Annotated in this window: 108 protein-coding genes, 1 tRNA gene and 1 pseudogene (2 of these 110 cut by a window edge); 74 read left to right on the top strand and 36 right to left on the bottom strand. The window is 61.7% G+C overall.

Annotated features, from left to right (window positions below):
• The 5 genes from ON753_RS17020 to ON753_RS17000 form a co-directional block, all read right to left on the bottom strand.
• A protein-coding gene (locus ON753_RS17020; protein WP_265963801.1) for an RNA polymerase sigma factor crosses the window boundary here: on the bottom strand, positions 1-983 show its 5' portion. It extends 256 nt beyond the left edge of the window; 983 of the gene's 1,239 nt are visible here — the first part of the coding sequence; its start codon is at positions 981-983; its stop codon lies beyond the left edge, outside the window.
• Entirely contained in the window at positions 952-1,344 is a 393-nt protein-coding gene (locus ON753_RS17015) for a YciI family protein (protein ID WP_265963800.1), read from the bottom strand. The genes ON753_RS17020 and ON753_RS17015 overlap by 32 nt, the downstream gene beginning before the upstream one ends.
• A gap of 132 nt (positions 1,345-1,476) precedes the next feature.
• Positions 1,477-2,871 carry an aspartate aminotransferase family protein gene (locus ON753_RS17010; protein ID WP_265963799.1) on the bottom strand — a complete coding sequence of 465 codons (1,395 nt, stop codon included), beginning with the start codon at positions 2,869-2,871 and terminating at the stop codon, positions 1,477-1,479.
• A gap of 33 nt (positions 2,872-2,904) precedes the next feature.
• Entirely contained in the window at positions 2,905-4,311 is a 1,407-nt protein-coding gene (locus ON753_RS17005; protein ID WP_377047359.1) for a glutamine synthetase family protein, read from the bottom strand.
• 144 nt (positions 4,312-4,455) lie between these two features.
• Positions 4,456-5,172, bottom strand: a complete 717-nt coding sequence (locus ON753_RS17000) for a GntR family transcriptional regulator (RefSeq protein WP_265963798.1) — start codon at positions 5,170-5,172, stop codon at positions 4,456-4,458.
• Positions 5,173-5,317: 145 nt separating this feature from the next.
• On the opposite strand from ON753_RS17000, the gene ON753_RS16995 reads away from it, so the two are divergent.
• The 5 genes and pseudogenes from ON753_RS16995 (at position 5,318) to ON753_RS16975 (ending at position 10,956) form a co-directional block, all read left to right on the top strand.
• Complete coding sequence (locus ON753_RS16995; protein WP_265963797.1) at positions 5,318-6,706, top strand: glutamine synthetase family protein; 1,389 nt, start codon at positions 5,318-5,320, stop codon at positions 6,704-6,706.
• Between the two features lie 166 nt (positions 6,707-6,872).
• Positions 6,873-7,952 carry a polyamine ABC transporter substrate-binding protein gene (locus tag ON753_RS16990; RefSeq protein ID WP_265967188.1) on the top strand — a complete coding sequence of 360 codons (1,080 nt, stop codon included), beginning with the start codon at positions 6,873-6,875 and terminating at the stop codon, positions 7,950-7,952.
• A 79-nt stretch (positions 7,953-8,031) separates the two neighbouring features.
• Positions 8,032-9,189, top strand: coding sequence for an ABC transporter ATP-binding protein (locus ON753_RS16985; protein WP_265963796.1), 1,158 nt, complete (start codon positions 8,032-8,034; stop codon positions 9,187-9,189).
• A gap of 20 nt (positions 9,190-9,209) precedes the next feature.
• Positions 9,210-10,136 carry an ABC transporter permease subunit gene (locus ON753_RS16980; protein ID WP_265963795.1) on the top strand — a complete coding sequence of 309 codons (927 nt, stop codon included), beginning with the start codon at positions 9,210-9,212 and terminating at the stop codon, positions 10,134-10,136.
• Positions 10,133-10,956: pseudogene (locus tag ON753_RS16975) on the top strand (ABC transporter permease). The gene ON753_RS16980 and the pseudogene ON753_RS16975 overlap by 4 nt, the downstream one beginning before the upstream one ends.
• A 9-nt stretch (positions 10,957-10,965) precedes the next feature.
• On the opposite strand, the gene ON753_RS16970 reads toward ON753_RS16975, so the two are convergent.
• Positions 10,966-11,196: a DUF6460 domain-containing protein gene (locus ON753_RS16970; RefSeq protein WP_265963794.1), complete on the bottom strand. Its 231-nt coding sequence runs from the start codon at positions 11,194-11,196 to the stop codon at positions 10,966-10,968.
• Between the two features lie 313 nt (positions 11,197-11,509).
• Here ON753_RS16970 and ON753_RS16965 point away from each other — a divergent pair, with 313 nt between their 5' ends.
• Positions 11,510-12,205, top strand: coding sequence for a CoA transferase subunit A (locus tag ON753_RS16965; protein WP_265963793.1), 696 nt, complete (start codon positions 11,510-11,512; stop codon positions 12,203-12,205).
• A 13-nt stretch (positions 12,206-12,218) separates the two neighbouring features.
• Positions 12,219-12,845, top strand: coding sequence for a CoA transferase subunit B (locus ON753_RS16960; protein WP_265963792.1), 627 nt, complete (start codon positions 12,219-12,221; stop codon positions 12,843-12,845).
• Positions 12,846-12,974: 129 nt separating this feature from the next.
• On the opposite strand, the gene ftsH is transcribed toward ON753_RS16960, so the two are convergent.
• The 6 genes from ftsH to ON753_RS26830 form a co-directional block, all read right to left on the bottom strand.
• The gene (ftsH, locus tag ON753_RS16955) at positions 12,975-14,798 is read right to left on the bottom strand and encodes an ATP-dependent zinc metalloprotease FtsH (RefSeq protein ID WP_265963791.1); all 1,824 of its coding nucleotides are present in this window, start codon (positions 14,796-14,798) and stop codon (positions 12,975-12,977) included.
• A gap of 161 nt (positions 14,799-14,959) precedes the next feature.
• Positions 14,960-16,651, bottom strand: coding sequence for an ABC transporter permease (locus ON753_RS16950; protein ID WP_265963790.1), 1,692 nt, complete (start codon positions 16,649-16,651; stop codon positions 14,960-14,962).
• Positions 16,652-17,030: 379 nt separating this feature from the next.
• On the bottom strand, positions 17,031-18,074 hold the full coding sequence (locus tag ON753_RS16945) for a Fe(3+) ABC transporter substrate-binding protein (RefSeq protein ID WP_265963789.1): 1,044 nt from the start codon (positions 18,072-18,074) through the stop codon (positions 17,031-17,033).
• A gap of 260 nt (positions 18,075-18,334) precedes the next feature.
• Entirely contained in the window at positions 18,335-19,039 is a 705-nt protein-coding gene (locus tag ON753_RS16940) for a DUF4336 domain-containing protein (RefSeq protein WP_265963788.1), read from the bottom strand.
• Positions 19,039-22,809: an ATP-binding protein gene (locus ON753_RS16935; RefSeq protein ID WP_418068009.1), complete on the bottom strand. Its 3,771-nt coding sequence runs from the start codon at positions 22,807-22,809 to the stop codon at positions 19,039-19,041. The genes ON753_RS16940 and ON753_RS16935 overlap by 1 nt, the downstream gene beginning before the upstream one ends.
• A 254-nt stretch (positions 22,810-23,063) precedes the next feature.
• The gene (locus ON753_RS26830) at positions 23,064-23,663 is read right to left on the bottom strand and encodes a hypothetical protein (RefSeq protein WP_418067970.1); all 600 of its coding nucleotides are present in this window, start codon (positions 23,661-23,663) and stop codon (positions 23,064-23,066) included.
• A gap of 377 nt (positions 23,664-24,040) precedes the next feature.
• Here ON753_RS26830 and ON753_RS16930 point away from each other — a divergent pair, with 377 nt between their 5' ends.
• The 3 genes from ON753_RS16930 to ON753_RS16920 all read left to right on the top strand — a co-directional run bounded on the left by ON753_RS16930 (position 24,041) and on the right by ON753_RS16920 (position 25,565).
• Positions 24,041-24,427: a phasin family protein gene (locus tag ON753_RS16930; protein WP_265963786.1), complete on the top strand. Its 387-nt coding sequence runs from the start codon at positions 24,041-24,043 to the stop codon at positions 24,425-24,427.
• A 357-nt stretch (positions 24,428-24,784) separates the two neighbouring features.
• A complete protein-coding gene (locus tag ON753_RS16925; protein WP_265963785.1) occupies positions 24,785-25,300 on the top strand; it encodes a phasin in 516 nt (171 codons plus the stop codon).
• A gap of 188 nt (positions 25,301-25,488) precedes the next feature.
• Positions 25,489-25,565: transfer RNA gene (locus ON753_RS16920), tRNA-His, on the top strand.
• Positions 25,566-25,941: 376 nt separating this feature from the next.
• Here ON753_RS16920 and ON753_RS16915 read toward each other — a convergent pair.
• On the bottom strand, positions 25,942-26,736 hold the full coding sequence (locus ON753_RS16915) for an IclR family transcriptional regulator (protein ID WP_265963784.1): 795 nt from the start codon (positions 26,734-26,736) through the stop codon (positions 25,942-25,944).
• Positions 26,737-26,894: 158 nt separating this feature from the next.
• Between ON753_RS16915 and ON753_RS16910 the strand changes: the two genes are divergently transcribed.
• The 7 genes from ON753_RS16910 to ON753_RS16880 all read left to right on the top strand — a co-directional run bounded on the left by ON753_RS16910 (position 26,895) and on the right by ON753_RS16880 (position 35,511).
• Positions 26,895-28,412 carry an ABC transporter substrate-binding protein gene (locus tag ON753_RS16910; protein WP_265963783.1) on the top strand — a complete coding sequence of 506 codons (1,518 nt, stop codon included), beginning with the start codon at positions 26,895-26,897 and terminating at the stop codon, positions 28,410-28,412.
• Positions 28,413-28,491: 79 nt separating this feature from the next.
• Positions 28,492-29,409, top strand: a complete 918-nt coding sequence (locus ON753_RS16905; RefSeq protein WP_265963782.1) for an ABC transporter permease — start codon at positions 28,492-28,494, stop codon at positions 29,407-29,409.
• 1 nt (position 29,410) lies between these two features.
• The gene (locus tag ON753_RS16900) at positions 29,411-30,313 is read left to right on the top strand and encodes an ABC transporter permease (RefSeq protein WP_265963781.1); all 903 of its coding nucleotides are present in this window, start codon (positions 29,411-29,413) and stop codon (positions 30,311-30,313) included.
• A gap of 3 nt (positions 30,314-30,316) precedes the next feature.
• A complete protein-coding gene (locus tag ON753_RS16895; protein WP_265963780.1) occupies positions 30,317-31,384 on the top strand; it encodes an ABC transporter ATP-binding protein in 1,068 nt (355 codons plus the stop codon).
• Between the two features lie 140 nt (positions 31,385-31,524).
• Positions 31,525-32,517, top strand: coding sequence for an ABC transporter ATP-binding protein (locus ON753_RS16890; RefSeq protein ID WP_265963779.1), 993 nt, complete (start codon positions 31,525-31,527; stop codon positions 32,515-32,517).
• Between the two features lie 17 nt (positions 32,518-32,534).
• Entirely contained in the window at positions 32,535-34,121 is a 1,587-nt protein-coding gene (locus tag ON753_RS16885) for a gamma-glutamyltransferase (RefSeq protein ID WP_265963778.1), read from the top strand.
• 4 nt (positions 34,122-34,125) lie between these two features.
• On the top strand, positions 34,126-35,511 hold the full coding sequence (locus tag ON753_RS16880; protein WP_265963777.1) for a M20 family metallopeptidase: 1,386 nt from the start codon (positions 34,126-34,128) through the stop codon (positions 35,509-35,511).
• 16 nt (positions 35,512-35,527) lie between these two features.
• Here ON753_RS16880 and ON753_RS16875 read toward each other — a convergent pair whose 3' ends face one another.
• The gene (locus ON753_RS16875; protein WP_265963776.1) at positions 35,528-36,004 is read right to left on the bottom strand and encodes an Lrp/AsnC family transcriptional regulator; all 477 of its coding nucleotides are present in this window, start codon (positions 36,002-36,004) and stop codon (positions 35,528-35,530) included.
• 139 nt (positions 36,005-36,143) lie between these two features.
• Between ON753_RS16875 and ON753_RS16870 the strand changes: the two genes are divergently transcribed.
• The 3 genes from ON753_RS16870 (at position 36,144) to ON753_RS16860 (ending at position 38,212) form a co-directional block, all read left to right on the top strand.
• Positions 36,144-37,163, top strand: coding sequence for a 1-aminocyclopropane-1-carboxylate deaminase (locus tag ON753_RS16870; protein WP_265963775.1), 1,020 nt, complete (start codon positions 36,144-36,146; stop codon positions 37,161-37,163).
• A gap of 234 nt (positions 37,164-37,397) precedes the next feature.
• A complete protein-coding gene (locus ON753_RS16865; RefSeq protein ID WP_265963774.1) occupies positions 37,398-37,853 on the top strand; it encodes a nucleotidyltransferase domain-containing protein in 456 nt (151 codons plus the stop codon).
• Positions 37,853-38,212 carry a HepT-like ribonuclease domain-containing protein gene (locus ON753_RS16860; protein WP_265963773.1) on the top strand — a complete coding sequence of 120 codons (360 nt, stop codon included), beginning with the start codon at positions 37,853-37,855 and terminating at the stop codon, positions 38,210-38,212. Before ON753_RS16865 ends, ON753_RS16860 begins: the two co-directional genes overlap by 1 nt.
• Positions 38,213-39,330: 1,118 nt before the next feature.
• On the opposite strand, the gene ON753_RS16855 is transcribed toward ON753_RS16860, so the two are convergent.
• Genes ON753_RS16855 through ON753_RS16845 form a run of 3 tightly spaced genes read right to left on the bottom strand, consistent with a single transcriptional unit; the run spans position 39,331 to position 42,985 of the window.
• The gene (locus tag ON753_RS16855) at positions 39,331-40,356 is read right to left on the bottom strand and encodes a substrate-binding domain-containing protein (RefSeq protein ID WP_265967187.1); all 1,026 of its coding nucleotides are present in this window, start codon (positions 40,354-40,356) and stop codon (positions 39,331-39,333) included.
• A 55-nt stretch (positions 40,357-40,411) separates the two neighbouring features.
• Positions 40,412-41,425 carry an ABC transporter permease gene (locus tag ON753_RS16850; protein ID WP_265963772.1) on the bottom strand — a complete coding sequence of 338 codons (1,014 nt, stop codon included), beginning with the start codon at positions 41,423-41,425 and terminating at the stop codon, positions 40,412-40,414.
• 9 nt (positions 41,426-41,434) lie between these two features.
• Positions 41,435-42,985, bottom strand: coding sequence for a sugar ABC transporter ATP-binding protein (locus ON753_RS16845; RefSeq protein WP_265963771.1), 1,551 nt, complete (start codon positions 42,983-42,985; stop codon positions 41,435-41,437).
• 138 nt (positions 42,986-43,123) lie between these two features.
• Here ON753_RS16845 and mtnK point away from each other — a divergent pair, with 138 nt between their 5' ends.
• From mtnK to ON753_RS16825, 4 genes are read left to right on the top strand one after another with little or no spacing between them, the layout of a single operon-like run.
• Complete coding sequence (mtnK, locus tag ON753_RS16840; protein ID WP_265963770.1) at positions 43,124-44,386, top strand: S-methyl-5-thioribose kinase; 1,263 nt, start codon at positions 43,124-43,126, stop codon at positions 44,384-44,386.
• Positions 44,383-45,492 carry an S-methyl-5-thioribose-1-phosphate isomerase gene (gene mtnA / locus ON753_RS16835; protein WP_265963769.1) on the top strand — a complete coding sequence of 370 codons (1,110 nt, stop codon included), beginning with the start codon at positions 44,383-44,385 and terminating at the stop codon, positions 45,490-45,492. Before mtnK ends, mtnA begins: the two co-directional genes overlap by 4 nt.
• The gene (locus ON753_RS16830) at positions 45,489-46,481 is read left to right on the top strand and encodes a sugar-binding transcriptional regulator (RefSeq protein WP_265963768.1); all 993 of its coding nucleotides are present in this window, start codon (positions 45,489-45,491) and stop codon (positions 46,479-46,481) included. Before mtnA ends, ON753_RS16830 begins: the two co-directional genes overlap by 4 nt.
• A 5-nt stretch (positions 46,482-46,486) precedes the next feature.
• Positions 46,487-47,152 carry a class II aldolase/adducin family protein gene (locus ON753_RS16825; RefSeq protein WP_377047362.1) on the top strand — a complete coding sequence of 222 codons (666 nt, stop codon included), beginning with the start codon at positions 46,487-46,489 and terminating at the stop codon, positions 47,150-47,152.
• An 84-nt stretch (positions 47,153-47,236) separates the two neighbouring features.
• Here ON753_RS16825 and ON753_RS16820 read toward each other — a convergent pair whose 3' ends face one another.
• On the bottom strand, positions 47,237-47,950 hold the full coding sequence (locus ON753_RS16820) for a GntR family transcriptional regulator (protein WP_265963766.1): 714 nt from the start codon (positions 47,948-47,950) through the stop codon (positions 47,237-47,239).
• Positions 47,951-48,057: 107 nt separating this feature from the next.
• Between ON753_RS16820 and ON753_RS16815 the strand changes: the two genes are divergently transcribed.
• The 5 genes from ON753_RS16815 to ON753_RS16795 all read left to right on the top strand — a co-directional run bounded on the left by ON753_RS16815 (position 48,058) and on the right by ON753_RS16795 (position 54,655).
• Positions 48,058-50,100, top strand: a complete 2,043-nt coding sequence (locus tag ON753_RS16815; RefSeq protein WP_265963765.1) for a hydantoinase/oxoprolinase family protein — start codon at positions 48,058-48,060, stop codon at positions 50,098-50,100.
• Positions 50,100-51,782 carry a hydantoinase B/oxoprolinase family protein gene (locus tag ON753_RS16810; protein WP_265963764.1) on the top strand — a complete coding sequence of 561 codons (1,683 nt, stop codon included), beginning with the start codon at positions 50,100-50,102 and terminating at the stop codon, positions 51,780-51,782. The genes ON753_RS16815 and ON753_RS16810 overlap by 1 nt, the downstream gene beginning before the upstream one ends.
• Before the next feature lie 97 nt (positions 51,783-51,879).
• Positions 51,880-52,821: a TRAP transporter substrate-binding protein gene (locus ON753_RS16805; protein ID WP_265963763.1), complete on the top strand. Its 942-nt coding sequence runs from the start codon at positions 51,880-51,882 to the stop codon at positions 52,819-52,821.
• Positions 52,822-52,834: 13 nt separating this feature from the next.
• Positions 52,835-53,347 carry a TRAP transporter small permease gene (locus ON753_RS16800; protein WP_265963762.1) on the top strand — a complete coding sequence of 171 codons (513 nt, stop codon included), beginning with the start codon at positions 52,835-52,837 and terminating at the stop codon, positions 53,345-53,347.
• Positions 53,348-53,350: 3 nt separating this feature from the next.
• Positions 53,351-54,655: a TRAP transporter large permease gene (locus ON753_RS16795; RefSeq protein WP_265963761.1), complete on the top strand. Its 1,305-nt coding sequence runs from the start codon at positions 53,351-53,353 to the stop codon at positions 54,653-54,655.
• Between the two features lie 164 nt (positions 54,656-54,819).
• Here ON753_RS16795 and ON753_RS16790 read toward each other — a convergent pair whose 3' ends face one another.
• On the bottom strand, positions 54,820-54,948 hold the full coding sequence (locus tag ON753_RS16790; RefSeq protein WP_265963760.1) for a hypothetical protein: 129 nt from the start codon (positions 54,946-54,948) through the stop codon (positions 54,820-54,822).
• 209 nt (positions 54,949-55,157) lie between these two features.
• Between ON753_RS16790 and ON753_RS16785 the strand changes: the two genes are divergently transcribed.
• From ON753_RS16785 to ON753_RS16775, 3 genes are all read left to right on the top strand, one after another.
• A complete protein-coding gene (locus ON753_RS16785) occupies positions 55,158-56,237 on the top strand; it encodes an NAD(P)H-dependent flavin oxidoreductase (RefSeq protein ID WP_265963759.1) in 1,080 nt (359 codons plus the stop codon).
• A gap of 343 nt (positions 56,238-56,580) precedes the next feature.
• The gene (locus ON753_RS16780) at positions 56,581-57,057 is read left to right on the top strand and encodes a hypothetical protein (protein ID WP_265963758.1); all 477 of its coding nucleotides are present in this window, start codon (positions 56,581-56,583) and stop codon (positions 57,055-57,057) included.
• A gap of 316 nt (positions 57,058-57,373) precedes the next feature.
• Complete coding sequence (locus tag ON753_RS16775) at positions 57,374-57,949, top strand: hypothetical protein (RefSeq protein ID WP_265963757.1); 576 nt, start codon at positions 57,374-57,376, stop codon at positions 57,947-57,949.
• A 1,002-nt stretch (positions 57,950-58,951) separates the two neighbouring features.
• Here the strand turns inward: ON753_RS16775 and ON753_RS16770 are convergent.
• The 6 genes from ON753_RS16770 to pqqA form a co-directional block, all read right to left on the bottom strand.
• Positions 58,952-59,341, bottom strand: coding sequence for a cupin domain-containing protein (locus tag ON753_RS16770; protein ID WP_265963756.1), 390 nt, complete (start codon positions 59,339-59,341; stop codon positions 58,952-58,954).
• A gap of 414 nt (positions 59,342-59,755) precedes the next feature.
• The gene (gene pqqE, locus ON753_RS16765; protein WP_265963755.1) at positions 59,756-60,844 is read right to left on the bottom strand and encodes a pyrroloquinoline quinone biosynthesis protein PqqE; all 1,089 of its coding nucleotides are present in this window, start codon (positions 60,842-60,844) and stop codon (positions 59,756-59,758) included.
• The gene (pqqD, locus tag ON753_RS16760) at positions 60,841-61,161 is read right to left on the bottom strand and encodes a pyrroloquinoline quinone biosynthesis peptide chaperone PqqD (protein WP_265963754.1); all 321 of its coding nucleotides are present in this window, start codon (positions 61,159-61,161) and stop codon (positions 60,841-60,843) included. Before pqqD ends, pqqE begins: the two co-directional genes overlap by 4 nt.
• Positions 61,158-62,006, bottom strand: a complete 849-nt coding sequence (gene pqqC, locus ON753_RS16755) for a pyrroloquinoline-quinone synthase PqqC (protein ID WP_265963753.1) — start codon at positions 62,004-62,006, stop codon at positions 61,158-61,160. The genes pqqD and pqqC overlap by 4 nt, the downstream gene beginning before the upstream one ends.
• Positions 62,003-62,893 (bottom strand): pyrroloquinoline quinone biosynthesis protein PqqB, encoded by an 891-nt coding sequence (gene pqqB / locus ON753_RS16750; RefSeq protein WP_323054746.1) that lies wholly within the window; start codon positions 62,891-62,893, stop codon positions 62,003-62,005. Before pqqB ends, pqqC begins: the two co-directional genes overlap by 4 nt.
• Positions 62,894-62,968: 75 nt before the next feature.
• Complete coding sequence (gene pqqA / locus ON753_RS16745) at positions 62,969-63,070, bottom strand: pyrroloquinoline quinone precursor peptide PqqA (RefSeq protein ID WP_265963752.1); 102 nt, start codon at positions 63,068-63,070, stop codon at positions 62,969-62,971.
• Positions 63,071-63,637: 567 nt separating this feature from the next.
• On the opposite strand from pqqA, the gene ON753_RS16740 reads away from it, so the two are divergent.
• The 5 genes from ON753_RS16740 (at position 63,638) to ON753_RS16720 (ending at position 68,954) form a co-directional block, all read left to right on the top strand.
• Positions 63,638-64,330: a response regulator gene (locus ON753_RS16740; RefSeq protein WP_265963751.1), complete on the top strand. Its 693-nt coding sequence runs from the start codon at positions 63,638-63,640 to the stop codon at positions 64,328-64,330.
• A gap of 248 nt (positions 64,331-64,578) precedes the next feature.
• Positions 64,579-65,607, top strand: coding sequence for an FIST N-terminal domain-containing protein (locus ON753_RS16735; protein ID WP_265963750.1), 1,029 nt, complete (start codon positions 64,579-64,581; stop codon positions 65,605-65,607).
• Positions 65,604-67,844, top strand: coding sequence for a hybrid sensor histidine kinase/response regulator (locus tag ON753_RS16730; RefSeq protein WP_265963749.1), 2,241 nt, complete (start codon positions 65,604-65,606; stop codon positions 67,842-67,844). Before ON753_RS16735 ends, ON753_RS16730 begins: the two co-directional genes overlap by 4 nt.
• Positions 67,845-67,914: 70 nt before the next feature.
• A complete protein-coding gene (locus tag ON753_RS16725; RefSeq protein WP_265963748.1) occupies positions 67,915-68,577 on the top strand; it encodes a hypothetical protein in 663 nt (220 codons plus the stop codon).
• Positions 68,574-68,954 (top strand): hypothetical protein, encoded by a 381-nt coding sequence (locus tag ON753_RS16720; RefSeq protein ID WP_377047368.1) that lies wholly within the window; start codon positions 68,574-68,576, stop codon positions 68,952-68,954. The genes ON753_RS16725 and ON753_RS16720 overlap by 4 nt, the downstream gene beginning before the upstream one ends.
• 52 nt (positions 68,955-69,006) lie before the next feature.
• Here ON753_RS16720 and ON753_RS16715 read toward each other — a convergent pair whose 3' ends face one another.
• Positions 69,007-69,828, bottom strand: a complete 822-nt coding sequence (locus ON753_RS16715; protein ID WP_265963747.1) for a quinoprotein dehydrogenase-associated SoxYZ-like carrier — start codon at positions 69,826-69,828, stop codon at positions 69,007-69,009.
• Positions 69,829-69,974: 146 nt separating this feature from the next.
• On the opposite strand from ON753_RS16715, the gene ON753_RS16710 reads away from it, so the two are divergent.
• The gene (locus ON753_RS16710) at positions 69,975-71,033 is read left to right on the top strand and encodes a quinoprotein relay system zinc metallohydrolase 2 (protein ID WP_265963746.1); all 1,059 of its coding nucleotides are present in this window, start codon (positions 69,975-69,977) and stop codon (positions 71,031-71,033) included.
• Positions 71,034-71,065: 32 nt separating this feature from the next.
• Here the strand turns inward: ON753_RS16710 and ON753_RS16705 are convergent, their stop codons facing one another.
• Complete coding sequence (locus ON753_RS16705) at positions 71,066-71,662, bottom strand: hypothetical protein (RefSeq protein ID WP_265963745.1); 597 nt, start codon at positions 71,660-71,662, stop codon at positions 71,066-71,068.
• Between the two features lie 167 nt (positions 71,663-71,829).
• On the opposite strand from ON753_RS16705, the gene ON753_RS16700 reads away from it, so the two are divergent.
• The 6 genes from ON753_RS16700 to ON753_RS16675 all read left to right on the top strand — a co-directional run bounded on the left by ON753_RS16700 (position 71,830) and on the right by ON753_RS16675 (position 77,854).
• On the top strand, positions 71,830-72,942 hold the full coding sequence (locus ON753_RS16700) for an S-(hydroxymethyl)glutathione dehydrogenase/class III alcohol dehydrogenase (RefSeq protein WP_265963744.1): 1,113 nt from the start codon (positions 71,830-71,832) through the stop codon (positions 72,940-72,942).
• A gap of 8 nt (positions 72,943-72,950) precedes the next feature.
• Entirely contained in the window at positions 72,951-73,781 is an 831-nt protein-coding gene (gene fghA, locus ON753_RS16695) for an S-formylglutathione hydrolase (protein WP_265963743.1), read from the top strand.
• A gap of 258 nt (positions 73,782-74,039) precedes the next feature.
• A complete protein-coding gene (xoxF5, locus tag ON753_RS16690; protein ID WP_265963742.1) occupies positions 74,040-75,860 on the top strand; it encodes a lanthanide-dependent methanol dehydrogenase XoxF5 in 1,821 nt (606 codons plus the stop codon).
• A gap of 116 nt (positions 75,861-75,976) precedes the next feature.
• Positions 75,977-76,483 carry a c-type cytochrome, methanol metabolism-related gene (locus ON753_RS16685; RefSeq protein ID WP_265967185.1) on the top strand — a complete coding sequence of 169 codons (507 nt, stop codon included), beginning with the start codon at positions 75,977-75,979 and terminating at the stop codon, positions 76,481-76,483.
• Entirely contained in the window at positions 76,443-77,315 is an 873-nt protein-coding gene (locus ON753_RS16680) for a substrate-binding domain-containing protein (RefSeq protein WP_265963741.1), read from the top strand. The genes ON753_RS16685 and ON753_RS16680 overlap by 41 nt, the downstream gene beginning before the upstream one ends.
• Entirely contained in the window at positions 77,312-77,854 is a 543-nt protein-coding gene (locus tag ON753_RS16675) for a PQQ-dependent catabolism-associated CXXCW motif protein (RefSeq protein ID WP_265963740.1), read from the top strand. Before ON753_RS16680 ends, ON753_RS16675 begins: the two co-directional genes overlap by 4 nt.
• 18 nt (positions 77,855-77,872) lie before the next feature.
• Here ON753_RS16675 and ON753_RS16670 read toward each other — a convergent pair whose 3' ends face one another.
• Positions 77,873-78,367, bottom strand: a complete 495-nt coding sequence (locus tag ON753_RS16670; protein WP_265963739.1) for a DUF3280 domain-containing protein — start codon at positions 78,365-78,367, stop codon at positions 77,873-77,875.
• A 171-nt stretch (positions 78,368-78,538) separates the two neighbouring features.
• On the opposite strand from ON753_RS16670, the gene ON753_RS16665 reads away from it, so the two are divergent.
• From ON753_RS16665 to gfa, 9 genes are all read left to right on the top strand, one after another.
• A complete protein-coding gene (locus tag ON753_RS16665; RefSeq protein ID WP_377046984.1) occupies positions 78,539-79,729 on the top strand; it encodes an ABC transporter substrate-binding protein in 1,191 nt (396 codons plus the stop codon).
• The gene (locus ON753_RS16660) at positions 79,729-80,700 is read left to right on the top strand and encodes a YVTN family beta-propeller repeat protein (RefSeq protein WP_265963737.1); all 972 of its coding nucleotides are present in this window, start codon (positions 79,729-79,731) and stop codon (positions 80,698-80,700) included. Before ON753_RS16665 ends, ON753_RS16660 begins: the two co-directional genes overlap by 1 nt.
• 99 nt (positions 80,701-80,799) lie before the next feature.
• Positions 80,800-81,243 (top strand): cupredoxin domain-containing protein, encoded by a 444-nt coding sequence (locus tag ON753_RS16655; protein WP_265963736.1) that lies wholly within the window; start codon positions 80,800-80,802, stop codon positions 81,241-81,243.
• A gap of 188 nt (positions 81,244-81,431) precedes the next feature.
• On the top strand, positions 81,432-82,400 hold the full coding sequence (locus tag ON753_RS16650; RefSeq protein ID WP_377046985.1) for an ABC transporter substrate-binding protein: 969 nt from the start codon (positions 81,432-81,434) through the stop codon (positions 82,398-82,400).
• Positions 82,393-83,154: an ABC transporter permease gene (locus ON753_RS16645; RefSeq protein ID WP_265963735.1), complete on the top strand. Its 762-nt coding sequence runs from the start codon at positions 82,393-82,395 to the stop codon at positions 83,152-83,154. Before ON753_RS16650 ends, ON753_RS16645 begins: the two co-directional genes overlap by 8 nt.
• On the top strand, positions 83,151-83,780 hold the full coding sequence (locus tag ON753_RS16640) for an ABC transporter ATP-binding protein (RefSeq protein WP_265963734.1): 630 nt from the start codon (positions 83,151-83,153) through the stop codon (positions 83,778-83,780). The genes ON753_RS16645 and ON753_RS16640 overlap by 4 nt, the downstream gene beginning before the upstream one ends.
• On the top strand, positions 83,777-84,511 hold the full coding sequence (locus ON753_RS16635; protein ID WP_265963733.1) for an ABC transporter ATP-binding protein: 735 nt from the start codon (positions 83,777-83,779) through the stop codon (positions 84,509-84,511). Before ON753_RS16640 ends, ON753_RS16635 begins: the two co-directional genes overlap by 4 nt.
• Positions 84,508-85,302 (top strand): ABC transporter permease, encoded by a 795-nt coding sequence (locus ON753_RS16630; protein ID WP_265963732.1) that lies wholly within the window; start codon positions 84,508-84,510, stop codon positions 85,300-85,302. Before ON753_RS16635 ends, ON753_RS16630 begins: the two co-directional genes overlap by 4 nt.
• Before the next feature lie 255 nt (positions 85,303-85,557).
• The gene (gfa, locus tag ON753_RS16625) at positions 85,558-86,127 is read left to right on the top strand and encodes an S-(hydroxymethyl)glutathione synthase (protein ID WP_265963731.1); all 570 of its coding nucleotides are present in this window, start codon (positions 85,558-85,560) and stop codon (positions 86,125-86,127) included.
• Between the two features lie 234 nt (positions 86,128-86,361).
• Here gfa and ON753_RS16620 read toward each other — a convergent pair whose 3' ends face one another.
• Together ON753_RS16620 and ON753_RS16615 are read right to left on the bottom strand one after the other, a co-directional pair.
• Positions 86,362-88,302, bottom strand: a complete 1,941-nt coding sequence (locus tag ON753_RS16620; RefSeq protein WP_265963730.1) for an alpha/beta hydrolase domain-containing protein — start codon at positions 88,300-88,302, stop codon at positions 86,362-86,364.
• A gap of 429 nt (positions 88,303-88,731) precedes the next feature.
• Entirely contained in the window at positions 88,732-89,676 is a 945-nt protein-coding gene (locus ON753_RS16615; protein WP_265963729.1) for an AraC family transcriptional regulator, read from the bottom strand.
• A 138-nt stretch (positions 89,677-89,814) separates the two neighbouring features.
• Here ON753_RS16615 and ON753_RS16610 point away from each other — a divergent pair, with 138 nt between their 5' ends.
• The 3 genes from ON753_RS16610 to ON753_RS16600 all read left to right on the top strand — a co-directional run bounded on the left by ON753_RS16610 (position 89,815) and on the right by ON753_RS16600 (position 91,085).
• On the top strand, positions 89,815-90,345 hold the full coding sequence (locus ON753_RS16610; RefSeq protein ID WP_265963728.1) for a DUF4142 domain-containing protein: 531 nt from the start codon (positions 89,815-89,817) through the stop codon (positions 90,343-90,345).
• Positions 90,329-90,685, top strand: a complete 357-nt coding sequence (locus tag ON753_RS16605; protein WP_265963727.1) for a cupredoxin domain-containing protein — start codon at positions 90,329-90,331, stop codon at positions 90,683-90,685. Before ON753_RS16610 ends, ON753_RS16605 begins: the two co-directional genes overlap by 17 nt.
• A 154-nt stretch (positions 90,686-90,839) precedes the next feature.
• A complete protein-coding gene (locus tag ON753_RS16600; protein ID WP_265963726.1) occupies positions 90,840-91,085 on the top strand; it encodes a hypothetical protein in 246 nt (81 codons plus the stop codon).
• On the opposite strand, the gene ON753_RS16595 is transcribed toward ON753_RS16600, so the two are convergent.
• Complete coding sequence (locus ON753_RS16595) at positions 91,086-91,652, bottom strand: DUF3291 domain-containing protein (protein WP_265963725.1); 567 nt, start codon at positions 91,650-91,652, stop codon at positions 91,086-91,088.
• A 529-nt stretch (positions 91,653-92,181) separates the two neighbouring features.
• Between ON753_RS16595 and ON753_RS16590 the strand changes: the two genes are divergently transcribed.
• The 12 genes from ON753_RS16590 (at position 92,182) to ON753_RS16535 (ending at position 106,890) form a co-directional block, all read left to right on the top strand.
• The gene (locus tag ON753_RS16590) at positions 92,182-93,111 is read left to right on the top strand and encodes an NADP-dependent oxidoreductase (RefSeq protein ID WP_265963724.1); all 930 of its coding nucleotides are present in this window, start codon (positions 92,182-92,184) and stop codon (positions 93,109-93,111) included.
• Entirely contained in the window at positions 93,111-93,437 is a 327-nt protein-coding gene (locus tag ON753_RS16585; RefSeq protein ID WP_265963723.1) for a hypothetical protein, read from the top strand. Before ON753_RS16590 ends, ON753_RS16585 begins: the two co-directional genes overlap by 1 nt.
• A gap of 156 nt (positions 93,438-93,593) precedes the next feature.
• A complete protein-coding gene (locus tag ON753_RS16580; protein ID WP_265963722.1) occupies positions 93,594-93,851 on the top strand; it encodes a hypothetical protein in 258 nt (85 codons plus the stop codon).
• Between the two features lie 174 nt (positions 93,852-94,025).
• The gene (locus ON753_RS16575; protein ID WP_265963721.1) at positions 94,026-96,251 is read left to right on the top strand and encodes an acyl-CoA dehydrogenase; all 2,226 of its coding nucleotides are present in this window, start codon (positions 94,026-94,028) and stop codon (positions 96,249-96,251) included.
• Positions 96,248-97,537 carry an acetyl-CoA C-acetyltransferase gene (locus ON753_RS16570; RefSeq protein ID WP_265963720.1) on the top strand — a complete coding sequence of 430 codons (1,290 nt, stop codon included), beginning with the start codon at positions 96,248-96,250 and terminating at the stop codon, positions 97,535-97,537. The genes ON753_RS16575 and ON753_RS16570 overlap by 4 nt, the downstream gene beginning before the upstream one ends.
• Entirely contained in the window at positions 97,537-99,627 is a 2,091-nt protein-coding gene (locus ON753_RS16565; protein ID WP_265963719.1) for a 3-hydroxyacyl-CoA dehydrogenase NAD-binding domain-containing protein, read from the top strand. Before ON753_RS16570 ends, ON753_RS16565 begins: the two co-directional genes overlap by 1 nt.
• Entirely contained in the window at positions 99,614-101,476 is a 1,863-nt protein-coding gene (locus ON753_RS16560; RefSeq protein WP_265963718.1) for an acetyl-CoA hydrolase/transferase C-terminal domain-containing protein, read from the top strand. The genes ON753_RS16565 and ON753_RS16560 overlap by 14 nt, the downstream gene beginning before the upstream one ends.
• A 71-nt stretch (positions 101,477-101,547) precedes the next feature.
• Complete coding sequence (gene ligD / locus ON753_RS16555; protein ID WP_265963717.1) at positions 101,548-103,101, top strand: non-homologous end-joining DNA ligase; 1,554 nt, start codon at positions 101,548-101,550, stop codon at positions 103,099-103,101.
• Positions 103,102-103,283: 182 nt separating this feature from the next.
• On the top strand, positions 103,284-103,772 hold the full coding sequence (locus ON753_RS16550) for a phospholipase D-like domain-containing protein (protein ID WP_265963716.1): 489 nt from the start codon (positions 103,284-103,286) through the stop codon (positions 103,770-103,772).
• Positions 103,708-104,802, top strand: a complete 1,095-nt coding sequence (locus ON753_RS16545) for a phospholipase D-like domain-containing protein (protein ID WP_265963715.1) — start codon at positions 103,708-103,710, stop codon at positions 104,800-104,802. The genes ON753_RS16550 and ON753_RS16545 overlap by 65 nt, the downstream gene beginning before the upstream one ends.
• A gap of 330 nt (positions 104,803-105,132) precedes the next feature.
• Positions 105,133-106,287, top strand: coding sequence for a PRC-barrel domain-containing protein (locus tag ON753_RS16540; protein ID WP_265963714.1), 1,155 nt, complete (start codon positions 105,133-105,135; stop codon positions 106,285-106,287).
• A 90-nt stretch (positions 106,288-106,377) separates the two neighbouring features.
• Complete coding sequence (locus tag ON753_RS16535; protein WP_265963713.1) at positions 106,378-106,890, top strand: Dps family protein; 513 nt, start codon at positions 106,378-106,380, stop codon at positions 106,888-106,890.
• 440 nt (positions 106,891-107,330) lie between these two features.
• On the opposite strand, the gene ON753_RS16530 is transcribed toward ON753_RS16535, so the two are convergent.
• Both ON753_RS16530 and ON753_RS16525 read right to left on the bottom strand, forming a co-directional pair.
• The gene (locus ON753_RS16530) at positions 107,331-107,912 is read right to left on the bottom strand and encodes a sigma-70 family RNA polymerase sigma factor (RefSeq protein WP_265963712.1); all 582 of its coding nucleotides are present in this window, start codon (positions 107,910-107,912) and stop codon (positions 107,331-107,333) included.
• Positions 107,881-108,069, bottom strand: coding sequence for a NepR family anti-sigma factor (locus ON753_RS16525; RefSeq protein WP_265963711.1), 189 nt, complete (start codon positions 108,067-108,069; stop codon positions 107,881-107,883). The genes ON753_RS16530 and ON753_RS16525 overlap by 32 nt, the downstream gene beginning before the upstream one ends.
• A 208-nt stretch (positions 108,070-108,277) precedes the next feature.
• On the opposite strand from ON753_RS16525, the gene ON753_RS16520 reads away from it, so the two are divergent.
• Positions 108,278-109,075 carry a response regulator gene (locus tag ON753_RS16520; RefSeq protein WP_265963710.1) on the top strand — a complete coding sequence of 266 codons (798 nt, stop codon included), beginning with the start codon at positions 108,278-108,280 and terminating at the stop codon, positions 109,073-109,075.
• A gap of 306 nt (positions 109,076-109,381) precedes the next feature.
• Entirely contained in the window at positions 109,382-110,383 is a 1,002-nt protein-coding gene (locus ON753_RS16515; RefSeq protein ID WP_265963709.1) for a sensor histidine kinase, read from the top strand.
• 6 nt (positions 110,384-110,389) lie between these two features.
• On the opposite strand, the gene ON753_RS16510 is transcribed toward ON753_RS16515, so the two are convergent.
• Positions 110,390-110,587, bottom strand: coding sequence for a CsbD family protein (locus ON753_RS16510; protein ID WP_265963708.1), 198 nt, complete (start codon positions 110,585-110,587; stop codon positions 110,390-110,392).
• Between the two features lie 396 nt (positions 110,588-110,983).
• Between ON753_RS16510 and ON753_RS16505 the strand changes: the two genes are divergently transcribed.
• The 4 genes from ON753_RS16505 (at position 110,984) to ligD (ON753_RS16490) (ending at position 114,091) form a co-directional block, all read left to right on the top strand.
• Positions 110,984-112,576, top strand: a complete 1,593-nt coding sequence (locus ON753_RS16505) for a CHASE domain-containing protein (protein WP_265963707.1) — start codon at positions 110,984-110,986, stop codon at positions 112,574-112,576.
• A gap of 145 nt (positions 112,577-112,721) precedes the next feature.
• Positions 112,722-112,880: a hypothetical protein gene (locus ON753_RS16500; protein ID WP_265963706.1), complete on the top strand. Its 159-nt coding sequence runs from the start codon at positions 112,722-112,724 to the stop codon at positions 112,878-112,880.
• Between the two features lie 124 nt (positions 112,881-113,004).
• Positions 113,005-113,169, top strand: coding sequence for a DUF1328 family protein (locus ON753_RS16495; RefSeq protein WP_265963705.1), 165 nt, complete (start codon positions 113,005-113,007; stop codon positions 113,167-113,169).
• A gap of 34 nt (positions 113,170-113,203) precedes the next feature.
• Positions 113,204-114,091, top strand: coding sequence for a non-homologous end-joining DNA ligase (ligD, locus tag ON753_RS16490; RefSeq protein WP_265963704.1), 888 nt, complete (start codon positions 113,204-113,206; stop codon positions 114,089-114,091).
• Positions 114,092-114,144: 53 nt separating this feature from the next.
• Here the strand turns inward: ligD (ON753_RS16490) and ON753_RS16485 are convergent, their stop codons facing one another.
• Together ON753_RS16485 and ON753_RS16480 are read right to left on the bottom strand one after the other, a co-directional pair.
• Positions 114,145-114,468, bottom strand: coding sequence for a rhodanese-like domain-containing protein (locus tag ON753_RS16485; protein WP_265963703.1), 324 nt, complete (start codon positions 114,466-114,468; stop codon positions 114,145-114,147).
• Between the two features lie 2 nt (positions 114,469-114,470).
• Positions 114,471-114,878, bottom strand: partial view of a complex I NDUFA9 subunit family protein gene (locus ON753_RS16480; RefSeq protein WP_265963702.1) — the 3' portion only. It continues 513 nt past the right edge of the window; 408 of the gene's 921 nt are visible here — the last part of the coding sequence; the start codon falls outside the window, past its right edge — the gene reads right to left on this strand; its stop codon occupies positions 114,471-114,473.

Here is a 114,878-nt window from a genome sequence, read left to right as displayed (position 1 = left end):
CGGATCAGTTCCAGCGCCCGGTAGAGCCGTTCGATCTCGTTCCAGTCCGTCGCTTCGAAGGAAGGGGCCTGCGTATGGGTCGCGGCAATCGCCGCCTCGATCTGCAGCGGACCGGGCCGCGCCGAACGCAGGGCGGCTTCCAGCAGGATATTGCCTTCGGCAATCAGCGTGCGGTCCCACAGAGACCGGTCCTGCTGTTCCAGCGTAACCGCCTCTCCGTCCGCGGTCAGCCGCGCGCGGTGCCGGGAATGCTGGATAAGGCAGAGCGCCAGAAGCCCGCGCAGCTCCGGCTCCTCCGGGAAAAGGCGCACGGCGAGGCGCGCGAGGCGGATTGCTTCCTCGCAGAGCGTCGCCCGGATCAGCTTCGGTCCCTGTGCGGCGGAATAGCCTTCGTTGAAGACAAGATAGATCGCGTTCGCCACAGCCGAAATGCGCCCGGCCCGGGCCGCGGCGTCCGGCTCTTCATAGGTGAGCCGGGCCGCCTGGAGCCGCTTCTTGGCGCGGGTGATGCGTTGCTCCATGGTCTTCGGCTGCACCAGAAAGGCCCGGGCGATTTCGTCGACCGAGAGGCCGGCGACGACCTTAAGCGCGAGCGCGATCTGCTGGTCGCGGCGCAAGACCGGATGGCAGCAGGTAAACAGCAGCCGCAGGACGTCGTCCCGGTAGACCGCCTGATCCAGAGAAACCGTCAGTTCGCGCTCCGGATGGGTGCCGTCGAACGCCGGTTCAAGATCCTCCGGCGCCGACAGCTTCTCGCGGCTTTTCCTGCGAATGGCATCAATTCCGGCATTCCGGCCGGCAATGATCAACCAGGCCGCCGGATCGTTCGGCACTTGATCCTGCCGCCATGCTTTCAGCGCCCTGAGCGAAGCTTCCTGAAACGCGTCCTCGGCAAGATCGAGATCGCCGAAGGCGCGGTTCAGGGCAGCCAGAACGCGGGGGCGGGCAGCCCTAAGATGCGTTGATAACCAGGCGTTCGCCATTCCTGAAATCGGACCCCTCGAAAAAGTCGACAGGACGAACCTCGATACGTCCATGGTCGAGCGGCAGCAGTTTCACCGCCTCGATGGCTTCTTCCAGCGTCGCGCAGTCGATCAGGTAAAAGCCCAGGAACTGTTCCTTGGTTTCGGTAAAGGGACCGTCCGTGACGACATAGTCGCCGCTTTCGCGGCTGATGGTGACGGAGGTTCCGGTCGACATCAGCTTGCTGGCCGCGGCGAAATTCCTGTTGGCCTTGGTGTGTTCGTGAAAGGTGCGGTGCTTTTTCAAAAGCGCCTCTCGCTCCTCGGAGCTGAGCGCGTCGATGAAATCCTCGTTGGCGTAAATCAATACAGAAAACAGCATGTCCAATCCTCCGGTGCCCTGGCGCTGACCAAGGAACGTGCGGGCGGCAGCTTAGCCGACAGTGGGCGTGAAGAAAATCGGTCCGGATGACGGAAAGGGACAAGGCCTGCCGCCATGACGGCAGGCGGGGAATCAGCCCAGCCAGCCGTCGCGCATCAGGGTCCGGTAGGTGTCGTCGAGCGTCTTTTCCACCGTCGCGACGAGGAAATCGGCTTCCTCGTGCGTCAGGACCAGCGGCGGCGAGATGATCATGCTGTCGCGCACGGCGCGCATGACCATGCCGTTGCCGAAGGATGTGTCGCGGCAGATGACGCCGGCGGCGCCGACTTCGCGGAACGGTTTGTGCGGGTTCTTCTTGTCCGGCACAAGTTCCAGCGCACCGACAAGGCCGGTCATGCGGGCTTCGCCGACCAGCGGGTGATCGCCGAGCTTCAGCCAGCGCTCCTTGAGGTAAGGTCCGATGTCGGACTTGACCCGCTCCACGAGGCCTTCGCGTTCAATGATCTCCAGATTGGCGAGCGCGGCCGCCGCGCAGGCCGGATGACCTGAATAGGTGTAGCCGTGGTAGAACTCTTCGCCGGCAAGCATCAGGCCTTCCGCCACCCGGTCGGACACCATGACGCCGCCCATGGGCAGGTAGCCGGAAGTGAGACCCTTGGCGATCGGCATCAGGTCGGCCTCCATCCCGTAATGGGTCGACCCGAACCATTCGCCGAGACGGCCGAAGCCGCAGATCACTTCGTCGGACACGAACAGGATGTCGCGTTCCTTGAGGATGCGGCGGATCTCAGGCCAGTAGGTTTCCGGCGGAATGATGACGCCGCCGGCGCCCTGGATCGGCTCGGCGATGAAAGCGGCGATCTTGTCTTCGCCGATCTCGTCGATGGCCTGTTCCAGCTTGCGTGCGGCATGGACGCCGAACTCGTCCGGGCTCATCTCATGGCCTTCGCCGAACCAGTAGGGCTGGTCGATGTGGTGGACGCCCGGGACCGGAAGGTCGCCCTGGGCGTGCATGCCCTTCATGCCGCCGAGGCTGGTGCCGGCCAGCGTGGAGCCGTGATAGCCGTTCCAGCGGCCGATGATAACCTTCTTGTCCGGCTTGCCCATCTTGTCCCAGTAGGTGCGCACCATGCGGAACACCGTGTCGTTGGCTTCCGAGCCGGAAGAGCAATAGAACACGGTGTTGATGTGATCGGGCGCGAGCTTTGCCAGCTTTTCCGACAGGGCGATGACGGGAGGATGGGTCGTCTTGAAGAAGGTGTTGTAATAGGCGAGCTCGTTCATCTGCCTGTAGACGGCGTCGGCGATTTCCTTGCGGCCGTGACCGACCTGCACGCACCACAGCCCGGCCATGCCGTCGAGGATCCTGTTGCCTTCCGAATCCGTCAGCCAGACGCCGTCGGCCCGGATAATCACCCGGCTGCCTTCCTTGTTCAGCGACTTCATATCGGAGAAGGGATGCCAGTGATGGGCGGCATCGAGGTCCTGAAGGGCCTTGGTGGGGTAGATGTTGGAATGGGCCGTCATGGCAAGAGCTCCGGAAGAGATTGAGACACGCGATCAGACGTTGAGCAGCAGGTATTCCCGCTCCCATGGACTGATCACCGACATGAAGGTTTCGAACTCCTCGTATTTGATCGCCCGGTAGGTGGCGACGAACTGTTCGCCGAAGACTTCGACCATCTCTTCGGATTTCTCGAATTTTCCGAGCGCTTCCGGCAGGCCGCGGGGCAATGATTTGGATCGGCTCGAGCAGTCGTCCGACTTCGGAGAATCCGGCTTCAGGCCGTGGACGATGCCGAGATAGCCGCAGGCCAGGCTCGCGGCGATGGCGAGATAGGGGTTTGCATCCGATCCCGGAATGCGGTTTTCCAGGCGCCGGGCCTGCGGGCTGGAATAGGGCACGCGCAGGCCGACCGTGCGGTTGTCATAACCCCAGTAGACATTGACAGGGGATGTCGAGGTTTTCGAGAAGCGCCGGTAGGAATTCACGAAAGGCGCCATGACGCAGGTCACCTTCGGCAGGTACTTCTGATGCCCGGCGATGAAGGAGAGAAAGGCGGGCGTTTCCTCGCCGTTTTCGCCGGCAAAGATGTTCCGGCCGCTCTCCTTGTCGATGACCGACTGGTGGATATGCATGGCCGAGCCGGGCTGGTTCGACATCGGCTTGGACATGAAGGTGGCGTACATCTCGTGCCGCAGGGCCGCCTCGCGGATCGTGCGCTTGAACAGAAACACCTGGTCGGCAAGGACGAGCGGATTGCCGTGACGCAGGTTGATTTCCATCTGCGCCGCGCCTTCCTCGTGGATCATGGTGTCGATTTCGAGCCCCTGCTGTTCCGACAGGTCGTAGATGTCGTCGATCAGGTCGTCGAACTCGTTGAGCGCCGAAATCGAATAGGACTGCCGGCCGACCTCCGGGCGTCCGGAGCGGCCGCGGGGCGGCTCGAGGGGATAGTCCGGGTCGGTGTTCGGCTTGACCAGGTAGAATTCGATTTCGGGAGCGACGACCGGCTCCCAGCCCTTGTCTTCATAGAGCTTCAGGACGCGTTTCAGGACGTTGCGCGGCGCTGTCTCCAGCGGCGCGCCCTGTCGCGTATAGGCGTCATGGATGAGCTGCGCCGTCGGGTCGCTTTCCCAAGGCACGGTGGTCAGCGTGCTGTAGTCCGGCCGGAAATACAGGTCGCCGTCGGTGGGATTGTGCTGAAACCACTCGTCGTCCTCCGGATAATCGCCGGAGATCGTCTGCGCGAAAATCGAGGCCGGCATCGTCATGACCGGGCCGGAAAAGAACTTTTCCGTCGGCATCATCTTGCCGCGGGCGACACCGGCAAGGTCCGGCACGATGCACTCGATGTCCTGGATGTTTCGGGTGTGCAGCCATTCCCGTGCGGCCTCGACGTCCGGGACACCGCGCAGGCTGTCGGTCGGATCAAGGTTATCCTGGGCAGGCGTTTCTGCAGTCACGGGAAGCTCCAATGGTTGAGTGCCGAAGGAAATGCGCTTCGGCCGGCTTTATACGCGGACAGGCCGGCGGACACAGGCTGGCTTGGCGCATTACGGGCAACGGGATATTTTGTGATCACAAAATGACACGGCTCGCGGCGCAGATCAACCGGCACTTTCACGGGAGAGGATTTCCCGGCCGAGGATGCCCATGCCGTCGGAGATGTCGGCGGCGATGGCGGCGTGCAGACCCACCCTGTCCTGAAGTTCGATCGCCCGGATCGCCTCCTTGTGCCGGTCCTTCAGGATCCCCGTGCCGACCCGGCCGTAGACGGTCCGCATGAACGGTGCGAATTGCAGCCACAGACTGTCGATCAGCGGCAGCAGAACCCGGGATAAGGACGCCCGGTAGATGCGGAAATGGAACGCATGGTTCAGCCGCATATAGGCCTCCGCGTCGCCGCTGACCAGGCATCTGTCGATATCGTCGTCGATGGCCTCCAGATCCCTCGCATCGCGGCCGGTCAGATGCGGCAGGGCCAGTTCCGCCAGTTCGGGTTCCAGCAGAAGCCGGGCTTTCAGGATCTCGTCGAAGCGGTCCGGTGTCATGTCCGGCACCTGGACCCGGCCGTTGGACTTGACCTCCAGCGCATTCTCCGCTCCGAGCCGTTGCAGAACCTCGCGCACGGGCATCGGGCTGACGCCCAGTTCGGCGGCCAGCCCGCGGATCGTCACCGACTTTCCGGGTATGAACCGTCCCGTCAGCAGGCCGGAGCGGACGGCAACATCCACCTGGTGGCGCGTCGCGCCGCGCGATGAGGGAAGAGAGGCTGCGGCGCCTTTGGCCGGGCCCGATTGCAAAGCGGATCGCCGTTGGGGCAATGGCGTATTCCTTATGCGGTCAAAAAGCCAATTTCAGGATCAACCTTGACAGGCTTTCGGGAAAGTGATCACATTTTTGAAAATGAAGCAAACAAAAGCTGGCCGCCGGAGGGGATCTGATGCGCCAGTCGAAAGCAGGGCGTAAATGAACGAGCTTCCCCACCAGATTCTCGAACATCCGGCCGAACCCGGATGGAAGACGGACTTCGAGGCCTTTCTGGCCGCCCACCCGGATCTGGACACGCTGGAAGTCATCCTTCCGGACACGAATGGCGTCCTGCGCGGCAAGTGGCTGCCCGGCAAGGCCCTCCAGAAGGTCTTCGAGCAGGGCGTCGCCTTGCCCTTTTCCCTGTTCGGACTGGACGTGTGGGGCCGCGAGGTCGAATCGACCGGCATGCATCTGGAAACCGGCGACAAGGACGGCGTCTGCTGGCCGATCCCCGAAACGCTGAAGTTCGTTCCCTGGGCGGAGCGCAAGACGGCCCAGGTGCTCCTCTCAATGTATGAAAGGGACGGCCAGCCTTTCCTGGCCGACCCGCGCCATGTCCTGGAGAACATGGTGGACCGCCTGGCCGACGAGTACGGCCTGACGGCGACCTGTGCCTTCGAGCTGGAATTCTATCTCTTCGAGGAGAGCGAGGGCGACTGGACCGAGCAGCCCAAGCCGCTGTTTTCAACCCATCTCGGCCCCGCCCGCCAGAACATGTATGCGCTCTCGGATCTCGAGGCGCTGCTGCCGGTGGTCGACGATCTGCGCACGGCCTGCGAGGCGCAGGGCATTCCCGCCGATGCCGCCGTTTCGGAAGCCGCTCCCGGCCAGTTCGAGCTGAACCTCCATCACCGCCGCAATCCGCTGCTGGCGGCCGACGATGTGGTCATGCTGCGCCGGCTGGTCGCCGGGGTTGCGCGCAAGCACCAGCTCAAGGCCTCGTTCATGGCCAAGCCCTTCGTGGAATGGCCGGGCAACGGCATGCATGTCCATGTTTCGATGGAAGACGAGAAGGGCAATTTCTTCGCCGATCCGGACAAGGGCGGCGAACGGCTGCATTTTGCCATCAACGGCCTTTTGAAAACCATGCCGGAGGCGTTGCTCCTCTTCATCTCCACCTTCAACGGCTTCCGCCGCATGCAGCCGGGCTCCTATGCGCCTGCCTCGATCTGCTGGGGCTTCGACAACCGCTCCGTTGCGCTGCGCGTTCCGGCATCCAGCCCGGAAGCCGCCCGCGTGGAGCACCGGATCGCGGGGGCGGATGCCAATCCGTATCTGGTCCTGACCGGCATTCTGGCCGGCATGATGGAAGGCCTCAGGCTGAAGAAGGACCCGCCCGCTCCGGTGACGGGCAACGCCTATGAGAAACGCAAGAAGCGCCTCACCCCGTGGATGGATGAAGCAATCGATGCCTTCGAGGCATCCAGGCTGATGAAGCAGGCTGTCGGAAAAGAGATGCACAAGGTCCTGACCGAGATCAAGCGGGAGGAGCTTAACGAATTCGGGCGGGAGATCTCATCTCTGGAACGCCAGACATATTTGTGACGTGGCAAGTGCCCAAAATCGACGCTGGACAAAAACCGGCGCCATCGCCAATGTGCGGGACAGATAAGACGCGAACAGCGCGAATGTCCGTTTGCAATCAGGGACAAGGCCCGTTTGGGGCTGTCGACAAAACTCTGAGGGGAGTTCAAAAATGACGTTGAAAACCATGTTGACCGGTGTCGCCGCTCTCGGCCTGATGAGCGGCATGGCGCTCGCTCAGGAGCGCGTGGTGAATGTCTACAACTGGTCCGACTATATCGATGAGTCGATCCTGGAGGATTTCACCAAGGAAACCGGCATCAAAGTCGTCTACGACGTCTTTGACAGCAACGAAGTGCTGGAAACCAAGCTGCTGGCCGGTGGGACGGGCTATGACGTCGTTGTGCCGACCGGAACCTTCCTCGCCCGTCAGATCCAGGCCGGCGTCTTCATGGAGCTCGACAAATCCAAGCTGCCGAACCTTTCCAACATGTGGAAGGAGATCGAGGAACGTGTCGAGAAATACGATCCGGGCAACAAGCATTCCATCAACTACATGTGGGGCACCACCGGGCTCGGCTACAATGTCGAGAAGGTGAAGGCCGCGCTTGGCGAAGACGCGCCGGTCGACAGCTGGGACCTGTTCTTCAAGCCGGAGAACATGGAAAAGCTGAAGGATTGCGGTGTGCATGTTCTGGATGCTCCGACGGAGCTGATCCCGGCAGCCATGAAATATCTGGGCCTTGATCCGGACAGCAAGGATCCGGCGGATATCGAGAAGGCGGGCGAACTTCTGATGACTATCCGCCCCTATATCCAGAAGTTCCATTCCTCCGAATACATCAACGCACTGGCTAACGGCGACATCTGCCTGGCGATCGGCTGGTCCGGCGACGTGCTGCAGGCCCGCGACCGCGCGGCGGAAGCCGACAACGGCGTCACCGTCGAGTATTCGATCCCGAAGGAAGGCGCCCTGATGTGGTTCGACCAGATGGCCATTCCGGCCGACGCGCCGCACAAGGATGAAGCGCATGAATTCCTGAACTACATCATGCGCCCCGAAGTCATGGCCAAGGCATCCAACTATGTCTACTACGCCAACGGCAACAAGGCCTCCCAGGAGCACCTGAACGAGGACGTGATCGGTGACCCGGCGATCTATCCGCCGGAAGAGGCGGTAAAGAACCTCTACACGATCAGCCCTTATCCGCCGAAGGTGAACCGCGTGCTCACGCGCACCTGGACGACTGTCAAAAGCGGCCAGTAAGCCGCACCAGGCTGCCGGGCCTTACCATGGCCCGGCCAGTCCGTGTTTCGGATGGGTCTCTTAGGGGCGGGGGATTGTTTTGGCGAAGAAATCAATAGGACCTGTGCGCCGGGAATTCAGTCCCTGGGAGCACCCGGACCACCCGCCCTTCATCGAATTCCGCAACGTGACCAAGAAGTTCGGTGACTTCGTCGCCGTCAACAACCTGTCCCTGGAAATCTATGAGCGCGAATTCTTCGCGCTGCTCGGCGGTTCGGGATGCGGCAAGACCACGCTCATGCGCATGCTGGCAGGGTTCGAGACGCCGACCTCCGGCCAGATCTTCCTGGACGGGCAGGACATGGCCGGCATTCCGCCTTACCGGCGTCCTTCCAACATGATGTTCCAGTCCTATGCCCTTTTCCCGCATATGAGCGTGGAGAAGAACATTGCCTTCGGCCTGAAGCAGGACAAGCTGCCTGCCTCGGAAATCGATGCCAGGGTGGCGGAAATGCTGCGGCTGACCAAACTGGAGCAATTTGCCAAGCGCAAACCGCACCAGCTGTCCGGTGGCCAGCGCCAGCGTGTCGCGCTCGCCCGGTCCCTCGCCAAGCGGCCCAAGGTACTGCTGCTCGACGAACCGCTCGGGGCGCTGGACCGCAAGCTGCGCGAGGAAACCCAGTTCGAGCTGATGAACCTGCAGACGGAGCTCAAGGTGACCTTCCTGATCGTCACCCACGACCAGGAGGAAGCCATGACCGTCGCCGACCGGATCGCCGTGATGGACAAGGGCGAGCTGGTCCAGGTGGCGACCCCGGCCGAGATCTACGAGGCGCCCAGCTCCAAGTTCGTGGCCGATTTCATCGGCGACATCAATCTGATCGAAGCGAAGATCACCGAGAAATCCGCGGACGGGGTCCGGCTGCAGCCGGTAAAGGGCGGTTTCACGATCGACAGCGACCAGACCAGCGATGCCGATGTCGGCGACACCGTCTGGTATGCCATCCGACCGGAAAAGGTCCGCATCGCCCAGGGCCGTACGGAAGAGGGCGCGGTCAACCAGGTGGGCGGTGTCGTCTGGGACATCGGCTATCTCGGCGACGTGTCGATCATTCATGCCAAGGTGGGAGCGGACCATCACGACACGCTGCGTGCGACCTTCGCCAATGTCTCCCGCATGGTTGAAAACCCCATCACCTGGGATGACGAAGTCGTCCTATCGTTCGGCCGGGACGCGGGCGTCATCCTGAAAGGCTAGGAAAGGGACGGGAAACAGCAATGGAAGAAAAGGCTGTAGCTCCTGCAAGGCGGACCCTGGGTGGCTGGCTTCTCATTGCGATGCCCTATCTCTGGCTGCTGATCTTCTTCCTGGCGCCGTTCCTGATCGTCTTCAAGATCTCCCTGTCCCAGGTGGCGATCGCCATCCCGCCCTATGTTCCCACCTTCGATCTTGCCGGGGGCTGGCAGGTTTTCACGGACAATCTCACCGAGTTTTCGTTTGAAAACTACGTCTGGCTGACCGAAGACGATCTCTACTGGAAATCCTATATTTCCTCGGTGATCATCGCCGGCATTTCGACGATGCTCACCCTGTTGATCGGCTACCCGATCGCCTATGGCATGGCGCGTGCGCCGCACCGGCTGCGGCCGACCCTGCTGATGCTGGTAATCCTGCCCTTCTGGACCAGTTTCCTCATCCGCGTCTATGCCTGGATCGGTATCCTCAAGAACGAAGGGCTGCTCAACCAGCTTCTCCTGACGCTCGGCCTGATCGACGAGCCGCTGGTGATCCTGAACACCAACATGGCCGTCTTCATCGGCATCATCTATTCCTACCTGCCGTTCCTTGTCCTGCCGCTCTATGCGAGCCTGGAGCGCCTGGACGTCAGTCTGCTGGAGGCCGCGGAGGATCTTGGCTGTCCGCCCTGGAAGGCGTTCTGGAAGATCACCGTGCCGCTGTCGCTTCCCGGCGTGATCGCCGGCTGCTTCCTGGTGTTCATTCCGGCGGTCGGTGAATTCGTCATTCCGGATCTTCTTGGCGGCTCCAACACGCTGATGATCGGCAAGACCCTGTGGGTCGAGTTCTTCAACAACCGCGACTGGCCGGTGTCCTCGGCGGTTGCCGTTATCCTGCTGATGATCCTGGTGATCCCGATCGTGCTCTTCCAGAACCAGCAGCAGAAAATTGCGGAGAGAGACGGATGAGGCGCGGCCCGACCTGGTTCAACATCACCTCTCTCGTCCTGGGCTTTTCGTTCCTCTATCTGCCCATCGTGCTCCTGGTGATCTATTCGTTCAACGAAAGTCGTCTGGTCACGGTCTGGGGCGGGTTCTCGACCAAGTGGTATGCGTCGCTCCTGCACAACGACCAGCTTCTGGATGCGGCCTGGGTGACGCTGCGTGTGGCCTTCGCGTCCGCGAGCATCGCCACCGTACTCGGCACCCTGGCCGCGCTCGTGCTGGTGCGCTCCGGACGTTTCGTGGGACGCTCGCTTTTTCGGGCATGATTTTCGCGCCGCTCGTGATGCCGGAGGTGATCCTCGGTCTCTCCCTGCTGCTTCTGTTCGTGGCCATGGACCAGTCGCGCGGTTTCTGGACCGTGATGCTGGCGCACACCACTTTCGCCATGTGCTATGTGGCGGTCGTCGTCCAGTCGCGGCTGGTGGGTTTCGACCGGTCCATCGAGGAAGCGGCGGAGGATCTCGGCTGCCCGCCCGTCAAGACCTTCTTCCTGATCACCCTGCCGATCATTCTGCCCGGTGTCGTCGCCGGCTGGATGCTGGCCTTCACCCTGTCGCTGGACGATCTTGTGATCGCCAGCTTCACCACCGGGCCGGGCGCAACCACGTTGCCGATGAAGATCTACTCCCAGGTGCGGCTCGGGGTAACGCCGGAAATCAATGCCGTCTGCACCATTCTCGTCGCACTGGTGACCGTCGCGGTGATCGTCGCCTCGATCGTCACCAAGCGCCAGCAGGTGCAAAGGGAGCGGGATGAACGGGCGGCGTTTGGCGCGGAGGGCTGAACCGGCCGCTCATCCGGAGCGTGGCGGGCGGAACAGGTAGATGACCAGCCAGACCGGCACGACGATGACGGCGCCCAGGATCATGTTCGGGATTGCCCAGTCCCGGAATTCGATCATGTAGATCCAAAGCTCCAACGGGCTGAGGCCGACCGATCCGAGAATGTCCTGCGCCGTAATATTGACAAACGAAAGCCCCGCACCGACCAGAAGGGAGATGACCGCGATCTTGAAAACTGTCACCAGGAAGGGATACACAGCTGTGTGTTTCTTTCGTTCGTCCCATTGAACAAGGTCCGCGTCCGTCAGGCGGTAACCTGCCGACGCAGCGCGCCAATTCTTTGCCTTAACAATTTAAAAACCATAAACAACCTGGCAAAAACGATGCAGCACAGCAGGGACGTTGACCCTTTGGAAGAGCCGGAATTGCTCAAATCGATTAAGTGACGGTTCAGTCATGTTTTTCGCTGCATTGCATCAAAGATAACTTGACCGAAGTGGAACTAGCGGTGAATGTGCCGCCCATGCGCCTAACGAGACTGAGTGGGAGTGAAAGATGAACAAAATCTACCCGGATGCAAAGACAGCCTTGGAGGGGCTGACTTTCGACGGCATGATGGTGATGGCCGGAGGGTTCGGTCTGTGCGGTATTCCGGAAAACCTGATCGTCGCCCTTCGGGAGTCCGGAACCAGAGACATCACGGCCATTTCCAACAATGCCGGCGTCGACGACTTCGGTCTCGGTCTCCTGCTGCAGACGCGCCAGATCAGGAAGATGGTCTCGTCCTATGTGGGCGAAAACGCCACGTTCGAGAAGCAGTACCTGAACGGCGAGCTGGAACTTGAATTCAATCCGCAAGGCACGCTGGCCGAGCGCATCCGCGCAGGCGGAGCGGGCATCCCGGGCTTCTATACCAAGACCGGCGTCGGCACGCTGATTGCCGAGGGCAAGGAACACAAGGACTTCAACGGCGAGACCTACATCATGGAGACCGGCCTGGTCGCGGACCTGTCGCTGATCAAGGCATGGAAGGCCGACAAGGAAGGCAACCTGATCTACCGGAAGACCGCGCGCAACTTCAACCCGATGATGGCGACCGCCGGCAAGGTCTGCGTGGTGGAAGTGGAGCAGCTGGCGGAGGTCGGTGAACTCGATCCGGACCACATCCACACCCCCGGCATCTTTGTCGACCGTATCGTCGTCGGCACTCACGAAAAACGCATCGAAAAGCGCACCACGCGCGCAGCCTGAGGAGGATCACATCATGGCCTGGACTCGCGATGATATGGCAAAGCGCGCTGCGCAAGAGCTTGAAGACGGTTTCTACGTGAACCTGGGGATCGGTATCCCGACCCTGGTGTCGAACTACATCCCGGAAGGCGTTCATGTGACGCTGCAGTCCGAAAACGGCATGCTCGGCATGGGCCCGTTTCCCACCGATGAGGAGGTTGATGCCGACCTGATCAATGCCGGCAAGCAGACGATCACCGAGCTGCCCAAGACGAGCTATTTCTCGTCTGCCGACAGTTTCGCCATGATCCGCGGCGGTCACATCGACCTGTCGATCCTCGGCGCCATGGAAGTCTCCGAGAAGGGCGACCTCGCCAACTGGATGATCCCGGGCAAGATGGTCAAGGGCATGGGCGGCGCCATGGATCTGGTGGCCGGTGTCAAACGGGTGGTGGTCATCATGGACCATACGTCCAAGGCCGGCGATCCGAAGCTCCTGAAGGAGTGCTCGCTTCCCCTGACCGGCGTGCACTGCGTCAACCGGATCATCACCAATCTCGGTGTTTTCGACGTCACTGAAGACGGCCTGAAAGTCGTCGAGCTCGCACCGGAGGTGACGCTTGACGAAGTGAAGGAAAAAACCGAAGCGGCGATCGCTTGACATAGGACGCGGCCCGAGCCGATCGCCATCCTTGATGGTATGAGGGCGTCCGCCTAGCGCGCGGGCGCCCTTTTCGTTTCAATCTTACGGGGCCGTACTCAGACGCGTATCGAGATCCAACATCCGGCGCTACTCCGCTGCGTGTTTCTCGCGCAGGGAAACCGGCTTGAGGGCAGGATAGTCCTGATCAGTCAGCGTTTCCTTTGACAGAAGCAGGGCGGCGCCTTCATCGAGCTCCTTGCGGTGAGCATTCAGCAGCTCCTTGGCGCGCATGAAGGCGGCTTCCACCCTCGTCTTGATGGCGAGATCAATTTCACGCTGCGTCTGCTCCGACACTTCGCTCACGTCGCCGGAGGGCTGACCCAGGAAGTTCTGACGCTGGGTGGAATAGGCGCGGTTGCCGAGGGACTTTTCCATGCCGTAGCGCATGACCATGTCGCGGGCGACTTCCGTTACCTTTTGCAGGTCGTCCGACGCTCCCGTGGAGATTTCCGCGAAGACGATTTCCTCCGCCGCCCGTCCGCCCATCAGCACCGCCATGCGGTTCTCCAGATCCCTGGTCGACAGAAGGAAGCGGTCTTCCGTGGGCCGCTGCATCGTATAGCCGAGGGCGCCGATGCCGCGCGGAATGATCGAGATCTTGTGCACCGGATCGCAACCCTCCAGGTTGGCGGCGACCAGCGCGTGGCCCATCTCGTGATAGGCGACCGTCTTGCGCTCCTTGTCGGACAGGATCCGGCTGCGTTTCTCAAGCCCCGCGACCACCCGTTCGACGGCTTCGTTGAAGTCCTGCTGGGACACCTTGTCGGCCTTTCGCCGTGTGGCGAGCAGGGCGGCCTCGTTGACGAGCGTCGCAAGGTCCGCGCCCGAGAAGCCGGCGGTGATCTGGGCCACCTGGCCCAGGTCCATGTCCGGATCGAGTTTGATCTTCCTGACGTGAACCTCGAGGATCGCGCGCCGCCCGATCTTGTCGGGGCGGTCCACGAGCACCTGACGGTCGAAGCGCCCGGCCCGCAGGAGGGCCGGGTCCAGGATCTCCGGCCGGTTGGTGGCCGCCAGGAGAATGATCCCGCTGGTGGGATCGAACCCGTCCAGTTCGGTCAGCAGCTGGTTGAGCGTCTGCTCCTTTTCGTCGTTTGAGCCCATGCCTCCCATGGACCGGACCCGGCCGAGCGCGTCCAGTTCGTCGATGAAGATGATGGCGGGCGCAGCCTTGCGCGCCTGTTCGAACAGATCACGCACCCGCGCCGCGCCGACGCCGACGAACATCTCGACGAATTCGGAGCCGGAGATGGAATAGAAGGGCACACCGGCTTCGCCGGCAACCGCCCGGGCCAGAAGCGTCTTGCCTGTTCCCGGAGGCCCGACCAGCAGAATGCCCTTGGGGACGTGGGCGCCCAGGCGGCCGTAGGAGCCGGGGTCCTTCAGGAAGTCGACGACTTCCACAAGCTCAAGCTTTGCCTCGTCGACGCCGGCAACATCGTCAAAGCGGACGGGAACGCCTGTTTCGACATAGACCTTCGCCTTGGATTTGCCGACGGTCATCATGCCGCCGAAGCCCTGCTTTTCGGCAAAGCGGCGGATGAAGAACGCCCACAGGCCGAACAGCAGCAGCACCGGAAGAACCCAGGAGAGAATATCGCGGATAAAGGTGCTCTGGATGACGCCGGTGAATTTCACATCATACTGGCTGAGCTCTTCGGCAAGCGGCAAGTCGACGCGCGTGGTGACGAAATACTGCCTGCCGTCCTCCAAAGGCTGCCTGAACTTGCCTTCGATGGTGTTTTCCTTGATCGCGATCTCTTCGATCTTCCGGTCCTTGAGATACTGCTCGAACTGGCTGTAGGGAATGGACTCGACGTTCTTGTAGGCCACCCACCAGCTCTGGAACAGGAACACGAGCATGAGCGCGATGACCGCGTACCAAAGATTGATCTGGTGCTTCTTTTCCATCGAAAATCCGTCCCGGCGATGTCGTGGCGATACCGCCATTGGGACAACTCGCCCCGCAAGTGTCAAGTCATTGGAAATTCTTCTGCAAATGCCTCCAGGCGGGCGCGGTCGCTCAAGCGGCGCCGCCCGTTGGATCTCATCGGTGCACTTCCGGACCTGTACTAGCTCTTAGCGGCTGCAAGCTGGCGTTTGGACAGTCTCGTGCGGAAGGAGGAAGCGCTGGAGCGGGCCAGGTAGATCACCGGGATCAGGCCGACGAGAACGATAGCCAGCGAGGGCAGGGCGGCTTCCTCGAAGGCCTCTCGGGAAGCAGCTTCGAAAACGGTGGTGGCCAGGGTCTCGAAATTGAACGGGCGCAGGAGGATCGTCGCGGGCAGCTCTTTCATGCAGTCGACGAAACTGAGCAGGGCGGCGGACAGCAGGACGGGTTTGAGGATCGGCAGGTGCACCTGACCCAGAATCTGGCTGGTGTTGCGCCCCAGGGTCCGCGCGGCCATGTCCAGATGCGGGGTTATGCGGCCAAAGCCGCCTTCCACCTGTCCGTAGGAGACGGCAAGGAAACGCACCACGTAGGCATAGACGAGCCCCGCTCCGCTCCCCAGGAACAGGAGCCCGGTGCTGATGTCGAACCAGGCCTCCATGCGGGCGTCGAGGAAATTGTCGAAGCTGGCCATCGGAACCAGGATGCCGATAGCCAGAACCGTGCCGGGAATGGCATAGCCGATCGACGCGAGGCGGACTGCGACGCTCAGCAGTCCCTTTCTGTTGAGGCGCAGGGCATAGGCCAGCGACACGGAAATGACGACGGTCAGCAAGGCCGCCACTGCGGCCAGGCTGAAGCTGTTCCACACAGAGGTCAGGAAAGCGCCGGAGGAAAGGTCGTCGAGCCGCCGGCTGGCCCTGTCCGCCAGGAGAAGCCCGGGAACGACGAAGCCGAGAATGATCGGCACAACGCAAAGGATCAGTGCCAGAGTTCCCTGCCATCGGTTCAGGTCGAACCGGGTGGGCGGGTGGTATTTGCTGCCGCCTCCGGTGTGAAAGCGCTGCTTGCGGCGTCCGAACCGCTCCACCCACAGGAGCGCAAACACCATCAGGAGCATGGCCAGGGCAAGCTGCGCCGCTCCGCCCAGGCTGGAGCGGTTCAGCCATGTGTCATAGACCGAGAAGGTCAGGGTCTTGACGCCGAAAAACGTCACCGCGCCGATATCATTGAGGCACTCCATCAGTGCCAGCGAAACTCCGATCGCGATCGCCGGACGGGCAAGCGGCAGGGCGATACGGAAGAACATTCCATAGGGCGAGGATCCGAGCGTGCGGGAGACATCCAGCATGGAGGCCGACTGGATCAGAAAACTCGCCCGGGTGGTCAGGTAGACGTACGGGTAGAGCACCACGCCCATGACGAAAATGGCGCCGCCCAGAGAGCGGATTTCCGGAAACCAGTAGTCCCGGGACGTCGTGAAGCCGAAGATGTCGCGCAGCAGGCCTTGAACCGGTCCGGTATAGTCAAGCACTTCCACATAGGCGAAGGCGACGATGTAGGTCGGAACCGCGAGCGGTACCAGCAGCGCCCAATCCAGGATCCTGCGGCCGGGAAACTCGCACATCGTCACCAGCCACGCGGTTCCCACCCCGGCGATGCCGGTAATCAGGCCGACGCCCAGCATCAGAAGCAGCGTCGTCTGGACCGCCCGCGGCAGCACCGATTGCAGCAGATGGCCCCAGACATCTCCCGTGGGCGCCAGCGCGATCGACACGATGGCGGCCATCGGCAGCAGCACCATCGCTGCAACTGCGAGTGCGGCAATGCGCCAGAAACGATCGGCAAATGTGAGGGATGGCGTGCGCAGCAACGAGGGTCTTTTCTCTATCGGTTTATAGGGTGCGGACTCATAAATGAGGACGAAATGGCATGAGATTGGCGAAACACCGTTAGGAAGGGTGCGCAGAGCGGGCTGTGTGCCCGGTCAAGCGCGCTGACGAAGCGGGGTGAAGCCATTTTCATGTCCTTCGGATTTGACCGGATTGTGCCTCCTCTACGTCGCGAAAGGCTTGAAAATGGGCCACATTTCCTACGCTTCCGCTTCTTGAGGACGCGCAATCCGCCTCAAACCATTTCATCCTCATTTATGGGTCCGCACCCTAGACTTCAGGGAAGTAAAGCCAATCGGGTCAAAATGCAAAAAAGCGCCGCGGGAGAGCGGCGCTTTCTCTTGTTTGCGTGTGGCGGGCTCAGGAAGCCGGACCGTCATCGAAGCCGACGTTGTCGACGATCTCGCTGGCCTTCTTGCGGTTTTCCGCGATCTCCGCCAGAGACAGCGAGTCCTTTTTCAGCTCGCCCCAGCTCTGAACGCGCTCGGAAACCTCGACGCCCGGCTTGACCGGATACTCGTAATTGGCTTCCGCGTAGATCTTCTGCGCTTCGTCGGAGGACAGGAACTCGATCAGTTTGAGCGCATTTTCCGCGTTCGGCGCATGCTTGGCCAGAGCGACACCGGACAGGTTGACGTGGCTGCCGCGACCTTCGGAGTTCGGGAACAGAATGCGGACGCTATCGGCCCACTCCTGCTGCTCCGGCTCTTTCTCGTTGGTCTGCATGTGGCCCATGTAATAGGTGTTGCCGATCGAGATGTCGCACTCGCCCGCATAAACGGATTTCACCTGCGAGCGGTCGTTGCCGGACGGCTTGGTGGCAAGGTTGTCACGGACGCCTGCCAGCCATTCTTCGGTTTTTTCCTCGCCATGGTGAGCGATCATCGAAGCGATGAGGCCGATGGTGTAGGAATGCTGACCGGAGCGGGTGCAGATGCGGCCCTTCCACTTCGGGTCGGCCAGCTCTTCATAGGTGATCGTGTCCTGCTCGACCCGGTCCTTGGACGCATAGATGATCCGGGCGCGGTTGGTGAGGCCGATCCAGTGGCCTTCCGGATCCCGGAACTCTGCCGGGACGTTCTCGTTGACGACGTCCGAAGTCACCGGCTGGGTAATGCCGAGCTGCTTGGCGCCGTCGAGGCGGCCGATGTCGACGGTCAGAAGTACATCCGCCGGAGAGTTTTCGCCTTCCGCGGCAATTCGCTCTCCAAGACCCTTGTCGGCAAAAACCACGTTCGTGGTGATGCCGGTTTCCGCGGTGAACGCATCCAGCAGGGGCTGGATCAGGAACGGCTGGCGGTAGGAATAGATATTCACTTCACCGTCAGCGAACGCGGGCGCCGCAGCAAAGGCCGTCGTAGCCAGCGCAACGGCGCAGGTAACGGAGCGGAGTGTGGAACGCATCTAGGTCTCCCATATTATCATGATTTCATGCTTCAGCGGGTGGCTTCAGCCTTGGCCGGGACTATGTCCCCAACAGGCGCGCAAGTCAATAAATCCAGTAAAATCAATACTTTAGAATGATTCAAAAGTAATTGGAAGTTTCCACTCCACAATCGGGCCCAAAACCGGTGAAAAAACAAGAGTTTAATTCTCACCTTTTGATCCGGTGAAGGGAAAGGCAAGGCCGATCAAGTCTGTGTTACCGGGCGCGGGCCAAAGTGTCACACCCAGGAAAGAGCCTTCTTCAGGAACGCGGTGCCGCCGTCGCGCTGCCATTCCCCATGCGCCATGATGACCCGCTCAGGCGCCCAGGCGAGGATCCTCGCCTTGCAGCTCCGGGCCTTGCGGCGGTTGAAAAAGGTGAGCCGCCATTCCAGCGGCGCGTGGCCCTTGCCTTCGACGATACCCCAGAGCCGGGCGAGCCACCGCTGCCAGGGTTTCCAGTGTTCGGCCAGGAAGCGTTCGGAAAAATGCTCGCTGAGGTCAGCAAGGATCGCGGTGCGGGAAGGGCGGTGAAAGAACACCAGTTCGTCCATCACCGGTGACCCGGCGAAGCGGACCATGTCGATCCGGTCGTCCCAGGCCGCGGGGACGGTGTCGTCCAGCGGCGCCTCGAAGGTCAGGTCCCGGCGTTTGTCGATGGTGCTCTGCGGGCCCCAAAGCCTGGCGTCCGGATAGGCCTTCTGCCAGTCCTGCAGGTAGAGGTGATGGATCTTGTTCGGGCTGACAAGGTGCGCCGGCGCGCCGAGGGTCTCGATCTGCCGCTTCACATCATCGCTCAAGGCGATCGGCGACCATACCCAAAGACCGCCTGAGGGAAGCGCGACAATGACGCAGCGGGTCGGATAAGGGTAGCCGTAGAAGGGGACGAGGTCCCCTTCCAGGATCCAGATATTCTCCGCAACCTTGATTGCGGGCCGGTCCATTATTCGGACAGGACGCGCTGGGTCGGAAAGATGATTTCGACAAGCGTGCCCTGATCCGGCGTGGAATCGATGTGGAAGCTTGCCCGGTTGGCTTCGACCAGTGCCTTGGTAAGCGGCAGGCCGAGCCCGGTTCCCCCGCCGCGGCTGGCCGTGTGGAGCTGGCGGAACGGTTCAAGCGCGGCCGCCAGCTGCTTGGTGGTCATTCCCGTCCCGGTGTCCCGGACGCGGAGCGCGACCTCGCCGTTGCTCTCCAGCGCCGTCGACAGGATCACCTGCCCGCCGGACTTGTTGTACTTGATCGCGTTGGACAGAAGATTGAGGACGATCTGGCGCAGCGAGCGCGCATCGGCCACCACATCGGGCACCGATTCCGGCAGGCTGGCACGGATGATGACCCGCTCCCGGTTCGCCTGCGGCTGCATCAGCGCGACGCATTCATTGATCACGTCATTGGTCGAGACAGCGGAGAATTTCAGGTCGAGCTTGCCCGCTTCGATCTTGGACAGGTCCAATAGATCGTTGATCAGGCTCATGATGTGTGAGCCTGACGTGCGGATGTCCTTCAGATAGTCCTTGTAGCGCTCATTGCCGATCGGCCCGAACCGCTCCTCCATCATGACTTCGGAAAAGCCGATGATGGCGTTGAGCGGCGTGCGGATCTCATGGCTGATCTTGGCCAGGAAATCGGATTTCTGCGAACTGGCGTTCTCCGCCTGGCGCTTGGCTTGGGTGAGTTCCTCTTCCGCCGTCTTCCACTGGGTGATGTCGCGCAGGACCGCGCAGTATTTCGCGTCGTCCCTGGCATTGGTTATCCGGCCGATGGTCATGAACAGCGGGATCAGCCCGCCGGTCGGGTTCTTGCCGAGCACTTCCCTGCCATCGTTCAGGATGCTCGCCACACCGTTGCGTGTCAGGCCGTCGAGATAGTCGGCGGCGGCCCGGTGGCTTTCCGGCGCGAGGAACTCGCTCAGCGGCGCGCCGATCATGTCCGACCGGCTCGCACTGAACAGCGCTTCGGCCGACCCGTTCACCTTCAGAATGCAGCCTTGCTGGTCCAGCACCAGAACACCGTCCGTCGCCGTCTCCAGGATCGTGTCCATTTCGGCGATCTGGTTGCGGGCGCTGTCCAGTTCGGAGCGGATTTCGGCAAAGAAATTCGGCGAAGCCGGTTCAGCATTGCCGGCGGCCTGTTTGCCGGTGCGCTCCGTGATGGAAATCATCAGGCCGTGGCTGCCGTTCCAGGGCACGGCATGCATATGCGCGTCGACGGAAAGCACGCCGCCATCGGACATGCGCACCTTCATGGTCTCGTCGACCTCGCCATCCATGCCGACCGCATCGGGAAGTTCTTCCGCGTCATCGATGAACAGCGCTTCCAGACCGCCGGCCTCCGACAGCTTCGCAATGGACTTGTAGCCAAGCATCCGCAGGAGCGCCTTGTTGGCGTAAAGCACTTCGCGGTCATGCACGATCGCAATGCCGATCGGCAGCCTGTCGAGCAGGCTCGGATCGATCGGCCCTGCCTCCGGCTCTTCCGGCGGCAGATCTTCAAGTTCTTCGACAGCATCCGGTGCATCAAAATCCTCAAGATCTCCTTCCAGGCGCGCCCCGAGCGCTTCGGCGATCTTGCGGAACGCCTGTCGCTCCGGACGGGACAGTCCGGACGTGTCGACCGGAACGACCCGCGGCCTCGCGGTCGCTAGCGGGATGATCTTGCCGCTCGGTTTTTCCGGAGCGGCGTCGATGGAATCGTCGTCTTGCGCTTCAGGCTCGCTGGCAAGGTTCTCTTCGGCTTCGAAAGCAGCGGTTTCTTCGAAGAACTCCCGTTCGTCGTCGTCCTGCCGGTCCAGGCCGGCAGCCACTTCTTCCAGTGCGCGGCCGTCTTCTTCCACGATGTCGAAATGGGTTTCCTCAAATGAGGGAACCGGCTCGAACTCCTCGTCCTTGACCTCGTCACCTGTCTCAGCTTCGCCAGCGTCGACGTCGACCGCCTCGGTAGCGGCAGCCTCATCAGCCTCATCAGCCTCAGCCGCGGCTTCTTCGAGCCCCGGCACAGGGGGCGCTTCGCCGGAGGCTGCCTGCTCGGCGTCAAACAGATCCCGCGGCTTTACCTCCACGGCCTTGTAGGACTTGGCGAGCGTCTTGACTGCGCTTTCGATCTCCGCGGGCTTCAGCGGCGCGGGGCCGGAGATGCCGGTGAGTTCTTCTTCGGCTTCCGCCTGCCCATCATCCTCCTGCTCATCTTCCATGGACGGTTCGTCAGGGGCCGGTCCGGTCTCTTCGAGCGGCGCGTCCGCGTCGGCCTCGAAGGTCGTTTCCTCTTCAGCGGCGGTCAGGTCTTCGGTACGCTCATCGTCCATGGGCGTCGGAGCTGTCCCGGCTTCGCGGTCCGTCTGGTTCCCGGCATCGTCCGACTGGGCCGTTTCGGCCGGCTGTTCCGGCTCCTCGGGCTGTTTCCGGATCTGGGGCGTCTTTGCCGGGGACTTGCTGGTGAATTTCGCCAGGGAACCGACCAACGCGGCGGCACTGGCGCCCAGAAAGGTTCTGCCGCTGAAAGTGTCCGGTTGCGCCGGTTTCAGATCGGCAATTGTTTCTTTCGCCTCAACCGGGGCTTCCTGCCGGACGTCTTCCGCTTCAGGCTGCTCTTCAGCCGTGGCGGCGATTTCTTCCGGAGCGGCCGTGTCCTCGGTTACGCTTTCTTCGGCGCCGACTTCTTCGGAAGCGGATTCCTCTGATACAGTTTCCTCAGCACCGGCGTCTTCTTCTGTGTCCGCCTCATCCTCGGCGACAGGGTCCGGAGCCTCTGCCGCGATATTGGTATCGTCTTGCGGGCCGGCTGTTTCCTCGGCAGGTTCATGCTCCGCGTCTTCGACCGCTGCGGCGAGATCTTCGGCGCCGCTGTCGGCTTCCTCGTCGTCAGCGACGGGCGTGGCGGCGAACGCCTCGTCGAAGGCGGCCAGCGCCGGGCTCAGAAGATTTTCCTTGTCCTCGACCGCATCGGCCGTGCGGCAGACACCGAAACCGCGATAGCCCTCGAATTTTCTGTTCCGGTCGAAGGCGGGCAAAGCGGCCATGTCGACGGGAACCCGCAGGGGCGCACCGGTCACGGGCCAGTCGACCGTCTTTCCGCTCCAGGTATCCCGCCGGTCGAGCGCCCGGGCGATCAGCCCGCGTGCGTCCAGGCCGAATCTTTCCGCAACCTCTTCCCAGGTCTGTCCTACGATATCTGTGGTTTCAGGGCCCATCACGTCGGAAAACTCGTCCGACAGAAAGGTGAAACGCTGGTCGATGTCCATTTTCCAGGCGAACCGGATCGGACGGCGGCGCGGCTGGAACACGAACCCTTCCCCGGCCTGGGTCGCTGGTTCCTCGGCGGCTGTTTCCTCGGTTGCAGTTTCCGCATCAGCGGGCGCGCCGGCGTCTTCAGGCGCAAGTGCCCCATCTGCCTCGTCTGCCACGGCTTCGACTTCGCCTTCGTCCTCGGCTTCAGCCTCGCCGTCTCCCGTGGCGTCGGTCTCGCCGGTGTCCTCGGCATCCGTTTCCGATGCAGCCTCAGCCGCGACGGGCTCCTGATCGGTTTCGCCGGTCTCCGGTTCTTCGTTTGCTGCTGCAGCCGCAGTTTCTTCGTCTTCGGGAATGTCTTCCGGCTCGGCCGTCAGGTCTTCAACCGTCTCGTCGTCTTCGACGAGGGCAGCCTCATCCGGAGTGTGTAGCTCTTCGTGCCGGCTCTCGGCACGCTCTTCATCCGGCTCGGCTTCATCCGCCCGCACCCACAACGAAGCTTCGTCCGGGGCCTCCTCGCTGTCCTGCGCATCGGGACCGGCGTCTGCCTCGGCCGCATCTTCAAGGCCGGCCTCCGGTTCTGCCTCGCCGGCGGAGCCGGCTTCCGCGTCGTACGGAACACCCGTAATCTCGCCATAGAGCGCACCGGCGGCGAAATCGTCCTCTCCGTCAGCAACGCTTTCGCGCCCGGTTTCGTTTAAAGTTTCCGTGTCTTCCGGCAGCGAGGCGTCCTCAAGGACAATCAGTTTCTGGCCGGGGCCAATCTGAAGGGCGACACCTTCATGAAAGCTGCCGCCGGCTTCCAGCGGTCCGAAGAGGGCTTTCTGGTCTTCCGGCAGGTCCGGGTTCTCGGGGGGGCCTGCAACGCGCCAAGCTGCTCCTCGACCACACCGTTCGTCGTTACGAACACGGTCGACCCGTCGCCCTGCAGGAAATGCGCAAAGCCCGATACCGGGTCCTTTGTTGTCGACAGTCCCTTGTCGCCGCACACGATCAGAGCTGCTGCCTCGCCGTTTTCCAGCTCGACCCGCTTGCACTGGCAGGTCAGCAGCATGACCCTCAGGCCGCGGTAGAACCGAAGGCGGTCGATGCTGAATTTTTCCGTCGGTCCGGATTCGGCAATGCGGGCGATATGCGGGCGGGCGGGGGAGCGTTCCAGGGCCGTCAGTGCGGCAAGGTCGGGCACATTGCGGGCGGAAAAGAACGCCGCCCCGGCGGCATTGGCCCACAGGATGCGTGCGCCGTCCGCCGACCAGAGCCAGGCAGCCCGTTTGTCGGCGACAAGCTGGACCAGATCATCCTTGGCAGTCAGTTCCAGGAATGATTGGGTTTGTTCGTCCATGGCTCAGCTCCAAACTGGTCTGCAACACCGGTCGACAGGGCGTGCGGCTGCCCGATTTGCCTGCCGTGGTAAACGCTCCGTTAATACAAGCAAACACTTGCGTCGTCCACGTAAAGCAAGGTTGCTAAAGGGCTTGCGTGAAGGCGTGGTTAATCAGATGGCGATTTAATTGCTGGATTGCCATCGCCGTGTTACGAATTTTTGGCATGGTAAATTCTAGCCCAAGGTGACAGACCGGCTGATGGTACCACCGCAAGGAAACCGGACCACGGTTTCATGCGTTTTTTCCCCTGTTCAGGAACGATCCCTGAGCCCTGCCGGTTGGTTACTGGAGCAAGGGACATTCCTGCAAACCAATTGAACCGAGGAGCGCCGACATGAGTAAAGACAAGACCGGTTTCGAGGTCCCCGAACAGATGCGCGACTTTGCCGAGCAGAGCGTCGATCAGGCCCGCAAGGCATTTGACGAGTTCATGGATGCGACCCAGAAGGCCGTATCCAAGGCGGAAGACAACGCCAGCGCCATGCAGGCCGGTGCGGCCGACGTGAACAAGAAGGCGCTTACCTACGCAGAAGAGCACGTCAACGCTGCCTTCAACTTCGCACAGCAGCTCGTCAAGACGAACAATGTGGAAGACATGATGAAGCTGCAGCAGGACTATCTGCGCAAGCAGATGGAATCCCTCGGCGAGCAGACGCGCGAATTCTCCAACACCGCGACCAAACGCGCGCAGGAAGCCGCCAAGGCTGCTCAGAAGAAATAACGCATCCGCTCGCGGAGACGTTTCGGCGCGGGGCATTGCCGTCCCGCGCCCTTGTGCGATCCCTTGGCCGCAGTCCCGGAATGTTGCATCGTCGGCCCTGGTGCCGGCGTTCCTGCCTTCGGCAATCGAGACGGCGGATGCCGGCTGACGCGACATTTGTCGCTCAATACCGGCCCGGCGCGGCCCACATGCTACGATTCCCCGACGGAATTTTTGTTGTGCAGTGCAAAATAATGTTGCAATGCAGCGCGAGGCGTACTATGTATGGTTTGCGGATGACGACAGGGACCGCCGGCACACGTATCGGCGGAATGAAAGAACACCAGTGATCGCATCCGAACTCAAGGAGATGAGATCATGACCGACACAAGCACAACGCAGGCCAAGACGTCTGCAAAAACGGCACGCGCCAAAATGAAATCTGCAACGGGCGGCGCTGCCTTCCCGGACTTTGAAGCATTCGCAGTGCCGAACATGGAAGTTCCGGCAGCTTTCCGCGAAGTGACCGAAAAGAGCATCGAGAATGCTCGCGACACTTACGCCAAGGTGAAATCCGCTGCTGAAGACGCAACCGACCTGATGGAAGACACGTTCGAAACGTCCCGCCAGGGCGCCGTTGAATTCAACCACAAGGCTGTGGATGCATTCCGGGCAAACGCAGACGCGACGTTCTCCTTCATCAAGGACATCATGTCCGCGAAGACGCTGTCTGAAGCCATCGAGCTGCAGTCGACTTTCGCCCGCAAGCAGTTCGACGCGCTGAGCACCCAGACCAGGGAGATGCAGGAACTGGCTACCAAGCTTGGTACCGATGTTTCCGCTCCGGTCAAGGAAGCTATGGAAAAGTCCTTCAAGGACCTGAAGGTCAACTGATCCGGTTCAGCCCCGCATGACTGCGGCAAACTGAATTGATGCCCGGGGTATTGCCTCGGGCATTTGCTTTTCAACAGGCGAATTTTGCGAAGATTCCCGCTTGCCGGTTGGAAAAAACGGGGTTAGAAGACGCCCTTGCAAGGGACGCCTCGGCCAAGTATGGTCCGCGCCACCTTGAAAGACCTTAAGCAGACGTAGCTCAGTAGGTTAGAGCGTCGGATTGTGGCTCCGAAGGTCGGTGGTTCGAATCCACCCGTCTGTACCATCCCGCCAAGTGCTAATACCTTGATTTCTCAATAGAAACTCCGCTTGTACCAAGCGGGGAATTTGACGTTTGCCCAAAATTACCGTTTGGTCCAGTGATTTTGAATTACTCTGACGACCGGCATCTTGATTTTGCCCGGCGTAAGTGTTCGGAGCGTGACGCCTGTCTGTCGAATTCAATTGCATCAGCATGCGACCGGCGTAGGTCCGGTGACGATCAACAGCACGGTTGCTGCGCTACGGTTTCTGTTCACGGTGACGCTGAACCGGCGGGATCTGTCGCGAACTCTGGTGATAATTCGCAATCCGAAAATGCCGATAATCCCGGCCCCGCCCGCAGATACTCCACCCCGCCACAGCCAACGCTCAATTGCCCCTCACGGGAATTCCCTGCCCGCCGGCAGGCGCAAGGACGGCGAAATGGAATTCGCCGTGTCCCGGAGCACCGGGAGAATTTCCTTCAGAACCCGCTTCTCGTCATAGCGATGGGATGAGACTGAGCATTGGACGGCGGCAAACGAACGGCCGTCGGGGCCGACGATCGGCGCGGCGATTGCCAGTTCGCCGATGATCATCTGGTCGGCGGCAAAGGCGTAGCCGTCGCGCGCCGCCTGGTCGACGGCGCGGCCGAGTTCGGCGCGGTCGGTGACGGTGTAGGGGGTGAAGCTCTTGAGCGGCCAGGTTTCGAGCGCGGCCTGCCGTTCTGCTTCCGGAAAGGTGGCAATCATCGCGCGGCCGCTGGTGGTCATGAGTGCCGGAATGCGCCGGCCGATGACGGTCGCGGCGAACTGGGTTCTCTTGCACGGCAGACGGTTCACGTAAATGATGTGATCGTCCGACAGTTCCGCAAGGTTCACGGTCTCGCCGAGCTGCTGTGAAAGCTCGATCAGCTTCGGCAGTGCGTGTCCGACCAGCGGGTCCGACCAGTAGTAGGCAAAAGCCAGTTCCAGCCAGGCATGCGAGGGGCGGTAACGGCGCGTCACCGGGTCCTTGTCGAGCATGCCCTCCAGATGCAGCGTGTTGGCGAGCCGCTGGGTCGCGCTCTTGTCGAGGCCGACGAGAGCCGACAATTCGGCGAGCGACAGCTCGGTATGCTGGTCATCGAAAGCTCTCAACAATTTGAGGCCCTTAGCCAGCGAACCGACATAGAGCGTGTTTTGCTTAGCCTTCATGCATGCCTCCTCCGCGAGCAAAAACAAGACTCCACACTTGACAGAACTCGCAGTCCTCCGGATAGTGATAATCATAAAAAGATACAAAGTATCATAATATAATACCTTCCATACAGCAATACGTGACTGCATGTCACCTCAGCAAAGGGAGCAGCGGAATGAAGGGTTCTTTTTTCAAAGCCGTGATTGCGACGACCATGCTGGCTTCGACGGCGGATGGAGCTTTCGCCGGAAAGGCGGACGACACCCTGCATGTGGCGTTCACGAAGGAACTGGAGAACGTCGACAGTTACTTCAACTCCGCCCGCGAGGGCGTGGTACTCATGCGTGCCGTCTGGGACGGCCTCATCTACCGGGATCCGGTCACCAACGAGTACAAGGGCAACCTTGCAACGTCCTGGACGTGGGTCGACGACAAGACACTTGAATTCAAGCTGCGCGAAGGGGTGACGTTCCACAACGGCGAACCCTTCAATGCCGACGACGTCGTCTACACGGTGGATTTCGTCTCGCAGGAATCCAATGGCGTGAAGACGCAGCGCAACGTCAACTGGATGAAGTCGGCCGAGAAGATCGACGACTACACGGTCCGCATCCACCTGAAGGATAAATTCCCGGCCGCGATCGAGTTTCTGGCGGGGCCGGTCGCCATCTATCCCAACGAATATTATGCCGAGGTCGGTCCCTCCGGCATGGGGCTGAAGCCCGTCGGCACCGGTCCCTACAAGGTGACGGAAGTGGTGCCGGGCCAGCATTTCGTTCTGGAAAAGAACGAGGCCTATTTCGATGGGCCGAAGGGCCAGCCGACCATCGGCAAGATCGATATCCGCACCATTCCGGACGTCAATACCCAGATGGCCGAGCTCTTCAGCGGCTCGCTGGATTTCATCTGGCAGGTGCCGGCGGATCTTGCCGAACGCCTCGCCACCATGGAGCAGTTTACCGTCGCAAACGAATCCACCATGCGTGTCGGTTATCTTGCAATGGATGCGGCCGGCCGCTCCGGCGCCGACAATCCCTTCACCAAGCTGAAGGTGCGCCAGGCGGTGAACCACGCAATCGACCGCGGCACCCTCGTGAATGCTCTCCTCAAGGGCAACAGCCAGGTCATCTGGACGCCGTGCTTCCCGAGCCAGTTCGGCTGCGATCAGGACGTGACGCAGTATGACTACGATCCGGAAAAGGCGAAGGCGTTGCTCGCCGAGGCCGGGTATCCAGACGGGTTCTCCACCGAGTTCTATGCCTATCGCGACCGGGAATACGCGGAAGCGATTGCACTTTATCTCAACCAGGTTGGCATCGAGACCGATTTCAAGATACTGCAATATTCGGCCCTGCGCGAACTGAACATGAAAGGCGACGTGCCGATCGCGTTCCAGACCTGGGGCAGCTATTCGATCAATGACGCATCGGCCATGGTCAGCCAGTTCTTCAAGCACGGCGCCCTCGATGATGCCCGCGACGATCAGGTGCTGGCCGATCTCGACATTGCCGACAGCGCGACCGATCCGGAAGTTCGCCAGGAGCATTACACAAAGGCGCTGAAGCGAATTGCGGACGAGGCTTACTGGGCGCCGATGTTCTCCTACAACACCAACTACGTGTTCACGAACGAGGTTGCCTATACGCCGACGGCGGACGAGGTGCTGCGCTTCACCACCATGACCTGGAAATAACCGGGCTCCGCGCCAGCGGCGAGGCTGCCGCCGCTGGCCGGGCACGGAATACTCACGTAAAAGCCAGGGATCTTCTGTCGTGCTGACCTTTATCCTAAAACGGTTGATGCTCGCCGTCGTCGTCGCGCTGACGGTGTCGTTCATCAGCTTCAGCCTGATGTTCCTTTCCGGCGATCCGGCCGCCGCGCTCGCCGGCGAAACGGCGAGCGCCGAGGACATCGAGGCCATCCGGGCGCTCTACGGCTTCGACCGGCCGATGCTGGTCCAATACTGGCAGTGGCTCGGTGCCGCGCTCACCGGCGACCTGGGCGAAAGCTACTATTTCAAGTTGCCGGTCGCCTCGCTCGTGGCCGAGCGCCTTGGCGTCACCATGCTGCTGGGCGTCTGCGGGATTTCCTTCGCGCTGCTGACGGCGGTTCCGCTCGGCGTCGCGGCGGCGATCCGGCCGAACTCGTTCATCGACCGGCTGTCGCTGTTCCTGTCGGTGGCCGGACAGGCGATGCCGAGCTTTTGGTTTGGTCTCATCCTGATCGTGGTCTTCTCCATCAAGCTGGGCATTCTTCCGCCGTCCGGTGCCACGTCCTGGAAGCATTTCGTCATGCCGACGGTGGTGCTGGGCTACTACGCCATGCCGGCCATTATGCGCCTGACGCGCGCCGGCATGCTGGATGTCCTGTCCTCCGACTATATCCGCACCGCGCGCGCGAAAGGCGCGTCGGAGGTCCGTGTGCTCTTCAAGCACGGCCTGCGCAACGCCATCATCCCGGTAGTGTCCCTTGCAGCGGTACAGATGGGCTTCATGCTCGGCGGCTCGATCGTCGTAGAGTCGATCTTCGCGCTGCACGGCGCAGGCTATCTGGCGTGGGAGAGCATCGGGCGCAACGATCTGCCCACCGTTCAGGCTCTCATTCTGATTTTCTCGATGTTCTACATCATTTTCACTTTTCTTGCCGACGTGTTGAACGCCTGGCTCGACCCGCGCATGCGGAGCAGTTGAGATGACGGACCTGGAGACAAACGATCCCCTGCTGCAAGAAATCTCGGGCCCGAGCCCGCGCCAACTGCTCATGCGGCGGGTGCTTGCGCATCAGGGCCTGATGTTCGGCGCCGTCGTGGTCGCCTTGCTGGTTTTCGTCGCGCTGTTCGCGCCGCTGCTGGCACCGCATGATCCATATGCGCAAAACCTGATGGCGCGCCTGAAACCGCCAGTCTTCCTGGGCGGAACGTGGGAATATCCGCTCGGTACCGACCATCTCGGCCGGGACTACCTGTCGCGGCTGATCTACGGCGCGCGCGTGTCTTTGCTGATCGGGGCGGTCGCGGCCCTGATTTCCGGCGTCATCGGCACGGCGCTGGGCGTGGCGGCCGGCTATTTCGGCGGCCGGGTCGACGCGGCCGTTACCTTTCTGATCAATGTCCGGCTTGCCCTGCCCGTGGTCCTCGTGGCCCTGGCCGTCGTCGCCGTGCTGGGCGGATCTCTGCAGATCGTGATCCTGGTGCTGGGACTGCTGCTCTGGGACCGGTTCGCCGTGGTGATGCGCTCGTCGACCCTTCAGATCCGCAGCCGCGAATATGTTGCCGCGGCCCAGGCCATCGGCGCATCGACTCCGCGGGTCATCCTGTCGGAAATCATGCCCAACATCGTTAACAACCTGATCGTGGTGGTGACGCTGGAAATGGCGCACGCGATCCTGCTCGAGGCGGCCCTGTCGTTCCTCGGGGTCGGCGTCCAGCCGCCGACCCCGAGCTGGGGGCTGATGGTCAGCGAAGGCAAGAAGATGATGCTCTTCGAGGCCTGGCTCGTGCTTATTCCCGGTGCGGTGCTGTTTCTGGTGGTGCTGGCGATCAACCTGATGGGCGACGGCTTGCGCGATGTCACCGCCCCCGAGAACAGGAGCTGACCGATGGACAAGCCTCTCCTGAGCGTGCGCAACCTGACGCTGGACATTCCGCTGGCGAGCGGCACACTGCACGCGGTGCGCGGCATCGACTTCGATCTGAACCGGGGCGAGACCCTGGGCATCGTCGGGGAAAGCGGCTCGGGAAAATCGCTGACCTCCCTCGCGATTATGGGCCTGCTCGGCAAGCGGATCCGGCGCAAGGCGGACCGGATGACGTTCGACGGCATCGACCTGACCCGCATCGCCGCGAGGGACCTGCGCAGGCTGCGGGGCGGGCGGATGTCGATGATCTTCCAGGAGCCCATGACCTCCCTCAATCCCGCCTATACGATCGGCGACCAGTTGATGGAGGCGATGCTGCTGCACAAGCCGGCCGGCAGGCGGGCCGCGCGGGCCCGGGCGGTAGAGCTCCTTGAAAAGGTGGGCATCACGGCCGCGGAAAGCCGCCTGTCCCAGTTTCCCCATCAGCTCTCGGGCGGCCTGCGTCAGCGGGTGATGATCGCCATGGCGCTGATGTGCGGTCCGGAGCTGATCATTGCGGATGAGCCGACAACGGCACTGGACGTGACCATTCAGGCCCAGATCCTGAGGCTGCTGTCAGATCTGATCCGTGAAATGAACATGGCGATGATCCTGATCACGCACGATCTCGGCGTGGTTGCCCGGGTCGCCGACAAGGTGGCGGTCATGTATGCCGGCGAGCTGGTGGAAACGGGTCCGGCGGCCAACATCTTTTCCGCGCCCAGCCATCCCTATACCCGCGGCCTGCTGCGCTGCATCCCCCTGCCGGGAAAGACCGAGCGGGGCAGCGAACTGGGCACCATCCCGGGTATCGTTCCCTCTCTGGTGGGCGAGGTTTCCGGTTGCGTGTTCCGCACCCGCTGCGGCTTCGCAGGGCCCGCCTGCCGCGAGGCCGTTCCCCACCATGTGGACGGGGATCACGGGTTCCGGTGCGTTCATCCCGACGGCATGCGCCACGCTGAGGCCACTGCCATCAGTCGGCCGCCCGCTGCTGATGAAACGGCATTAGCGGATCATGTCCCCTCTCCCTTGGGGAGAGGGTTAGGGTGAGGGGGCAAATCCATTCGTATCCTCGAAGCGCTCGCCCCCTCACCCGGACCTGCGGTCCGACCTCTCCCAACGGGAGTGGTTGCTGGGCGATCCAGATGGCTATCTAACCACATATCTAATTCTTATCAGGAGGTTCCGGCATGACAGACAAGACCGTTCTGGAACTGGAAGGCGTCACCAAGACCTACCGGATCAAGCAGGGCGTGATGGGTAAAGTGAAGCCGCTCACCGCCGTGAAGAACGTCTCCCTGTCTCTCTCCCGCGGGGATGTGCTGGGTCTCGTCGGGGAATCCGGCTGCGGCAAGTCCACCATGGCCAAGATTCTGCTCGGCCTGGAGCAGCCGACCTCGGGCCGGGTGCTGGTGGATGGCGAGGAGATCGGCCGGCACGGCCGGCTGGCCCTTGCCCGCCGCATCCAGCCGATCTTTCAGGATCCGTATTCCTCTCTGAACCCCCGCAAGAGCATCGCGGAGATCATTTCCCTGCCGCTGGTGGTGCACGGGATCGGCGACCATGCGGACCGCATGCGGCAGGTCCGTGAGATACTTGATGTGGTCGGCTTGCCTGCCCGCGTCATGAACACCTATCCGAGCCAGATGTCCGGCGGGCAGCGCCAGCGTGTCGCCATCGCCAGGGCGCTGATCATGAAGCCGGAGATCGTCATCTGCGACGAACCGACATCCGCCCTGGACGTGTCGGTCCAGAGCCAGATCCTCAATCTTCTCGGAGACTTGCGCCGGGAATTCGGGCTGACCTATCTGTTCATCAGCCACAATCTGGCCGTGGTCGAGCATCTGGCGACACGAGTGGCCGTCATGTATCTCGGCCGGATCGTGGAAGAGACGGACGTGGCCAGCCTGTTCGACTCTCCGCGCCATCCCTACACCCAGGCCCTGCTGAAATCGGTCCTGACCCCCGAGCCGGGGCTCGGAGTGCCCGATACCCAGCTCGGCATGGCCTATCCCAACCCGATCGCGCCGCCGCCGGGCTGTCATTTTCATCCACGCTGCCCCAGGCGCGGCGCGATCTGCACCTCCACCGCCCCGCATCCGGTCGCAATCCCGGGCGGTCATGTCGAGTGTCATCTCCACGATCCCGATGTGCCGGTCACCGGACGGGTTGCGGCGGCCTGAGCGGAGACGGGACGGATATGACTGAAATTGCCCTTTCGCGGACGCAGACCATCCGCAAGACGGTGGTCGAGACGCCGCATGGTGTCGTCGCCGCTCAAAACAGCCTCGCGGCACGGGCGGGCGCCCGCGTCCTGGCTGCCGGCGGCGACGCGGTCGATGCCGCGGTGGCAACCTCGTTCGCCATCGGTGTGGTCGAGCCCTGGATGAGCGGACCGGTAGCCGGCGGCGCCATGATGCTGTGGCGGGCGGAAGAGGGACGCGCCTACGCCCTCAACCACGGCATGAAATCTCCCGCCGCTCTTAATCCCGCCGACTATCCGGTGACCGGCAAGGGCAGGGCCGGAGATCTCTTTCCCTGGGACAGGGTCAAAGACGACCGGAACGTCCTCGGCGCCAGCGCCGTCGCTGTGCCCGGTACTGTCGACGGGCTCGGCCAGGCCCATGACCGCTTCGGGCGCATGCCGTGGGCGGAGCTTCTGGCGCCGGCCATTGCTCTGGCCGGCGAGGGGCTGCTGGTGGACTGGTACGCTGCGCTGATCATCGCCTCCAGCACCCGAGATCTCGCCAGCGATCCGGACGCGGCGGCTTTGTTTCTGGAAGACGGCCAGTGGCCGACCATCTCGGGCTGGACGGCCCTGGCGGAAAAACGGCTCGACCAGTCGCGCATGGCCGACACGCTGGAGCAGATTGCCCGCAACGGCGCCAGGGAGCTTTATTCCGGCGATGTGGGCGTCGCCATGGTTGCCGACCTGCAGGAAAAGGGCAGCGTGCTCACGCGGGACGATCTGATTGCCTACCGCGCGCAGTTTCAGGATCCCTTGAGTTTCGGCTATCGCGGCGGGCGGATTCACGCCGTGCCGGGTCTTACGGCCGGCCCGACTCTGAAGGCGACCCTGGAAGCTCTTGATCGTCAACCGTTCGGCGGCCGGCCTGACCAAACCACCTATCTCGCCTATGCTGATGCCCTCAAGGCTGCCTACGCGCAGCGGTTTGCAACCATGGGGGACGAGACCGAGAGCTCCGAGGCACCGGCCTGTACGACCCATTTTTCCGTGGTCGACCGGCACGGCAACATGGTCGCGCAGACCCAGACTCTCTTGTCGATTTTTGGCTCCCGGGTGGTGTCGCCTTCCACCGGGCTTTTGATGAACAACGGCCTGATGTGGTTCGACCCGGTTCAGGGCCGCCCCAATTCCCTCGGCCCCTCGAAGCGTTGCCTCATGAATGTCTGCCCGGTGATCGGCGAAGGCGAGGGGCGGCATTTCGCATTCGGAGCCTCCGGCGGCCGCAAGATCGTTTCCGCCGTCTCGCAACTGACGTCCTTTGCCATCGACTTCGGGATGGACCTCGAACAGGTGTTCCACCAGCCGCGGATCGACAGTTCCGGCGGACCGGCCGTGATCGTCGACGACACGCTGCCGGAGGACGTCTTTCGGGCGCTTGCTGCCCGTCACCAAGTGCGCCGGGCCCGGCGCACCGTCTTCCCCTATTCCTTCGCCTGCCCGGCCGGGGTCATGCGCCGGGGGGACATCAACTCCGGCTGCACCGAAATCATGTCGCCGTGGGGCGACGCCGTTTCAGAAGCCGATATTCAGGACAGATAACTTCATGACCCACGATGCCGCGACCAATCTCGCCTCCGCCTATTTCGACGAAGGCTGCTTCACACGCGATCTCGCCGGGCTGGTGGCTTTCGAGACCGAAAGCCAGAACCCGGCCCAGGCGCCGGAACTGCGCCGCTATCTGATGGAGGCGATGAAGCCCCGCCTGGAGGCCGCCGGTTATGCCTGCGAGATATTCGACAATTCCGATCCGGCCGGCGGGCCGCTTCTGATTGCGGAACGGCATGAGGGCGATGACCTGCCGACCGTCCTGACCTATGGCCATGGCGATGTCATCAGGGCCCAGACCGACCAGTGGCGCGAGGGGCTGCATCCGTTCCGCCTTGTCGAGGAGGGGGACCGTCTCTACGGCCGCGGCACCGCCGACAACAAGGGTCAGCACCTGATCAACCTTGCCGCCCTTGAAGCCGTGATTGCCGCCCGCGGACGGCTTGGCTTCAACAGCCGCGTCCTCATCGAGATGAGCGAGGAAGTCGGCTCGTCGGGCCTGGCAGAGTTCTTTGAAGCTCACAAGGACCGGCTGAAAGCCGACGTCCTGATCGCGTCCGACGGTCCGCGGCTGCAGCCCGACCGGCCGACCATGTTCATGGGCTCACGCGGCGGCATCACCTTTGACCTTGTCGTCGACCTGCGCGCAGGCGCCCATCACTCCGGCAACTGGGGCGGTCTGCTGGCCGACCCGGCCATGATCCTGGCGCAGGCGCTCTCCACGATCACTGATGCGCGCGGCCAGCTGAAGATCGCCGAGTGGCGTCCGAACAGCCTGACACCGGCGATCCGGGAGGCGCTGTCGGGTTTGCCGATCGAGAGCGAAGCCGGGCCGGACATCGATGCCGATTGGGGCGAAGAGGGGCTTGCCCCGGCCGAGCGGGCCTATGGCTGGAACAGCTTTGCCATTCTGGCGATGAAGAGCGGCGTTCCGGAAGCGCCGGTCAATGCGATCTCCGCCGGGGCACGGGCCACCTGCCAGCTGCGCTATGTGGTCGGCACGGAACCGGAGGCCGTTCTGCCTTCGCTCCGCCGTCATCTGGACGAGAACGGCTTTCAAAAGGTTCAGATCGTGCCCCATGAACGCGGTTTCTTCCGCGCCACCCGTCTCGACCCGGATCATCCCTGGGTCGCCTATGTGAAGGCATCGCTGATCCGCACCGGCGGCCGGAAACCGCATATCCTGCCCAATCTCGCCGGTTCGCTTCCCAATGACAGCTTTGTCGATATTCTCGGACTGCCGACGGTGTGGATCCCTCACTCCTACCGGGCGTGCTCGCAGCATGCGCCCGACGAACACGCCCTGAAATCCATCAGCCGGGACGCCCTGCGGCTGATGGCCGGGTTGTTCTGGGACATAGGCGAGGGGAATTGCCCCCGGTAATCGGGTCGCGCAGCGGTCAAAATGACAGCCGTGCGTTTTCCTTGACCTGCTTCATGACGAAGAAGGTGCGGGTCTGGCGCACGCCGGGCAGGGCGATCAGTTTCTGGCCGTGCAGCTTGTTGAAATCCGCCATGTCCCGAACGCGGATCTTCAGGAGATAATCGAAATCTCCGGCGACCAGATTGCAGTCGAGAATGTCCTTGATCTCCATGACCGCTCCTTCGAAGGCTGCGAAGCTTTCCGGCGTCGAGCGGTCAAGGACCACGCCGACCATCACCAGTGCGTCGAGACCGACGGAGGCCGGAGCTATCTCTGCCCTCACGCCGGTGATGTGGCCCTGGTCGAACAGGCGCTGTGTCCGCCGGTGGCAGGTTGCCGGACTGACATTCACGCGAGCCGCCAGTTCCGCGTTGGTTAGCCGCCCTTCTGCCTGCAGGGCGCGCAATATCTTCAAGTCTGTGCGGTCGAGTGCTTCCTCGGAAGTTTCTTCCATCTTTTCCCTTCAAAGTGACAGCAATCTGAATTTTCTCGTCGGCTTTGCCCGACAATACGAAATCAGGACCGAAAATTCGAGAACACCTTTCAAGGATTTCTTTCTACCCTTGCCGCCGAAGTCCCAAAGGAGAAACATCATGTCACTTCTCTCGAAATACGAACGCTACCCACTCACGTTCGGTCCGACGCCGATTGAGCATCTGCCGCGCCTCACAGCGGAGCTCGGCGGCTATGTGGAGATCTATGCCAAGCGCGAAGACTGCAATTCCGGTTTGGCCATGGGCGGCAACAAGCTGAGGAAGCTTGAATATATCGTGCCGGATGCGATCGCCTCGGGCGCAGACACGCTGGTGTCCATCGGCGGCGTGCAGTCGAACCACACGCGGATGGTCGCCGCGACCGCCGCCAAGATCGGCATGAAATGCGTCGTGATCCAGGAGAAGTGGGTGCCGCATTACGATGCCGTCTATGATCGGGTCGGCAATATTCTGATGACCCGCCTGATGGGCGCTGACAGCCGCCTCGTGGACGAGGGCTTCGACATCGGCATCCGCAAAAGCTGGGAAGACGCCATCCAGTCGGTCAAGGACGCGGGCGGCAAGCCTTATCCGATCCCGGCCGGTGCTTCGGTGCACAAATACGGTGCGCTCGGTTATGTCGGTTTCGCCGAGGAAGTGGCGCAGCAGGAGGCCGATCTCGGCTTCAGGTTCGACTATATCGTCGTTTGCGTCGTCACCGGCTCCACCCAGGCCGGCATGATCGTCGGCTTCGCCGCACAGAACCGGGCCGACCGCGTCATCGGCATCGATGCCTCCGGAACACTTGACCAGACCCGCACACAGGTCCGCCAGATCGTCGACAACACCGCATCGCTGGTCGATCTGGGCCGCACGGTGAGCGAGGACGAGATCATCATCAATCCGGACTATGCCCACCCTGCCTACGGCGTTCCATCCGAGGAGACCAACGAGGCGATCCGCCTGGCCGCCCGCACCGAGGCGATGATCACGGACCCGGTCTACGAGGGCAAGTCCATGCAGGGCATGATCGACCTGACCCGGAAGGGCTTCTTCCCGAAGGGCTCCAGGGTTCTCTACGCGCATCTCGGGGGTGCGCCGGCGATCAACGGCTACAGCTATTACTATAAGGACGGCTGAGGCCGCGGGGTCCGCCGGCCCGATGCAGTTCATTACGGCCAGAGCGCTTCTTGACGATATTGAGACATTTGATCCAGGCGATTTTGCCCTCTGGCTAGCCCGGATATCTCACCAAAAGAAGTGCATCGGCCCTGACACGACGTGTTGGCGATTTTTTGCACGGTTCAGCTGGATTTAATTGCTAGAAACCTATATTGTGCGTTTGTGCACAAATCTACAATATGGAGATATACCATGCTGGACACCGACACCGCCTTTCTGTCGGCTCGGGTCCCCGTACCGCTGAAAAATCGCTTCAAGTCGCTAGCAGCCCGGCGCGGATTGAAGGTGCAGGATCTCCTCAATCAGCTGGTCGAGGAATACGTTCAGCGTGAGGATCGTCAGGCGCCGGTGGCGACAGAGGTTCTCCGCCGCCTTCGGCACCGTCGCGACGCCCTCTCCGATAGGGGCGTCCGGCACCTTTACCTGTTCGGCTCCGTCGCGCGGGGCGATGCCCGACCGGACAGCGATATAGATCTCGCCTACGAACTGCACCCGAACGTGAAACTGTCGCTGTTCGACCTCGGCAAGATCGAGGACCTGATCAGAACGGCGCTCGCAATCCCGAACGAAATCGATCTCGTGCCGAGGAGCAAAATGTTCAGCCACGTCCAGGACACTGCGTCCGATGATGAGATCCTGGTGTTCTGATGCCGCGCAGTCCCCTTCATCGCCTCCAGGACATTCGCGAGGCCATCGGCGACATCCGGGATTTTGTGGCTGGAATGGATCGCCAGACATTCCTGGCGACACCGGCCGACGACCGGAAAACCTTCAGAGCCGTATCGGCCTCGTTCATCGTGATCGGCGAGTCGGTCAAAGCGCTGCCCGAAGATCTGACATCCCGGCGCAGCGAAATTCCCTGGCGGACGGTTGCCCGTTTCCGGGATCGGGTTGTGCATGAATATTTTCAAATCGACGTGGAGACCGTGTGGGAGACGATCGAAAACGGTGATCTCGAACAATTGCTCGAGGTCATCGAGGACGAAATCCAGGCTCTCGAGGACTGAACGACTCTAAGGCAGCCGGGACCCATTTGACCTTCACCGCAAAATCCTGGCGGACCGTTGTCGGCCGCGGGATCTGTGGCGGGACGGGCGACCTGGATGGGAATGCCGCGGTTGGCGGCCGCGGTCAACAACCGGAGCGCAGGCCGTGGCGGAAATTGGGTCGAGCCCGGCGCGGGGCAGCGCGTTTTCAGTACCACTTCGAGCCTCTTGCGGACCTCAAGTCAGAACGATTATCGCCGTCCCGGCAAGCACCGCAACTGCTCCGAAAAATGCGGGAAAGGTTGGTGCTCGTCCCTCCTTCAGCCACGTAACGGCTGCATCGCCGGCTGAGGCGTTTCATGCTGGAGGAGAAGGCCCTTCAATCCGACCAGTTTAGCTCTTGATCGACGGGTGTTCGGGACAGGAAATCGATCGATGCGGAGGCAGGATTTCTAGTCTGTCAGGGCTTTGATAGACAAGCAGCTGCGCCCGCTTTCTTGGTGATTTTTGGCCCCGCACCGAGATAAAAGGGGAACTGGTATTGGTTCTGAATTCGAATGCCGGAAGAGGCGTGGATTGTGAAATCGCGACGCCATTTCCCGGTCCGCCGGATCGAATTTGCGGCCATACAAGCCATCGACAGAGTCCGAAAACGATCCAATGTGAGGAAGGATAAGCCGCGAGAACACTGTCGGATGGAGCCGGAGAGAGGGATCGCGAGCAATGGCAAGATAAAAGGAAGTGGTGCAAGGCACCCCGAAATCCCAGTCTGCACATCGTGTTTCACCTGCACATGGTTCGAGACCCTATGTGCAGACAGGATAGGCCAACGGTTTGAATATATTCGCAAAAGCATGGTGCAAGAGGTGAGGTTGGTTCTTCCCGCCGGAAATTGCCGCGAGTGGCTGCTTCAATCCGGCAGAGGGCTAAAACTCCGCGGGACCATACTGACTTCAACCCGGTGATGATGCCTATCAGTCCCGACGATGTATTTCATGAAGATGGCCACCCCGTTCCCGAGGTGGCCAATATAATTGAGTTGCCGACTCTTCGCACAGTCTGGAAGTGCCGGACCTTTTTCTTCTCTGGTCGTCTTACGAGTGGTGCCTTGTCCACTCGATCCTTTGCACAATCCGGTATCAGCGCGTGGGAAGCGGGATCCATTCGGCTATGGAGACTTCCGCGTGCTGGAACTGCGGCATCTTGTTGCCGAGGTCGTCCATGTTCTTGACGTCCTGCTCATTCAGGAAGTCCTGAGTGATCAGGGTCGGCGGCACCACGACCTGCTTGCCTGGGTCCTCGCCGGCCAGCATCAGGGCCAGGGTCCGCACACAGACTTCGCCGACCACAGCCGGATTGGTCGCCACCGTGGCTTTCCAGGCGGAGTCCGGTTCGCGCATCGCCGAGATATCGGCGGTGGAAACGTCCGCGGAATAGATGGAGATGTCCTGGCTGAGACCGGATTCGTCGACGGCGATCTTCACGCCCTTGGCGAATTCGTCATACGGCGCGAAGACGACGTTGATCGTTGGGTTGGCCTGCAGGACGGAACGGGCCTGGTTGGCGACCGAATTGGCGATCGGGTTGTCGAGCGTACCAAACATGGCCGCTTCCGTGATGCCCGGATTGGCTTTCTTGACTTCCTTCCAGGCGACATCTCGGCGGTCGAGCGGCGCGATCCCGGGCACGTAGACATAGCCTGCGGTGAAGCTGTCGCCATTGTCCTTGATGGCCTGTTCCAGGGCCAGTTTGCCAAGGAGATAGTCGGACTGCTCGACCTGGGGCACGGAGTCGTTCTCGACATTGACGTCGAAGGCGACGACCTTGATACCGGCATCCACCGCGCGTTGGGCTGCTGCCTTCATGGATTCCGTGAGGCCGTGTTGGATGATGATCCCGTCGACGCCGAGCGCGATGGCCTGGTCGACCATGTCTGCCTGTAGCGCGGCATCCTGGCGACTGTCCAGAACGCGCAGGTCGACACCGAGCGCCTCTGCCTGGCGTTCGACGCCTGAGAGATAAGACTGAAAGAAATCACCGGTCGACAGGTAGCGCACCAGCGCGATCTTGACCTCCTCCGGCTTGTCGAACGGTGCCGGCATGTCGGCCGCAAGAGCCATTCCGCCTCCGGACAGTCCCAGCCCGGCAACGACCGCGAGCTTCATGAATTCACGTCTTAACATGTTGCTTCCTCCCTTTCTGAACGGCGCCTTTTCAGCGTCACGTTGTTCTCCTGCCGCCGCGACGCGAGGACAGGTAGAACGTGAAGACAAGGGCGGCAACGAGTACGGCACCCTTGACGAAATCTTGCATGTAGTAAGGGGCATTCATCATGGTGAGCCCCTGGAGAAGAATGCCGACGAACAGGGCGCCTGCCGCCGTGCCGAAGGCGTTCGGCCGGGCGGCGCCCAGGACGGCAAATCCGATCAGGGCGGCGGCGACGCTGTCGAGCAGCAGGTTGTTGCCCGACGCGATGTCGCCGCGGCCGAGCCGCGCGGCCAGAAGGATGCCGCCGACGGAGGCGAGCATGCCGGAGATCATGTAGGCCATGATCTTGTAGCGCTGGACATTGGTGCCGACGAGGCCTGCCGCACGTTCGTTGGACCCGATGGCATACATCAGCCGCCCGTGGCGGGTGTAGCCGAGGAACAGCCAGATGATCAGCGCGATCAGCAGGAAAACCACCACGGGCATCGGTAGCAGGCGGTCCAGGAAGAAGTCGAAGCGATGGCGCCCGAGCCAGAGGAAGGCATTGGAGAAGGTGCCTTCGGCGACCGACCCGTCGGGCAGGCTCATGCCGGTGGCGATGGAATTGCCCTGGGTCGGGATGCGCTGCAGGCCGATCAGCAGGAACATCATGCCGAGCGTTGCCAGGAGATCGGGCACGCGCATCTTTACGATGAGCAGGCCGTTGACGAGGCCGACAAACGCCCCCATTGCCAGGCACAGAACCACCGCGACGAAGGCGGACTGTTCCAGGATCACCATGGAATAGGCGGACAGCATCAGGGCTGACGTTGCCACGGATCCGATGGACAGGTCGAAACCTCCGACCACCAGCGTGCAGGTGACGCCGAGTGCCAGGACGCCGGTGATGGCCACCGACTGGAAAATGAAGACGGCCGAGCGCGGGCTTGCAAAGCCGCTGGCATAGAGACTGAAGAAGACGGCCAGCCCGAATAGCAGGACGAGGAAGCCGTACCGGATGGCGAGTTCGAGCGCGTTCTTGTTCATCTGGTGCTGTTATCCCGCCATGACCTGCGTTTGTGCCTGATCCGGCCCCGTGCCGTTGGCCGGGGGCCGGCCGGGACCGGAAACATCGGCGACAAGGCTGTTCAGGTCGACATTGCTGTTGATGTATTCGCCGGCAATCTCGGCCTCGTTCAGGACGATGATCCTGTCGGCGATTTCGAGGGCTTCGTCGATCTCGGCAACGAAGACGAGCGTGGTGCGCCCCGCCGCGCTCTGGCGAATGTACTGCCCGATGTCGCGGCGCGCGCCGATATCGACACCCTGGAAGGGTTCGTCCAGGAGTAGGACCCGTGAGGCCTTGAGCAGCCATCGGCCGATGATCACCTTCTGCTGATTGCCGCCGGACAGGGTGCTGATGCCGTCCCTGTCGCTCTGGCACACCACACCGATGCGGTCGATCATGTCGCTGGCTGCCTGCCGCTGCGCTCGCTCGCTCAGGAAGGAAAACCGGCTGAAGGCCTTCAGGAAGGGCAGGGTCATGTTGTTGGCGATGTCGAAATCCGCCACTACCGCATTCACCGCACGGTCCTTTGGCGACATGAAGACGCCCCTGGTAACCGCGTCCGAAGCACCGGAGGGACTGTAGGGGCTGCCGTCGAGCCGCATTGCGCCCTCCGCTGGCGCGGCAAGGCCGAAAATCACTTCGGCAAGTTGCGTGGTGCCGCTGCCCAGAAGACCGGTCACCGCAATCACCTCGCCCTCGCGGGCGCTCAGGTTGATGAGGGGGCTGTCGTCGAACAGACGCAGGTCGCTGATTTCCAGAATGGCCTTGCCGCCGTGCACCGGATCGATGTCGACTTCGGTCATCTGGTGGCCGAGCATCGCGTTGACCGCGCCGACATAGTCGAGCGGGTCGGTTTCGAACAGGCCCGAGATCGCACCGTCGCGCATGGAGACAATCCGGTCGGCCACCCGGCGGATGTCCGACATTCGGTGGGAAATATAAAGGATGGCGACCCCTTCCGCCCGCAGCCGGTCGATCAGCGCAAACAGGCGTTCGGCCTCAGAAGCCGACAGGGAGGAAGTTGGTTCGTCGAGAATAAGCAGTTTCGGTGCGCGGGCCATCGCCCGGGCGATCGCGATCATCTGGCGGTCGGCGACGTCGAGATCCGCGACACGGGTGCGCACATCCATGGTGAGGCCCATGCCTTCGGCGACCTTTCTGGCCTGCCGGCGCAGGTTGCGGTCGTTCACGAACAGGCCGGCGCCTGGCTCGGTCAGCCGATCCAACGTCAGGTTAGTCGCCACATCCAGATCCGGAATGACACCGTCATCGATGGACTGGTGCACCGTGACGACGCCCTTGAAGATGGCGTCCGCAGCATCGGCCGGCTCATAGGGCGCACCGCAGAGCGTGATGTCGCCCGCATCTGCGAAATGGTAGCCGCACAGCACCTTCACGAGCGTCGACTTGCCCGCACCATTGGCGCCCATCAGCGCGGTGACCTCGCCCGCACGCAGCTCCATGTCGATGCCGCGCAGCACGTGGTTGCGCCCGAAGGACTTCTCCAGCCCGCTTAGCTTGCAGGTGACCTCCACCACCGTTCCTCCCAGTCCCAGACGAGCATTTCTCCCACTTGAGATCCGTTACAGCATGCAAGATAGTCATTTGTCAACTCTGTTGACTTTTGAATAATCCTGGCTTTTATTCGGAGCAAATCGGGAGGAAAGAGCAATCAAATGGACAATCCAGACCAGTACCGGCCATTGTCGCCCGAAGAGCTCGCAGAACGTCTTTCAACGGTGCCCGCCATTGCCGGGCGCATCGGTTCGGACCCTGCCGGCTGGCAGGTGAAGGAAGTCGGCGACGGCAATCTGAACCTGGTGTTTATTGTGAGGGGGCCGAAGGGGTCGGTGATCGTCAAGCAGGCATTGCCCTATGTCCGGCTTGTCGGCGACAGCTGGCCGTTGCCGCTCTACCGAGCCTTTTACGAAAACCATGCGCTCGTGCGCCAGGCGCGGCGCGATCCCGGCGCGGTGCCGGAGGTCTACCATTTCGACGAAACGCAGGCGCTGATCGTGATGGAGTTCCTCTCGCCGCACAAGATCCTGCGCCGCAAGCTGATCGACGGCGAAACTGTCGGCGGTCTTGGCGGATTCCTTGGCCGGTTCTGCGCCCGCACGGCGTTCCGCGGGTCCGAGCTGTCCATGAAGAGCGCGGACAAGAAAGCCGACGTCGGGTTGTTTTCGGGCAATGTCGAGATCCCGGCGATCACAGAGGCTCTGGTCTTCACCGATCCATATTACGGCGCGGAGATGAACCATCACACCGAGGGCCTCGACCCGGTGGTGTCCGGCCTGCGCAGTGACGCCCGGCTCAAGGCGCGTGTCCAGCGGCTGCTGATGAAATTCGCCTCTAACACCGAGACGATGGTGCACGGAGACCTGCATAGCGGCTCGATCATGTCGACAAGCGACGAGAGCAAGGTCATCGACCCGGAATTCGTGCAATATGGCCCCATGGGCTTTGATCTCGGCATGCTGGTGGCCAACTTCCTGATGGCCTATTTCAGCCAGCCGGCGCACCGGTACCCGTCAGAACTTGCCGGGTACCAGGACTGGCTCCTGTCGGTGATTGACGAGGTCTTCACAGAATTCGAAGCCGAATTCCGGCGTCTCTGGGAAACGGAGCGGACCGGCATGCTCTACCCGGCCGCCCTGTTCGAGGATCAGGGACAGTCCTCGGCTGACGCATGTGCGGCCCTCCTGGCGGAGATCCGGACCGATGCCCATGGCTTCTGCGGCATTGAGATGCACAGGCGTACCCTGTCGCTCGCCCACAACGCGGATTTCGAGGACATCGAAGACACGGTCCTAAAGCGCCGCCTGGAGGCGCGCAATCTCGAAATGGGCGCAGAGCTCGTTCGCACGTCGGAAACGCTCGGCAGCACTGAAAGACTCCTCGATCTTGCCCGTCGCTTTAACGCAAAGGACATCCTATGAAGGTCAACGGCAAACATTACCGCTCCCTTTGGTGGGACGACGGCAAGGGGGCATTGCAGATCATCGATCAGCGCTGGCTTCCTCACGACTTCCGTATCCAGCAGGTCGACACGCTGCAGGACTTTGCCGACGCGATTGTCGAGATGCGTGTGCGCGGAGCGCCGCTGATCGGCGCGACGGCGGCTTACGGCATGGCGCTCGCCGCCCGTCTCGATCCGTCCGACCACCATCTGGACGAAGCCTTCGCCTTTCTCGACAAGACCCGCCCGACCGCCATCAACCTCCGTTGGGCGCTCAACCGCTGCCGGTCCCATCTAAAGGCCCTGCCGGAAGCCAAGCGCGCCGTGGCCGCGCTGAAGCTTGCGCATGACATTTCGGACGAGGATGTCGAAATCAACCACAGCATCGGCCGCAACGGCCTTGAAATCATCCGCTCCATCGCGGCCGGGAAGAAGGACGGCGAACCGGTTCGCATCCTGACCCATTGCAACGCCGGCTGGATTGCGACGGTTGACTGGGGCACGGCGACCAGCCCGATGTACCAGGCCCACGATTCCGGCATCCCGATCCACGTTTGGGTGGACGAGACCCGTCCCCGGAACCAGGGCGCGCTGACCTCGTGGGAACTCGGCAGCCACGGCATCCCGCACACCTACATCACCGACAATGCCGGCGGTCACCTGATGCAGCACGGCCTAGTCGATCTGGTGATTGTCGGGACCGACCGCACCACCCGCCGGGGGGATGTCTGCAACAAGATCGGCACCTACCTGAAGGCACTGGCAGCCAGCGCCAATAGCGTGCCTTTTTATGTCGCGCTGCCGTCCCCGACCATCGACTGGGCTGTCGATAATGGTGTTGCCGAAATCCCGATTGAGGAACGGCTCGAACGGGAAGTAACCCACATCCAAGGCCTAACGGAAGAGGGCGGCATCGGCGAACTGCAGGTGACACCCGTCGGCACGCCCGGCGGCAATCCGGCTTTCGACGTGACGCCCAATCATCTGGTGACCGGTCTGATCACCGAACGGGGTGTCTGCGAGGCAAGCGCGGAAGGCCTTGCCGGCCTATTTCCGGATCTCAGCAAGCTTGCCGAGAGCGCATGACCGGCAGCTCCGGCAAGTTCCGTCCGCTGGAGGGACGGGCGGCCATGCGCGCCCGGTCCCAGGACGAGGCGATCATTGAAGTCACCTGGTGCTATTACCAGGAAGGCATGAACCAGAACGAGATCGCCGAGCGCCTCAGCATTTCGCGCGCGACCGTCGTCAACTACCTGTCCGAGGCGCGTCGACGCGACTACGTTCGGATCAGTCTGAACAGCGATGTTTTCCGGAACCAGAAACTGGCGCGGCGCCTGGTCGACCGGTTCGGCCTTCAAGACGCCATTGTGGTTCCCTCGGCGCCCGGCGGGTCCGATCAGTCCCTCGACCGGGTCACCCGGGTCGTGGCCGACTGGCTTCCGAGCTTGCTGGAACCGGGCGACCGTCTCGGTGTTGCCTGGGGGGAAACCGTCTACCGGGTTGCCGAAGCCGCCCCGCGGATCACCATCGACAATCTGACAGTGGTGCAACTCGTCGGCTCGCGTCCGGCCGCGCTCGGGTTTGCCGCCGAAACCTGTTCGGCTACCCTGGCGCGGCGGTACGGCGCCCATTGTATCAACCTGCATGTTCCCCTCGTGCTGTCGGAACGGGATCTCGTCGAACGCCTCAAGCGGGAACCGGTGATCCGGATGCAGCTCGAGGCGGTTGCCGACTGCAACAAGACCCTGTTTGCCTGCGGCACCTGCACGGCGGAGAGCCACGTGGTCCACACGGGATTGCTCGATCGCTCGGAGATCGATGTCTGCGCCGCGCAGGGGGCAACTGGCGTCATCTGCGGCCGTCTGATCGACCAGGACGGCAAAGGTCTCAACCGCGAGATCGAGGACCGAATGATTGCCGTTACACTCGAACAGATGCGCGGCAAGGTCATGGGGCTGCTGGTCGGCTCCGGCGAGGACCGGGCCAAACCGATGCTGGCGGCTATCCGCGGCGGATATGCCACCCATGTCGCCACCTGTTCGCAAACAGCCGCAGAAATGCTTAACCTCGCGTGAAGACAATGCTTAAGTCACCTTATCGGGACTCTCCCGAACTCCGACAGGCGATCATCGGAACCTGTGTGGACATGAACCGCCGCGGTATCAACCAGGGAACGTCCGGAAATGTCTCCGTCCGTGCCGGCGACCGCATGGTGATCACGCCGTCGGGCATTCCCTATGACCAAATGACTCCGGACATGCTGGCCTCGCTGCCTCTCGACGGTTTGGGCGAGCCGGAGGGACCGTTCCCGCCATCGACTGAATGGCAGTTCCATCTGGCCCTGCTGCGGGCGAAACCTGACATGCATGCGGTGGTTCACGCGCATCCGGTCCATTGCACCGCGCTGTCGATCAACAGGGAAGAGATCCCGGCCTGCCACTATATGATCGCGCTGTTCGGCGGCAATACGGTGCCGCTGGCGGACTATGCGCTCTTTGGCAGTGACGCCCTGGCCGACAATGTCGTCAACGCGATGATGGACCGCAGTGGTTGCCTGATGGCGAACCATGGCGCGGTCGTCACCGGCGAAACCCTTGAAAAGGGTCTGTGGCGTCTGGAAGAGCTGGAGGTGCTGGCGCGCGCCTTTATCCTCGCGCGCAGCGTCGGCACACCGCACATTCTTTCAGAAAGCGAGATCGGCGATGTGCTTGGCGCGGTGAAGAACTACGGGATCAAATCGGCCTGACGGGCAGGCGACCGAAGCGCCGCAACATTCGATCGATCTCATTGAGCCTGCCTCACGAACGCGGCGGCCTTGGAAACGATGTTGCTACCCCAGCGAAAGATCGGTCTTACCAGAAATTGACAGGGCACCCATGGAAAGCACCTTTTCCAATCGACTGCGCGCCAAACGATGATGTTCAACTGCAAGCCGGTCGGCCTCCTCAATGTCGCCATTTTCAATCGCCCGCACCGTGTCACGGTGCTGCTCTGCGGTTACGGACAGATGCTCTTTAGTGTCTCTGGTCGCGTAGACGTTGCCCGAAAAACAAGCACGATTGAAGCGCAGCGACCCGATTAGCACGCGTTCGTAGAATTCCGAAAAGTAGCGGTTATTGGCACAAGCAGAGATCGCTAGGTGGAAGGCGAAATTGGCTTCGGAAAGTATGGCGCCGCGCAGCGAGGGAATGGCGTTTTCGAAGAGCATCATTTTTTCGCGGATGACCTGCAGGTCGGCTTCGGTACGGAATTCGGCCGCAAGGCGTTGAATCATCCGGCTGGAGATCAGCAACGCGTCGTATAGCGGTGGGATATCGTCGAGGTCGAGCGGCGCAACCCGGGCGCTACGCCCTTCGCGCACCACCAGCCCGTCAGCGATGAGCTGGATGATTGCCTCGCGAATAGGTGTGCGCGAGACCTCAAGCTGCCGGGACAGACCGGCTTCGTCCAGAACCGACCCTGGACGCAACTCAAGCGTTAGAATCCTCTCACGCAACGTTCGGTAGGGCGAACTTCCGCTGCGGTCTTTGGTGCCGTTCGACAACAGCGCCTCCTTTTTCTTTTCCTGTGGTCGTAGGAGAAAGGCTTCCGCTTGACCAGTCAATAATTTTCAGTATACGAATTGGATACTGAATTAGAGGCGAGGGTCGCATGAACTGGATTGTCGGTGTCGATGTTGGTGGCACCTTTACCGATTTTTGCGCACGGCACGTGGCAAGCGGCCGGACCGTGGTGCACAAGCGTCCATCGACACCGGATGATCCATCGCAAGCAATCCTGCGGGGTTTTGCCGAGCTGCGAGAGATTGCAGGTTTCGCCGCAGAAGACGTGGATCGCTTTGCTCACGGCACGACAGTTGCCACCAATGCGCTTTTGCAGCGCAGGGGAGGTGAGCTCGTGGTGATAACAACGCGCGGTTTTCGGGACATGCTGGAGATCGGCCGGCAGATCCGGCCGAAGATCTATGACTTGCAGGAGGATGCGCCGCCACCGCTGGCAGCACGGCATCGCAGGATCGAGGTCAACGAACGGACCGGTGCAGACGGTGACTGCGTGGTCAAACTGGAAGAAACGGAGATCGAAGAACTTCTGGACCGAGTCGACGCTCTGGAGGGCATCGACTGCTGTGCGATCTGTCTGCTGTTTTCCTTCCTGAACCCCGAGCATGAACTCCGGTTGGCAGACGCTCTGCGCCGTAGGCGCCCCGATCTTTTCATTTCCCTGTCGAGCCAGGTGCAGCCGGAGTTTCGTGAATTTGAACGGTTCTCGACCACGGCGATCAATGCCTTCCTGCAGCCTCAGGTCAGCAACTACATGACCCAACTCAAGTCCCAGATCGCCGAGGCGGCGCCAAATGCTGCGTTCGGCATCTTCCAGTCCAGCGGCGGATTGATGTCGGTCGAGCGGGCGGCGGAGTTTCCTGTGCGAACCGCGCTGTCGGGCCCGGCGGCCGGGGCAGTTGGCGCCATCGTTTCGGCGGCAAAGTCGGGAATTAAGGATATCATCACCCTGGATATCGGCGGCACCAGCACCGATGTGTGCCTGATCCAGGACGGGCGTGCGGCGTTGGCCAATGTGCGCGATATCGCGGGCTTCCGAATCCGCCTGCCGATGGTTGACATTCATACCGTCGGGGCAGGCGGCGGCTCGATCGCGTATGTCGAGGCCGACGGGCTTTTGAAGGTCGGGCCGATCAGCGCGGGTGCCGTACCGGGGCCGGCATGTTACGGGCGGGGTGGGACCGAGGCGACGGTTTCGGATGCGAACATGCTCCTGGGCCGCTTGCCCGAGAGCCTGGTCGGCGGCGGAATGACCCTCGACCGCGACATGGCGATGAACGCGGTTGCTCCCCTAGCAAGCAAGCTGGGGCTTTCACCGGAAGAAACTGCCTTTGGCATTCTCAGTATTGCCGCCTCGAATATGGTCCGGGCGATCCGGGTGGTCTCAATCGAACGGGGACACGATCCGCGCGACTTCACGCTGATGCCCTTCGGCGGCGCAGGTGGTCTGCATGTGGCGGACATCGCGCGCGAACTTGGCATGACCCGCATACTGATTCCGCAGTCGCCGGGTATCCTCTGTGCAGAGGGACTGATCGTATCGGATTTGCAGGAGAATCTGGTCGGCACCTGCCGGATCAAGCTTGGCGCGGACTTGGCCGAGCTTGAGGCTGTGCTGGCCGATCTGCGTCACCGCGCCGAGGGATGGTTCGACCATGAGGGCGTAGATGAGGCAGAGCGGCGCCTGCGGCTTGGCCTGGACATGCGCTATGTCGGCCAGAACCACGAGTTGCAGGTCGAGATCGGCGGCGAAAGCCGCGCGCCTGCCCTGCCGGAGATAGAACAGCTCAAGCTCCTGTTCTTCGAGACCCATGAACGTGCTTACGGGCACCACGATCCCGAAGCGCCCATTGAAATCGTTAATCTGAGGCTGCGGGCGACCGCCAAGCTGGTTCACGTCGAAGGCGCCGCGCTGCCGCCCACCGAATCGCCGCGGCCCGTCAGCCACCATGATGTCTGGTTCGACCGCACTGAGCCGGTCCATACGCCGGTCTATGACCGCGCCACGCTGCCTGTCGGCTTCCACCTGCGGGGCCCCGCGATTGTCACCCAGATCGACGCCACGACCGTTGTCCCGCCATGGGCGCGGCTGACGGTTGACGAGGCCTGCAACATTATCATGGAGATCCAGTGATGAGCGGCGAACCGCTTGACCCCATCTCGTTGGAGATCGCCTGGAACGGGCTCAAGTCGATCACCGACGAATGCTTTCTGACGCTGATGCGAAGTGCCTTTTCGACCAATGTCAAAGAGCGCCACGATCATTCGACGGCCATCGCCGATGCCAAGGGGCGGCTGATCGTCCAGGCTGAGCAGGCGCTGCCGATCCATCTGGCCTCAATGGGGGGCCTGATCCGCCATATCGTGGAGCGATATGGCGACAGCATCTCGCCGGGCGATATGTTCATCGCCAACGACCCCCATGTGGCGGGCGGTACGCACCTGCCGGATATCAACACGGCTATGCCACTGTTCAAGGATGACCGCCTGATAGGGTTTGTAGCCAATATCGTGCACCACGCAGATGTGGGCGGTGCGGCGGTGGGCTCGATGTCCGGAGGCCTGAACGAGATCCACAAAGAAGGTCTGCGGATCCCGATTGTCCGGCTTTATCGTGAGGGCAAGCTTCAGGACGACATCCTGCGGCTGCTCCTGCTGAACATGCGCCTGCCGGACGAGCGCCGGGGTGACCTGAACGCGCAGATCGCCGCCTGCAAGCTGGGTGTCGCGCGGATGGGTGACATGCTCGATCGCCATGGCGCAGATTATGTCGCCCGGGCTTTCGACGAGATCGTCGAACGCACCCGGATGCGCATGCGCACGGCCATCGCCGGACTTCCGGATGGGACCTATGCGTTTGAAGACGTGATGGATGACGACGGCATCTCGACCGAGGACATTCGCATCAAGCTGGAGATCCGCAAGCAGGGTGATGCGATCACATTCGACTTTACCGGCACCGATCCACAGGTGCCGGGAAACTTCAACCTGACGATGAATGGCACCCAATCGGCAGTGTGCTACAGCCTCAAGGCGCTGCTGGATCCGAACGTCCCGAATAATCATGGCGTGATCGAGTCGGTTGATATCGTCGCGCCCGAGGGCACGATCGTGAATTGCGTGGCGCCCGCGTCCGTGGCGCTTCGGCTGAATACCTGCCAGCGGCTGGTCGACGTCATTCTGGGGGCGTTTGCCCAGGTGCTGCCGGAGCGCGTGATCGGCGCCGCGAACGGTGCCAATACCAGCGCCGTTTTTGCCGGCATCAATCCCAGGACCGGACAGCAATATGTCTATCTGGAGACACTTGGCGGCGGCATGGGCGGGCGCATGACCAAAGACGGCAAGGATGGGGTGCAGGTGCATATCACCAACACGTCGAACCTGCCGGTGGAAGCCATCGAGATGGAGTACCCGCTGCGCGTCGAGGAATACGCTCTCGTCGAGGACTCGGGCGGCGCGGGTACGCATCGCGGTGGGCTGGGCATCCGCCGAACGATCCGCCCGATCGATCACGAATGCGAGTTCAACGGCGTGGGCGAGCGTTTCCGCCACGCGCCTTGGGGAATTCTGGGCGGCCAACCCGGGAGGCCCGGCCGGTTCTATCTGCGCGATGACCAGGGCCGAGAACGTCCCTTGCCGTCCAAGGCAAGCGGCATTCGTATAACGCCGACAACGGCGGCAGTCATCGAGACACCGGGGGCGGGCGGTTACGGCGAACCGCAAGGGCGCGCTGTGCAGCTTGTCGACGAAGACCGGAGATCGGGCAAATTCTCCGACGAATACATCCGCAATGCCTATGGAAAGACAATCGGGTGAACCCGGAGAGTTCAAAACGTACCTTGAAAAATAAACCAGAAAGGGAACTGAAATGAACTGGAAACCGACATTTGCGGCCATCGGAGTTGCGGTCGGCATGGCGGTGCATCCGCTGCACGCCGCCGACATAAACTGGGACATGGCCAACGAATACAACGACACATCGATCCACGCCGAGGGTGACAAGGTCTTTTCCGCCAAGCTGGCGGAACTGACCGAAGGCGCGATCAAGATCACCCATCACTTCGGCGGTTCCATCGGGTTTAAATCCAAGGACCAGCTCGACGCGGTGGGTGACGGCGCATTGCCCATCGCAGATACCTATGTCGGCCCTCTTGGCGGTATCGAACCGACGTTTCTGCTCCCGTCGTTGCCGTTCCTTGCCAAAACCCCGGAGGAGGCCCGGAACCTGTTCCTGGCCGCGCGCAGCGAATACGAGGCGGTCTTTGCCAACAACAACCAGAAGCTGCTGTGGGCGTCGCCCTGGCCGCCATCCGGCATCTGGGCCAAGAAACCGGTTGGGGATCTCGATGCTCTGGCTGGGCTCAAGATCCGCACCTACGACGCTAACGGCACTATCACGCTGCTAGAGGCAAATGCCGCCCCGATCCAGTTGAGCTGGGCCGACGTGGTTCCGCAGCTTTCAACCGGCGGCATCGAAGCAGTGCTGACCTCGGCCGAGGCGGGCGCGAACGCCAAGTTCTGGGAGCACCTCGATCACTTCACCGAAGTGAATTACGCGATGCCTTTGAACATGATTCACATCAATCTCGATACCTGGAACGATCTGTCACCTGAGCATCAGGACGCGGTTCTGGAAGCGGCCAAAGCTGCCGAAGACCACGTCTGGCAAAGCGTTGTTACCCGGGTCAGCGAGAACTACACGCAGATGCGGTCTGAGAACATGACTGTTGTGAGCGATGTCGATCCAGCGTTCCTGGCAGCCCTGCATGAGGCTGGCCAAAAAGCACGCGAGGAATGGCTCGCAAAGACCGGCGATGCGGGCAAGGCTGTCCTTGATGCCTACGCGTCAAAGTGAGGCGTGGCGGCCAGTGCTCCTTCTGATCGATAGGGTCGCAACTGCACTCAATCGCATTGCAGGTGGTTTGGCCGCCATCATCCTGGTCTACATCTTTCTTCACATCATCATGGAGATCGTGCTGCGAAGCTTCTTTAGCAGTTCGACCTTCGTGCTGGACGAATTCGTGGGCTACGCGGTTGCGGCGATGACATTCCTGTCGTTGGGCTATGCGCTGAACTCAGGCAGCTTGATCCGTGTCGATCTTGTGGTCGGGCGCCTCTCAGGCCGTCCGCGCCGCTGGACCGAACTCTTCTGCCTCGCGTCCAGCATCGGGATTGCCGGCTACTGCGCCTGGTGGGTCGGCCGGGACGCGCTTCGGAACTGGACTCGGGGCTCCGTCAGCGAGAGCATCGCCGAAGTGCCGCTATGGCTGCCGGTGGGTGCGGTTTGGCTAGGACTGATTTTGCTGATGGTTCAGCTCCTTGCCTGTTTTCTACGCGTCGCAATGGGCGGCGAGCCGATTCAATCCAACGGGGCGGAATAGCTTATGGACGCATTGATTGCCGGTTTCACCGTCCTGGTACTGATCCTGCTGTTTCTAGGCAGCGGCGTTTGGGTGTTCATCGGTCTGCTTCTGGTCTCGACCACAGGGCTTGCCCTGGTTCTCGACTTCCCGCCCGACCGGATCGGAGTAATCCTGAGCAAGATCCTGTTTCGAAGTGCCAGCTCTTGGGAACTGGCGGCAATCCCGTTGTTCATCTGGATGGGAGAGATCATCTTTCGCACCAACCTATCGGCACGGCTGTTCGAGGGGCTTGCGCCCTTTGTGAGGCGTATGCCGGGAGGTCTCATCCACACCAATGTGGCGGGCTCGACCCTATTCGCGGCTGTGTCCGGGTCGTCGGCCGCAACCACCGCGACCGTGGGCAAGATCACCACCGTCGAGCTGAAGCGGCGCGGCTATGACGAAGCTCTCTCTCTCGGCTCGTTGGCCGGGGCCGGGAGTTTGGGTCTGCTTATTCCGCCGTCGATCGTGATGATTATCTACGGTGTGCTGGCCGAAGTCTCGATCACGCGTCTGTTTGCCGCCGGTATCCTGCCGGGACTTCTGGTTGCGGGCCTGTATTCAGCTTACATTATGGTCCGCTGCGCGACGAAGCCAGGTCTGGAGCCCCAGAACGAAGATGTGACAGTATCCAAGGCGAGGGCTCTGCTCGATCTACTGCCAGTCCTCTTCCTTGTGGGGCTTGTGCTCGGGGCTATTTACTCGGGGCTCGCCACGCCATCGGAGGCGGCGGCTGTCGGCGTGCTGGGAACTCTGATGGTTGCGACTCTGCTCCGGCAGATGTCCTTGCTGCTGTTGCGCGACAGTCTGATGGGGGCGGTGCGCGCTTCGGCCATGGTCTGTTCAATCCTGGTGGCCGCGGCGTTTCTTTCAACTGCAATGGGCTACATGCACGTACCGCAGGACGTCGCGTCGTTGATCGCGGCCACGGATATCGGTCCATATGGTCTGATCGCCCTGCTGGCGTTGTTCTACATTGTCCTCGGACTTTTTCTGGACGGCATCTCGATTGTCGTGATGAGTCTGCCGATCACTCTTCCGCCGATTATCGCCATGGGATTTGATCCAATATGGTTCGGTGTCTTTCTGGTCCTGATGGTTGAGCTGGGCCAGATGACGCCGCCTGTCGGCTTCAATCTCTTCGTAATCCAGGGACTGACCGGCGTGCCGATCGGACGAGTGGCGCGCGCCGCGTTCCCGTTCTTTCTGTTGATGGCTTTCGGCGTTGCGGTGATCACTATCTGGCCGCAGATTGTGCTGTGGCTGCCTTCTGCGTTGTTCGACTGACACCTTGAAAACGTGGCCCAAACGGTCGTAAGCGGTGTGAACTGATGCCGCTTGCCAGCTTCGTCGTCACCAACCTTGCCGGCGGCAGGGCCAAGTTATCTCTTTTCGCTCTCTTCGTGAAATCAGGGACCGGGTCTTTTGGCGGCGTCGCCTTTCCCAACTCCTCAACGCGCAAATTGTTTCAGGACGTAGCCGTAGAAATCGGCCTCTTCGGCGAGGTTCATGACCACGTCCACCTCGCGCGCCGTTTCATCTGCCAGCATCGCACCTTCCATGTCGCCCATCGTGGCCACGCGCAGGCGCATCTTCTTCGGCGGCGCGAAGAATTCTGGATGGGACAGGTCACACCTCGATCCGCTCGGGGGCGAAAGCCAGGATCATGATTTCAATTTCGCAATTCCATGTGGTGGTCCAGGTTTGGCCATTGCCATCCGCGAGACTTTCGCCTCGGGCTCCGATCAGAGATACTCGAGCCGTTACGACTACAGCGAGGGACGTCAGCATGTGGCCAGATCGACGGATTCAGGACCTGTTCGGCATCGAGTTGCCCATCATCCAGGCGCCGATGGCAGGTGCCGGGCTCGCGGAGCTCGCCATCGCGGTCTCGGAGGCGGGCGGACTCGGCTCGCTGCCCTGCGCGCTGCTCGACCCGGACCAGGTGCGCAGCCAGTTCGGCATCATCCGCCAGCAGACGGCTCGCCCGATCAACGTGAACTTCTTCTGTCACCGTTCGCCCGAGCCCGATGCAGAGCAGGAGGCTGCTTGGCGGCGCCGGCTCGCGCCCTATTACCGAGAGCTCGATCTCGATCCCGACGTGCCGGTTCAAGCATCGAATCGCTCACCGTTCGATGACGAATTCTGCCTACTTGTCGAGGATCTCCGTCCGGAGGTGGTCAGCTTCCATTTTGGGTTGCCCGAGCGGCGGCTCCTGGATCGTGTCCTCGCGACGGGCGCCAACGTGCTTTCCTCGGCCACCACGGTAGACGAAGCGCGCTGGCTCGAAGCGGAGGGATGCCACGCGATCATCGCGCAGGGCAGTGAGGCCGGCGGCCACCGCGGCATGTTCCGCACCGGGGACGTCGCGACACAGATCGGGACGTTCTCGCTCGTGCCCCAGGTGGCTGACGCGGTTGGTGTACCGGTGATCGCCGCCGGTGGTATCGCCGACGGGCGCGGCATTGCTGCCGCATTCTCTCTGGGCGCCTCGGCGGTGCAGATCGGGACCGCCTACCTGTTCAGTCCCGAGGCAACGATTGCCGAACCGCACCGCCAGGCGCTGACGACGGCAGCTGCCCATGAGACCGCCCTAACCAATGTCTTCACCGGGCGTCCTGCACGCAGCATCCTCAACCGACTGGTGCGCGAGGTCGGGCCAATCTCGTCCACCGCGCCGGCGTTTCCCCTTGCCGGCGGTGCCCTGGCGCCTCTGCGGGCGGCCTCCGAGCCGAGCGGTTCAGGCGAGTTCATGTCGCTCTGGTCCGGTCAGTCAGCCCGGCTCTGTCGGCCGATGGCCGCAGGCGAACTGACACGGCGGCTGGCCGACGAGGCACTCGATCGGCTCCAGTCATCGCGCGCGGGCTGATGTCCGCGGCCGACCGTCGGCCGCAGCCATGCGACCGCTTCGCGCCACGATGTCGGTCGTTCGCTGCTTTACGTTCAGATTCCGTAAGCTGACCTTCGTTGCAGCTTGAGCAAATGTCTTAGGAGAGCGGGAAGCGGACGTTTGCTGCGGGTGCGAGCAGAATATGTCAGGCCCGCATAAGCGGTCATTGGCAACTGATGTGCTCCGACCAATCAGTTCTGGCTGCATGTTAGTGCATCGTCAGCCTCTGGTCTTTTGGGACGTTACTTTTGGAGGGGGCAGAACATCGTGCTAGGAAACAAGAGCTTCAATTGTAAAGTCTACCAAAACGTGTGGAGCGGTGATGCGTAAGACAAAGATTGATGAGATTAGCCTTGGCGCAAATGATTTGGTCACAACGGCAACTGAATTGCTTGAGTTCTTTAACAGCTCTGGAGAGGATGGGTCGCCCAATTTCAACGTCTCCAAAGCGATTCATGGGACAGACATCTCATACGCTGATTGTGTGAGCCGTATTGCGTCCATAGCCGAGATTGCGGACAAATTTGGAAACTCTAAACACTTCTTGATGGTCCCAGCCAATAGAATAACTCAACTAAAGCAGAGAATTGACGAAACCCAGAAACACCTAGACACATTAGGAAACCAGTTCCGACAGATACTAAAAGGTGGAGGCGGGTTGCAGCTATTTAATTATGACAACTTTCACCTTCAAACGACCAACGGAGAGAACCACGACTTCAGAAGTCACTTCAAAAACTTCAGTGACAGCACAGAAACACTACTGGATGCGTTTTATTTGGTTTTGACTGTCCTTTAGGCCAACTCGTTCCACTTACAGTTTTCAAGCGGCTGCAAATGCCCTGTCATCCCTGATCGAGTCGTCCAGCGAACAAATCCACAACCTACGTGAAGAAAACAAGGCATTAAGGCAGGCAGTTGCAGAGGCCACAAATCAGGTCTCAGCCGCAGAAGCCCAAGCAAAAAAGGCCAAGGAAGCCGCTGAGGAAACAAGCCGCACAAGGGATGAGGGTGCTAAGGACCGGAAGACCATAGGCGAGTATCTCGCTGACGCCACCGAAAAGAAAACCGCCATTGAGACTGCTCACACCGAAGCATCTTCACTAGAAGATGAGGTGGAAGAGTATAGGGAGAAATTCAAATCATTCGACCGACAGCTCGAAAGCCGGAATAACGACTTTGCGCAGGGAAAAGAGAAACAGGAAAAACTGTTTGCGAACTTTGAAGAGAAAAAGCAATCGGTGGAAAGCCTAATCGAGCAAATTGAGGGACTACTACCGGGCGCGACAAGCGCTGGCCTCGCCACAGCGTACAACAAAAGAAGGGTCCAAGCCGAACGTAGCGCTAAACTTTACTCGTGGACATTTTTTATTGGAATCGTTGTACTCGCGATTTCAGCGGCAGCAACAGTTACGCAGACGTTAAGCCTTTGGCCCTTCTCCTGGGAGTTCATTCGGATCGAAAGCGCCAAAGAGTACCTGGACAAAATCTTGTTTAAGCTGCCTCTCGTGATACCTGTTTTGTGGGCAACCTTGACAGTTTCGAAACGCCGCAGCGAAATGCAGCGTTTGGCAGAGGAGTATGCGCATAAAGAAGCTCTGGCTCAGTCTTACGAAGGATTCAAACAGCAAATTGTTGATTTGGGCAAAGACGATGACGCGCTACTTCAAACCTCCTTGAAGTGGTACTAAAAGCGATTTCAATCAATGCTGCCAAAACCCTAGATGGTAAGCATGGGGAAAAAATGCCAGTTCAAGAAGTAATCGAAGAAGCAATCAAGAAGTCACATAGAGGTTAGCCCACCCGCTCAAGTGATGCACCCGCAGTGAACGACAGGTTCGGTGGGCCGTACTGCAACAAAGGCCGTGGTGGGCCAACGACCGCTCCGGGCCGAAAGCGTCGACCAAGCACCCGAGAAGTCCAGGATTGGCACGCCGTGCCGCCGCAAGTCCGCTTCGCGCCCGGATTACCGTTTAGGGTTTGCTCAGATGCCATGCATTGTAGAGGCCTATTCCAAGAGCCAGCACAGCGAGTAAGAGCCATACGACCCCTGATTGCTCTAAATATACGACACTCGCATCATCGTCGAAGCACCGGCCTAGTTCATTGAAACAATTGCGCCATTTGAAATACTCGACGTAGTAAATGTACCCGAAAGCGAATGCGAGCCCGAGAGAAACCAAGGAAGATATCTTTCTAATCATCTACTAGCCCCTTAAATCACTGCCGAAAGCTTAGTGCTTCGGCAGTCAACTTCAACGACCGCTTCGTCCGCATTGCCGGCATCTGGCGGCCAACCGTCTTCGCAGATGCAATGAATGACGGCTTCGGCGTACTGCGCCGCAGCAGCGTATCAGCGAGTGAATGTCCGCTCAGGGCCGAGAGTCGCCGCAATCGGTGTAGGTCAATGTCCGCTTTGCCGGCTGGCATTCGGAAACTTGCCTATCCGTATGCGGCTCCGAACATGTCATTTGGCACGCGGGGAAATTTCACATTTCTTTGCACCTTTGGTGCCGGCCCGTACGATATTCATACCATGAAAATGCACTACACCGCTCCGGTGTTCATGAGTTATGCCATTGTAATGATTGAAATTTTTCAGAATTTCCAATCCGCCCGTCTGTACCATCCCACCAAGGGTCCATTCTCACATGGTTTAGCGCCGATAGTGCCAGGTGGCAGTGCCGGACCATCTAGTCGAGGTCGGTCTGGATCCAACGCGGCGAATGGTGGACGTCTATCGTCTGTAGGCGCCCCGGTCCCAGATTCTCGAACCGGTGCGGGATGCCGGCCGGGCCAAACACAACCTGACCGGCAACCGCGTCGAGAACTTTGTCTCCGACGAAAAAGCGGGCCCGACCCTCGGTCACGATAAACACCTCGTCGTAGGGATGCACGTGAAGACGTGGGCCTTCGCCAGGACGGTCGGTGCCGTAAGCGAGCACGGTCACCGGTGCTCCGAGCGCGTCACCCGGCAAAGAGCCGCGCCAGGGTCCTTCAGCACCCGGATCGAAAAGGGTTGCCTGTGCAGGCGCTCTTTCGCTTGGCCTGACCGAATTGATGTCGAAATCATTGCGCGTCATGTCATCTCTCGCGAATGGTTCATCTTTGTATCTCGCAATTCAGCATGAAACCCGCCGGCGTATCCAGGGGGCAACTCGAATAGCCCTGCATCGGGTTGCAATCTCTGGATATCTGGTCCGCAGTCCCGCCACGGCATCGGCCTTGTTGGTGCCGGCAAATTCCGAAGGGCAGACGGCAGCTTCGATCCCGGTGACGGGCCCAGTCCGACTGGAGCCAGACTGGGACAGAACGCGCCCAAGCTTCAAAACCAGGTAAAGCCTGAGAGATCAAGTACCTAAAAAAAACGTCACCACGCCGACCAGGGTAGGCAATCTTGAGCTGGCGGCTGGTCGAAGGGCAAGGATCAGCCGCTGCTTATTGCCTCTCAACACCGTATGAGTCCGATTGAGCGTCCGTTGGGATGCACCCCGGGGTCAGGCAGAAGCTTTTTCCCGGCCGATGACGCGCGGGTGGATCCGCTTTGCCGAAGGCATAATACGCAACGCTCCATGATCGGGAGACTTTATGCAGGCCGGATCCGTTGCAGCGGCGTCTCCGGTCATGGCGAAAGCCTGGCAGCGGCAGCCGCCGAAGTCGACATCCTTGCGGTCGCAGGACCGGCAGGGCTCGGGCATCCAGTCATATCCACGGTAGCGGTTGAAGGCTTCGGCCTGTTCCCAGATCTCCCTTAGCGGCCTCTCCGTCACCTTGTCGAATGTCAGCGAGGTGATCGATTGGGCTGCATGGCAGGGCAGGACATGGCCGTCCGGCGTGATCACGAAGGCGTCCTTGCCCCAGCCGCCCATGCAGGGTTTCGGATAATCCGCGTAATAGTCGGGCGTGACGAAGTCGATATTGAGAATACCGGTCAGCTCCTGCCGGGTCTTTTCCACGTACTCCACCTGCCGCATCACCGCGTCATAATTCGGCAGGAGCGCCGTACGGTTGAGATAGGCCCAGCCGTAATACTGCACATTGGCAATCTCCAGCCGCTCGGCGCCGATTTCCAGGGCCAGCGCCACGAAGTCGGGCACCTCGCTTATGTTCAGCTTGTGGATCGGTGCGTTGACCGTGAGCGGCAGTCCGAGGTCGCGCACCCAGCCGGCCGCCTGAAGCTTTTTCTCGTGTGCGTTGCGGTAACGGCCGATCAGTTCCGTCGTTTCCGGTTTCGCGCCCTGAAAGCTGATCTGGACATGGTCGAGCCCCGCCTCGCAGAAGGCCTCCAGACGTTCGCGGGTCAGGGTCACGGCAGCGGTGATCAGATTGGTGTAGACGCCGCGCCGGGAGAGGCAGGCGATAATCTCGTCCAGGTCCCTGCGCAGGGTCGGTTCGCCGCCGGACAGATGAACCTGAAGAATGCCGAGGTCCGCCGCCTGCTCGAACGTGTGGATCCAGGTCGCGGTATCCAGTTCGCGGTCCGCCTTGAGCAGCTCGACCGGATTGGAACAGTAGCCGCATTGCAGCGGGCAGCGATGCGTCAGCTCTGCCAGAACGCCGAGCGGGGGACCGACGGACACCTTCATGCGGCCGCCTCCCTCTGCTGGTCGCGGCACCGGATCAGCAGCCGGTCGCACCATTCCTGAAGGAAGGCGAGGACATCAGGGGTGATCTGCTCCGGCGGGGCGTCGTAGTCCTCCGCCAGGGCAGCCACGATGTCCGACACGGTGGCGTGACCCGTACAGCGCTGCAGGATATCGGTGCTGATTTCGTCCGGCCAGAGAACCTTTTCCGGCGCAAGCACGGCCCACTGGCCGCGCAGATCGTCAAAGGTCAGCCGCACGTGACGGGCGAGGGCCGGCCGGCTCGTCTCCGTGACGAGATGACGGGCGCGCGCGCTCATCGGCCTGTCTCTGCTAAGGGCGGGCGGAACGCGCCCGGCGGGATGAAACCCGGTTGCACATAGGCGTAATAAAGCGCATCCAGCATGGCCCATAGAATGTCGCATTTGGACAGCAGCGCATCGACCGCGTCGGCCTGCTTGTCGGGCGTATCGGCCCATTCGCTCACCAGGGCGAGGGCGTGCTCCGCGTCCCGCGGGGCCTGATGCAGGCGCGGCCTGAAATAGGCGAGCGTGTCCTCGGTGATATAGTCGTAGCGCGCCAGCATGGCAGGCACCCGCTCGCCGATGGCGACCGGCGAGAACAGCTCGGTGAGCGATGAGGCAACGGCCACCAGCATCGAACCGGAAGAAACGAGATCGATATAGGTGCCGACCGCGTAGCGGGTCGCCGGCAGGGCGTGGCGGCGTGTCCGGACCATGCCGGTGTCGAGGCCCAATCCTTCGGCAAGTTTCAGCCAGCGTTTGACGCCGCCTTCGTTTTCGTCGCCTTCATCGCCGTCGTGGTCGATGATGCGCTTTCTCCACTCCCGGCGGAACGCCGCGTCCTCGGAGCGGGACAGGATGATCGCGTCCTTCTTAGGAATGGTGGCCTGGTAGCAGTAGCGGTTAAGCGCCCAGGCCTGCATCTGGGCCCTGGTCAGGTCGCCGGCATTCATCAGCTTATGGAACGGATGATGGATATGGTACCGGTCGAAGCCGGCCTCCCGCAGGGCTGCTTCCAGTTCCGCCGGGCTCAGCAGTCTGCCGGCGCGCCGGATGTCATCGGCGCGGGTCGGGGCGACACCGCTTTGCACCCCTGCCTCCGGTGCGGTCTCGGCCACTCGTGCCGTCGCGACGTCGGTCACAGCGTTATCTCCATTCCATCATATCCGATCTCCCAGCCGGCTTCGCGCACGGTCCTGGCGGCGCCGGAGCCTGGGTCGAGGATCGGATTGGTGTTGTTGATGTGAACATATATCCGCCGGCCGAGCTCGACCGGCCTCAGCGCTTCCAGAGAGCCGCCCGGACCGCTGATCGCCATGTGGCCCATGCGGGCGCCGGTCTTGCTGCCGACGCCGGTATCGGCCATCTCCGTGTCGTGGTAGACCGTGCCGTCGAACATCAGGCAGTCTCCACCGTCCATGCGCCGGCGGAGGGGGTCGTCGACGGCGGCGCAGCCGGGAATGTAGAACAGCGTCTTGCCGGTGCCGTTTGGGGCGGTTTGGCGAATGGCAATTCCGATCGTGTCGCCGGCGGCAGTGCCGAAGTTTTCCTCGCCTTCCGCCTCCAGAAACAGCGCCACCTTGCCGGGCACCGCAAACGTTTCGACCGTCAGGCCGATCGGCCCGGCCGGCCCTTCAAGCTCGGTGACGCCGGACAGGGGAAGTTCCCGCCGCTCGACCACTTCCGGGTTCAGCACCTGAAAGATGCTGTTCTCGGCAAGCGTCTTCAGAACGCGTGCGGTGGCATAGAGCAGGAAGGGTTCGCGTTCGCGCAAGGACAGCAGGCCGGCGATATGGTCCACATCCGCATTGGTCAGAACGACCGTCTTGATGGGCGTGTGCCTCAAAGGACCGCCGCTCCGGGGCTGCAAGTCCGGAGCAGCGGCAATCTGAGTGAGGATATCCGGGGAGGAATTGAAAATGGCCCAGTTTTCTCCATCCGCACTGGCTGCAATGCTTGATTGCGTGCGGGGGAGAAAGCCATGCCTTTTTCCCGCACGGCGCGGCTGAGAGGTGCGTTGCAGTTCCACTGTGGAAAGCCACCGCCAGCCGCCGAACCGAGAACCCTGATTTTCACCGGGTGTCTCCTCGCGTGCGGATGTCAGTTATTTCTTTCGTCCGCAGCTGCCGATTTCCGCAGGCATATAGCGGGTAACCTCAAATCCGGCTTCGACGGCGGTCATTGCGGGCTTCTTCCATGTTTTCATGTCGTGTCCTCCTCTGGTTGACATGCAGACGAATGCTAACATCCGCTCAGCCCTGCGTGAGTAGGCACCTTAGTATGAGTTTTGGTGTTGCCTCTGGAACCGGCTTCTTGCAGTGCCGCATGAAAAGAACCGCCGGCATATCAAGGGCAGGAATGCCTCGCACTCTCAAAAGGGTCGCTTCTTGCTTTGCACTGCAGCATTCCGCGGAGAAGAATTCCGCCGGACGCAGATCCCGCAGTGTCGGCTCCAGAAAACGGCCCACGGTGAAGCCTGCCGATGGCCGGTCACGGCCGGTTTCATGAACGAATGGAGAGGCTTAGGGGAAGTGGCTTGGCGCGCATCTTCCCGCTCCTTCGTCGCTTCAGCTTGTTGTCTTGCGGCCCTTCAATGTATGAATTGCTGCCACACGTCCTGATTTGCAGGAAAAAAAATCCGTGTAATTGTTATGTAGAGCGAGGTCGTTGCGAGGAAGAGGATGCGCGCCGGTCAGATGCGTTTCTCGTGCGTTCCATTCGTTCCCTGGTTCATAAAAGGAACCGTTCGGGGGATTGGGAGGAGGAATAGCCAATGTCGCGGACCAACACGTCCGGTCACCATCTTACCATCAGGTCTGCTCTCGTTATCGATGACCATCCCCTGTATTGCGATGCGTTGGCGATGACCATGGAAAGCATCTTCAACACCAAGAAAATACGTACCGCAACGTCTCTGGCGGACGCCCTCCAGAAGCTGCGCTCATCGTACTGTCCGGACCTGGTGATGCTCGATCTGAACCTGCCGGATGTCTCGGGGTTGAGCGGTTTCCTGAAAATCAAGAAGAAGATCCCAGACGTTCCAGTCATCGTGACGTCGGCGATCAATTCCGACAGCATCATTCACTCGGTCATCGAGGCGGGTGCCGCTGGTTTCATCCCCAAAGACATTGAACGCCAGGTGTTCAAGAACGCCATGAGGGACGTGGCGGAGGGAAAGATCTATTTCCCGCCGGGATACAGCAGGGCCTCGCACGTGAGGCCGCCGGAAGCCCAGTCTGTGGAAGAAGTCTCGCGGAAAATCGCCAGCCTGTCACATCAGCAGAACCGGATTCTCGGACTGATTTGCGAAGGCAAGCAGAACAAGATGATCGCGTATGAGATGCAACTGGCGGAAGCGACGGTCAAGGCGCATATAACTGCACTCTTGCGCCGTCTGGGTGTGCGCAGCCGTACCCAGGCCGCGCTGATGGTGCGTGAAGTCTCGATCCGGCACAGCCTGCAATGAAACCAGGGTGACGGTCGCTCGTACCATTCCTCATCGCCTGTGATCCGCCGGGTGCATCGTCGTCAATGATTATTAATAGCAAATACTTCGGGCGGGTAATGACGCGATGATCTGGGAAAATAGTCTCGACCGGAAGCCTGCGGAGACGGTGCGAGATCGCCGCCTCCTATTCGACCGACGCGGCCGAGGCACTGACCGACATCGCGCGTCAGCTGGACGGTGCGCGCGCGAGCTTCATTCTCCTGTTCGTGCCGAGCACGCTGGATCTGGACGGTCTGGCCGCCGCGATGCCGCAGGCTTTGCCCGGGGCCGTCGTTTACGGCTGCACCACGGCAGGGCAGATAACCTCGCGTGGCTACGAGAGTGAAACCCTTTTGGCGCTGGCATTCCCGCGCGAGCATTTCCGCGTCGCCTCGAAACTGTTTTCGCCCGTCGCGCCCGTGTCGATTGCCGAGGTGGTGTCGCAGACCGAGACGATGGTGGAGCGGTTTCGCATCACCCCCGGCCGCAAGCGGCTGGCGCTGATGTTCTCGGACGGATTGTCCAAACAGGAAGATCTTATAGCGGCAGCCCTGGAAGCCGGGTTGAGGGATATTCCTGTCTTCGGCGGATCCGCCGGTGACGGACTGGCCTTTGAACGGACCTTCGTCCTGCACGGCGGTAAATTCCACACCAATGCGGCGCTGCTGCTGCTGATCGAAACCAACCTTACCTACAAGGGCCTCGGCTTCGACCATTTCCAGCCGACGGACAAACGCATGGTGGTTACCCGGGCCGTCCCGGAGGAGCGGCTGGTGCTGGAGATCAACGGCTCGCCGGCGGCCAGCGAATATGCCCGCCTTGTCGGTGTGCCGCTTGACAGCCTCTCTCCGATCGTCTTTGCCGAAAACCCGGTCCTTGTGCACAACCGCAACATTTACCATGTGCGCGCCATTCAGCAGATCCACGGCGAAAGCGGGCTGACATTCCTGTCGGCAATCGACGACGGCCTGTTGCTGACGCTCGGCAGCGGCAAAGAGATCATCAGGACACTCGACCACAGTCTGACGGTTCAGGATGACCGGGGGGACGAGCCCGACTTCATCCTGGGCTTTGACTGTTACCTGAGGAAACTCGAAATCGAGCACAAGGGCCTCTGCGACGAAGCCTCGCGGCATTTTCGCAAGCACCGGGTCGTCGGCTTCAACACATATGGCGAACAGCATCTGGGCGTGCATGTGAACCAGACATTTGTGGGCGTGGCATTTTTCCCGCCCCGGGGTGAAATGTTGCCATGATCGATCCAAACGATCCGCTTGATCTGCAGGTCGTCAAGCAATCCAAGATCATCGACGCCCTGATCGACCGCATCGAGCGCAGCCATAAGGTCGACGGGACCGCCTATTCCCTCTTCCAGTCGGCGATCGCCCTGCAGGCAGAGGTCTGGGAGAAGACGCGCGACCTTGAAGAAGCCCTTGACACGCTCGGGCGCGCCTCCGGCGAACTGGAAACCGCCTATAAGGTCCAGGAGCGGGTTCAGAAGAACCTTGCAGACGTCATGGTGGCGATGGAAGGCGGATTTGCGCTGTTTTCGGAAGAACGGCTGCAGGTCTGCAACTCGCTGTTCAAGCAGTTGCTTCCGGATGTCGAGCCGCTGATCCAGCCCGGCCTCGGGTTCGACGACTTTCTTGCTGCCGTCAGTGCCAGCAAATATGTGATCAGCCAGGGCAATGGCAGATGGCACAGCCCGCCGGATCGGCCGGGCACGCGGCGGTTCTCCTCGTTCATCATCGCGTTGAGGGGAGACCGCTGGTACCAGTTGTCCCACCGGCAAACAAGCTCGGACAACATTGCCGTATTGTTGACCGAGGTCACGCAAATCGTGCGTGAAAACCGCCGTGAGAAAAAGCGTCTCATCGAGGATCAGGCGCATTTTCTGCAGGCGGCGTTCGATCACCTGTCGCTCGGCATCTGCACGTTCTCGTCCGAAGGTGAACTGCTGGTGCGCAACGAGCGGTTCGGCGAGTTGCTCGGCGTCCCGCTGCCGCTTCTGAAGAAGGGCGTCGGGATGCAGCGGATCGTCGAGTATGTCGAGCGCCACGAGATCCTGGACCGCAGGGGACGGCGGTCGACCTATCCCGGCTGGTTCAAGGCAATCCTGCGCGGAAATACCGTGCAGGAGAGGGTACGGCGCCAGGACGGCGTGCGGCTCGATCTTCAAACCCACTCCCTTCCCGATGACTGCTTCCTGGTGACCTTGCGGGATGTGACGGCAGAAACCGAGGTCGCAGAGATGCTGGAGCAGCGCGTGCGCGAGCGCACTGCCGAGCTGACGGAAGCGAACAGGATGCTGCAGATCCAATCGGCCGAGCAATTCAAGACCGAGGACGCCCTCCGCCAGGCCAAGGAAGCCGCCGAGGCGGCACATGCTTCGAAGACCCGTTTCCTGGCAGCCGCCAGTCATGATCTGCTGCAACCGATCAACGCGGCCAAGCTTTACATCTCGACCCTCGGCGAGATCGTCGATCAGGGCCAGGCGAAGGAAACCGTCGAGCGACTCGGCCGGTCCTTTTCGTCGATCGAGACCCTCCTGCATGCGCTGCTCGATATTTCGCGGCTGGACAGTTCGGGCGTGGAATTCAACATCACGTCCTTCTGCATGGAGGAGCCGTTGCGTGCTCTGGAGGAAGACTTGTCTACCCTGGCGGCCCAGAAGGGCATCGAGCTGAAATTCGTGCCGTCGAGCCGCTGGGTGTCGTCGGACCGGCGCTATCTGATGCGGTGCATCGGCAATCTTGCGGTCAATGCCATCCAGTATACCGAGACGGGCCGCGTGCTTGTCGGTTGCCGGCTGAAGGGCACCAGGCTTTCGGTGGAGGTCTGGGACACTGGCATCGGTATCTCCGAGGCGGACCAGAAGCGGATCTTTGACGAATTCACACGGGTGCGCGACACCCGGTCGGGCAGCGGCGTGGGCCTCGGCCTGTCCATCGTCGAACGCGCGTGCCGGCATCTCGGCCATGAGGTGCGGCTCATGTCCAAACCGGAGCGCGGGTCGATGTTTGCCATCGAGGTACCGCTGGTGACCTCGCCGGAAGGATCGGATCTGTGCCGCAAACCTGTGGCGGTGGACGCCTCGGCGCATCACGGGCCGCTCGATCTGATCGTCATGGTGATAGAGAACGATGCGGATGTGCTCCATGCGATGACGCAACGGCTGGACAGCTGGGGCGCCAGCGTGCTTGCGGCGACGTCCACTGAAACCGCGCTCGACCTCATGGCTGAAATCGGCACGCCGCCCGATATCATCCTCGCCGACTATCAGCTCGACGGGACTGACACGGGCGTCAGGGCCATCAGGGCACTGCGGGCTGCGGGTGGATCGCAGACGCCGGCGATCGTCATTTCCGCAAAGAATTCGAAGGCCCTGATGCGGCTCGGCCAGGAAGGAGCCTTCTCTGTGCTCAAGAAGCCGGTCAACCTGCCGAGACTTCGCGCGCTCATCGACTGGAAGACACGCCGCGAAATGACCTGACCTGAGACCAAGGTCGTAAGTGACAGGCAATCAGCGTCGATTAGGCTGAAGGATACCAAAGGAGCCTGACATGCGAGTTCTTGCTGCCATTTTCGGCCTTGTCCTGTTATCCGCACCCATTCTGGCGGCAGAGACCTACGACACGTTTTTCCGCGACGGCTCCCTGGCCGGAATCGGCAAGGGCGAGACGCTGACCTACCAGACGCGGACGTCCGGTTGGTCCGCACCCAAGCCGGCCGCCGAAGCACAGGACCCACAGGAGGAAATGCTGTCCCTCGCCGTCTCGGGGGAGCAGGCGGTCCTCAAGCGCGAACGCGGTGGCGTGGAGCAGTCGATCGGAACGTTTCCGGCGTCCGTCGGCAATCCCATCGTCATGTATTTCATGGAAACGGCACTGCGCGACATGGCAAAACAGGCCGGCGGGAGCCCGTTCTACATTCGCAACCGGATCAAGGAAGCGCTGCTGGATAAGGCTGAAAGGGAATCGGTGACCGTGAGGTACGGGAAGGACGACATCACGGCGGAAAGGGCGACGATCCGGCCGTTCGTCACGGACGAGGCGCGGGGCGACATGGGCGGGTTCGCCGGTCTTGTTCTGGCTGTCACCGTTTCTGACGAGGTGCCGGGCGAATATCTGTCGCTGGTTGCCTCCGCGCCTGCAGCGGAGGGAACCGAAGCCGAAGGGTATCGCACCGCGATCACCCTGCAGGCGCCCGGGGGCGCAACGCAATGATGCGCGGTTTGTCATTCGCGGCGGCCATCGGCCTTGTCAGCACGCTGGCTGCCGGCTCGGCGATCGCGCAGGATGCGGGTGTCCGGGCCATGGCCGACAGGCTGAACGATTACCCCACCGCAGCGCGGGCGGATTATGTATTCGGCTGCATGGCGGCCAACGGGCAGGACCAGAAGAGCTTGCGGAACTGCTCCTGCTCGATCGACGTGATCGCATCGATCCTGCCTTACGAGAAATACGAGGAGGCGGAAACGGTGCTGTCGCTGCAACAGGCGAGCGGCGAGCGCATGTCGGCCTTCAAGACCATGAATATGGCGACCACGATCGTGGCCGACCTGCGCCGCGCGCAGGCCGAGGCGGAAATGCTCTGTTTTTGATGCGGGCATTGATGCCGCGCGGAGCATTCCTGATCCGGAACGCGGCCGGTCGTCAGGCCCGCGGCTCTTTCGGCAGGACGGTGTCGAAGACATTGCCCTCGGTATCGACGGCATGCACACGGAAGTCCGGTGAGCCGTTGTCGGTATACTCGAAGCGGAAGGCCGGGTTCTCGGAAATCGAAATGCCGCCTTCGAGCGCGAAGAGAAGTTCGTCGCCCTGGTAGACTTTCAGTTCGTTGATGAAATGGGCGCTGATGAACAGGTGGGTGATCTGATCGCGCTGCAGCCCCGAATAGTTCGGATGGCGGATCATGATCTGCGCCTCATAGCGCTGGTTCGACTGGACGGGCGCATCGCCGAACAGCCTGGCGCGCGTTTCTCCCATGCCGGCCACGGCCGCCTCCGGGTCCTTGGTGGCCGGGGCCGAGCAGCCCCCGGAGGCTTTGACAAAGCGCCCCGACATATAGGTTGCGTTCCCGGCCTCGGCGAGAACGCGGATGTTCGAATACTGGTTGACGCGCACTCTCGTTTCAAACTTCAAGGGATGCATTGCCGCACCGAAGCGGATTTCCGCGGCAAGCGGTGCCGGGTTCTCGTCGACCACCAGCTTGATCGCCTCGATCGGCGCGGCGGCCGGGTCGGTCTGTTCGATACCGATCGGCACTGTTGCCGCGTCGTGGGCACGATAAGGGGCGGTGACCGAGAAGACCGGTGTTCCGTCGGCGAGCGGAGCGTCGCCGGCAATGTCGCCGCGTAACGCGTTCCAGGTTTGGCTTTCCGTCAGCGGGTTGTCGGCAGCAGGCTCCCCGGCCACGGCGTTTCCGGCGGCAAGAAGCGGCAGGGCGATCGACAAGCGCGCCAGAAGCTGTTTCATGGGTTGGTCTCCAGGTGGATGCTTCACAGCTTGTGGTCCGATCCTCCGATCCTACCATGAAACACGTGAACCCAGAACACGGCCTTTCGGATGTGTGGCCGGGGCGGTGGGGATCCGGTACGCCTGTCTGATGTAAGGAGGCTGCGGTGTTCGAAGCGTTTGTGACCTTGTGCATGTTGGCCGGGGCGCCGGAAAACGGGGGCGGCGATCCTCCATGCCGCATGATGTTACTGCCCGGATATTCCGCTGAGAATCGCACCACATGCGAAGCTGCGGTTGAGGCGCGGCCACCGGCCTGGCTGTCGGTGGAGGGCACTGGCGAGATATCCTGCCAGGCCCGGCCGGGGTCGACCCTGTCGTTTTCCGAGATCGCGCCGGGTGTCTTTGTTCATCGGGGCGCAATCGCGGAACCTGATCCTGAAAATGGCGGAGACGCAGCCAATATCGGCTTCGTCATCGGCGAAAGAAGCATCGCGGCCATAGATGCCGGCGGTTCGCGGCGCGTCGGAGAAGAGCTCTACCTGGCAATTCGCGCCCGCAGTCCGTTGCCGGTTTCGCAGCTCATTCTCACCCATATGCACCCCGACCACGTGTTTGGTGCCGAAGTCTTGCGCGAGGCGGGCGCAGAGATTGTCGGCCATTCCGCGTTTCCGCGCGCCATATCGGAGAGGGCGAAGGATTATGAAGACAGGCTTGGCCAGTTGATTGGCCTGCCCGGCTTTATCGGCAGTCGCATCATCGGGCCGGACCGCACCGTTTCGGGACCGGAGACCATCGATCTTGGGGGGCGCGAACTCGTGATTGAGCCGAGGCCCACGGCCCATACGGCAACCGACCTGACGGTCCTCGACAAGGCTACCGGCACGCTGTTCCTGGGAGACCTGCTTTTCGACACTCACACGCCGACGCTCGACGGCTCCTTGCGCGGATGGATTGAGGTGATGAGCGCACTGAAAGATGATCCCGCGCAGCGTGTGGTTCCAGGTCACGGCGGACCGATGCTGCCGTGGCCCGAGGCGATCGCGCCTCAGATGCGCTATCTGGAAGTGCTTGCAGCCGATACCCGTGCGGCGCTTCACGACGGGCTCAGTCTTGGCGAGGCCACCGATGTCATCGGCCGGTCCGAAGCCGGCAAGTGGCAGTTGTTCGAGCTCTACAATCCGCGCAATGCCACGGCCGCATATACGGAGCTTGAATGGGAGTGAAGCCGGCCGCAGGCGGCGCCTGAGCGAAAATACTATTCGGGCGTGAATTCCATCAACATCCGGGCGATCGCATAGATGCGTTTTTCCAGCAGGACCGGCGTTTCGCAGACATAGGTGAGCGCACTGTTGCGATCCTTGTAGATACGCTCGTCCCAGTCGATCTGCTCCTCGAGCTTGTCGATCCGGTCATAGTCCGGCGAGCCGGCGGCAAGAAGCGTGTCCATTTCGGCGCGCTTGTCGTCGATCTTTGCAGACAGGGCGGCCTGGCTGCGGGCGTAATTGGCTATTCCACGCATTACGCGCTGGCGGTCGCCGGCCAGGTTGTCGAATACACGGCGAAAGACGCCGCCGACCAGTTGAGGTCCGGTTTCCGGATAGGTTGCAATGAAGGCCCGGATATGCTCCTCCGCCTCATCCAGGCCGACCCGGCGCAGCGACAGCGCTTCGGCCAGGTCGCGCGCTTCCTGCGGCAGCACCGTCTCTTCGACGGGATGAGGCCACATCAGCCCGATGGACAGGTTTTCCACCTTGCGCTGGATACAAGGCCAATCGGGATCGGAGAAATCCGCACTCTTGGCGGGAGTGGCCGCAAACAACAGCGAAAACACCAGATACGCGGCTTTTGTCATGGATCCTCCCCTTCGAACACCGCCGCAGTATAAGCGCTGATACCCGGCAGACCAAAGTTCGGATTTACACACTAAGGTCGCAATTGTCGGATGTCCGACGCCTCATATAATCGGCACACAAGTGCTTAGAAGGCGCCTTAAATACCGGATCCGGGAGGAGATTGACTATGCGCACACGCGCTGCTCTGGCTGTGAAGGCCGGACAACCCCTTGTTGTTGCCGAAGTGAACCTCGAAGGCCCCAAAGCATTCGAAGTCCTGGTGGAAATCAAGGCCACGGGTTTGTGCCATACGGACGAGTTCACCCGGTCCGGCGCGGATCCGGAGGGCATTTTTCCCGCCATTCTCGGCCATGAGGGCGCGGGTGTCGTTGTGGAAGTCGGTCCCGGTGTCACGTCGCTCAAACCCGGCGATCATGTCATCCCGCTCTACACCCCGGAGTGCCGGAGCTGCGAATACTGCCTGAACCCCAAGACCAACCTGTGCCAGGCGATCCGCTCGACACAGGGGCAGGGGCTGATGCCCGACGGAACATCCCGTTTCACGACGCTCGATGGCGATCCGATCTATCACTACATGGGGTGCTCGACCTTCTCCAACTACACGGTTCTGCCGGAAATCGCGCTGGCGAAGATCCGCCCCGACGCGCCGTTCGACAAGGTCTGCTACATCGGCTGCGGCGTGACCACCGGCATCGGCGCCGTCATCAACACCGCCAAGGTGGAAATCGGCTCGCGCGCGATCGTCTTCGGGCTCGGCGGGATCGGCCTCAACGTCATTCAGGGCCTGCGCCTTGCCGGCGCCGACCAGATCGTCGGCGTGGATCTCAACCCGGCGAAAAAGGAAATGGCCGAACGCTTCGGCATGACCGATTTCGTCAACCCGAGCGAGGTCGAAGGCGACCTGGTGCCGTATCTGGTCAACCTCACCAAGGGCGGCGCCGACTACACATTCGACGCGACGGGCAATGTGAACGTCATGCGCACGGCGCTGGAATCGGCTCACAAGGGGTGGGGCGAAAGCATCATCATCGGCGTCGCACCGGCGGGCGCTGAAATTTCCACCCGTCCGTTCCAGCTCGTCACGGGCCGCAGCTGGCGGGGTACGGCGTTCGGCGGCGCAAGGGGCCGCACGGACGTGCCGAGGATCGTGGACTGGTACATGGACGGCAAGATCGAGATCGATCCGATGATCACCCACACCATGCCGCTCGAAGACATCAACAAGGGCTTCGACCTGATGCATGCCGGTGAATCGATCCGTGCAGTGGTCGAGTATTGAGCGCGATGATGGAACTCGTATCGCAAAGCCAGTGTTTCGGCGGAGTGCAGGCGGTCTACAGTCACAGTTCCGAAACATGCCAGTGCAAGATGACATTCGGCCTTTTCCTGCCGCCGCAGGCCAAGGACCGCAAGGTGCCGCTGTTGTGGTTCCTGGCGGGACTGACCTGCACGCACGAGAATGCCATGACCAAGGCCGGCCTGCAGAACTATGCGGCCGAGCATGGGCTGGCACTGGTGTTTCCCGATACGTCGCCGCGCGGCGACGGGGTCCTCGATGACGAGGCGTATGACCTCGGACAGGGGGCCGGGTTCTACGTGAATGCAACGCGCGATCCGTGGGGCCGTCACTTCAGGATGTACGACTATATCGTCGAGGAACTGCCGGCGCTGCTGGTGGAGGCACTGCCGTTGAACGGCGTCTTCGGCATAACCGGCCATTCCATGGGCGGGCATGGCGCGCTGACGATTGCCTTTCGCAATCCCGACAAGTTCCGCTCGGTATCGGCCTTCGCGCCGATCGTCAATCCGACCCGTTCCGATTGGGGCCGCAAGCAGTTCTCCGCCTATCTCGGCGATGACGAGGCGGTTTGGGGAAACTACGACGCCTGCCTGCTCCTCGCCGAACACGGCTGGAAGGGAGAAATCCTGATCGACCAGGGCGCCGACGACCAGTTCCTGGATCTGTTGCGCCCGGAGGCAATCGCCGGGCAGATCGCCGGGGCCCGCCAGCCGGGAATCGTCCGGATGCAGCCTGGCTACGACCACAGCTACTACTTCATTGCCAGCTTCGGCGCTGATCATGTGCGCTGGCATGCGAAACGACTGAATGCGCTTTGAGCAAAGGAGATGCCCGGCACGACGATGACATTTGCCGGACTTCGCAAGGAACAGGAGCGCTCCGGCGTCGTCGCTTACCTGGCGACGTTTGAATAGCAAGGGCAGGAGATTGAAGCACCGCTTCGATCCCAAACACGGGAGACAGCACGGCTACAGGCAAGTGAATTTGCGCGGAACCGATCGCGGGAAGAGGAGGAGATTTTTCCGTGGCGCAGAGGGTCAGAACCCGGATCGGACACACCCAGATGGGAGGGAACGATGAAACGACTACTTTCAGATAAACGGATCCTCGTCTTATCGACGGCGCTCTTCGCCGCCAGCATGACGACTGCAAGTGCCAATGAGGAATTGCAGAAGCTGATAGACGATCCGAACCAATGGGCAATTCAGACCGGCGACTACGCGAACCAGCGTTATTCCGAACTTGACCAGATCACCAAGGACAACGTCGGCGATCTTCAGGTCGCATGGACCTTCTCGACAGGCGTTCTGCGCGGTCATGAAGGGTCGCCTCTGGTCGTCGGTGACGTGATGTATGTGCACACGCCGTTCCCGAACGTCGTCTATGCGCTCGATCTGAACGACGACGGCAAGGTGCTCTGGAAATACGAGCCGAAGCAGAACCCGGATGTCATTCCGGTCATGTGCTGCGATACCGTTTATCGCGGCGTTGCATATGGAGACGGCAAGATCTTCCTGCATCAGGCGGATACCACGCTGGTTGCGCTGGATGCCAAGACCGGTGAGGTTGTCTGGTCGGTCAAGAACGGCGACCCGTCGAAAGGCGAGACCAACACCGCAACGGTGATGCCCGTCAAGGACAAGGTGATGGTCGGCATTTCCGGGGGCGAATTCGGTGTTCGCGGCTCGATGACCGCCTACAACATGTCCGACGGTTCGGTCGCCTGGCGTGGCTATTCCATGGGTCCGGACAGCGATACGCTGATGGATCCGGAAAAAACCACCCATCTGGGCGAGCCTGTCGGCAAGGACAGCGGTACCGCGACCTGGGAAGGCGATCAGTGGAAGATCGGGGGCGGAACGACCTGGGGCTGGTTCTCCTACGATCCCGACCTGAACCTGATGTATTACGGAACAGGCAACCCGTCGACGTGGAACCCGGCTCAACGGCCCGGTGACAACCGGTGGTCGATGACCATCTTTGCCCGTGACGTCGATACCGGAATGGCAAAGTGGGTCTATCAGATGACGCCCCATGACGAATGGGACTACGACGGCGTCAACGAAATGATCCTGACCGATCAGGAGTTCGATGGCCAGGAGCGCAAGCTGTTGACCCACTTCGACCGGAACGGTCTGGGCTACACACTCGACCGCGAGTCCGGTGAACTCCTGGTTGCCGAGAAATACGATCCTGTCGTCAACTGGACGACCGGCGTCGACATGGACGAGACTTCGGACACTTACGGGCGTCCGGCTGTCGTGGCGGACTACTCCACCGAGCAGAATGGCGAGGATGTGAATTCCACCGGCATCTGCCCGTCGGCCCTCGGCACGAAGGACCAGCAGCCCGCGGCCTATTCGCCGAAGACGCAAACGTTTTACGTCCCGACGAACCACGTCTGCATGGACTATGAACCGTTCCGCGTCAGCTATACGGCCGGTCAGCCCTATGTCGGCGCAACGCTGTCGATGTATCCGGCTCCGGACAGCCACGGCGGCATGGGTAACTTCATTGCCTGGGACAACACCAAAGGCGAGATCAAGTGGTCGATCCCCGAGAAGTTCTCGGTCTGGTCGGGCGCTCTGGCAACAGCCGGCGATGTCGTCTTCTACGGCACGTTGGAAGGTTACCTGAAAGCGGTCGACGCAGAGACGGGTGATGAACTCTACAAGTTCAAGACGCCCTCAGGCATCATCGGCAACGTGATGACCTACTCTCACGGCGACAAGCAGTATGTCGCAGTGCTCTCGGGCGTTGGCGGCTGGGCCGGTATCGGTCTTGCAGCAGGGCTGACGAACCCCACCGAAGGCCTCGGCGCCGTGGGGGGCTATGCAGCGCTGTCCGACTATACCGCTCTGGGTGGTTCGTTGACGGTCTTTGCACTGCCGAACTGAGCTGAGCATGCCGGGAGGTTCCCGGCAGAACGGACCGGCGCAGGTCATGCGCCGGTCCGTTCCGGTCCAAGAGCCCCGTAATAACGACGAAGAGATCCATGTCACACAAGATCGCCATGGCGGCTTTGGCCGCATCACTCCTGTGCAGCATTCAATTCGCCTTTGCCCAAGACGATGCCCCGGACAACATCAAGGCAGCCTATTCGGAGGGCGGCCGCTACTATACGGAAGATGACATTCCCACCTACAACGTCGGGGAGGATGGATCCGTCGACTGGCTGACCTATTCGGGATTCCGGCGCTACCACTCGGAATGCCATGTCTGCCACGGCCCCGAGGGAGAAGGCTCGACCTACGCTCCCGCACTGAAGAAGTCGGCCATCGACATGGACTACTACGATTTCATCGACGTGGTGACAAATGGCCGGAGGCAGGTGAACGCCTCGCAGAACTCGGTTATGCCGGCCTTCGGCACCAATCCGAACGTCATGTGTTACCTCGACGACATCTACGTCTACCTGAAAGCGCGCGGAACAGGTGCCGTGGCGCGCGGGCGCCCGAGCAAGAAGGAGGCGAAGTCCGATGCCATTCGCGAAGCTGAGAACCTGTGCCTCGGGGATTAGCCGCCGGCGCCGGGTCCTGGCGCTGACAGTGTTGGCCGTGCTTGCGCTGGCATCGCCGGCACATGCGCAGACGTCCGACCTGACATCGAAAAAGGCATTCCGCGTCTGTGCCGATCCGGCCAACCTGCCGCTTTCAAACCAGGCGGAGGAGGGGTTCGAAAACGAGATCGCCGGCTTGTTCGCCGGCGAACTGGGCCTTCCCCTGCAATATACCTGGTTTCCGATGGCGACCGGGTTCGTGCGCAATACGCTGCAGGCGAACAGATGCGACGTCGTCATGGGTTACGGGCAGGGCGACGAGATGGTGTTGAACACCAATCACTATTATACCTCGTCCTACGTGCTGGTCGTGCCGACCGACGGGCCGTTTGCCGGTGTCGACGAACTGAGCGATCCCGCCTTGAAGGACGCCCGGATAGGTGTCATCGCCGGCAGCCCGCCTGCCTCCCACATGGTCGGCAAGGGGCTGATGGCAAAGGCAAGGCCTTACAGCCTGATGGTCGACAGGCGTTACGACAATCCCGCCGGCGACATGCTGGAGGATGTGAAAACAGGCACGATCGACGCGGCGATCCTTTGGGGGCCGATCGGTGGGCCCATGGTCAAACAGGGGTATCCTGACCTGAAAGCGACACCGCTCCTTGCCGAGGCGGGAATGCCGCGAATGTTCTATCGCATCACGATGGGCGTTCGTCGCGGAGAAAAGGTGTGGCAGCGGAAGCTGAATTCACTGATCCGCCGCAATCAGGGCCGGATCGACGCCATCCTCGCGCAAGCGGGTGTGCCGCTGCTCAACCAGATGGGCACTGCTCTGCTGGAGCCCGGCCAGTGATCATCCCGCGCCTTGTCCTGCTGTGCCTGCTTGCCGGAACGTCCGCGGCGGGCGCGCAGGGGGAGCCGCACGGCTACCGCGAAGACAACTACCGGGCGCCGGTTCCCGGAACCCTGGCCGGTGCCACCGTCATTTCCAGCGACGCCGCCTACGCGTTGTGGAAGACGGGGCGCGTCGCCTTCGTCGACGTGCTTCCGCGTCCGCCGAAACCTTCGCAGCTGCCGGAAGGCACCATCTGGCGCGAGCCGGCGCGCCACTCCATACCGGGAGCGGTCTGGCTGCCGAATGTCGGCTATGGCCAGCTTGCCGGCGTCATGCACGATTATTTCCGCGCCGGATTGGAGAAGGTGACGAAGGACGATGCCGCCCATCCGGTCGTGTTTTTCTGCCTCGACGACTGCTGGATGTCCTGGAACGCAGCCAAACGCGCACTCGAATACGGTTATTCGAATGTCTTCTGGTATCCGGACGGAACGGACGGGTGGAGCGCCAGCGGCTACCCTGCCGAACAGGTGCAGCCGGAGCCCGGAGGGCAGTGACTGCGCCGTGCGCTTTCCTCACTGTTTGAAAAAGTGGTTCTTCAGGATGTAGTCCATCCCACGCAGCCAGCTCTGGTCGGTATTGCCGCGAATGTCGACCGCCAGCGCCCGCACGCGGTCACCGGTCTCCACGTCACGCATCACGAGGCTTATGGAGAGGACGAGATTCGACACTTTCCTGACCTCTCCGACGACGACGTAACGGGCGCCGAGCCGGTCCGCCAGCCTGATCTCGCAATCGTAACAGCGGGCCGGATTGCTGACGGTGGCGAGCTTTGCCGCGATGGGGTCGTTGGAAAGAACGGTATAGCCTTCCTGGGCAAAACGCTCCCTGAGGGTCTCTTCGAGCATCCGGAGCCGGCCCGTTTCGTCGGCGCGTACGCCGTTATAGGCCCCTTCCGTAGACAGATCGACGAAGGAGAAACCGAGATAGGCCAGGTCGGGCCCCGGTTCCAGGGGCTTGTAGGAGCCTCCATTGGCGGTCATCGGAGCGATCACGAGCCATAAGCTCATAAGGATTGCGCGGGACATGACCGTCAGAATTATCCGCCGGCAGTTGTCCGACAATAGTCCTTAGGTCTCGGTTTTTCTGCATGGATTGCACTGTCATTCTGCTTCAAGAGGTTTACCGGCCGGGCAAAGCCGGCGGTGAGGCTGGGAGGATTGGGAGGTCACCTGGCAATGATGGTGTTGCGAACTCTGTTCGCTATTCTGTGCGTGGCATTGTTCACCGCATCCGCCGCATCGGCGCTCGAAGTCAAGAGCGCGGTGCTCCGCATCGACCGGACCGGGCTGCTGCCTATTTCGCGGCTGGACCTGCCACCGGACGATCTGGGTATTGCCGGTGGCACGCTCGGCATCGAGGACAATCAGACCACCGGGCGGTTCATCGGTGTCGACTTCACGCTTGAAACCCGCGCCGTTCCGCCGGAAGAGGCGGAAGCGGCTCTGGACGAGCTGAAGGCCGACGGCGTCGAGCTGATCGTGGTCATGGCCGATGCGTCCACGCTGTCGGTCCTTTCCGAGCGCGCAGGACCGGACGTGTTGCTGCTGAATGCGACGGCGCGCGACGGTGCTCTGCGCAACGCCGAGTGCCGGGCGAATGTGCTGCATGTGGCGCCCAGCCGCGCGATGCTGACCGATGCCCTCCTGCAGTTCCTTGTCTGGAAGAAATGGCCGCGGCTGTTCCTGATCCACGGTTCCCATCCCGAAGACGGACTGCTGGCCGAAAGCTATCGCGCCTCGGCGGCAAAATTCGGCGCCAGCATCGTCGAGGAACGGGAGTTTACCGATACCGGCGGCGCGCGGCGCACCGATACCGGCATCGTGCAGGTCCAGCGTCAGCTCCCGGTCTTTACCCAGCGGGCGGAGGAGCACGATGTGGTCGTTGCCGCCGACGAGGCCGACATTTTCGCCGCCTATCTTCCCTATCACGTGTGGGACGCGCGCCCCGTCGCCGGCTCCGCGGGACTGCGCCCGGTCAGCTGGCATTCCGCCCATGAGGCCTGGGGGGCGACACAGTTTCAACGCCGCTTCGAGCGCCTGGCGGGGCGGGGCATGCGTGAAGAGGATTATCAGGTCTGGCTGGCGCTGAGGGTGATCGGCGAAGCGGTGACGCGCACCGGCAAGGCCGATCCTGCCAGCCTCCGGACCTATGTTCTGTCGGACAGCTTCGAACTGGCGGCCTTCAAGGGCCAGAAACTGACCTTCCGGCCGTGGAACGGCCAGTTGCGCCAGCCGATCTTGCTCACCAATCGTCACCTCACGGTTTCGGTGTCGCCGCAGGACGGCTTCCTGCATCAGACTTCGCAACTCGACACGCTGGGTATCGACCGCCCGGAAACCGCGTGCCGTGACTTCCAGGGAGATAACTGATGAAAATCGTCTGGCTGATCCTGCCGGCCCTGCTCGCAAGTGTCTCTCCGTCCCTGGCAAACAAGGTCTTCGTGAGCAACGAGCGCGGCAACACCGTGACCGTCCTTGACAGCGATACCTGGGAAGTGATCGGCGAATTTCCCGCCGGCAACAGGCCGCGCGGCATCACCATCAGTCCGGATGGCAAGGAGCTTTATGTCTGTGCCTCCGACGACGATACGGTGCGCGTCTTCGATCCGGAAACCTACGAGGAACTGCACACGCTGCCGTCCGGTCCGGATCCCGAGCTCTTCGTGCTGCACCCGTCCGGAAATCCTCTCTATATCGCCAATGAGGACGATAATCTGGTCACGGTGGTCGATGTGAAGACCCACCAGGTGCTGGCCGAAGTGCCGGTGGGCGTGGAGCCGGAAGGAATGGCGATCCACCCGGACGGAAAGATCGTCATCAATACGTCCGAAACGACCAACATGGCGCATTTCATCGATACGGAAAGCTACGAGATCGTTGACAATGTGCTGGTCGACCAGCGCCCGCGCTATGCGGAATTCACGGCCGACGGCAGCAAGCTCTATGTCAGCGCCGAAATCGGCGGAACGGTTACGGTGATGGATGTCACCGGCGAAGCGCCGGAGGTGACGGGCAAGATCAGTTTCGAGGTGCCCGGCGTGCTGCCGGAATGGCTGCAGCCCGTGGGCGTGAAGGTGACCAGGGACGGATCGCGCGTCTTTGTTGCGCTCGGGCCTGCCAACCGCGTGGCCGTGATCGACGGCACGACGGATGAGGTGATCGAGTACCTGCTTGTCGGACAGCGGGTGTGGCAGATGGCTTTCACACCGGACGAGAACTTTCTGATCACCACCAACGGCAATTCGAACGACGTCAGCATCATCGATGTGAAGGCGGAGAAGGTGATCCGCTCGGTACAGGTCGGCCAGCAGCCCTGGGGGGTTGTCGTCGCGCCGGACTAGATCAACCTGCATTCAGAAAGTTGATCGATTCTAAGGACGTCAGAGCGTCCTGCGTTCCCGACACCGCGGGATACGGCGACCCAATGGGAGGAGAAAAGTATGTACAAATCCATCATCGCAATGGCGGCAGCCGCACTCGTTGCCGGGCCGGCCGGGGCGGCGCCACTATGCTCGGATCTCGGCTTTGCCGGTCTTCTGGCGAAGTGCAACCGGGGCGATCCCATCGCAATCACGCTGGCATCGGGACAGCCTCTGGGCGAGGGAGACGTGACGCTGCAGTCGGGTGCCTATTACGAGATGAAGATCACCGCCGACGGTTCGGCGGAACTGGCGCTTTCGGGGCCGGACTTCTTCCGTGCCATCTGGATGAACGAGATCGTGATCAACGACATCGAAATACGGCCGATGGCGATCGACAGTCTTGAGTTCGACGACGCCGGCGAGGCGGTGCTGTCCTTCATCGCGATCAAGCCGGGACGCTACGAGGTCGGCATTCCGAAAACCGCAGGCGACAGTCAGAAGGTAGTGATCTCGATCCAGTAGGCCGGGCGACGAGATGCACCGGCGACCTGACGGGGGGCGGGCAGGTCCGGATCCCTCTGAACACCCGCCGAACCAGCGACATTGCTTACAGGGGACGTTCTCATCGGGGCGTCCTCATGGGGGCACGGCCGGGCGGAGCATCCGCTGTTCGAGCCCGGCACCCCACAAGGGAGGAAAGACCAGTGAATATCCTGAAACAGACGGCAGCGCTCACCGCTGCCTGCGTCTTCACAGTCTGCCTTGCACAGGCCCAGGACCTGCCGAAGTTGCGCGGTGCCATGCTGGCGGCCGGCACGGTGAACTGGGAGATATCGACCATCAAGGACAATGGTCTGGACACCGCCAACGGGTTTGAACTGGTGGTCCAGGACTATGGAGACAATGCAGCGACGCGGGTGGCCCTTGAGGGCGGCGAGGCCGATCTGGTCGTTGCGGACTGGATCTGGGTTGCGCGGCAGCGCGCGGCGGGCAAGGACTATGTGTTCATTCCCTATTCGCTCGCGGTCGGCGGCCTGGTGGTGAAGGACGATAGCGGAATCGGGGATCTACAGGATCTCAAAGGCAAGAAGATCGGCATCGCCGGCGGTCCGCTGGACAAGAGCTGGCTGATCCTGCGCGCCTACGCGCAGGAAAAATACGGCATGGACCTGATGGCGGAGACCGAGCAGGTGTTCGGCGCGCCGCCGCTGATTTTCAAGTCGGCCTTGCAGGGCGAGACGGCGGGAGCCATCAACTTCTGGCACTTTCTCGCCAAGATGAAGGCGGAGGGCATGCATGAGCTGGTGTCGGTCTCCGAGGCGGCGGCCGAACTCGGGCTTGATCCGGATACGCCGCTGCTCGGCTATGTGCTGAAGGAGGATTATCTGGCAGCCAATCCGCAGGTGGTTGAGGGCTTCTACAAGGCCTCCCGCGCCGCCAAGGAATTGCTGATGACGAACGATGAGGCCTGGGAAAACCTGCGCGGGATGATGAATGCCGCAAATGATGCCGAATTCATCGCTCTGCGCGACGGATTTCGTGAAGGTATCCCGAGCGGCGCTCCGGTCGACGAAGCTGCGGCGGATCGCTTTCTTCAGTTGATGGCCGAGCTTGGCGGTGAAAAGCTTGTCGGTCAGGCAACCAGTCTGCCGGAGGGGATGTTCGTCCACTTTGACTGACACGCTGCAAAAGTCGGCGGCAGTGCGCATCCTGTCGCTGGCGGTTCTCCTGCTACTGTGGATCTGCGCGGCGGCGCTGACGGGCGATGCGTCGGTGTTGCCGCAGCCATGGGCTCTTTTGCGGCCGTTCCAGTCGGCCGCTGCCTCGGGCGAGCTGCCTTATCATCTCGGGATGACGCTCTGGCGGGTCATCTGGGCCTTTGCCCTGGCGATGACCGCCGGCATTGCCCTTGGTTTCGCGATGGGCCGGTTTCCGGCGGTCGACCGCTGGCTCGACCCCTGGCTGGTCGTCTTTCTCAACCTGCCTGCGCTGGTCCTGATCGTGCTGTGCTATCTGTGGATCGGACTGAACGAGACCGCGGCGATCACGGCGGTGGTGCTGAACAAGATACCGAACGTCACCACCATGGTTCGTGAAGGCGCGCGCGCCTTCGATCCGGACCTCTCGGCAATGGCCCATGTGTTCCGCATGAGAGCGTATATGCGGCTGCGCCATGTCGTACTGCCGCAGCTCGCGCCCTTCATTGCCGCGGCTGCACGATCCGGGATCGCCGTCATCTGGAAGATCGTGCTCGTGGTCGAGTTCCTCGGACGCTCGAACGGCGTCGGTTTTCAGATTCACCTCTATTTCCAGCAGTTCGACGTGGCGATGGTGCTGGTCTACTCGCTATCGTTCATCACGGTGATGCTTGGAGTCGAATGGCTGTGCCTGCAACCGGTCGAGCGGCACGCCCGGCGCTGGAGGACGGCATGATCAGGATCGATGTCCGGCGCAAGGCATTCGGTGCGACGGAGGTTCTGTCCGACATTCATCTGACGGTGAACCCGGGCGAGACCCTGGCCATTCTGGGGCCCTCCGGCATAGGCAAATCCACGTTGCTCCGGCTGATCGTCGGAACGGACCGCGATTTTGACGGCAGCCTCGAGCGTCCGGACAAGATGGCGATGGTGTTCCAGGAACCGGTGCTCTTGCCCTGGCGCAGCGCGTTGCAGAACATAACCCTGGTGCATCCCGGCATGGACCGTTCCGCTGCGCTGGCAATGCTGCAGCGGGTGGGGATTGCCGACAAGGCGCCGCTGTTTCCCGGCCAGTTGTCGCTGGGCCAGCAGCGCCGCCTTGCGCTTGCCAGGGCATTTGCGGGCCGGCCCGAATTGCTGGTCATGGACGAGCCCTTCGTTTCTCTCGATCCTGCAATGGCGGAGGAAATGCTGAGCCTGACGGAGGATCTGATTGCGGAAACCCGGCCGGCAACGATACTGGTTACCCATTCGGAGAGCGAGGCACGCCTGCTGGCCGACAGGATCGTGCGGCTTGCGGGCAGGCCGGCGACGATCGACGGGAACCACGGGCCGTCGGAAAGGCTGAGGGGAGCGGTATGAGCGGACTTGAGGTTTCCCACGTCAGCTACAGCTACGCCGCGGGCGGGCGCAAGGCGCTGGACGACGTCAGTTTTTCAGTGGCACCGGGCCGGTTTTGTGCATTGCTCGGCCTTAATGGCGCAGGCAAGTCGACACTCTATGCCCTGTTGACGCGGCTGATCGTGGCACCGGAGGGCCATATCGGCATTGCCGGTTACGACGTTGCCCGCGCGCCGCTCAAGGCGCTGGCGCGCATCGGCGTGGTGTTTCAGCAACCGACCCTGGATCTCGACATGACGGTCAGGCGCAACCTGGCCTACTTCGCCGGACTGCACGGCCTGTCCGGCCGCAGCGCGGAAGCGGCAATCGACGCCGCGCTCGACCGGCTCGCCATGCGCGAGAGGAGCGGGGAAAAGGTGCGCTCCCTCAACGGCGGCCACCGGCGGCGGATGGAGATTGCCCGCGCATTGATCCCTGACCCCGAGGTCATTCTGCTGGACGAGCCGACCGTCGGACTGGACGCCGCAGCCCGCCGGGCGATCACCGAACATGTCCATCAACTGGCGGAAACCGGACCGGCGGTGCTCTGGGCGACGCATCTGGTCGATGAAATCGGTCCGGATGATCAGGTCGTGGTGTTGCACAAGGGCCGTGTTCTGGCGGACGGAAGCGCCGCGGAGCTCTCCGGCGGCAGCACGCTTGCCGAGCGGTTCATGGAGATGACCGGTGGCAAGAGCGAGGAAGCCGCATGAAAGCCTGGATGGTTGCGCTCTGGTCGATCGTGCTGCGTGAGGCGCTGCGCTTTGCCTCGCAGCGCGGCCGCTTCCTCGCCGCACTGGTGCGGCCGCTGGTCTGGCTCGTCGTCTTCGCCGCCGGCTTCCGGGCGGCTCTCGGTCTGTCGATCATACCGCCGTACCAGACCTACATCACCTATGAAGTCTATATCGTGCCCGGCCTGTGCGGCATGATCCAGCTGTTCAACGGCATGCAGTCGTCGCTGTCGCTTGTCTATGACCAGGAAATGGGATCGATGCGGCTGCTCTTGACCTCGCCTTTTCCGCGTTGGTGGCTGCTGTTTTCAAAACTGCTTGCCGGGGTGGCAGTGTCCATCCTGCAGGTCGCCGTCTTTCTGGCCATTGCCGCGGCAATGGGAATCTCCATGCCGCCGGTGGGCTACGTGGCGGTTTTCCCGGCCCTGATCGCGACGGGCCTGATGCTGGGCGCTCTCGGGTTGCTGATCTCCTCGACCATCCGTCAGCTGGAGAACTTCGCGGGCGTGATGAACTTTGTCATCTTCCCCATGTTCTTCCTGTCATCGGCGCTCTATCCGCTGTGGAAGATGGAGCAAAGCTCCGTGCTCCTGCACGATATCTGCGCCGTCAATCCGTTCACCCATGCCGTTGAGTTGATCCGCTTCGCGCTCTACGGCCAGATGAACTGGTCCGCACTGCTTTGGGTGGTTATCACGTTCATCGTGTGCATGCTCGGTGCGCTTTGGGGCTACGACCCGGAACGCACGATGCTGCGCCGCAAGATCCGCTGAAGGGCCCGCATAGCCTTTTCCGGAGCCTCCTTCGTCCAAAAACGCGCAGAAAACCGAGACTTTCCGCTGTATTGCTTCAGACCGGGTTTGTCACAATGCTTGGAGGGTAAAATGACGCCCTGGAGCATGCGTTCCGCGTTCTGAAGAACTCCTGAGCGATGCTCTGGTAATCGGATATTTGGGGATTTGCTGCGTTCACCTCGACCGAGCTGAATGCTGATCGGCCCGGCGTCATCGCAAAAGCGGAGGAACCTCATGATCAGTCTGCATCCGGCCATTGACAATGGCTATCCGGCGGCCAAGCCGGGCTTTTCCGGCGGTACGCTGAAATGCCACTGCGCGACCAATCCGGTGACGGTGGAAGTCGGTGCTCAAACCGCATACAACCATGCCTGCGGCTGTACCAAATGCTGGAAGCCGGATGGCGCGGTTTTCTCGCAGATCGCCGTTGTTGACCGGAACAAGGTCAAGGTCACGTCGGGCGAGGAAAAACTGCAGGTCGTCGACCCCGGTGCCGCCATTCAGCGCCATGCCTGCAAGGAATGCGGTGTGCACATGTTCGGCCGCATCGAAAATCCGGATCACCCCTTCTACGGGCTCGATTTCGTGCATACGGAACTGAGTGATGACGAAGGCTGGTCGCCGCCGGAATTCGCCGCCTTTGTTTCGTCTGTCATAGAAGGCGGCGTAAGTCCCGAACGGATGACCGGAATCCGTACGAGGCTGAGCGACATAGGGCTCCAGCCTTACGACGCGCTCTCTCCCGCGCTGATGGACGCAATTTCAACCCATGTCGCCAGGCGAAGCGGGGTGCTGAGCGGCTGACACGCGTGGATAGCCGTAGAAGGTGATCCTGGCGCCGTCACCGATGCAGGCGATTGCTTTCGTCCAAGCGGAAAAGTGCTCCGTTGAAACAATCGCGATCAAGTTGATCTCTGCACCAGTATCGCGAGGCCTTCTGAGGGGCACGTCCTCCCTTATCGGATCCCAGCGGTCAGGACGGCTTTTCTGCAACCGTCCTGACCGGACTTCTTTTAAGAGGCCCCTCGCTGCGTCGGGTCAGTCCGATGGATACATCGTTCTGCCGCGCTCCATGACCATGCCGGCATCTTCCGCACGCAGATAACCGGCCGCCACCAGTTCGTCGGCCGCTGCCGAAAGGGCGGACAGAAAGGCGTCTGCGTCGGTATAGCGGCCGGAAAGCGGCTTGCGGCTGTCGTCTCCGGCGTGATCGCCGGACGCGGGGAAGGCTACAAAGCTGCCGGTCAGGCCGCAGAGGTTGCCGCCTGCAAAACCCTCGTTGCGCAGGTTCCACCCCCAATAGGTGCCGAGCGGCGCGGCGACGGCGGGATCCTTGATGCCGCCGGACGGAATGCCGTCATTGTCGAGCTGTGGCACGAGCACGGGATAGGAACCGCCATCCGCCGGCGGCAGCTCGGCATGATCGCGGACCTGCAGGACATTGTAGACGGGCATGTAGGTGTCCGTGCCGAAGGCAGGCAGGTTCAGATCTTGAAGCGGTACCAGGGTTCCGTCAGCGACGGACGGATAGCGGCTGTCGGGCGGTGTCTTCCCGTCCACGACCCAGTCGCGTATCGAGGAGAGCAGCGCGCGCATCACCGGCGCCGAACTGATCGGATTTGTCGGGAACCGGCAGAGCGGACTTTCGCTGCTGGAGGACTGCCAGCCGGTAAAATGCGGCAGGCCCGACAAATAGTAGAGGCGCACATTGTCCGGCATGGTCAGCGCCTCGCCGGTGGCTGAGGTCGATACGAGGGCCGCACGCGCCTGCCAGAACTCGGTCGACGTATCGGTGTGCATGATCTTCGGGCAGGTATCGCTGAGCGAACAGGCGGTAAGAATGCTGCCGCTTCCCCCGCTCAGCGGATCAGTTGTCTCCGCGTAGGAGAAGGGAAACTGATCGCCGGGGAAGTCGTGATCCTCGTGCTGGCGCGAATAGCGGCCCGGCTGTGCGAAGCGATAATTGGTGAATGTCTTGCGGGAGCCGGCGATGTGGGGAATGGCGCCGTCGAAGACGCGGGCGCCCTCCTCGTCCGTATTGAAGCCCTGATAGATGAAGTCGCGCAGAAACCGTCCCGACTGCGAAATCCCGAGCCCGAGAGTGTGCTCGATCCCCGACAGCACGGGCTCCGCGTCATGGCCGGGATTGCCGCGCAGATAAGAGATCAGGTCGCTGGTCGCGGCAAATGCCAGGCCGGCCGGCACGGCGTCCTTGGCTGGATAGGTGAATTCATAGATCGCCCCGGCGTCCATACCCTCAGGACGCGTGATTTCGATCTCGGTCGCAGAGAGATATTGAAACGACAGGCCGGGCGCCGTCGAACGCGGATCCTCCGGCGTGCGCCGCACGCTCAGCGTGGCCCTTTCGGGATCGAGATCGGCCGCCGGATAGGTGAGCTTCGCGACGCTGACGGTCTCTGCCTTGTCGAAGACGAATTCTTCCCGTGAGAGCCCGGTCACCTCCGGCAGGACAGGCAGCGAAATGTTCAGGAGGTTGTCGGGAGCGTCGAACTGCCAGCCGCTCCAGACGATGGTATAGCCCTCCCGCATCAGATAACCGTCGCCGGCATCCTCCGCCGTTTCCGGAAGGTCCGCGGAACTTCCCAGGTTCATCAGCATGAAGGCAAGGTTCCGGCCGCGGTTCGGCACATCGTAGAACAGAACGCCCGAGCCCTTTGCCGGATCGGTCGGACGCAGGATGGTCACTTCGGTCGAGAAGCGCACCAGCCCCGCCTCGTCCACGGGCGCCTTGTCCAGGTCGACGATGCTGCGGCCGCGCTCCGACCGGGGATCGATGGCGAATTCGGCAATGGCATCGACCCTTTCATAGGGGCCGGTGCCCTCGAACTGCGCTCCTTCGAAGGCCGGGCTCACCGTCTCAACGATCTTGAACCCGACCACCTTTGCCGAGGCCACTCCTCCAAGTGCGAGTGCCGTGACCGAAGCCGCGGCAAGCATTGGCACCAATTTCGCGATCATGTGATTTCCTCCCTGAACGCCCTGACTGACAGCCCCCGCTCAGAACCTTGCTCATCATGCGTGCAGCGTCAAGAGTTTTGTATACAAAAACTCAAATCATGTATATTAACAGGCCGATCTCCGATGTGAGATTATCTGCCCATCCAGCTCAGACGGTTTGATCGGGTCTTCTATGTCAGCAGGCAACGGCCGCAATGGGAGTGAACCGCTAAGGCAACCGGGTCGAAAAGCCGGGAATGTGAAGAGATCCCGGTAGACATCGAAGCCCTGGCGGACATCCCGGGTTCACTGATGACATTGCCGTCCCAATGTCTCGCGACTTCGGCATCGGTCATATCGATCATGCTCCGTCTCGGAGCAGGATCGTGAACGATTGGCTTTGTTGCGCAAGACAGTCCGGCGGAACTCGCCAGCAATGAAACGGGTACCTCAGGCGAAAGCGGCCTTCGCGCGGTAGCCGGCCGGCGAGACGCCGACCTCCTTCTTGAAGACGCGCGAGAAGGCGGATTCGGAGGAATAGCCGGCCAGCGCGGCGGCATCGGCGACGTTCATCTTGTGCTCGGCCAGCCCCTGGCGCGCGATCTGCATGCGCCAGCCGGTCACGTATTGCATCGGCGTCACCCCCATCTTGCGGGCAAACTGCTGGGCAAAACCGGTGCGCGACAGCCCGGCGACGCGGGCCATGCTTTCAACCGTCCAGGGCAGGGCCGGGTCGCGGTGGAAAGCGTTGAGCGCGCGCGAGATCTGCGGGTCGGCAAAGCCTGCCAGCTCGTTGCCGGTCCGGGCCTGCTGTTCCAGCCAGGAGCGCAGTGCCTGGGCGAAGATCGCCTCCGACATCTTCAGCGCGATCAGGTCTCCGCCAAGCCGTGTACCGCCGGCCTCTCCGCTGATCACGCGCAACGTCGCCTCCATCCAGGCACCTGCCTCCGCGCCGTAGTTCTGAATGTGGATGCAGGCGGGCAGCCGATCGAAGATCAGGTGCCTGGATCCCGGCGCCAGCGAGAAATGCCCGCAGATCAATTGCGTCGTGCGGACATCGTCATCACCCCCATGGACGAGCACGCCCTCGCCCTTGTAGCCGGAAAGCTCGAACACCCGGTCGAGCGGCAGGCTGTCTTCCGGATCCGTGTGCTGGCAGTAGAGCGCATGCGCCGCGCCATGCGGAACGATGACGAGATCGCCCTGAGCAAGCATGACGGTCTCGCCGGTGGTAAGCACGCGCACCATGCAGTCGCCTCTATGGGCGAAGTGGAAGCGGGCCACATTCTCATAGGAAGGCACGAGCACACCCCATGGCGGTGTGAAACTGGTGCGGAAATAGAGCGTGCCCTTGAGAGACAGACGGGTGAGTACATCACTGAGCAGGTCTAGCATGGGGACATTTTACCCGATCATGACCGCTAGTCCATGTTCCTGAACGATCTGAATGATAATGCGGACGATTGCGCATTATCAGTTCGGCTGTGCTGTGGCTTTCTCTCTCTGTCGTAATTCCAAAGAGGAGATTGAACCATGAAAAACCACCTGCTTTCCACGCTGCTTCTGGGCGCCGTCCTGTCCGGGACCGCCATTGCGGACGAAGCGGCGATGAACGATCTTGAAATCGCCCACACCGCCTATACCGCCGGCCAGCTCGACATCCGCTATGCCCATCTGGCGCTGGCACTGAGCGAGGACGACGCGGTTCGCGAGTTCGCCAGCCTGATGATCCGCGACCACACCGCGGTGAATGCGGAGGCCGGCGCGCTGATCGAAGAACTCAACGTGACGCCGCAGGATAACGACCTGAGCCAGGTGCTCGTCAAAGGTGCGGCCGAGAAGCGCGCCGAATTCGTCGAACTCTCCGGCAAGGCGTTCGACTGCGCCTATGCACAGAACGAGCTCGGCTATCATCAGGTCGTCAACCAGACCGTCGGGGAGAAGTTCATTCACTGGGCGACCGTTCCGCAGCTCAAGTCGCTCCTGGAAGATGCACTTGTCACCTTCAAGGCACATGAGGCTCACGCCGAGCAAATGGTCGCGGACCTTGCCTGCGCTTCGTGAGGCCGTTCGCTCGGCGTGCTTCGGCGGCACCCTGACGGGTGCCGCCCTGGCTTTCCTCATCGCCGCGCCGGCTGCACATGCCGGTGAGAACCATCAGGTCGTCATCGAGAGATTCGTTTTCTCTCCCGCGACGCTCACCATCACACGCGGCGATACGGTCGAATTCGTCAATACCGATCCCGCACCGCATACCGCCACCGAAGACGACACGCTCTGGGACACGGGCGAACTCAAGAAAGGCCAGTCGGCGCGGATCGAGTTCCCGGACGCCGGAACGTCCACCTACTACTGCGTTTTCCACCCCAACATGAAGGCTGAAATCGTCGTCATCGAAAACTGACGAACCAGCAAAAGGAGACAAAGCATGCCAATCGTCGATCATCTGCCGCTTCGGTCGGCCCGTCCCCCATGCCGATGGAAGAGCGTCAGGGCACCATGATTATTCGATTATAGTTGGATGCCGTCCGTCCGGTACGCCGGGCCGGGCGGCACAGTTGCACGTTCAGGCCAAAGACCCCCGTTCCGCCGTCAAGACGTTGCGTGCATGCGCGCCTGTCGCACCGGAGATGCTCGACCGGTCCATCATCGACCTGGAGCAGCTGGGCAGATTGCGCGCCGCTTACACGATGGACCGCGAACGGCGCGTTCATGACGGTCTTTTCGGGGAGGCGCAGGACAGCACCTCTGCCTTGCAGGCACCTCAGACGCAATCCGACGATCTCGACGACATCTTCTTCTGATTACTGAACTGCCCTGGGCACGTCCGCACGAAGGCGATTGCGTTCGGCTATCTGCCGTGCGGCGGCGCCGTTCGCCGTCACGAGCTTTCCCGCCGGGTCGAAGGCGCTCTTGAATGTGAAGGCCCGCGTGGTGGGGCCGTTGTCGCCAAGATACTCGTGCCGTTCGACAGCCTCGGCCCAGTCCGGCTGGTGACCTTCCGGCACCCACCAAAGCACATAGGGCGGATAGTCCGCCGCTTCCTGCATGAAGAGATGTCCCTGCTTCAGGATCTCGGCATGGAGACCGCGGTAAACCGCAGCGAGGGCCGATTCCAGGTTCTGCCAGAGCGAGATGGTGGACGGGGCCCAGCCGTCGCCATTGTCGGTCCAGTATTTCGGAAACACCTGTTCGCCCCAGCTTTCCGTCCCGGGTTCGTCCTCGTAGCCGGAGCGGGCGATGAAGCCCTCGGCGCGCTCCATGGCCGCCCAGACACCGGGTTCGGCGGTGTGGAACAGGTCGACGCGTGGGTGGTCCGCCCGGTAGCCGAACTGTCCGAATGTGTAAAGCGCAAGCCAGTGGCCGGTCATCTCTCCTCCTGACCTCAAGATGGCACGTCTTCCGGTTGCAGAATGTCCGCACGCCAAGGCGATTTCAAGCCTTTGCGGCATCATCGGGAAGATTTTCCGGCGCAGTGGCACGCCGGCGGCATATAGCGGCCGAAGACCGGTTCTCCCTGGAAATGAACCGCGCTCGCAGGCCCCGTTTTCTCTCTGCTTACGCGCTTGTGGAGTAAGCGACGCCAGCCCGCCGGATGGCGGAGAATTCTGACTGGCAGGGGAACAAAACCGGCCGGATTCGGGTTCAACAAGAGTACGGACGCATAAAATTGAACGCACCGGCGTCTAAACGGCAAGGAGCGGAGAGGATAACTCCGCAGGGCGGTCTTTGTGCATCGGCCAAGGGCTTTGACGCTGCCGCTCCAAAGCGACCAGTGCGTCCAATTTTGTGCGTCCGTGCCCTAAAAAGAAGCGCATGCCCGGCGGGCGACAGCCACCAGAAGCTGGCGCCACTTCCGGTCCCAAAAGCGCGCCCTGAAATCGTCGAGGGAGGAAAACCATGTACGCCGTACGAATGCACGCATTCGGAGATCCGGACGTTCTGCAGTTTGAAGAAGTTGACAAGCCGTCGCCCGGACGCAAACAGGTTCTCGTTGAAGTCCACGCCGCAAGCGTCAATCCCGTCGACTGGAAGATCCGCGAAGGCAAATATCCGGTGGTCCAGGAGAGGGATCTTCCGATCGTTCCCGGAAGGGACATTGCCGGCAAGGTCGTTGAACTCGGTGAGGACGTGACCGACGTCAAGATCGGCCAGCAGGTATTTGCCTTTCTCGACATGGAGACCGGAGGCTATGGCGACTACGTCGCGGTCAATGTCGGGTATCTCTCGCCCAAACCGCGCGAACTGACAATGACGGAAGCTGCCGCCGTGCCGCTCGCCGCGATGACCGCGGGCCAGGGCCTCTTTGATTGCGGGGGACTGCGCCGCGGCCAGCGGGTGCTGATCCATGGCGGCGCAGGCGGTGTCGGGCATCTCGCCATACAGTTGGCCAAGACCCGCGGCGCATGGGTGGCAACCACGGTCAGCCAGCTCGACATCGACTTCGTCACGCGGCTGGGTGCCGATCAGGTGGTTGATTATGAATCGGAACGCTTCGAGGAGGTTGTCAGACCGGTCGACCTCGTCCTCGACCTCATCGGAGGTGACACGCAGGACCGCTCGTTCGAGGTCCTCGTTTCCGGCGGCCGGCTGGTCTCGACGCTGAACGAGCCGGACGTTGAAAAGGCGCGGGAATACGGCGTCAGGGCAACGGGCTTCATGGCCAAGCCGAACGGCAAGCAGCTTTATGCCATCGCGCAATTCATCGATCAGGGCCAGATCCGCGTGGAAGTCCAGCGGACCTATCCGCTGTCGCAGGCCGGCCAGGCCCAGGAGGTGCAGAAAATGGAACACAGCCGCGGCAAGACGGTGCTGGAGGTCCGGCACTGATGGATCCGCACGGCGAGAAAGACATGCACACCGGGACGCTTGGCATGAGCGAGGATGAAGCGGAGGGACGCCTCACCGCCCATCGCGATATCCTGACGAAAGTGCTCTTTCTATTGGCGAAGGACGAGGAAAAACGGGCGGTTCTTTACGAATGGCTCGACGAGCGCCGCCGCGTGAAGGACCACCAGGAGGATCCCGGCGCCGTGATCCAGGAAGGTTTCGCCGAGCAGCAGGCGCGGGCGGAAGAGTTCAGGATCATCTCCGACAATCTGCGCAGGCTCGTGGACGTGTACGGCCGGGACAGCACCAGGTCCTCCGGATCATGAACGACGTCAAGACCCGGCTGCGCATCCGGGGCATGATCAATTTGGCGCGGACAGCTCCAGTCTGACTGTGTTCGCGGCACGGTCCCCGCCCCGCATGGGAACCAAGCCGACGCTGTTTCGTTTATTTCCTGGACAGTCAATTGGAACCGGGGATCAATGACAGAAAAAGCAGAACGCAAGTTGAATGTGCCTCATTCGAGCAAGCAGGTAAGGCTGAACGAAATACAGGATGTCCTCGCCGACGAGGGCTATTCGGCCGATGACCGCAAGAGCTGGCTGAAGGCCGTTTTGACCGAACTCAGCTCCGCACAGGCCGAGAGCCCGAGCGAGGACCGTGAACAGCTGATCAAAGAGGTCAGGAAAATCATCGACTCGAACCAGAGCGGCAAGCCATTGGCCGATGACGTGCTTTAGGCAAGGGCTTGCCGTTCAGACGCCGGCGCGTTGAACTTTGGCAGGCGTACCCTAAGTCATTGTGAGGGTCTTGAACGACTTCGAGGCCCGTTTCTGGGCTGAGCGACCCTGTGCCGCTCACGAACACTTTGGAACTTTTCCGACTTCCCGCCATTCCGCAGGCAGGAGTATTCCATGGCGATGCGCACATTTCGACGCGACAGGCTCACGCGCCCGATATTCAACTGGGCACGGGGCCAGCTTCCGACGCTTTCCGAAACCGAGCGCGATGCCGTCGACGCCGGCGAGGTCTGGTGGGATGCCGACCTTTTCAGCGGCAATCCCGACTGGAACAAGCTGCTGGCCACCGCACCCGCCGCCCTTACGGGCAAGGAGCAGGAATTCCTCGACCGTCCCTGCGAGGAGCTGTGCACCATGCTCCACGACTGGGAGATCACCCGCGCCGGCGATCTTCCCGAGGACGTCTGGAAATTCATGAAATCCAACCGTTTCTTCGGCATGATCATTCCCGAAGAGTATGGCGGCCTCGGTTTTTCCAGCTTTGCCCATTCCGAGGTCGTGCGACGCATTTCGACCGCCTCGATTACGGCCGGCGTTACCGTCATGGTGCCCAACTCGCTCGGGCCGGGGGAGTTGCTGCTGCAATTCGGCACGGACGAACAGAAGGACCACTGGCTGCCGCGGCTGGCAAAGGGAGAAGAGGTGCCGGCCTTTGCGCTGACGAGCGAACATGCCGGCTCCGACGCTTCAGCCATGCGCGATACGGGCGTCGTCTGTGAGCAGGACGGCGTCGTCGGCCTGCGCCTCAACTGGTCCAAGCGCTACATTACGCTCGGCCCGGTCTCCACCGTTCTCGGACTTGCCTTCAAGCTGCAGGACCCGGACGGCCTGTTGGGCAGGCAGGGCGCGGAGGGTATTACCTGCGCTCTTGTCCCGACCGGCCTGCCGGGCGTTTCGATCGGACGGCGTCACATTCCCTGCGGCCAGGTTTTTCAGAACGGCCCGACCACCGGAGAGGATGTCTTCATACCGCTCGACAACATCATCGGCGGACCGGATTATGCCGGCAAGGGCTGGATCATGCTGATGAGCGCGCTTGCCGCCGGGCGCGGCATCTCGCTGCCCTCGCTGTCTTCGGCCGCCGCGTCGATGGCCGCACACACCACAGGAGCCTATTCCCGCATCCGCGAACAGTTCGGAATTCCCATCGGCAAGTTCGAGGGCGTTCAGCGCCGCCTCGGGCGCCTTGCCGCCAATGCCTACCTGCTCGACGCGGCCCGGAAACTGACCTGTGCCGGCCTCGATGAGGGCCGAAAGCTCGCCGTGATTTCCAGCATCATGAAATCGAACGCCACCTATCGCATGCGCGAGGCCATCGACGATGCCATGGACGTGCATGGCGGCAAGACCGTGATCGACGGGCCGAACAACTATCTCGGCAACTTTCACAAGTCCGTCCCGGTGGGCATCACCGTGGAAGGGGCCAATATCCTGACGCGCAACATGATCATCTTCGGTCAGGGCGCGATCCGCTGCCACCCGCATCTGCTGGATGAAATTCTCGCCCTCGACAAGGACGACGAAGACGAAGCACTGGACGCGTTCGACAAGGCTTTCTGGGCCCATGCCGGACACGCGGTGAAGACGTTCTTCCGCGCAGCCGGCAGGGCCTGGACCGGCAGTATGTACGCACCGGCGCCGGACGCCGGCAGGGCCACATGGATCTACAGGCGGCTGTCACGCTATGCCGCCGCTTTCGCGCTGATCTCCGATTTCGCCCTGCTGACGCTGGGCGGTTCGCTGAAACGCAAGGAGATGCTCTCCGCCCGGCTTGGCGATGTGCTGTCCGAGCTTTACCTGATGTCCGCCGTTCTGAAGCGCTGGCACGACGAGGGTAGTACCGCCGCGGATTTCCCGCTTGTCGAATGGGCGGCGGAGACCTCTTTTGCCACGATCGCGTCCAGCCTCGATCAGGTGCTGGTCAACCTGCCCAACCGGCCGGCGGCGCTGTTCCTGAGGATGGTGACCCTTCCGGGAGGCGCCCATCGCGGCCCGTCCGACGATCTGACCCGCGAATGTGCCGAGCTGCTGCTGACGCCGTCATCGACGCGCGACCGGCTGACCGCCGGCGTGCATGCGGTCGGCGGCGAGGGAGCCTTGAGGAAACTGGAGGACGCATTTGCCATGGTCGTGGAGGTCGAACCGCTGCGCCGCAAGCTACGTGAGGCCAGGCTCACCGCCGACGAGGCGCTCCGGAAGGGCGTCTTGACCGCGGCGGAAGAGCAGAAGCTGCGGCAGGCAGAAGCTCTCATCGACAAGGTGATCGCCGTCGATGATTTCGATCCATCGGAAATCGTCCGGAAACGGCCGGACCGTGAGCACAGGGACGCAGCGGAATGACCGATCAGAGGCCAGTCTACATCATCGACGGTTCGCGCACGCCGTTTCTCAAGGCGCGCGGCGGGCCCGGGCCGTTCACGCCGGTGGATCTCGCCGTCCAGTGCGGCCGCCCGCTCCTGACGCGTCAGCCTGCCGCTTACGACGCCTATGACCTGGTCATCCTCGGCTGCGTCAACGTCATCGCCGACGAGATGAATCCGGCCCGTGTTGCCGCCCTGCGCCTGGGCATGGGCGAGGACACGGTGGCCTTCACCGTGCAGATCAACTGCGGGTCGGGCATGCAGTCGATCGATACCGCCTACCGTTACATCCGCGATGGTTCGGCCGATCTGATCCTGGCAGGCGGCACGGAAGCGCTCAGTCATACGCCGCTGGTGTTCCGCAACGATGCGGTCGAATGGTACGCGGGCATGGCGCGGGCGAAGGGCACGCTCGAACGCGCCTCATTGCTCGCCGACATCCGGCCCGATTTCTTCAAGCCGGTCATCGGCCTTGAACGTGGGCTCACCGATCCGATCACCGATCTCAACATGGGCCAGACCGCCGAAATCCTGGCGCACCGCTTCGGCATCAGCCGGGAGGCGGCGGATCACTACGCGGTGGGGAGTCATCGCCGGTTAGCAAAAGCCCAGGAGGAGGGCTGGCTTGACGGTGAAGTTGAACCCGCCTTCGACCGGAACGGCAATGTCTACCGGAAGGATGACGGCGTTCGCCCGGACAGCAACATGGAGAGCCTCGCAAAGCTTTCGCCCGCATTCGAAAAGCCCTACGGCAAGGTGACGGCAGGTAACTCGTCGCAGATCACCGATGGTGCTTCCTGGGTCATCCTGGCCTCGGAGGAGGCGGTCAAGCGCCACCGCCTCGATCCGATGGCCACCCTGCGCGACAGCCAGTGGTCCGCGCTCAATCCCTCCGTGATGGGGCTTGGCCCGGTCCTGTGCGCGACCGAAATGATGAAACGCAACGGGCTGGGCCGCGAAGCCATCGACCTGTGGGAGATCAATGAAGCCTTTGCCGCGCAGGTGCTCGCCTGCCTTGCCGCGTGGGAGGACGAAACCTTCTGCCGGGAAATCCTGGATCTGCCCGAGGCATTCGGTCCGATCGATCACGACAGGCTCAATGTCGACGGCGGCGCGATCTCGCTCGGCCATCCCGTCGGCACGAGCGGCAACCGTATCGTCCTGCATCTGGTGCGCGCGATGGCGCGGCTCGGCAAGAAATGCGGCATCGCCTCCGAATGCATCGGCGGCGGACAGGGCGGCGCAATGCTTGTGGAGATGGTCTGATGAACAAGCCCGTTCTATCCGTGATCGGCAAAACCAGCCTCGAGCTCGGCTCCGGCCCGGAAACCAACTTCGGCAACTGGCGGCTGCGCCGCGACGAAAGCGGCGTCGCCTGGGCGATCGTCGACTGCAAGGACACCGGTACCAATACCTTGTCCGAAACCGTGTTGACGGATCTGTCCCAGCTGCTGGAGGCGGTCGAGGCGGACTTGCCGAAGGCCCTTGTGGTCAGGTCGGCAAAACCCGGAGGCTTCATCGCCGGCGCGGACGTGTCCGAATTCCGCGGTGCAAGTGACGAAGACGCCATTGCCGAACGCCTGCGCGCCGGCCATGGCGTGATCGATCGCCTTGAAGCCCTCAAGTGCCCGACCATCGCGGTCGTGCACGGCTTCGCGCTGGGCGGCGGCTTCGAACTGGCGCTTGCCTGCGATTACCGTATCGCCATCGACGGGGCATGGTTCGGCTTTCCGGAAGTCCGCCTCGGGCTGCATCCCGGGCTCGGCGGCACGTTCCGCCTGTCCGAACTGATCGACCCGACCGAAGCCATGACCCTGATGCTGACCGGCAAGTCCGCCCATACGAAAAAGGCGAAAAAGCTGGGCATTGCCGATGAAATCACCCAGGAGCGCCATCTGCGCGCGGCGGTGGCGGCGTTTGCCCGAAAGGACGGCAAGCAGCACAACGGACGCGGGTTCAAGGCAGCCGTTCTCGACCTCGGTCCGGCACGCAACATGGCGGCCGGCCGCATGCGTTCGCAGACGGAGGAAAAGGCGCCGCGCGAACACTATCCCGCACCCCATGCGCTGATCGGTATCTGGGAAAGCCATGGCGGCGACCGCAGCGCCATGCAGCAGGCGGAAATCCGATCCTTCGCCCATCTTATCACCACTGATACGGCGCAGAACCTCATCCGTGTCTTCTTCCTCCGCGAGAAGCTGAAAAAGAACGGCGACGGGAAAAGCGGTGTGACCAGCGTGCATATCGTCGGCGCGGGCACGATGGGAGCGGAGATCGCCGCCTGGTGCGCCATCAAGGGGTTCCGCGTGACGATCAGCGACATCGAGCTGGAGCCGCTGGGCAAGGCGGTTGAGGAGGCGGCCCGCACCGCCCGAAAAGAACATCTTTCGGACATCGAAATCCGCGACGTGCTCGACCGTCTCATGCCGGACCCGCGGAGCTACGGACTGGGTGAAGCCGATCTCATCATCGAGGCGGCGCCGGAAAAACCGGATCTGAAACGGGAATTGCTGACATCGATCGACGAGCGCGCCCGCGAGGATGCCGTCATCGCCACCAATACGTCCAGCCTGGAGCTGGGCGGGCTGGCGTCGGTGCTGAAGAACCCCGGCCGGTTTGCGGGTCTGCATTTCTTCAATCCGGTTTCCAAACTCGAACTTGTCGAGGTTGTGTCTCATCCCCAGGCGAGCGCGGAGACCTTGGCGCTGCTGAACGCCTTTACCGGAGAGATCGACCGCCTGCCGACTCCTGTCCGGACCTATCCGGGCTTCCTCGTCAACCGCATCCTCACCCCCTATCTGCTCGAGGCGGCACTGATGGTCGATGAAGACATCGAGCCGGCCGCAATCGATCAGGCAGCGGAACGGTTCGGCATGCCCATGGGGCCGCTGGAGGTTGCCGACAGGGTCGGGCTCGACATCTGCCTGGACGTCGCCGACAGCCTGCGCGACAAGCTCGAAAAGCCGATTGCGGAGATTCCCGGCTGGATGCGCAAGCGTGTCGAGAAGGGCGAGCTTGGCGAGAAATCCGGGCAGGGCATCTATGCATGGAAGGATGGCGAGCCGCAGAAGAGCAAGGCCAATGACGAGATGTCCAGTGTCAACCAGGACCGTCTCATCCTTTCCATGCTGAACGCGGCGGTCGAATGCCTGCGCGAGGGCGTCGTCGGCGATCCGGACACGCTCGACGCCGCGATGATCTTCGCAACCGGTTTTGCACCCTTCCGCGGCGGGCCGATCCACTACGCACGTCAGCGCGGACCGGACGAGATCGTGGTGACGCTGGAGGAACTGGCTCGCCGGCACGGACCGCGTTTTGCGCCGGATGAGGGCTGGAAAGACATTGGCAAAGAGTAAGCCGTCCGTGGACAGCGCCGCCGATGATGTCGCCCGCCGGATCATCGACCAGACCGGCGGCCGGATCCGGCTTGCTCTGCCGCTCGGGCTCGGCAAGGCGAACGGCATCGTCAACGCGCTGACGCGGGCCGCCTGCGCGGATCCGCAGATCAGCCTGACGATCCTGACCGCGCTCACGCTGCAGCGGCCGGCGGCGAAAGCCGGCCTCAAACGCCGCTTTCTCGAACCGGCCGCCGACCGGCTGTTCGGCCGCTATGAACCGATCCTTTATGCGCAGATGATCGAAGAGGGCACGCTGCCGGCCAATATCCAGGTCCGCGAGTTCTTCTTTCAGGCCGGGTACTGGCTCGGCAATGCCTATGCGCAGCGTCATTACATCTCGGCCAACTACACCCATGCGCTCACCTATGCCCTGGACTTTCAGCCGAATGTCGTTGCCCAGCTGCTGGCGCGCGATGACGACGGCAGGACCAGCCTGAGCTGCAACACCGACATAACCGTGGACCTTCTGGCCGCGCGGCGGCAGGGGCGGGCCGAATTTATCTTCGCGGCCGAGATCAATGAGAACCTGCCCTTCATGGGCGGTCCGGCGGTCGTCGGCGATGGCGAGGTCGACATCATGCTCGAGCCGGATACCTCCTTCGAGCTGTTTTCCGCCGTCCGTCAACCGGTCAGCCTGCAGCACATCGCCATCGGTCTTCAGGTCTCTCAACTCGTTCCCGATGGCGGCACGCTCCAGATCGGCATCGGCTCGATCGGCGATGCGATCGCCCAGGCATTGCTGCTGCGCGAGCACAAGAACGAGGACTATCTCTCCCTGTTCGACGCCTGCCCCTTCCCGGATGGCGCCCCCGAACAACACCGCGCCCGTTTCGAAGAAGGGCTCTACTCCGTTACCGAGATGCTGGTCGGCGGTCTCCTCGAACTGTTCGAAAGCGGGATCATCCGCAGGGAAGTGGACGGTGCGGCGATCCATGCGGCCTTCTTCCTGGAGTGCCGGGACTTCTACCGGCGGTTGAGGGAAATGCCGGTGGCGACCCGTGACAGGATTGCCATGATGCCGGTTTCCTTCACTAATTCGCTTTACGGCGATGAGGAGAAGAAGCGGGCCGCCCGGCGGGATGCCCGCTTCGTCAACAACGCCATGATCGTCACCTGCCTCGGGGCGGCCGTATCCGACGGCACCGGCGACGGGCAGGTGGTCAGCGGTGTCGGAGGCCAGTTCAACTTCGTCTCCCAGGCGCTGGAACTGGAGGGCGGCCGCTCGATCATCACCTTGAACGCAACGCGCGAAAGCAACGGCAAGACCGTGTCGAACATCCGATGGAACTATCCGCATATGACCGTGCCACGGCACTACCGGGACATCGTGGTGACCGAATACGGCGTGGCGGACCTGAGGGCCAAGACGGACGAGCAATGCATTGCCGCGATGCTCGATATCGCCGACAGCCGCTTCCAGCAGGGGCTTCTGGAGCAGGCCAAGCGGGCGGGAAAAATCGACCCGGGCTACGAAATCAGCGCCGCCCGGCGCCTGAATACGGCGGACCGGCTGAGCTATTGGCTGGCCCCCGCCCGCCGCAAGGGCCTCCTGCCGCGCTTTCCCTTCGGCACCGACTTCACGGAAGTCGAACGGCGTCTTCTGCCGGCATTGTCTGTCCTGAAACAGGCGGGCAAATCGAAAACCGCCCTGGCGCGGCTCGTGGCAAGGGGATTGACGTCCGGGCCGGTCGAGGCCGACTGCCTGGAAAGGCTCGGGCTTGATAGGCCAAAGAGCTGGAAGGATCTGCTTCTGAAATACCTGGTGACCGGCGCCCTCGCGGAAAGCAAGGACACGGACGCAACGTGATCGCGCGCAAGATCGCGCCGGAAAGGAACCGGGCTGACCGTTTCGCGTTGGCACCCTGAAGGAGCGACGTAATGGGTGTTTCGGTCGACAGGCTTGCGGAATATGTCGCCAAGCGCGATTTCTCACGTACGGCTGAACCGCAGGGTTCTGCGGCGGACAAGCCGTCTGACAAACCTCTCTTCGTTGTCCAGAAGCATGCCGCGACGCGGCTGCACTACGATTTCCGGCTGGAATGGGAAGGCGTGCTGCTCAGCTGGGCCGTGACGCGCGGGCCGAGCGCCGATCCGTCGGTCAAGCGCCTGGCTGTCCGCACCGAGGACCATCCCCTCGACTATGGCGATTTCGAAGGCACGATCCCGAAGGACCAGTATGGCGGCGGCACGGTGATGCTGTGGGACCAGGGCTGGTGGGAGCCGCAGGAGGATTTCAGGAAAGGGCTTCGCAAGGGCAGGCTGAAGGTCAGGCTGTACGGCGAGCGCATGAAGGGCGGCTGGGCGCTGGTGCGCATGCGCGCAAAAGAGGGCGAAAAGCGCGAGAACTGGCTGCTCATCAAGGAACACGATGCATTCGAGGAAAGCGGCGAAGACACGCTGACCGCGCGCTATCTCACCAGCGTCGCCACGGCGCGCGAGATGGAGGAGATCGCGGATGGCAGGAAGCCGAAGAGCCGCAACAAGAAGACGCAACGCACGAAGGAGGAGAGCCGGTCTTTCAGCCTCTCGCGGCCGCGTTTTCGCAAGCTGCAGACCCCCAAGCCGGCGGAAAAGGCGCCCGAAGGCGACGACTGGCTGCACGAGACGAAACTCGACGGCTATCGCTGTCTTGCCGCGCTCGGTAAGGGCGGGGCCCTGCTCTACTCCGGGACCGGCCGCAACTGGACCGGCCGCTTTGAGGGCCTGCCGGAAGCCTTTGCCGCACTCGAGTGCGAAAACGCGCTGATCGATGGCGAAGTGGTTTCGGCGAAGCCGGGCAAACGCGCGCCGCTTTCCGCCTTGCAGCGCGATGTGGACGAGGGCCGGCCCGTGCTCTTCATCGCCTTCGACCTGCTGGAACTCAACGGCGAGCAGCTGGTTGACAAGCCGCTGCTGGAACGCAAGACGCTGCTTGAGCAGTTGCTGGCGGGCGGGCCGGAAGGTTCGCCGGTCCATTACTGTGTCCACGTGCGCGGCAACGGCGCCAAGGCATTTGAGGCCGTGAGGAAAGCAGGCGGTGCCGGCATCGTTTCCAAGGCTGCGGACAGCCGCTACAGCGGGACGCAGAACGATGATTGGCTGAAGATCATGGCCCAACGGCGCCAGGCTTTCGTCGTCGGCGGCTGGACGCCGTCGAAGGCAAAGGGCAGGCCGTTCGCTTCGCTTCTCATCGGATCCCGGGAAGACGGCTCGCTGTGCTACCGCGGCCGGGTCGGCGGCGGCTTTGCCGGGGATGACCTGGAGCGGCTCTGGAAGAAGCTGAAGACACGCGGCCGCAAGACCAGCCCCTTCGACGAGGTGCCGCCGGATGTGGCTGACACGGCTAACTGGGTGACCCCGGACGTGGTTGTCGACGTCGGTTATGCCGAATTGACGGACGAAAACAGTATCAGGCGCGGCGTGTTCGAGGGGCTGCGCGAGGACTTGGCTTAGATCCGTTCTCCGCATTCAGGGGGCCATGCCCGCATGCGGAAAATGGATCGCTTTCAAACGGCTGGAGCATCCCCGCATCCGGGTATGTCGCCTGGATGCAGGGCTGGTGTTCCGGTGTCGATATTTACTGAACACGACCGATCCGGAGCGAGGAAATGGACGCAGGCAGAGCTTGTCCTGATATGCAGGAGAGGGGAGGCGCACTCTCCGCCGAAAACGAGAAGCCTGCCCCTGAGCGCCCGAAGAGGGCAGGCGATGTGACGATACTGGAACGCGGCCGCAACTGCTGGCGCACCGAGCTTGCCGCGCGTGCCGCGGTGCTGGTGGACGCGCAAAACTATTTCAACGTTCTGGAACAGACGCTTCGGCGTGCGCGCAAATCGATCCTGATCGCCGGATGGGACTTCGACGGAACGATTTTCCTCGATCCGGAAGGGACCATGGACGAACCCGTTCCGCTCGGTCCACTCCTGCGCAAGCTGGTGGAAGAGCAGCCGGAGCTTGAAGTCCATATCCTGGTCTGGAGCACTGCGGTTCTGCACGGTTTCAGCGGCATGGCCGCGCTGCTGTTCGGCGCCGGCTGGATGCGGCATCCGCGAGATCTCGTTGCGGCTCGACACAATGCATCCGTTCTATGCCTCCCACCATCAGAAGATCATAGCCATCGATGATACGGTGGCATTTGTCGGGGGCGTCGACCTCACCACCGGGCGTTGGGACACAAGGGCGCATCTGTCCCGGGACCGTCGGCGAAGGGGTCTGAACGGCCGGCGGCACGGACCGGTGCGCGACGTACAGATGATCGTCGATTCCGACGCCGCGGTGGCGCTGGCCGATCTTGTGCGAGAGCGCTGGCGCCTTGCGACCGGTGAAGCCTTACGGCCGTGCGGTCGTGACGGCGACGTATGGCCGGAGGGTCTTGAACCGCAGTTTAACGACCACACCGTCGGCATCTCGCGCACCATGCCGGATTGGCGCAAAGGGACTGCTGTCAGCGAAATTCTCCATCTGGCCGAGGATATGCTGAGGTCGGCGCGTGACCTCGTCTATGTCGAGGCGCAATATTTTTGCAGCGTCCGCATCGGCCGGGTCGTCGAGGAACTCCTGGAGCGGCCCGGCGGACCCGAAGTGGTCGTCATCACCAGCCGGACCCTGCCGGGAGTGGTTGAGACCTGGGCCATGGGAGGCAACCGCGACCGGCTGATCCGGCGCCTGAAAAAGGCCGACCGGGAAGACCGCTTGCGCGTCTATTATCCCCTGGCGGCCAGGACAGACGGTGATCGCCATGAGGTCGAGATCCTCGTGCATTCCAAGGTCCTGATCGTCGACGATCGAATCCTGCGGGTCGGTTCGTCCAACCTCAATAACCGGTCCTTCGGCATCGATACCGAATGCGACCTGGTCATCGAAGCCGACGACGAGGCGACCGCCGAAACGATCAGGCGACAGTGCCGCGGTCTGATGGCGGATCTTGCCGGCGTGAGCGTGGCTGCGCTTGATGAAGCGGTCAGGTCGGAAGGATCTTTCCTGCGCGGGCTCGATCGCCTGGCCGCCCGGACGGGTCGGCTGAAAGCGTTTTCAGCCATGCAAGAGGAGGGCCCCACCGGACAATTGCCCGGTACGCGCTTCTTCGATCCGCAAGAACGGTTCGAGCTGCCCTGGGTGACGCCTCGCCGCAGCGGCGGGGACGGCGGTTCGTAAGCCGCGTGCACTCCGCGGAACGGCCACCAGAACGCTTGGGCGGGGATCATTCCATAGGAAATGAGGACCAGCGAGATCGCATGTCGGGCAGGCACGCCACGCGCAATTCTACCGTTGAGTCCAGGGTCCTGCATCGACCTGATTGCTTTCAATCCATTCTGCTATGTGAAGTTGAAATATTTTGTACAAAAACCTTTTTCATTCCGGAACTTTTCCAGCGCCGAGTGGTTGTTTGAAGACAATTAGATCCACGCTGTGCCAGCGCTCAAGATCAGCGTTCAAAGGGCAGCGGGGTTTACTTTGTGCCGAAACAGAAGAGGAGACACTGACATGATCCGCACTCTATTAGCTAGTACAGCGCTTAGCGTACTCTTGGTTGGCGGTGCAGTCGCCGAAGGCGCGAAGACTGACGTCCAGGCGCAGACCGATGCGACGCAAATGAACCAGGTCGACGGGTTCTTCCAGGCCTCCAGAGACCAGGTTCTGGCATCGAAACTGCTGGACAAGACCGTCTATAGCGGTACCGGCGAAGACGCTGAAGAGATCGGGCAGGTCGCCGATGTGGTGATTACCCAGGACGGCAAGGCGCAGGCATTGGTGATCGGTGTCGGTGGTTTCCTCGGTATCGGTACCAAGGATGTCGCGATCGACTACAGCCGCGTCGAATGGGTGAAGGCGCAGCCCACAGGGGCTGACGATCAGGCCGGTCAGAATGACTGGACCGAGGACAACCAGCGCCTGGTGGTCAACGCCACCAAGGAGGAACTGGAGAACGCTCCGGAGTTTGATCGTGCACTGGTGACCGACCAGCAGATGACCAGCGCCGACACCGGAACTGACCAGCCGGCAACCGGCACGGGCACCGATCAGCAGATGACCAGTGCCGAGACCGACGCTGAGCAGCCGGCGACCGGCACGGGCACCGATCAGCAGATGACCAGTGCCGAGACCGACGCTGAGCAGCCGGCGACCGGCACGGGCACCGATCAGCAGATGACCAGCGCCGAAACCGACGCTGAGCAGCCGATGACCGGTACGGAATCCGAGCAGCAGATGACCACCGATACCACGGCTGACCAGGAAGATCCGGCTGCCCTTGACCAGACTGCCCAGACAGAGACCGATCCGGCTGCGCCGGCTCAGCCTGCCCGGGAAGGTATGCAGATGGTGGACGCCATGACCCTGAGTGCCGAAGAACTGATCGGCACCAACATCTACGGTCAGGGGGACGAAGACCTCGGCGAAGTCGGTGACGTGATCGTTACCGCCGAGGACGAGGTCAGAGCCTACATCATTGATGTCGGCGGGTTCCTCGGGATCGGTGAAAAACCGGTAGCGCTCGATGCGGAAAACCTGGAGATCATGAAGGACGAGAACGGCAACCTGTCGATCTACACCTCCTTCACCCAGGAACAGCTCGAGAACCATCCCGAGTTCACGATGCAGGCATACGAGGAAAATCCTGACAGCGTTCTGTTGCGCTAAATTCCAGGAGATTTAATTCCTCTGTAACGCTTCGACGGGCCGCAATCGCGGCCCGTCGTCGTATTGGCAAAACGGAGAAGGAGTAAAGTCATGGCGCATGTATCCGAAGCACTGAAACCGAAGGCCCGTGACCAGGAACTGCGTAACGGTCTTGAGCCGGAGTACTGCGAGAAAATGTCGACCCTGTTGTCAGACACGCTCGTATCGACCTACCAGTTGCTCATCAAGAGCCATCTGTACCACTGGAACGTCGTCGGTCCGCTGTTCAAGCCCCTCCATGATCTGACCGAGGAGCATTATCAGGCCCTGCTGGAAGCGGCCGACATCATCGCCGAGCGCATTCGCGCCCTTGGCCATCTCGCCCCGGTTCAACTGAGCGAAGCCGCCGGCTTTTCTCCCGAGCCGCGTGAGGTCAGGCACACGTCGGCGATCGGGATGGTGAACGATCTGATCGCCGATCATGAACATGCGGTGCGCAGCATGCGCCTTGCTGGCGAGAAGGCCGACGAGGCGGGCGATCTTGCCACTTCCGACATGCTTGGCGACCGGTTGAATTTTCACGAGAAGGCGCTGTGGATGCTGCGGGCGATCGCTGCGAATTGAAGCCGTTTGCGAGCGCGAAAAAAAACAACTCCGCCGGGAACTTTGCGCGCCTCTCGCGGTTCTAGGGTCAGAAGCATACAAGGCGGACAAAAGGTCTATCGCCCCGGGTGATTTCCCCCGCCCGTTTCCCTTTCCTCCCAGGGAATTCGGCATTGAAGACCAACCGCCTTTGTCCCCGCTGACCCCAAGCGGCGGGGCACTCGGCAGGACGGCGTGTATTGCCCACCCCCACCTAGATCAGCGCCGTCCTGCCATTTTTCCTGATGCGATGACTTTTCCGGCCCACGGTCAGCCGCGCGGCCGCGGATCTTCGCGAGCGAACTTGTTCGCAGGCACGGAACGGCTTGAGGGCCCCGCACCCTCCAGCGTTCAGGCCTCCTTGGCGCAGGAGATGGATCCGCTCCAGAGCGACCAGTGTATTCTACTTATGGGGCAATCGTCTAAAGGGCGAAGGGAGGGGAGGAGGCGCCTGCCAGGTCGGAGGAGGGGCCGTAATCTTCGTCTTCCTCGATCCCGAGGACTTCCTTGAGGGTGATCCGCGCGCGGCTGACCCGGCTCTTGACGGTGCCGACGGCGCAGCCACAGACTTCGGCGGCTTCCTCGTAGGAAAGTCCCGATGCCCCGACGAGGATCAGTGCTTCGCGTTGGCCATCCGGCAATTGGGCTAGTGCGCGGCGCAGGTCCTGAAGGTCGAGCGAACCTTGTTGGGCGGAATTCACCGAAAGGTTTTCCGTATAGGTCCCTTCGCTGTCCTGCACCTCACGGTCACGCTTGCGCATCTGGCTGTAAAACTCGTTGCGCAGGATGGTGAACAGCCAGGCTTTCATGTTCGAGCCAGGCTCGAAGCTTTCCTGCTTTGCCCAGGCTTTCATGATTGTCTCCTGAACAAGGTCGTCGGCCTTGTCCAGATTTCCGACAAGTGAACACGCGAACGCGCGCAGGTTCGGCAGTGCGGCAAGCATTTCTCGCTTGAACGCCCGTGCCGCCTCTTCACCGGCTGTTTTTGTCCGTCTTTGCGGCATTGCTCTCTTCGGCTTGGTCAAGTTGTTCCAACAGGTCCAGAAAACGTTCGGGAACGGGTTCCTGTTCAACCGAGCGGTAGAGTTCCCGCAATTTCTGCGAGATGCGGCTATTCGGATCGGGGCCGGCAGCCCCGAAGCGTTTGTTGTCGCTGCTCATAATCTCTTTGTCACTTTGCTACTGCTCAACCTATGCAGTCACCCACGCTAACTCAAGCTGCGGGAACAAAAAAGTTCCGCCACATTGTGGAACTTTTTTTGCGTTAGTCCATTTTAAATGGACCGGCCAGCGCGAAAAACCGGTGGAGCCCACCGGCCCACGGGTGGTTTCGCGCAGAATAGTTCGAGATAGTTTAGGGGAACCTGTCATGTCACTTTCGACCCGGCTCGCGCCGCATCTGCCCTATCTGCGCCGCTACGCAAGAGCGGTAACCGGCTCGCAGACATCCGGCGATGCTTACGTGTCGGCGGCGCTTGAAGCGCTGATCGCCGATGTCTCCAGCTTTCCGGAGACCAGCAGCGACCGCGTCTCCCTGTACAGGCTCTTCTCCGTAATATTCACGACGACCCAGATCGACATCCAGCCAAAGGACTCGCCCTTCGCTTGGGAACGCCGGGCAGCGGCCAACATGGCAGGGGTGTCACCGCTCCCAAGGCAGGCCTTTCTGCTTCATTCCGTGGAGGAATTCTCGCTGGACGAGATCGCGGAGATCCTCGACAGGGACGCCGACGAGGTGCAGAAGCTTCTTGAAGCAGCCTCGATTGAGATTTCCCGGCAGGTTGCGACCGAGATCCTGATCATCGAGGACGAACCGTTGATCGCCATGGACATCGAGCAGATGGTCAAGGATCTGGGGCACAAGGTAACCGGCATCGCCCGCACGCGCACGGAAGCGATGGAACTCTTCCGGGCCACGAGCCCCAGAATGGTCCTGGCCGATATTCAACTCGCCGATGGCAGTTCGGGCATCGATGCGGTCAACGACATGCTGAAAACCGACCGTATTCCGGTGATTTTCATCACCGCCTTTCCCGAGCGTCTCCTGACCGGCGAACGGCCCGAACCGGCTTTCCTGGTCACCAAACCCTTCAATCCAGAGATGGTAAAAACGCTAATTTCCCAAGCTCTGTTCTTCAACGAGGACGTTCAAGCGAAAGCGTCCTAGAGCGCGTGTAGTAGCAGGGGCACAGACCGAGGGAGTATGGCGGTTCGAAAACGATCGATCTGCATTCGAACGATTTCTGATGTGAATGCGGGTCGACACAGGGTCCAGGCCCCGGTCATCGGTGGCCTGTCGCCGGTCTGCCGGGCACAGGGACTTCGGATTTTCCACCGCCGGAAGGACGACGGATGATTTTTTTGCCATGTCGGTTGATCCGTTGCACCCGAATCCTCGACAATGGGACGTGGCGGATAATGGAAAAGATCCGCTGGCACCAGCCCGCGCGAATGCGGAGCGACGGAGCATGACGTGAGCCAGGGACGGCAGGGACTGATCTGGGAAAAACCCGGCCAGGATGAGGAGCGGTTCCGCCGCTACCTGATAGTCGCCCTGTCCCGCACCGGGATCTGTGTCATGCTGCAGGACCGCCGGGGAGATTACCTGTTCATCGCGAACCTTCTCGGGGACTGGCATGTGGATGCCGGTGCGCCGCCCACCGATGAGAGCCTGTTCGGCGCCGAACTTGCCTCCAGGATTGCGGCCCTCAAGCAGCGCGCGGTGGAGACTGGCAAGATCAGCCGGATGGAACACGAGACGGAATCCGGGCGGTACTTTGAATTCATTGTCGAACCGCTCAAGGTCGACGCGGCCGGCAGCGGTGACCTTCTGACGATGATCGTGGACGAGTCCGAGAACAGACGGCACCAGAAGCTCCTGACCACCCTGTTGCGCGAGGTCAGCCACCGCTCGAAAAATCTCATGGCGATCATCCAGAGCCTGGCTGCACAGACGGCGAAGCATTCATGGTCGCTTCCACAGTTTCTCGAAAAATTCCACGGCCGCCTCTATTCGTTGTCCCATTCCCAGGACCTGATTACGGATACCAGCTGGCAGGGAGCCTATTTCGAGGATCTGGTCCGTCGTCAGATCGACACTTATCTCCCCGAGGAACAGCATCTCGTCTCGATCACAGGAGAAAATCTCCTCCTGACGCCGAACATGTCGCTGCATGTGGGGCTGGCGCTGCATGAACTGGCGGTCAATGCGGTGAGCTACGGCGCGCGGGTCGGCACGGAGCCGGGAATAACCGTTCATTGCGGCCGGACAACCCTCGACGACAGGGACGCGATCGAGATCAGTTGGATCGAAGAGCTGCCGCCCGGACGCGAGCGGACGGAAATTGCACCGCGCTTCGGAAGTGCGGTGCTCGAGCGTATTGTACCGAAATCAGTAAATGGAGCCGCCGACTATGATATCGGCGACTCCCGGATCAGCTACCGGCTGGTCTTTCCGGCAGACTCTCACAGTTGAGCCCGGTCAGTGCCGGGTCAGCCACTCGTCGACTTCGCGTTCGGCTTCTTCCTTGCCCTTGCCGTAACGCTCCTGCAACTTGCCGATCAGCAGCATGCGGTTGCCGTCGATGACGTCGAGGTCGTCGCCGGTCAGCCGGCCCCAGTTCTGCTGCAGATTGCCTTTGAATTGCTTCCAGTTACCGGCCACTTGGTCCCAGTTCATGGTTATGCTCCCTTGTTGATTGTCAGAACGGCAACCCCGTTCCTTCCAGAAAACTCCGGAAGCGCCGCCTTGGTTCCGAGCGCACGCGAGGACAGGGCAGGCGGTCATCAAAGGATGAAGAGGAATTAATTGACTGTGGCGGGAGGTGCCCCCAAATTGCCACAACTTGCGCCCACATGATTTGAAACGTTAATTCTTGAGGGACAATAGCAACAGGCTACTCATGTGTGCCAACGAGACGTGAAGATCCGATGTGCAGTTGAGCTATGATCTACCGAAAACGGTTTCAGTTATTCAGATGGGTGTTTCGGCATGCCGCTTCACATTTCCCGGGTACATTCCAACTGGCTATTGCCACTTGCGGTCTTCCTGTTTGTCGCCGTAGCCGGAGTTGGCATGGCGTTGGTGGCCCACCGTGCGGAGCGGGAGACCCGGGCGGTCCGGCTGGAACTGCTCGCGGATGACCTTGCCGGCCGGTTCAGCGACCGGATCAACCGTCAGATCATGCTCCTGATGTCCGCCCACTCGTTTCTGGCCGCCAATCAGGACAATCTTTCGCGTCCCGCTTTCAGGTCCTATGTGAGCGGAATCGGGCTTGAAATCCGGTTCGACAGTCTGGAGAGCATCGGCTATGCCCGCCGGATCAATCGTGGTGATGAAGAACTGGCAGCGGCGGATATCGCCAGCTACTACGACCTGGCACCAACGATCCGGCCGGACACCGAGCAGTTGTGGCGCACCCCGGTCGTCCTGGCGGAACCTCACAACGACAAGACCGAGAACATGCTCGGTTCTGACATGTTCGCCGACGAAACTCTGCGGCAGGCGATGCGGCAGGCGATGATGTCGAGCGAAGCCCGCGCCACCTCGCCAGTTCCCCTGACGCTCCTGGGCGATCGCATGCCTGCGCAAGGAGTCTTTGTTTTCATTCCTCTCGAAAAGGCGGTAGGCGAGGCGGATGATCCGATCAGTCAGGTGAGCGGATTTGTATTCGGCCTGTTGCGGATCGCGGACTTGCACCAAAATGTGCTGGAAAGGTCGACGGATCTGGAGGTCGAATTGAAGTCCGTGGATGCCGGCTTCGATGAAACGAAACCTCTGTTCCAGACCTCCGGCTACGATTCGGAAGAGATCGCCGGCATCAAGCCTGCCGAAAGAACAGTGCAGGTCGCGGGGCGGAGATGGAAGCTTTTCGTGCGGCCGACACCGGAAATGGCGGAGTCCCACATCTATTTCGGCTCATACACCATCGCCGGCGTGTCGCTGATACTCGCGCTCGCGCTTGCGGTGGCCGCACATGCGCAACTTCGGGTCATCTCCACGGCCCACGCGCTCAATCTCTTCACGGCCCGCTCGATGCAGGAAAAGGATCTGATGCTGCAGGAGATGCAGCACCGGATCAAGAATTCGATTTCCCGCATTCTCGCAATGGCCCGGCAGACGGCCGCCGGTTCCGACACGATTGAAGAGTTCTCCCAGTCCTTCGTGGCGCGGTTGCAGGCCATGGCCAATGCCCAGGACCTCCTTGTCAGTTCACGCTGGAACGAGGCCGACCTGGAGGAGCATATTTCCATAGAGTTGCGTCAAGTGTTCGGCGAGAAGCTGGAACAGGCGAAGCTCTCGGGCCCGCCGGTCAAGCTCAATGAGGAGAGGGCACAGGCCTTGGGGCTCACCTTTCACGAACTTGCCACCAACGCCCTGAAATATGGCGGCATGTCCGAGAAGTCGGGCGATCTGTCGGTGACCTGGCGCCTCGAAGGCGAAGGGCAGCACCGCATGCTGGTTCTTGACTGGAACGAGAATGCCGGTGGTGACGTCCGGCCCCCCGAGGGCGAGGGCTTCGGCACCAAGCTGATGGACGCCAATATCAGGGGCCGGCTCGGCGGCACGATCGAACGCCGGTACGACAACGACGGCCTGAAGGTGAACATCAGGATCCCGATGCCGGCCCAAAGGGAGAAGGACAGGAAAAGGCCGGCCGGCGCGTGACCGGTTCGGCGCTGCGCGAGTTCCGGAAAGTCGTGGACAGCCGGCGCGACCATACGGGCGGAACCCCGGGCGACTTCTTGCCTGAATGGAACGGAACCTCTGCGACCCCGTTGCCGTTCCTTCTGTATAATTTAGGAGGATCGACATGCCTACTTATGATCCGCACAAGACGCCGACCGAAATCCGTCAGGGTAACCGCCGTCGCATGAACCTGCGCATTCTGTTCTGGTCGATGATCGGCCTGGTCTTGCTGTTTTCGCTGATCTACCTCTACTTCGTGATTGCCGTTCCCCCGGCAAGCTGACGAGATTCCGAAATGCTAGAGAAAACAGACAGTAGTCAGGAACTTTCTTCCGGCCTCGCCCGTTTCCAATCCGATTTCAATTGAGCTGCTGGCGCAACGGCAGCGCGGTAGAAAGGTTTAGACCATGTTGGAGTGGATTCTCATTCTTCTGATCGTCGCTGCGGCGGCCAGCCTTCTGGGGCTGCCGAGACTGGCGGGCGTTGCCGCTTCCGGTGCCCAGATCCTGATCTTCGTCGTTCTCGCCATCCTGCTGATCTCGCTCCTGTTCGGGGTCGTGGCGGTTGCCTGATCCGGTGCGGTGCCGAATGGCGGAATGACAAACCATGGTCGAGCTTGCAGGCATAGAACTGACCCATCCGGACCGGGTGCTTTACCCGCAGCAGGGACTGACCAAGCTCGATCTGGCCCGCTATTTCGAAACGATGGCCGAGCCGCTGCTGGAGCATGCGGCCGGCCGCCTGGTCAGCCTGGTACGCTGTCCGCGCGGACGGGAAACCAAATGCTTCTTCCAGCGCCACGGCGGCTCGGGCCTGCCGGACGAATTCCGTCGCAAAAGCGTGCGCGAGAAGGATGGCGGCAGAAGCGACTATCTGTATTTCACCAAAAAGGAAGCACTGATTGCCGCTGCGCAACTCGGTGTGCTCGAGCTGCATATCTGGGGTTCGAAGATCGATGACATTGAACGGCCCGACCGGCTGGTTTTCGATCTCGACCCCGACGAGGGGATGGATTTCGCCAAGGTGAAGCAGGGCGCAGCGCTCATGCGCGATGTGCTCGCGCAATTCGATATCGAGAGCTTTCCTCTGCTGACGGGCGGCAAGGGCATTCACGTGGTCGCACCGCTGGTCCGGCGGCATGAATGGCCGATCGTCAAGGCCTTTTCCGGCGAGCTTGCCAGGAACGTCGCCCGCGAAGACCCGGACAATTACGTCGCGACGATGAGCAAGGCCAGGCGCAAGGGCCGTATCTTCATCGACTATCTGCGCAACGAACGCGGCAGTACCGCGATCGCCCCGTTCTCGCCCCGCGCCCGCAAAGGCGCCCCGCTGGCCTGGCCGGTCAGCTGGGAGCAGCTTGATGAGGTCACGGCGCCGGACCAGTTCCGTCTTGACAACGCCGATCCCGGGGCGGCGAACAACTGGGACGGCTACGGCGATTTGCGCCAGAGCCTCAAGGCAGGCGGCCTCAGGGCGCTCGGGATCGACGTCTGACGCGCAGCAGTTCGCTTCAAGTTGCTCCCGGCCGTGCGGTCACTTGCAGTCCGTCACTTGTGAATGCGCAGTCCCGCCTGTTTCCAGTCCATTTTGCCGTCTTCGTAGTCGTAGACGCGGGAATAGCCGAGGGTTTCCATGCGTTCTGCGGCCTTGCTCGATGCCGGGCAATCCTTGTCCATGCAATAGAGCGCAACCGGATGCTTCTTGTCTGGCAGGGTCTTGGCCACCTGCTGGTCGAACTGGTCGTCGAAGGGGATGTTGATCGCCGTTGGCAAATGGAACTTCCTGTATTGCGATGCATCGAGCACTTCGATGACCGTGACGTCATTTTCGCCCATCTTCTGCTGGAGCTCGTTTCGATCGATTGCCGGCATGGCTAGTTTCCTTTCGAATTCTGATGAAGGATCTGGATTAGAACCGCCTTGATCGGCGTCGGGTCGACGCCGAGATCCGCGAGCCCCGGCCGGCCGGGCGAGGCGACGTTGTCGCGTTTCAACAGGGCGACCTGTCCCTCGGTAATGGGCGGATTTTTTAAAAGGCTGCCGCTTGCGGCAAGCCCGTCCCAGATCATTTCCGGCACCGGTACGAGAGGGCGCTTCTTTCCGCCGGTAGTCATAACCGTTTCGGCCAGCTGCCGGTACGTCACGACATCCGGGCCTCCAAGCTCGTAGATCCGCTCGGGTGCCTCCTCCTGGGTCAGCACGGTCACTGCGGCGTCGGCCACATCGCCCACGAAGACCGGCTGCAAGCGGGTGCGGCCGTCGCCGAACAGCGGCACGACCGG

Source organism: Roseibium salinum, from assembly GCF_026240905.1.
Taxonomy (GTDB): domain Bacteria; phylum Pseudomonadota; class Alphaproteobacteria; order Rhizobiales; family Stappiaceae; genus Roseibium; species Roseibium salinum.
This window is presented reverse-complemented; position numbering and strand designations above follow the sequence as displayed.

Bases quoted from the DNA above. Each gene is read 5' to 3' on its own strand.
- ON753_RS17015 (WP_265963800.1), bottom strand. From the start codon at position 1,344: ATGCTGTTTTCTGTATTGATTTACGCCAACGAGGATTTCATCGACGCG.
- ON753_RS17010 (WP_265963799.1), bottom strand. From the start codon at position 2,871: ATGACGGCCCATTCCAACATCTACCCCACCAAGGCCCTTCAGGACCTC.
- ON753_RS16995 (WP_265963797.1), top strand. From the start codon at position 5,318: ATGAACGAGCTTCCCCACCAGATTCTCGAACATCCGGCCGAACCCGGA.
- ON753_RS16990 (WP_265967188.1), top strand. From the start codon at position 6,873: ATGTTGACCGGTGTCGCCGCTCTCGGCCTGATGAGCGGCATGGCGCTC.
- ON753_RS16980 (WP_265963795.1), top strand. From the start codon at position 9,210: ATGGAAGAAAAGGCTGTAGCTCCTGCAAGGCGGACCCTGGGTGGCTGG.
- ON753_RS16965 (WP_265963793.1), top strand. From the start codon at position 11,510: ATGAACAAAATCTACCCGGATGCAAAGACAGCCTTGGAGGGGCTGACT.
- ON753_RS16960 (WP_265963792.1), top strand. From the start codon at position 12,219: ATGGCCTGGACTCGCGATGATATGGCAAAGCGCGCTGCGCAAGAGCTT.
- ftsH (WP_265963791.1), bottom strand. From the start codon at position 14,798: ATGGAAAAGAAGCACCAGATCAATCTTTGGTACGCGGTCATCGCGCTC.
- ON753_RS16945 (WP_265963789.1), bottom strand. From the start codon at position 18,074: ATGCGTTCCACACTCCGCTCCGTTACCTGCGCCGTTGCGCTGGCTACG.
- ON753_RS16940 (WP_265963788.1), bottom strand. From the start codon at position 19,039: ATGGACCGGCCCGCAATCAAGGTTGCGGAGAATATCTGGATCCTGGAA.
- ON753_RS26830 (WP_418067970.1), bottom strand. From the start codon at position 23,663: ATGGACGAACAAACCCAATCATTCCTGGAACTGACTGCCAAGGATGAT.
- ON753_RS16930 (WP_265963786.1), top strand. From the start codon at position 24,041: ATGAGTAAAGACAAGACCGGTTTCGAGGTCCCCGAACAGATGCGCGAC.
- ON753_RS16925 (WP_265963785.1), top strand. From the start codon at position 24,785: ATGACCGACACAAGCACAACGCAGGCCAAGACGTCTGCAAAAACGGCA.
- ON753_RS16915 (WP_265963784.1), bottom strand. From the start codon at position 26,736: ATGAAGGCTAAGCAAAACACGCTCTATGTCGGTTCGCTGGCTAAGGGC.
- ON753_RS16910 (WP_265963783.1), top strand. From the start codon at position 26,895: ATGAAGGGTTCTTTTTTCAAAGCCGTGATTGCGACGACCATGCTGGCT.
- ON753_RS16900 (WP_265963781.1), top strand. From the start codon at position 29,411: ATGACGGACCTGGAGACAAACGATCCCCTGCTGCAAGAAATCTCGGGC.
- ON753_RS16895 (WP_265963780.1), top strand. From the start codon at position 30,317: ATGGACAAGCCTCTCCTGAGCGTGCGCAACCTGACGCTGGACATTCCG.
- ON753_RS16890 (WP_265963779.1), top strand. From the start codon at position 31,525: ATGACAGACAAGACCGTTCTGGAACTGGAAGGCGTCACCAAGACCTAC.
- ON753_RS16885 (WP_265963778.1), top strand. From the start codon at position 32,535: ATGACTGAAATTGCCCTTTCGCGGACGCAGACCATCCGCAAGACGGTG.
- ON753_RS16880 (WP_265963777.1), top strand. From the start codon at position 34,126: ATGACCCACGATGCCGCGACCAATCTCGCCTCCGCCTATTTCGACGAA.
- ON753_RS16875 (WP_265963776.1), bottom strand. From the start codon at position 36,004: ATGGAAGAAACTTCCGAGGAAGCACTCGACCGCACAGACTTGAAGATA.
- ON753_RS16870 (WP_265963775.1), top strand. From the start codon at position 36,144: ATGTCACTTCTCTCGAAATACGAACGCTACCCACTCACGTTCGGTCCG.
- ON753_RS16865 (WP_265963774.1), top strand. From the start codon at position 37,398: ATGCTGGACACCGACACCGCCTTTCTGTCGGCTCGGGTCCCCGTACCG.
- ON753_RS16860 (WP_265963773.1), top strand. From the start codon at position 37,853: ATGCCGCGCAGTCCCCTTCATCGCCTCCAGGACATTCGCGAGGCCATC.
- ON753_RS16855 (WP_265967187.1), bottom strand. From the start codon at position 40,356: ATGAAGCTCGCGGTCGTTGCCGGGCTGGGACTGTCCGGAGGCGGAATG.
- ON753_RS16850 (WP_265963772.1), bottom strand. From the start codon at position 41,425: ATGAACAAGAACGCGCTCGAACTCGCCATCCGGTACGGCTTCCTCGTC.
- mtnK (WP_265963770.1), top strand. From the start codon at position 43,124: ATGGACAATCCAGACCAGTACCGGCCATTGTCGCCCGAAGAGCTCGCA.
- mtnA (WP_265963769.1), top strand. From the start codon at position 44,383: ATGAAGGTCAACGGCAAACATTACCGCTCCCTTTGGTGGGACGACGGC.
- ON753_RS16830 (WP_265963768.1), top strand. From the start codon at position 45,489: ATGACCGGCAGCTCCGGCAAGTTCCGTCCGCTGGAGGGACGGGCGGCC.
- ON753_RS16825 (WP_377047362.1), top strand. From the start codon at position 46,487: ATGCTTAAGTCACCTTATCGGGACTCTCCCGAACTCCGACAGGCGATC.
- ON753_RS16815 (WP_265963765.1), top strand. From the start codon at position 48,058: ATGAACTGGATTGTCGGTGTCGATGTTGGTGGCACCTTTACCGATTTT.
- ON753_RS16810 (WP_265963764.1), top strand. From the start codon at position 50,100: ATGAGCGGCGAACCGCTTGACCCCATCTCGTTGGAGATCGCCTGGAAC.
- ON753_RS16805 (WP_265963763.1), top strand. From the start codon at position 51,880: ATGGCGGTGCATCCGCTGCACGCCGCCGACATAAACTGGGACATGGCC.
- ON753_RS16795 (WP_265963761.1), top strand. From the start codon at position 53,351: ATGGACGCATTGATTGCCGGTTTCACCGTCCTGGTACTGATCCTGCTG.
- ON753_RS16785 (WP_265963759.1), top strand. From the start codon at position 55,158: ATGTGGCCAGATCGACGGATTCAGGACCTGTTCGGCATCGAGTTGCCC.
- ON753_RS16780 (WP_265963758.1), top strand. From the start codon at position 56,581: ATGCGTAAGACAAAGATTGATGAGATTAGCCTTGGCGCAAATGATTTG.
- ON753_RS16770 (WP_265963756.1), bottom strand. From the start codon at position 59,341: ATGACGCGCAATGATTTCGACATCAATTCGGTCAGGCCAAGCGAAAGA.
- pqqE (WP_265963755.1), bottom strand. From the start codon at position 60,844: ATGAAGGTGTCCGTCGGTCCCCCGCTCGGCGTTCTGGCAGAGCTGACG.
- pqqD (WP_265963754.1), bottom strand. From the start codon at position 61,161: ATGAGCGCGCGCGCCCGTCATCTCGTCACGGAGACGAGCCGGCCGGCC.
- pqqA (WP_265963752.1), bottom strand. From the start codon at position 63,070: ATGAAAACATGGAAGAAGCCCGCAATGACCGCCGTCGAAGCCGGATTT.
- ON753_RS16740 (WP_265963751.1), top strand. From the start codon at position 63,638: ATGTCGCGGACCAACACGTCCGGTCACCATCTTACCATCAGGTCTGCT.
- ON753_RS16730 (WP_265963749.1), top strand. From the start codon at position 65,604: ATGATCGATCCAAACGATCCGCTTGATCTGCAGGTCGTCAAGCAATCC.
- ON753_RS16725 (WP_265963748.1), top strand. From the start codon at position 67,915: ATGCGAGTTCTTGCTGCCATTTTCGGCCTTGTCCTGTTATCCGCACCC.
- ON753_RS16720 (WP_377047368.1), top strand. From the start codon at position 68,574: ATGATGCGCGGTTTGTCATTCGCGGCGGCCATCGGCCTTGTCAGCACG.
- ON753_RS16715 (WP_265963747.1), bottom strand. From the start codon at position 69,828: ATGAAACAGCTTCTGGCGCGCTTGTCGATCGCCCTGCCGCTTCTTGCC.
- ON753_RS16705 (WP_265963745.1), bottom strand. From the start codon at position 71,662: ATGACAAAAGCCGCGTATCTGGTGTTTTCGCTGTTGTTTGCGGCCACT.
- ON753_RS16700 (WP_265963744.1), top strand. From the start codon at position 71,830: ATGCGCACACGCGCTGCTCTGGCTGTGAAGGCCGGACAACCCCTTGTT.
- fghA (WP_265963743.1), top strand. From the start codon at position 72,951: ATGGAACTCGTATCGCAAAGCCAGTGTTTCGGCGGAGTGCAGGCGGTC.
- xoxF5 (WP_265963742.1), top strand. From the start codon at position 74,040: ATGAAACGACTACTTTCAGATAAACGGATCCTCGTCTTATCGACGGCG.
- ON753_RS16685 (WP_265967185.1), top strand. From the start codon at position 75,977: ATGGCGGCTTTGGCCGCATCACTCCTGTGCAGCATTCAATTCGCCTTT.
- ON753_RS16680 (WP_265963741.1), top strand. From the start codon at position 76,443: ATGCCATTCGCGAAGCTGAGAACCTGTGCCTCGGGGATTAGCCGCCGG.
- ON753_RS16670 (WP_265963739.1), bottom strand. From the start codon at position 78,367: ATGAGCTTATGGCTCGTGATCGCTCCGATGACCGCCAATGGAGGCTCC.
- ON753_RS16665 (WP_377046984.1), top strand. From the start codon at position 78,539: ATGGTGTTGCGAACTCTGTTCGCTATTCTGTGCGTGGCATTGTTCACC.
- ON753_RS16660 (WP_265963737.1), top strand. From the start codon at position 79,729: ATGAAAATCGTCTGGCTGATCCTGCCGGCCCTGCTCGCAAGTGTCTCT.
- ON753_RS16655 (WP_265963736.1), top strand. From the start codon at position 80,800: ATGTACAAATCCATCATCGCAATGGCGGCAGCCGCACTCGTTGCCGGG.
- ON753_RS16640 (WP_265963734.1), top strand. From the start codon at position 83,151: ATGATCAGGATCGATGTCCGGCGCAAGGCATTCGGTGCGACGGAGGTT.
- ON753_RS16635 (WP_265963733.1), top strand. From the start codon at position 83,777: ATGAGCGGACTTGAGGTTTCCCACGTCAGCTACAGCTACGCCGCGGGC.
- ON753_RS16630 (WP_265963732.1), top strand. From the start codon at position 84,508: ATGAAAGCCTGGATGGTTGCGCTCTGGTCGATCGTGCTGCGTGAGGCG.
- gfa (WP_265963731.1), top strand. From the start codon at position 85,558: ATGATCAGTCTGCATCCGGCCATTGACAATGGCTATCCGGCGGCCAAG.
- ON753_RS16620 (WP_265963730.1), bottom strand. From the start codon at position 88,302: ATGATCGCGAAATTGGTGCCAATGCTTGCCGCGGCTTCGGTCACGGCA.
- ON753_RS16615 (WP_265963729.1), bottom strand. From the start codon at position 89,676: ATGCTAGACCTGCTCAGTGATGTACTCACCCGTCTGTCTCTCAAGGGC.
- ON753_RS16610 (WP_265963728.1), top strand. From the start codon at position 89,815: ATGAAAAACCACCTGCTTTCCACGCTGCTTCTGGGCGCCGTCCTGTCC.
- ON753_RS16595 (WP_265963725.1), bottom strand. From the start codon at position 91,652: ATGACCGGCCACTGGCTTGCGCTTTACACATTCGGACAGTTCGGCTAC.
- ON753_RS16590 (WP_265963724.1), top strand. From the start codon at position 92,182: ATGTACGCCGTACGAATGCACGCATTCGGAGATCCGGACGTTCTGCAG.
- ON753_RS16585 (WP_265963723.1), top strand. From the start codon at position 93,111: ATGGATCCGCACGGCGAGAAAGACATGCACACCGGGACGCTTGGCATG.
- ON753_RS16580 (WP_265963722.1), top strand. From the start codon at position 93,594: ATGACAGAAAAAGCAGAACGCAAGTTGAATGTGCCTCATTCGAGCAAG.
- ON753_RS16575 (WP_265963721.1), top strand. From the start codon at position 94,026: ATGGCGATGCGCACATTTCGACGCGACAGGCTCACGCGCCCGATATTC.
- ON753_RS16570 (WP_265963720.1), top strand. From the start codon at position 96,248: ATGACCGATCAGAGGCCAGTCTACATCATCGACGGTTCGCGCACGCCG.
- ON753_RS16565 (WP_265963719.1), top strand. From the start codon at position 97,537: ATGAACAAGCCCGTTCTATCCGTGATCGGCAAAACCAGCCTCGAGCTC.
- ligD (WP_265963717.1), top strand. From the start codon at position 101,548: ATGGGTGTTTCGGTCGACAGGCTTGCGGAATATGTCGCCAAGCGCGAT.
- ON753_RS16550 (WP_265963716.1), top strand. From the start codon at position 103,284: ATGCAGGAGAGGGGAGGCGCACTCTCCGCCGAAAACGAGAAGCCTGCC.
- ON753_RS16540 (WP_265963714.1), top strand. From the start codon at position 105,133: ATGATCCGCACTCTATTAGCTAGTACAGCGCTTAGCGTACTCTTGGTT.
- ON753_RS16535 (WP_265963713.1), top strand. From the start codon at position 106,378: ATGGCGCATGTATCCGAAGCACTGAAACCGAAGGCCCGTGACCAGGAA.
- ON753_RS16530 (WP_265963712.1), bottom strand. From the start codon at position 107,912: ATGCCGCAAAGACGGACAAAAACAGCCGGTGAAGAGGCGGCACGGGCG.
- ON753_RS16525 (WP_265963711.1), bottom strand. From the start codon at position 108,069: ATGAGCAGCGACAACAAACGCTTCGGGGCTGCCGGCCCCGATCCGAAT.
- ON753_RS16520 (WP_265963710.1), top strand. From the start codon at position 108,278: ATGTCACTTTCGACCCGGCTCGCGCCGCATCTGCCCTATCTGCGCCGC.
- ON753_RS16510 (WP_265963708.1), bottom strand. From the start codon at position 110,587: ATGAACTGGGACCAAGTGGCCGGTAACTGGAAGCAATTCAAAGGCAAT.
- ON753_RS16505 (WP_265963707.1), top strand. From the start codon at position 110,984: ATGGCGTTGGTGGCCCACCGTGCGGAGCGGGAGACCCGGGCGGTCCGG.
- ON753_RS16500 (WP_265963706.1), top strand. From the start codon at position 112,722: ATGCCTACTTATGATCCGCACAAGACGCCGACCGAAATCCGTCAGGGT.
- ON753_RS16495 (WP_265963705.1), top strand. From the start codon at position 113,005: ATGTTGGAGTGGATTCTCATTCTTCTGATCGTCGCTGCGGCGGCCAGC.
- ligD (WP_265963704.1), top strand. From the start codon at position 113,204: ATGGTCGAGCTTGCAGGCATAGAACTGACCCATCCGGACCGGGTGCTT.
- ON753_RS16485 (WP_265963703.1), bottom strand. From the start codon at position 114,468: ATGCCGGCAATCGATCGAAACGAGCTCCAGCAGAAGATGGGCGAAAAT.